We start from the raw sequence: 86158 nt of genomic DNA, 5'->3' as shown, positions 1-86158 counted from the left end.
CACCAGGTTCTGCCCGATATTGAGGGTGGCATGGACGCTGTCGCCGTCCCCATCGGTCTTGGTCGCCGTCAGCGTCACCAGGCTGTCCGAGGTCAGCGTCTTCGAATCATCGGGATTGGTCGCGTCGGGATGCACCACGGCGCGGATCTGGTCGAGGGTGACGTCGCCATTGGCGGCGACGCTGACCGTGAACACCAGCAGGTTGCTGGTGGCCGTGCGACCTTCGACCACGGTGCCGTTGAGCGACAGGTTGACTGCCTCACCGGTGGCCGTGTCGGTCAGCCCGGAGCCACCCGCGACCACGCCCAGGGCATAGGTCAGCGTGCCCGCACCGTCAGCGCCAAACGCCGACGTGAAGTTGGCGGCAAAGCTCTTGGTATCGTTGGTCGCCAGTACCGTTTCATCGACTGTCAGCGTCGGTTCGGTGCCAGTGGTGCTGATGCTCGGCCCATCATCTTCGAAGATCATCTTGGAGCCGATTTCGGCGGTTGAGGTGCTGGACTGCAGCACCTTGAAGCCGCCAATGTCGAAGTCAGCATGCGTCTTGTCGCCGTTCTTGTCGGTCAGCAACCCGGCGTTCTCGATCATCACGCGGTTGTGGTCGGTCGCCGTGCTGTAGGTGATCTGCGAGTCGGTCGGAACACCGGTGATCAGCACCGTGCCGTCGGCGTTGTAGGTGATGACGGCGCCGCTGACGGTGGCGCCCGCGAACGTCTTGACGGTGACACTGCCGTTGATGATCGCGACCTTTTCGGTGCTGTCGTTGGCGTAGCTGTTGACGAAGTTGACACCGCTCTGCGACCCGCTGACGTTGTCGGCGTTCTTGACGGCGGTGAGCAAGAGCTTCGCGGTGGTGCCGCCGGTCTCCTGCACGATCTTGAAGGTCGCGGAGCGGGCGCCGAAGTACTGGGTGAAGTCGATGTTCTGTTCGACACCCGCTTCGCCCGGGCTCAGGTTGGGGACTGTGAAGTCCGCCTTGGCACCGCTGACGAAGCTGAAGCGCAGCCCTTCCTGTTCGGTGATCGCCTGGTTGTTGGTGCCCAGGGTTGTGCTGCCGCCGCCCTGGCTGCTGTTAACCGTGTCGGCGCTGGTGATGGCAGCACTGCTTGCCGACTGATCCAGCGGATCCCTGCCGGTGACGACGATCGAGACGCCGGGAATCCGGCCGTTCGCATCGGCCGTCGCGCCCGYGGTYGTGAACATCAGGAACAACTGCTGGCCCGACGGCGCATTGGCCAGACTGAATTCCGCGTCCTGACCGGCTCCGATGAACACCTTRTTCAGCAGATTGACCGCATCGTCGGGGTTCGTCGCATCTGGATGCTTGAGCGGTTGGTACTCCACGGTCCAGATCTTGCCGCCCGAGAGTGGCGATCCGGTTTCTTCGATATAGGCCGCGAACACGATTGCGCCGCTTGCGCTCCCGGCTCGGCCCACCAGGATGTTGTCGTTGCTCGTATCGGTATAGAGAAGGATGCTGGTGCCATCGAGGGTGTCCAGTCCGCTGTCCACGCCATTGAGCAGTGCGCCAGTGCTGTCGACGAAGCTGACGTTGGTAATGGTTGCTCCGGGGTCAGCGCTGACGCTGAACGCATTGCTGCCGGTATTGCCCACGGCGCCGGTATAGCCACTCAAGGCCGCACCCATTGCGGTACCTGCACCCAGTGCGGTCAAACGGGTAGAGAAAGTCGAGGGCAGGGAGGCCAGCAAAATGTCATTGTCGTCAGCGTCTCCCGCGGGGCTTGGCGTGGCGGTGCTGTTTTGCAACCCGGCCGTTTCGTCCAGCGTAACGCTCGCGCCAGAGGTCACAACGCTGAGAGCGTTGACCACTGAGTCGAGGGTCGGAATGTATAGGGGGGTCGGATCGCCCGTTAGCGATGAATTTTGCTCGCCGGTAGCCATGACTTTCTCCAGAGCAATTGCGGTCATCGAGGCCTGACCGTTGACCTTTGGTCGCAACTATGGAGAAGCGCCGGGGATTGCGCATCGGCCGAAACTCCCATGCGGGATGGGAGTTTCAGACTACTTGGGAGGGGAAAGAGGAGGAGGGCGCGAAGGAGTAACGTCGTATATTACGTTTGTGAATGAGCACAAGACGGCGGCGGGGGCGACCTCATGAGCTGGTTCCTCCACGCCGAATCACGATGGGCTGCTCGATCAGCCGCAGTTCGAGCTCGCCCGAGGCCGGCACGAAGCGCGGGCCAGTGCTTTCAGGCGTTGCCCGCAACCTCCAGGTGCGCTGCACCTTCGCCAGTTTGGCGACTCCCGACGCCACGGACCAGCGCCGGCAGACCTTCTCCAGCTTGAGCGGGTAAATGGTGAGTTGGTCGCCGTTGAAGTGCATGCGCAGGAAGCATTTATGGTCGGCGATGCGTTGCGAGGAAAAAACCACTTCGCTATGTAGCCCCCATAAAGTGTTGGCCATGACCATCCAGGCACCGAATAGCAGGCCTCCCAAACTACCACCGAGCACCAGTGTCCCCACCAGGAACAACAAGACCTGGAGCAGGTTTTCTACCTCGAACTGCAAGTAGTGGATGTTGATACGGCCCATGAGCCACAGCAGCCCGATCGCCAGTCCCAGGTGAAGCAACCCGTGAACGGCCCCGACGCCATAGGCAAGCTTTCGGGTGCGCTTGACCCCGGCGGCTGAGAGCACTGCGCAGCCCAGCACAATGGTCACGGCGAGCATCACCGAAGAAGGACTGTGTGCCAGAACCAGGACCAGCTGTCGCCATACCTCGCGCAGGTTGGGAATAGATACTTCGAGGCCAGACAATACCTCGACCAGGCTGCGATTATCGCGCGCCGGGTGGGGCACCTTGCTGGCGCTTTCTACCATCCAGTCGAACAGCAAGTACAAGATCGCCAGCATGCCGCAGAACGAGAGGTTGTGGGTGGGTAGCCGCCATGCCCGGTTACGCAGCTGTTCGGAGGTCTTTTTGTCCGGGTAGGTTGCCGCCAGCTCGTAGTGCTGCGGCGTTCCGCCGACGGTGATTGGCTCGGGCGGATCTGGAAGTTGATGAGTGCCATGCAGGAAGGCGCCACCGCCTCCGCAGGTGATGCGTTGCGGTGCCTGGCTGCCGGCTTTTGGCTGGTAGCGCGCGTAGTGGTGCGAGTCTCCGGCCAGGACCACCGCCAAGTGGTCACCCAAGAGCTGCTCGATCTCGCGCAGACTGCTGAAGCGCAAGGTCTGGGTCTCGATCGAGGGCAGGGTCTTGCGCCCCACGCGTGCGAGTCGTTCGGCCTCATCCACCCAGCTCGGCTCGGGTGTACAGAGGATCACGCGGTCGCCTGGCTGCAGTTTGGCGCGCATCTCTTCGAAGTACTGCTTCTGCTGGCGGTCGATCATCGACTCCAATTGCAGGTCCAGGCCCCAGATCCACCAGCCATTGGGCAGCTGCAGCACGTAGTAACTGGTGTGTTGACGGGTTTCCCAGCCGCCGATGGGCTTCTGCTCGCAAAACAGTTGGGAGAACCCGCGCAGGCCGTCATACCAATCGTGGTTGCCGGGCGTCGCCACTATCCACGGTGCACCTGGCTGCGGCACGGGCTGGTCCTGCTCATTCGGGCGAACCTTGGGGACCGGCGCGGGAAAGGCAGCGCGGAAGGGATCAAGGAAACGGGTGCGATAGCCGGATTGGGCCGGTGTGGGGTAGACCTGATCGCCGCCGAGCAGCAGCACGTCGCCGCGCGGCAGCGTGAGCTCCGGCAACTTGACATCCTGGCTGACGCACAGCGCCATGGAATAGGTGGAGTCCCAGCCATCGCCGGTATCCGCCAGATAGTCGATCCACACATCACCGTCGGCAGCCACCTGAATGGGTGGGTTAGAGCCCCGGGGGTTGAGCATGGCCAACACATCGCGTGGGTCTGCGAAGGCACCCATGGTGGTGGCCGCGGCCGATTGCATGCCCGTGCGCATGAGCTGAAACGGGCCTAGCCAGTTGACCATCGACTCCTGGGTGTAAAGTTCGATGCGGCTATTGGTCGTGGAAGATTGGGTGGCGTGGGTCATGGCGAGGAGCGCAGAGTGCCCCTCTTCAAAGTGTCCCTCTCCAGGGCGGAACTCAATCGATTGCTCCTTCATCGCCTAGCCTCCATTGCTGTAAAGAGTCCGGGTACATCAGGTGGGGTTTGACTTCTTGTCGGTTGATTCAGAATAGGTCAGTTATGCGATAACCGCCGGTTCATGGCAAGACGATAAAAACGATGGACCCGCCAGTATGACGGGTCCGGAAGGGGGATCAGAGTGTCGGCAACTGCCCGATGCGACCCATCATCTCGGTCACGATCTGCAGGTCCAGCAGGAACTGGTCGACGGTCTTGAACTCGTTGTCGTTGTGGCCGGTGTACTTGAGCTCGGGCCTGGCCAAGCCGAACTGCACGCCGTTGGGCAGCTCATGGACCGAAGTGGCGCCGGCTGAGGTACCGAACTTGTGTTCCATGCCAAGGTTCTCGCTGGCCACCGCCAAGAGCGCCTTGACCCATTCACCTTCGGGGTTGCGGTACATCGGCTCGGCGATCTTGTAGTCGAAAGCCACTGCAATGTGAGTCTTCTTGCTCCAGGCACCCAGCTTTTCGGCGATTTCAGCCTTGAGCGCTTCCGGGGACTTGCCCTTCGGCACGCGCAGGTTGACCGCAAGCTTGAAGGCTTTTTCATCCATCCCGACATAGGTCAGGGAGGTGGTCAGCGGCCCCATGAAGGCATCGGAAAAACCGACCCCCAACTTGCCGCCCAGGTAGTCCAGTCCCCAGTTGTCGACGGCATAACGGGCGGCGTCGGTAATGTGGTTGTGCTTGAGCGCGACCTTGCCGTCGAGGCTGTTGATGAAGCCCAGCATCCGTGCCACCGGGTTGATGCCTGACTCGGGCTCGGAGGAGTGGGCGGAAACGCCGGTGACCGTGAGCTTGACGTCCTTGCCGACGACCTTGGCGGTCACCTCGAAGTTGCCGCCATTGCGCTTGGCATAATCGCTACCTGCCTTCTGCAGGCTGGCGGCCAGTTCGGCGGGCTTGTCAGTCACAAGGGTAGCGACCGACGTTGACGGAATCTGGTTGGTTGCCAGGCCGCCGGTCATTGAGGTGATTTCGGCGCCCTTGCCCTGAGCGCTCCGCAGGGCAAAGTTCGCCATGACGGTGCCGTAGCCTTTCTCGGCAATCACCACCGGGTAGCCGCCATCCAGCGCCAGGTTGTAGTTGGGTGTCGGGTTGTGTTCGAAGTAATAGGGGATGGCGTCGCCGGTGGTTTCCTCGGTGGTGTCTACCAGCAGCTTGAAATGGCGAGCCAGCGGCAGCTTCTCTTCCTTGATGATCTTCATGGCGTAGAGCGCGACCACGATGCCGTTTTTGTCATCCTCGGTGCCTCGGCCATACATACGGTCGCCGACCAGGGTGACCTTAAACGGGTCGAGGCGGGTGCCGTCTTTCAAGACCCAGTTCTCCGGCGTCACGGGCACCACATCGGCATGTGCGTGAATGCCCACGATTTCGTCGCCAGCCCCTTCGAGGGATATTTCATAGACTCGGTTGTCGATATTGCGAAAGTTCAGGTTGAAGGCCTGGGCCAGGCCCTTGAGCTTGTCGCCGATCTTGATGAATTCAGGGTTGTCGTGTTGGGCCACGCCGTCCACGCGGAAGGTCGGGATGGCCACCAGTTCGCGCAAGGTCTCGGTAGCAGCGTTGCCGTACTTCACCCGCGCATAGAGGCCAAGCAGGCGATGAATCTCGTTCTGCTGTTCAGCGGAAAGGGGCTTGTTGCCCTGGAAAGCACTGATTGCCGGGCCGAGGTTACCGGTTTTGGCAAGCTCGCTCTTGGCCAGGCGTTCCAGGAACTGCCTGAAATCCGTTACCGATGCATCGCTGAAGGTCTTGAGGATGGTCGCGCTCTGTTGCGGGGTAATGTTGGCGTGCGCTGAGGTGGTGAACGACGAAAGGCTGGCCAGCATCAGGGTTGTCGCGGCCAGTTGCTTAAGTGAAAAGTCCATTGCTGGGGGCATTCCTTTGCAGGTGGTTGGTAGGAAATATCTGATTGATTAGTCAGAAACTTTTCCAAACTAACACCAAGAGGGAGTAGTACGGGAGTACCTGAAGTGCGATCTGTCGCACAGAAATGCAAAAGCGACGCAGAAATGAAAAAGCCTACCAACGCAACTCGAAGGCATTTTGCGCGCCCGTCTGGAGGCTGCTGCCCAAGCGTTTGCACTCGCGAGAAAGGGTGTCTTGCAGCCATTGACGGTCATCCCCTTCGGCGTGACAGAGGCGAAAGCGCTGCAGGCGAGTGGGTATCAGCTCCAGCGTCTGCAGGTGCCCGTCCGGGGCCAGCGAGGCAAAGTACAAAAGCCCCAGGTCGCCGCGATAATCTGCGTGGCCCTCGATGCCTTCGTAATCGTTCAGCAGATCCCCGCAGCCATAGAGAATCAGGCGCTCGCGGTACACCTCGATGCCTTTGACGTGGTGCGAGGAATGGCCATGCACCACGTCAACTCCGGCCTCATCGATCAGGGCATGGGCGAACCGGACCTGCTCCTGCGGGATCTCGAACCCCCAGTTGCCACCCCAATGAATGGAGGCCAGCACCCGATCCCCCGGATTTTTGTACTTGAGAATCCGTTCGGCCACAGGGCGCAGGCTTTGCATCGACAGATCTTCCAGCCGCGCGACGCCCGCGCGGCTATCCGTGGCGGCCCACCGCGGTGGAATGCCGCTGTCGGGAGCGCCGAAGCCAAACACCAGCAAGCGCTGTCCGCCAGACAACGGCAGCACGGCGGGCGCTTCGGCAGATTGTCGGTTGAGCCCGGCGCCGGCACTGCACATGTCGTTGTTCGCCAGGGTGGCCAGCGTATCGGCCAGGCCAGGCACGCCCCAGTCCAACACATGGTTGTTGGCCAGCACGCAGCAATCGATGTCGGCGGCACTGATGGCCGGGAAGTTCTCCGGGCTCATGCGGTAATTGATGCCCTTTGGCTCCGGTCGTCCGCGGCGGGACACCGCTGTTTCCAGGTTGATGATGCGTACGTGTGGCTGGCGAAGTTCGAACTCATCCAGCGCAATGCCCCAGATATAGGTGAAATCGACCGGGCGGGGAATCGGGCCATTGTGTCGTTCTGCCAACCGGACGTAATCGCCGGCTTTCTTGACGTAGTCTTCGTAAAGCCGTGGATCGCCAGGATGCGGCAGCACTGCGTCGATGCCTCGGGCGGTCATGACATCGCCGGTGAGAAACAGCTTCAGCGTATCGGTAACGGCTGCCATGGCACCCTCCGGATATCCCGAATAGCCTGGATCAACAGTAAATCTCTGTTTTAAAACAAATTAGTTTGTTTTTGGGCTTCCCAGATGCAGCGAAAGTTGATAAATTTCCGCGCGTTCTTGCAGAGGCCCTTACGGGGCTTGCAGCGTAGGGACGCAGCAGCTCGATATTGCTCGCAAGCTGCACATTCAGAAAGAGAGTGCCAGGCACTCGTCGCAACAGCTACAGGGGCGTCGCCAAGCGGTAAGGCAGCAGGTTTTGATCCTGCCATGCGTTGGTTCGAATCCAGCCGCCCCTGCCATTTTCCTTACACTCATCCAGTCATGACTCAGTCGGCAGTATTGCGCGAGTCCAAGATGGTCGTGTTTACGAGAAACGCCAGTGCCGATCCGGCCTGGCGTTTTTTTGTGTCGGTTACATATCCCTCTTGGTGTAATGCTGTTCACTTAAGCAATTTCAGCCGCGACGCATTCCTTGTAGCAGCTGCCGAGCTCGCGAGGCTGCGTTCGGCTGCGAAGCAGTCGTAAACCCTGAATGCACGGTGCGCCTGAYGGACCGCAGTGCCTGATTTTACGACTGCTGCGCAGCCGAACGCAGCCTCGCGAGCTCGGCAGCTGCTACAGGACGAACGCAGGCTTCGGCAGCTGCTACAGATCGCATTACGGCTTAAGTGAACAGCGAGCGCGACGCCGTAGCGGCGCGCTCGCCCGTCACTCAGTGGGGCGCGCGAGGGATGGTCTTGAGCAGGTCTTCAGGGCTGATGTGCCCGACAACCGGCTGCACGCTGCCCGGTTGCGGCAGACCAAGGATGTGCCCCTTCATCTTGCCGATCACGTGCATCTCGCAAGGCTTGCAGTCGAACTTCAACGTCAATACCTCGTCACCGTGCACCAGCTGCATCGGCGCGACCTTGGTGCGCACGCCGGTGACGCCCTTGGCCTGCTTGGGGCAGAGGTTGAAGGAGAAACGCAGGCAGTGCTTGGTGATCATCACCGGCACCTCGCCGGTCTCCTCGTGAGCCTCATAGGCCGCGTCGATCAGCTTGACGCCGTGCCGGTGATAGAAGTCGCGGGCTTTCTGGTTGTAGACGTTGGCCAGGAACGACAGGTGGGACTCCGGGTACACCGGTGGCGGATTGGTCTCGGCCTTGCGACCACCCCGTGGGTGGGCTTCGATGCGGGCCGTGGTCAGCGCTTCGATGACTTCGCGGCGCAAAGCCTTGAGCTGCGAGTTCGGGATGAAATACGCCTGCGGTGCATCCAGCTTGATATCCGTGGCGTGGTATTGCGTGGTGCCCAACTGGCCGAGCAAGTCGTGCAGTTGCTCCAGGGCCTGTTCCGGCTTGTTGGCCAGGCCGAATGGACCGTCGAGGGCGACATTGGCGCTGACACCTTCCTCGCTGGTGGCGGTCAGTTCCAGGCGATCCTCACGCAGGCGAGCGACCCAGGCCAGACCCACCCGGCGCTCGGCGGAGGTCTTGAGCAGGGCTTGCTGCCAGTTGTGGTCGAGGTTGCGGCTCAGCGGGTGATTCGGCCGCAACTGGTGCAGCCCCTTTGGCATTTCGTTGGGCTCGACACGGTAGCGGTAGCGCTTTTCACCGTCTTCTTCGAACTCGCCCTTGGGCTCGGCGATGTTGGTACGCCAGCCCACCACCTCGCGCTTGACCAGCACATTGAGGCCGTCGCCGTTGGACAGCGGTTCGTGGGTGACCACCAGCAGGTCGCGCTTGCCGACTTTCTCCACCACGCCCACCGGCAGGCCGGTGAAGGTCGGCGAGTCGAAGGCGCCGATGTCGATCTTGCGCTCGCTGACGAAGTAGTCGGTGCTGCCACGATGGAAAGTCTTGTCCGGATCGGGCAGGAAGAAGTGCGCGGTGCGGCCGCTGGAAGCGCGAGCCAGGTCCGGACGGTCTTCGAGGACGTCGTCCAGGCGCTGGCGATAGTAGGCGGTGATGTTCTTCACATAGCCCATGTCCTTGTAGCGCCCCTCGATCTTGAACGAGCGTACACCGGCTTCCACCAGCGCGCGGATGTTGGCGCTCTGGTTGTTGTCCTTCATCGATAGCAGGTGTTTTTCGTAGGCGATCACACCGCCTTTTTCATCCTTGAGGGTGTAGGGCAGGCGGCAGGCCTGGGAGCAGTCGCCACGGTTGGCGCTACGGCCGGTCTGCGCATGGGAGATGTTGCACTGGCCGGAGAACGCCACGCACAGCGCGCCATGGATGAAAAACTCGATGGCCGCGTCGGTCTCGTCGGCAATCGCGCGGATCTCCTGGAGGTTCAGCTCGCGGGCCAGTACCAGTTGCGAGAAACCAGCCTGATCGAGGAACTTCGCCCGCGCCAGGGTGCGGATGTCGGTCTGGGTGCTGGCGTGCAGCTCGATCGGCGGAATGTCCAGCTCCATCACGCCCAGATCCTGGACGATCAGCGCATCGACGCCGGCGTCATACAACTGGTGGATCAGCTTGCGCGCCGGCTCCAGCTCATTGTCATGCAGGATTGTGTTGATGGTGGTGAACACCCGCGCGTGATAGCGACGGGCGAATTCCACCAATTGGGCGATATCGCTCACCTCGTTACAGGCGTTGTGGCGGGCGCCGAAGCTCGGGCCGCCGATGTACACCGCGTCGGCGCCATGCAGGATGGCCTCGCGGGCGATGGCCACGTCGCGGGCGGGGCTGAGCAATTCCAGGTGATGCTTGGGTAGGGACATGTTTTTTTAGTCTGGCTTGTCACGGTCAAGGTGCGCATTGTAGCGGCGAAACGCCTGACCGGCACCCATGTGCTGCCCGATGGCGTTTGTCCGCTGAGCAACACGAATAACCATCGGCTTCATCCCTTGGCCGAATCCGATGGCTGATGTAGTGAATCTGCCGCTGAGCAAGGATGGAAGGGGAAGGATCAAATTCAAAGACGCTGGATCAAGACCCGGCTATCGACCGCGCCGCCACACCTTGAGGTAGTCCACGCTGAAAGTGGAGGGCAGATCGGCGTCGTCGACAACGCCGAACCAATTCCACATGGCCTCGCTGTCAAAGTTGATTTGCATCGGGAAGAACCAGTGGGTGTTCTTGGCCTCTCGCACCAGGACGCCGTCTACGTACCAGCGCAAGGTGTCGGGTTGCCAGTCAAAACCGTAGACATGAAAGTCGCTGGCCAGGCGCCACGGGGCAATCCAGCTGCTGCCGTCGCTGAGGTGGGCGGTGCTCTGTGGCGTGGCCCAGACATGGGCGTTCATGTTGTATAGGCGGTCGAAGGCGGCGCCCTTGGTCTTGCCGCCGATCTCGAATATGTCGATCTCCGTGGCATTGTCGGCAAGCCCCGTCCACGCTAGCCAGAAGGCGCTGGAACCCGCCGATTCCATGGGTTTGGCGCGGGCTTCGTAGTAGCCGTAAAAACTGCGCTCGATCGTGCGGACCATCGCCGAGCTATAGCCTTGGTAACCCAGCCGAACGTACTTTTGCGGCACGTTTTCCTTGCGGAAAACGATGTTCAGATTGCCATCGCTCAGGTAGGCATTGTTCGGCGTGAACAGCGCCGGTTTACGCCCGAGCGATTCGGTGCCCGTGGCATTGTTGACGTGCCAGAGACTGGTGTTAAGGGTCGCACCGTTGAAGTCGTCGGAAAATTGGCTGTCCACCCTCCATTGGCCGACATTGGCCTGATCGGACAACGGCAGTTCGGCATTGATCCGCTGCGGTACAGCGTCCAGGGGGCCGATACGGGTCCAGGAATTGGCAGCCTTGGGGATAGCGAGGGACCACTTTTGCGCCAGATACTGAAACACGCGCTGCCGTTCCTCCAGAGAGGCCAGGTGACGGTCATACACCAACACTTCCGCGATGTCGCCACGCAAGTCTTCAGTGCTACCGACCACATTGCGCCCCACCGCAAACGGGCCTATAGGTACGTCGTTGAGTTCCAGAACAAACAGGGTTGGATCGTAGGCGGTGGGCTGTTGCACGCTGATCGCGAAATTCGGTGCCACGTTGTCGTTTTCAGCGATCCACGGGCGCGAGCTGAACAGCCGCTGCCAGGTCTCGCCGCCGCTTTGCCCGTTCACTCTGCGTGACACGATCAATAAGGTCATGGGGCCTTTTGCGGCACGAATTGTCTTGCCAAGGAACGCTGACGAGCCACTCAAACGCACCACCGAATGGCCATTCATGGCGTCCTCCACACGCAGCGGAAGTGCGGCGCCTGCGGCATCGTCTACGGTAACGTCATTGGATTTGCCGGACTTGTCGTGCCACCGCAGGAGGTGGTTCTGGGCATCGAAGGTCATTTTTGAAGCATCGGCAGCATCGAGCCACAGCACCAGGCCGTTGGCCAGCGGCGGGGGAGTGCCCCCCGACGCGTAGCACACAACCGATACCAGGGCTGCCAAAAAAATGGACCTGCTCATACCCATTGCTTTAACACAATCGATGCGGCCAATCCGGGTTGGGAGCGGTATCCGTGCGGATTACACATTTGCCATCGCCAAGTGTCGATGATCATCTGCATCAGGTCGCGCTGTGCGTACCAGCCCAGATCACGCCCTGCCTTGGTGGGGTCGGCCCAGCATTCGGCGATATCGCCGACACGGCGTGGCGCGAACCGGAACGGGATGGTAATACCGGTAATGTCCTCGAAGCTGCGGATGATTTGCAGCACGCTGTGGCCAATGCCTGTTCCCAGGTTCCAGACGTGGATACCGTTTCTGTTCTGCAACGCCCGCAACGCTTTGAGATGGCCTTCGGCAAGGTCGACCACATGGACGTAATCGCGCACGCACGTTCCGTCGACGGTGGGATAGTCGCTGCCGTATACGGTGAGTTCGGGCATTTGCCTCATCGCGACTCGTGTCAGGCAAGGCAGCAGATTGTTGGGCTTGCCATTGGGGTTTTCCCCGATCAGCCCGCTATCGTGAGCACCAATCGGGTTGAAGTAGCGCAGCACCGCAATGCTCCACTGCGGATCGGACAGGCACAAGTCGGTGAGCAACTCTTCGATCAGCAGCTTGGTGCGACCATAGGGATTGATCGGTTTGCCTGTGCCCAGATCTTCAATGAGCGGTATCTGTCGGGGAATGCCATACACGGTGGCCGATGAGCTGAACACCAGTTTGAAGACCTCGAATCGGGCCATCGCATGGCAAAGATTGAGCGTACCAATGACATTGTTGGCGTAATAGTCGAGCGGCTTTCGAATGCTTTCCTCCACGGATTTGAGACCGGCAAAGTGCACCACGGCATCGATGTCGTAGCGGCTGAAGATATCATCGAGCAGGTGGTTATCGCGGATATCACCTTCAATGAAGTCGACTCGCTTGCGAGTCAGATACTCCAGGCGCGCGAGCGATTCGCGGCAGCTGTTACACAAGTTATCGAGGACCAGCACCTGTTGACCGGCGTCAATCAGGGTCAGGGTGGTATGCGAGCCGATGTATCCGGCCCCGCCGGTAATCAACGTGGTTTTGTGCATGATGAGGCGTTCCTGTCACAAGGAAATTGCGCGAGTCAGGAGAATGTGGTCCGGGTAGGAGAAAGGTTGTCGGGTGCGTCCTCTCAGCGGGTGGTGAAAACCGATTTGAATTCTTGCAGCCAGCGCGGATGCATCACGCTGTACGCCACGGCATAGCTCAGCGCGCCAACCACGATGCTGCAGAACAGGTGCAGGTAGCCTTGAACACTCAATCGGGAAGAAATCATCAGGACGATCGCAGCCATGACCAACGAGGCAACCACGCTGCGATAGTTGGTTTCGAAAAACAGCCGCCAGTCATAGCCGATTGCGCGGTTCAATCCGCGGATTTGCAGTGGCGTGATGATCGCCATCCGGGCTAGCAGGGCGAGGGCGGCGGCCATGCCGCCATAAAGGCTGCCGAAGCTATAGACCAGCGTCAGTGCCAGTACGGAGGTTGCCACTTCGGCCTTGATGGTCAGGTGGCTGCAATTGACTGCGACCAGTGCGGTTGTGGCGTACATGGCGGTATTGCCGATGGCTGCCGTGCACGCAAGCACTTGCAGCAGGGGAATGGCCTCGGTCCATTTGGCGCCGAAGATCAACAGGATCAGGTCATGCGCCGTGAGTGCGATGCCGATGAACAGGGGCGTCAGCAGGAAGCCGCTGACGGCGGTCGAATCGCTGATGATCGCGCGCAACCGCGAGGGATCGGCGCTGCGCCGGGCAAACACCGGCAGCGCATAGCTGATCAGGCCGTGATAGATCGCCGTGCGCGGCAGATCGATGATGCGCATCGCCATGTTGAACATGCCCACCGCGTTGCTACCGGCCGTCATGCCCAGGATGACGGTGACCCCGCGCTGTAGCGTTTGCGAACTCAGCGCGTTGATGGCAACCGGTGCGCCGGCCTTCAACAGTTCGCGCAGGAGCGGGCCGTCAATGCAAAAGGCAATGCGGCGCGGGTCTGCACGCATCAATACGACAATGGACACGAACTCCATGATCAGTACCTGGGCAATGACCGCCCAGGCCCCCAACCCCCAAAGCGCGACAGCGATGCCACCCACGCCACCACATACTTTGCCCAGTAACGTGCGCGACGCCAACATCCTGAAGTCGCCGCTACGGCGCATTTGCGCCACATAGACCCGCGCCATCATGGTGAACAGGATTTTCACCGAGGCCACCGCCGTCATCCATCGCAGCACCGGGTCGGGTGTGTACAGCGTTACCGCGCCCGAGATGACGACGATGGACAGCAGGCTGACGAGTACCGACGCCCAGAAGGCTGTGGCGATGTGTTTGTCTTCCAGTCGTTCGAGTCGTACCAGCGGGTCTTCCAGAACCGAGGAATAAATCATCCCGATCAACTCGACGACGGCAATGATGACCGTGCCCACACCCAACTCTGTGGGCGACAGCAGCCTGGCATACGCGACAAAGGTAATCATCGACAGGAAAATCAGGCCGAACTTCTCGGTGAAAATCCAGATCAATTTAACCAGACGATGATTGGCCATGGCGGATRCCGGCTCAATGAGCRGTGGTGGACGCAGGTGCCTTGCGCAATGATTGGACGCATGCGTAGAGGAAGCGCAATGTCGGTTTGCCGTTCCTGAAGATCAGCGCTTGCCAGGAATACTCCAGCATTCGCCGGTACACACCGATCACTTGGGCATGCTCTCCTCTGCGGGAAAACAGTTCGAGAAAGTCGGAGAGGCTGCCCAGCGCGAAATCGATCCGTTGCTGCTTGCTGAGCTGCGGGCCAAAGTGGGCGAGGTACTCTTCGATGAACCTGATCTTGTGCGGGTAGTACCTTGTCGGTTGCGCGGTCATGTTGGCGCTGTTGACCATGCGCTGCAGCAGCACCTCTGGCACCGTATGGACCTCCCAGTGTTCGGCGATCCGGGTCCACATGAAGCGGTCTTCGGAGTAACGCAGGCTGGCATTGAAGCCGCCGAGTTGCATGATCACGTCGCGTTTGACCATCGCGGAGGACACGCCATTGAGGACGTTGGCGCGGATGAAATCGTCGAAATGCCTACCGTTTTTTTGCCGGTCTTCCAGTATTCGCCTGCCATCGCTGTAGTCGTTATGCACGTAGCAATCTATCAGCCCCACCGGCCGTCCCTGACGATCCAGTTCTTCAAACAGTGCCACTTGTTGCTCCAGCTTTCGCGGATACCATCTGTCATCGGCATCGAGAAACGCCACAAGAGTCTCTTCAGTGTGCTGCAGTCCGTGGTTGCGGGCGCTGGCCTGGCCTTCGTTGGCTTGATGCAACAGCGTCAGGCGAAACGGCGCCGCGAAGTCCCTGACCCGTTGGGGTCCATCATCGGTGGAACCATCGTCGATGACGATGACGTGATCGGGCAGTCGCGTTTGCCCGGCCACGGACGCCAGTGTTTGCTCAATGCTGTCGGCGCCGTTGTACATCGCGATTATGACGCACACGGTATTGGGTGAAGGGTGGGCTTGGTCTGGCATGGTTATTTCTCCTTTCGTTACGCCTTGGCTGAATCGCGCGGCAATGCCTCGCCGGACGGACGCTGACGCAGGGTTGCTGCTGACAACACGGGGTATTTCGCGTGGTGATGCCGAAAGGACAGGGCCAGGACGCAGAACACCAGAAACTCCGCCGAGCGGTAGTTGGGCACGACATACGCTACATAGTTGGTGAGCATGAATGATCCGACGATGACCATCGCGCTGACATGAAACCGTGCCGATTGGTCCGCCATCACGGCCCGATAGTGTTTTAGCAGTGCCTCGATCAGCATGAGGAGCAGCGCTATCAACTGAACGATACCGCCGTTCAGCAAGGTTTCGATGTAGCCGTTGTGGGCATTACCGATGTAACCCCAGCGGCTGATAAAGACCTCGGCGCTGGGGCTGGACCAGAAGGCGCCGAAGCCGTAACCCTTGAGGAATTCGGCGTCGATCAGCGGTGTGAGCAGGTCCCAGATCAACGTGCGGTCGGTGAGTGATGGATCGCGACCGGTCAGCTCCAGCAGCAGCGTGTAGTTGCCGTAGAGAAAGAAACAGATCAGCAAATAGACGATCGTCGTGCCGAGGAATGCGGGCCATGAACGGTTGATGTGCAAACGGATCAGCGTGAGGAAGTACCAGTAGCTCACGGTGCCGGCAACAATCAGTGCTGTGGCGGTGGCGGATTGGGCCAGTGCAATCGCGATCAGCGAGAACAACGAGCAGATGATGGCCCAGGGATTGCCCTGACGGATCATCGGCAGCAGTAGCAAAATGGCGATCGCGTTGATCCGGGCGCCGGCATTTTTATCCGGGAAAATCCCTTTGAATGCACCCTCGCGAACACCGCCGTTAATGAAGGCGACATCGGGCCTGACAAGCGCCAGTATCAAGCCGAACAACGCAGCGGCGCCGATGAGACAGCCGAGCATGAAGGCGATTTTCTCGAGGCTGTAGTTGTAGGCGATGAAACCCGCAAAGAAGACCACGCTGATCAGCGCCACAAAACGTTTGAAACTTAACATCGGGTCGTAGGACCAACTGATCGATACCGCCAGGCAGAGCATGAACACCAGCAGGAAGGCGTTGTTCCTGTAAAAGCTTTTGCTGAGGAAGACCTTGTTGCGGATGAAGAAGAACAGCGGTACCAGCAGGGTGATCAGACCGCAAATCTGATTGACCGCGTTGCCTTCGAGGTCTTTTTCGGCCAAGTCCAGATTTGACGTATCCGCCAGCCCGGAAAAAAATCCGATCACCTGGATGTAGAACAGCACACCGAACAGCGTGAAGGCGTTGCGCAGCGTGCTGTACCTGACTTCCAGTGTGTTCATCACGACTGGCTCCCGAGTAGCGCATCGAGATAAGTTTTCGCCGCGCAAGCGCTCACGAAACGGGCGGCGGCATCGATGCGGGCCTGGCGATTTACATCACGCGGCAACGTCAGCTGCATCGTGATGGCCTGCGCCAGCGCGTCAGGGGCGTCGACGGCCACCAGCGGAGCGATCGCGCCATTATCGAGAATCTCTTGCGGCCCATAGGGGCAGTGAGTCGATACCACCGGAGTGCCAGTGGCCATGGCCTCGACCAGTGCGTTGGGGCTGCCCTCGAAACGCGACGACAGTACAAAACAATCGGCCGCCGCCACTTCTGCCATCGGATCACTGGTATAGCCTGGTAAATCGAACCGGTCGGCCACGCCCACAGCAACCGCTTGTTCGAGCAATTGGGCCCTGAGCGCGCCTTCGCCGAAAATGATCAATCGGGCGCTGGGATCAGGCAGTCGGGCGAAGGCATCGATCAATACGTCAAAACCTTTTTGTCGCGCCAGGCGGCCCACGGCGACAATCACCGGGGTGGACTTTTCCTGCAGCCAGCGGTGGTTTGGACGCGCCGGTGCCTTGTCGCGAAAATCGTTGTCGAGCACCGGATTGTCGGCGATGGTGACATCCTGGGGGCGGGTTATGGTGGTGTCGATCAGATCCTGGGCGACGCCGCGCGAGACGCAGATCACCGGATTAGGGATCAGTCGATACAGCAATGGTGCCAGCAGATACGCTGTGCGCACCTTCAACGCAGGGTTGACATATTTGTCATGGGAAAACGCGTTGCGCTCGCTGACATGCAGGCGCGCCAGCGTACCTGACAGCGCGGCGGCAGCGATGGCCACGACGTTGACGTGGGTGAGGGCGGCCAGTAGCGCGTCGAAGCGATTGTGGCGAAGAAAACGTGCCAGCGCCGGCACGGCCCTGGAGCTGCGCACGCTGTGCAACTCGACCTGTTTTACCCGTGGGTCGAGGTGCGCCGAGTTCACGCCGGCGCCAGTGAGCATCAGTAAAGTCACGTCATTGCCAGCATCAGTCAGCGCTCCAGCGAGGCGTGCCATCATTTTTTCGGCACCGCCTCCGCCCAAGTCCTGCAGAATAATCAGCAATTTTTTCATTGATTCCATACCTGGTAATACGCCTGCGCGGCGTATTGACTGGTGTACTGGCGGACTGCATCAGCGGCCACTTGTGCGTTTGGCGCAGCCTGGTCTTGCGAGGCCAGGCTGCGCAGCATTCCTTCGGCCAGCGCCGGTACATCATTGACCTTGACCAGTTGGCCGAGTCGGCCGTTATCAAGCAGCTCCCTGGGCCCGGTCTCGCAGTCGCAGGCCAGCACGGGCGTACCCAGCGCCAGGGCCTCGATCAGGACGGTCGGCAAGCCTTCATGAAAGGAACTCAGGATCAGCAGTCGTGCATGCCTGATCAATGGGTAGGGATTGCTCAGGAAACCAGTGAAATGCACACGGTCCTCGATGCCCAGGTGGTTTGCCTGCAATGTCAGCGCGGCGAGTTGCGGACCATCGCCAATGATCACCAGATCCGGCAGCGCGGCGCTGCTCAAGGCCATGGCATAGGCATCGAGCAGCAAATGGAAGCCCTTCGGTTCCACCAGCCGGCCCACTGCCAACCAGAACTCGGTCGGCAACCCTCTGAGCAGGGGCGTCTGCGCGGCGCTGAGCAGTTGTTCGGTGACCACCGCATTGGGGCAATAACGGATACGCTGGCGACCCCAGGGCACCAGATCGGCGAGGGCCTGATGCAGGCCTTTGGATACCGCCACCACCTGATCGTTGCCGCAGAGGTACAACCCATAGAGCAGGCGCAGGGTAGTGAGGCCTATTCTCTGCTCGCCGCAATCCAGTGCCGCGTGACGGGCGTAGATGACCTTGCATGAGCGACCCAGGGTGGCAAACCAGGTGCAGAGGTTGGCCTGTTCCTTGGCGGCGATAAGGTGGGTCACACGCTCGCGGCGGATAAGGCGACGCAGCACTCCGATCGACTTGAGCAGACCGAAGAATCCATTGCCGCCACCATTGAAGGTGGCCGCTTCTTCGTCGTCCGCGGTATCGCCGTTCATGACGAAGTAACTGACCCGCTGGCCATCCTTGAGAAACTGCCGGGCCAGGCGCTGCTGGACACGCTCCAGGCCGCCATCGGGCTTGAAGTCCTTGAGGATGAACAGGATATGCATGGTTGGCGCTCAGGGATAAGTGATATGGATCGTCACTTGGCGCCGGACGATCATCGCCAGCAGATGAACAAAATTGGTCGGGTAATCGACCAGGTAGCGCTTGATGGTGTGGGGTTCGCGGTACATCCGATAGAACGCGCGCAGATGCAGACGGTTGATCAGCTCAGGGTAGTAATGGTGTGTGGCCGTCGCCTCTTGGCGTATGAAGCCGCCACAGGTGAATGCCACACCGTTGAAGCCGGCACGCAGGGCATCCTGTTCGAACTGCTCTTGAAGCCCGGCGCCCAGACCGACGATCAGGATGTTGGCTTCACTGCGGCAGATGTCCGCCTGAATGCACGCGGCCTGCGGTGCATCGAAATAGCCGTTGTGATGACCGGCGATAAGCAACGCCGGGTAGCGCCCCTTGATCTTGTTGATGAACAGGTCCAGTTCGGTTTGCCTGGCACCGACAAAATAGATTCGCTTGCCTTGTTTCTCGGCACAACTGAAGACAGCGTCGGCGATGGACGTGAAGTCGAAGCTGACCCGACCGATCGTCCGGCCGGTGATGCGCGACATGAAGGTAGACATCAACATTCCATCGCAAAAATAGGCGATGGACGTCGGACTCCGATCGAACAGACTGCCGATGGACGCAAAGTTAATGAAGGAAAATGCTTTGTTGGCGTCCAGCAGGTTCGGTGCGAAATGCCCGATCAGTTCCAGATCTATCATGGCTGACTCCTTAATAAATGTTCTTTGAGAACAACGTGAAAGGGGTCTTGACGAGAATCTTGATGTCCAGCCACAGCGACCATTGGTTGATGTAGTTGAGGTCCTGGGCGACGCGTTGCTGCATTTTTTCCAGCGTCTGGGTTTCACCGCGATGCCCGGTGATCTGGGCCAGCCCGGTGATGCCTGGCTTGAGGCGATGACGGGCCATGTAGGCGCGTACTTTGCCGGTGTAGTAAATATTGTGAGTGACCGCGTGCGGTCGCGGGCCGACAAGGGCCATTTCACCGAACAGCACGTTGAAGAGCTGCGGTAGCTCATCGATCGAACTACGGCGCAAAAAGCGCCCGAGCGGGGTGATGCGTTCATCTTCGCGAGAGGCTTGGCGCACTTCGCTGTCGTCATGCACATGCATCGAGCGGAACTTCCAGACCTTGATCACCTCGGCGTTACAGCCGTAACGATCTTGTTTGAACAACACCGGGCCGGGCGAAGAGAGCTTGACCGCTGCCGCCACGATCAGTAGCAAGGGGCTAAGCACAATAATGGCCACGGCGGCCAGGGTACGTTCGAACAGCTCTTTGCAGAGCAGGCTGCCGGGGTGCGAACTGATGAGGCTTTCATTGAGGTAGATGGCCGGCATTCGCTCTATTTCCGAGATCGATTGATTGAGCAGCACCATGCTGCCGAAATCAGGAATCCAGACCACGTCGACATTCATGTCCAGAAGGTCGATGTACAGGGCTTCAATGATGGCTGCCTGCGCCAACGGCAGGACGATGTAGACCCGGCGTACGTGCAGGTGGGTGATGATCTCGCGAATTTCGTCGATGCGGCCCAGCAGCGGCAAAATGCTCGGTGCCGGGCCGGTATGTTCGGCGGTCGCGATAAACCCCAGTACGGGTACGCGGTTCGGTCTGGACAGTTTCCTTGCAAGCCGGCATGCGGTCGGGCAAGTACCGATGATTACCGCGCGGCGTTCGTTACAGAGCTTGCGCGAGTGCAATCGAGCCAGGTAATGCAAGGGCAGGAAGCTTGCAGCCTGGATCAGGTAACCCAACACGGTCCAGACGATGATTACTTGACGCGAAAAAATCGCGCTGGTCTGGGTGACAAAGGCGATGCTGATCAGAACGGCCAGTAGAATCAGCCAGGCCGCCAGCAAACGACCGAGCCCCGACAACCACTCATGACGCTTGTGGTAAACCTGCATGACGCTGTAGATCGGAATCGAGCCGAGCACAGTGAGAACCATCAGGATGCGGTATTCACTGGTCAGGCTGCCGACCCTCCAATGCACCAGCAATATCAATAGCAGGTTGACCAGGCTGAGCGCACACACCCATTGGCCCCAGAAAGTCAGACCTCGCCGGTGCATCATTTGAGCGGTATATAGCGATGTCATCGGCTCAACCTCCAGGCATGGGTTGGACATCGGCGTCGAATTCTGCACGCCCTCGTTCCCGCACGCTGGTATCGATCGACTGGGATGAAGCAGTTTTTGGTGGTTGTTGGAAAGATGCTACTCAAGAGACAGGCGCAAGGGTTTACCGGGTCAGATAGTCGTAGTTCTGGAACGTATCGCTATGGCTGTAGCCCTGCTTGCGCGCCTTGCGCAGGTCAACCTGATTGAGCACTACACCGAACACCGGCGCGTGGCTCTGTTGCAGAATGGCGAGGCATTTCTGCACCTGGCTGACCGGTGTGCTTTCGGCTTTGATCACGTAGATCACCGCGTCCGAATGCTTGGCCAGCAATAGCGCGTCGCTGACCATTTGCGCAGGCGGGGAGTCGATGATGATGCGCTGGTAACGCGACTTCAGCGCTTCGAGCAGGGGCGCCAGGCACGGCGAACTAAGTAGATCAAGCGGCGGGGGCGCAAGCTTGCCGGCTGGCAACATGTCTAGATTGCCGACAGTCCGGATACAGTCTTCGAGTCGGGCGGTACCCGCCAGGACATTGGCCAGCCCCGGGCTGTCTGCCGGAAAATCGAAATTGAGCGAAAGGCTGGATCGGCGCATGTCGGCATCGATCAACAGGACCCGCTCCAGCAATGCAAGCGAGTAAGCCAGGTTGTTGGCAATGGTGCTTTTACCTTCATCGGCCATGGTCGAGGCAACGAGCACTACCTGCGACGGCTTTTCTCCACTGTGCAACATCAGCCAGGTGCGCAAGTTGCGAATGGTCTCGCAAAAACGCGGATGCTCGTTGTCGTCGAACAATCGCGCCAGTTGCCGGCGGCTTCTCTTCGTGACCAGCGGCACCACACTGAGCAGGGGGATATTAAGCATGCTTTCGACCGCTTCGTCGGTCTTGAAGGTTTTGTTCCGGGCTTCGGATATTAATGCCAGCGCCATGCCGATCAGCGCGGCCGCGATGGCGACAATCACCATGATCAGTGTTTTACGGGGTTTGCTCGGTTCCAAAGGCACAATCGCTGGGTCGACGATACGCGCTTTGGTGGAATCCATGTCTGAGGTGGCCGCAGTTTCCTTCAAGCGAGTGATGAAGGTCTCATACAACGCGCGACTGCTGTCGACTTCTCGCTGTAACTCACGCAGCTGGAACTCCTTGCGCGAGATATCCTGTATCTGCGTCTTGTTGCTGTTGAATGATTTATGCAGTGAGCTTTCACTGGCCTTGGCTAGCTGGTAATCCTGTTCGATGCTGGCAACCACCTGTCGAACCTGTACACGCAAACTGTCGGTGGCCGTACGCAACTCGGCGAGGGCGGCGATCAGGGTCGGATGTTTTGGACCGTAACGCCCGGACAATTCTTCGACCTTGGCTTGAGCCTTGGCCTGTTGTGCCTGGAATTTCTGCACCAAAGCGTTGCTCAAGACGGCGGGCACACTGGAGAGTCTGCTCAGATCGCCATTGCTCAGGGCCTGGACCTGACGGTACCGGCTCTCGGCTTCCGCCAGGTTACGGCGGGCATCGATCATGCGGTTGCCGGTCATTTCCAGTTCGTTGGCGCTGATGGTGGCAACACCGCCGACATCGACCAGGCCTTGTTCTTCCCGATAAGCCTGAAGCTTGTCTTCGGCAATGCGCAGGTTATTACGCAATTCGACCAGGCGTGAATTCATCCAACTGGCGTTGGTCTGCGAGGACTTCAGGCTATTGTCGAACTGGCTATCAATGAAGCCTTGGGCAATCGCATTGGCGGTTGCGGCCGCCAGGTCAGGGTCGGGCAGCAACACCTCTATGTTGAGCAGTTGGCTCTTGCCGACGAATTTGACGTCGGTGCGCTTCATGAGGTTCTGCGTGACCTCATTGAAAATGTCGGTTTCAGTGGGCGTTACCTGTTGGGGTATCAAAAAGTCCAGTGCCGGCCACCACTGGCCAAGATCAAGGTTTGCCAACCATTCGCGTGGCGTAAACCATGACTGCGGTTGCTGGCGGGGATCGGTCACCGGGTTAGTGGTGAGGTTGAGCTTTTTGACGGCGCGTTCGGCCAAGTCCCGCGATTGCAGAAGCGCCAATTGCGTCTGCAAGTAATCGACGGTACCGGAGCTTGAGTCCGTGACTTGCTGGAAGGTCAGCAGTGGTGGCGTTTTTTCTTTGATCAGCAGGGTGGCGCTGCCGATGTACTGCGCGGGAATGAATGACAGAATGGCCATCGCAAGCGCACAGGCAAGCAGCACCAACCAAGCGATTTTCCAATGAGCACGCCAGATCACCCTCCAGAATTTGAGCAGGTCAATGGTGTCCTTCTCCTCGCCATGCTGCTGGTGCTGAGGCAGATGCGCCTGGAGCGGACGTTCAACGTAGATGCTTGGGCTGTTATCCATGATTTAGAAAAAGCCTTGTGCAATGGAGATGGTGTCACCGGGAGCGATGGCGGTGCTGCGCGTGACCGTATCGGTCAATGGTGGTGAGCCATCGCCGCGCACGATGGTCACTCGCTTGATCGAGGCCCGTTCGGTCAGGCCACCGCCCAGTGCAATAGCTTTTTCCAGTGTCAGCCCGGGCTCGTATGGATAGCTGCCGGGCTTTTGTACTTCGCCATTGATGTAGAACGAGCGGTAGACGATCAGGTTGAGGCTGACCTTGGGGTCGACCAGGTAACCTTGCTTGAGCCCGTCGACGATGATCTTTTCCACCTGATTGGGGGTGAGCCCCTTGGCGGAGATCTCACCCAGGAACGGATAGGAAAATGTACCGGCGTCATTGAGGCGGATTTTGTCGAAGCTTAAATCCCGTTCTCCGAATACGGTGATGCGCAATACATCGCCGGCCGCCAGTTTGTACTGGGCGCCGGTGTCCGCTGCAAAAGTCACGGGCAACAGCCACGGCACGAACAACAAGGCAAGCATTCGCGAGTTCATGGGGGGAAACCTCTTAGAGACTTACGTTGAAGCTGAGCAGGAAGATGTTGCGTTCAAAACTATGGTTGTCGGCATCGGAATTGTCGTTGCGGTGGCGATAGCCCAATTCGATATCCAGCCAGCGGCGCATCTGGTATTCCACGGCGAAGTTGTAGTCGCGAAGGTTGTCGGTGCGGTTCTGCCCCTCGTACTCATAGCGGGCCAGCCCTGCTTCGGCCACCGTTGTGATCCGCTCGGTCCAGCCATGACGCCAGCCGAACAGCGCAGAGCTGGTCTTGACGGCGTCAGCACCGTCGTCGCCCTCGGCCAGCGCCTGGCGAGCAACGAACGAAAAGGTCGAGTAGGTTCGTGGCTTCCATCGCAGGTCCACCTGCCAGGTCGGGTTACTGAGGTCTTTGACACTGCTGTCATCAAAGTTCTTACGCTCATAACCAAGGCGTACTTTGCCGGTGGTGCGTGCGGTGAAGTCCCACTCGGCACCGGCCAGGACCGCATTGGATGTGCTGTTGAGACGGCTGTCGGAGAGCAGGTAGTCGAAGACGGTATGGTCGTACTCCAGCAAGCCGCGGGTATTACTGCCTATACGGTGGTACCAGGTGGTGGTCAGGCCGGTGGTATTGCGCTCTTTGTCTTTATTGATGCCGTCGGAGTTGTCGTAACGAAGTTGAGCGTAACTTGCGCCCAGATCGATCTGATTGGCAGCGCTCTTGGCGCCGTAGGTATAGAGACCATTGACGCGATTAGTGCGAATCTTGTCGAAGACTGACGTCCCCGATCCAGCTCCCGGAAGTTGTCATCGTAGCTCTCTGAAAATAACAACGTGGGTGTGAAGTCGAATCCGTAGATGTTAATGGCCTGGGGGTCGAGACTCCAGGCCGCTCCGGGATATAGAGAGATCACTATCAGTGCGAAGGGGCCATGGGTCTTAAGGGTCATATCATTGCTCCTTGGGGATGAATCCAATGACTATAGACCGGAAAAACAGGGCCGAATGTGCGCGATGTAATATCGGCTGATGTCAGTGATTTCTTCATGCGAATGGAGTCCGTAAGTGTGAGTAATCACGCGGCTGGAAACAATCCATGAAATAAAAAAAGGCATAAATTTTTGTTTGAATTTAAAGTTGGGTGAATGTGTTCAGGTTTTGTTATTGAAGTAAGTTGAATAGGGGATTATAGATGGAGGCGTGCTCGCTCAATATCAGTCAGTGGAATACGAACCGGCTGCTCTCTATTCAGAAAGTGAAGCAGGATCATAACTCGCTCGTCACCTAACATGGTCATGAAAATACCTTCGAGTGTCGACAGCGGTCCTCGGGTTATTTGCAGTTTTTCACCGGGCTTGAACGTGTGAGGTGCAAGAATTTCCGGTGGTTTATAACACCGCTCTTGCAAGTGTGTGATGACATCGTCAGGGACCATTGCCGGGCCGTGATTAAAATCGACGATTCGGCTGACGCCACGTGTAGAACGCAAAGGGGCCCACTTGTCGTCACGGCCTAGCTGAATGAAAAGGTACCCCGGGAAGAGCGGCTCAAGGGATTGATGGGGGCTACCATGTATCCTGCGTTGGCTAACGGTTTGCGGGCAAAATATGACATAGTTTTGCCGCAATAAATTGATTTTCGCCCGTTCGTCCTGACGTGGCTTGCACTGCAAAAGATACCAGTTAGAGGCTTGGGTAGTCGTCAGCATACTGGCAAGCTCCGTAACGTTGGTTTAAGCATGCCTGTTGCGTATCAGCGATGCCGTTATCCTTCCAGGGAACGCAATGAGGTTGTGGAAGTCGCGAAAGTGTTAAGCTTTTAAAACGGTGTATCAATGATGAAGCATGTAACGCCAGGGAAACGGTAAAGTGATTTCAAAGTGATTGCAAAGTGGAATGTGTAAACCTTAATTAACGCTGTGCATGATGTCGCCTTCAGGCACGAAATGAAGCCGATACTTTGCGATGGCCAAAGCTACCGCACGGTCCGAACCTTCGGCCCTTTAAAAATAAGTACTTTTGTTCGTAAGCCTTATTTGCAATGCAGTCAGCAATGGATATTCATCCACTAGATCGTCGCCTTTGTCAGGTGTCGACCCTGTTAGGTATTGATCACTCAAGGTGGCCTGTCAAATGTTACTAGTCAAAAATATAGCCTTCTGTCCAATAAGTTATTAAGGTTGTCCAACTAATTGTTTTAAAAATGTTTTATGGCAATTGGCATGATTCTGCGGCCCGACGGGTTCGCGGCCAACGTGATGACCTGCGCAAGGCGCCGGGTGGCGGACTCAATGTCTTCGGCACTGAAACCGCCCAAACCCAGAATCAATCCCGAACGGCCATTGCCACCGGCATACATCGGCGACACGGCACGTACCGATACCTGAGCTTCGGAAGCTTTGGCGGCGACCCACTGATCGTCGATACCTTCCGCCAGCCAAAGCACCAGATGCATGCCCTGATCGCTCGGTTCCAGCCATGCAAGTTCGCGAGGAATCAGCCTGGCAACCGCCTCGATGATTTGCCTGTGGATGTCTGCGTATACGCCGCGAATTCGCCGGATGTGCCGATCCAGATGTCCTTCTGCGATGAATGCTGCGAGTACGTGCTGATCGGCGTTGGCGGGATGCCGATCCATCAGGACCCGCGCACCGCAGAAGGCTTGCACCAGATAAGGCGGAACGATTGCGTAGCCGAGTCGTAACGAGGGGAACAGTATTTTGCTGAACGTCCCCAGGTAGATAACCCGGTCGGGGTCCAGCCCCTGCAAGGATGGAAAAGGGTGGCCGGCGTAACGCAGTTCACTGTCGTAATCGTCCTCGACGATCCAGGCATCGGACGCCCGGGCCCATGCCAGCAAGGCATCGCGCCTGGCCATGCTCATTGGCATGCCGAGTGGATATTGATGTGACGAGGTCACGAAGGCTGCTCGTGCCTGGGGGCATTGCGCTATGCCGTTTTCAACATTCAGCCCCTCGGCATCAACCGGGACGCGGATCATTTGATTTGTATGGCCTGCGCTTTCCAGAATTCCTGTGATACCCCGGTAGGCCGGATCCTCCACCCACGCAAAATCCCCCACATCGAGCAGCACCTGACAGGCGAGATACAGGCCCTGTTGCGTGCCGGATGTAATGATGACCTGGCTCGCTTCACAGCGCACAGAGCGTGACTTGCGCACGTAATCCGCTACCGCTTCCCGTAACTCAAGCGCACCTTGTGGATCGCCGTATCCCGAGGGCGCTCCAGCCCCTCGCGCCCTGATGCGATTGCCAAGGCGACGCCAGATATCGTCAGGCGCCGCTTTGCCAATCGGCACCGAGACCGAGAACGGAATCTGCGCAGCCGCTCTAAATTGCTGGGCCACCTGAGCGAACCGTTCGATTCGGGAAGAGGGCGTCCACGACCTGGCTTCGGTGGGCCGACCTTGCTCCTGCCGGGTGGTTGGCGACGCATCTGCCAAAGAGCGGGCCACCCGCGTACCTGCTCTGCCTTGGGATTCCAGGAAGCCCTCGGCGATCAACTGCTCAAAGGCCTCGATAACGGTGCCTCGGGCAATCGTCAGCGATTTGCCGAGAGTGCGCGTCGATGGCAGCAGCTCACCAGGCTTGAGGTCGCCCCTGCGGATCGCGGACCTAAGCGCTTGAGCAAGTTGTCGTCCCAATTGACCGGCGGTTCGATCCAGCGTGCCCAGCGATGGAATTTCAACAACGTTGGCTTTACGTGCCATCAATTCTGGCTCAGTGATTATGTTGGATATTGGCTCTATACCATGGGCCAGTTCATCCACACAATTCACACGAAGGCCACCTCACCACTGGCGCGCTGTCCCCACCCTTGAACGATTGAAGGAGTTGATATGTACGTACCTGCCCATTTTGATGAGCCTCGCGCCGAAGCCCTTCATGAACTGATCGTGCAGCACCCACTGGGCATTTTGTTTACCAACGGTGAAAGCGGACTGGATGCCAACCACATTCCTTTCGAGTTGAAGGCTGCGCAGGGGCAGTTCGGTGTTCTTCAGGCGCACGTCGCGCGCTCCAATCCGGTCTGGCAAGACGTTAAAAATGGCGACGAAGTCTTGGTGGTTTTTCGCGGCGCCGAGGCTTACATCTCGCCCACCTGGTATCCGAGCAAACACGAAACCCATAAGCAGGTTCCGACCTGGAACTACAAGGTGGTGCACGCCCATGGGAGGATCACCCTTCACGATGATGAGCGCTATGTCCGTGGGTTGGTGGCGCTCCTGACCCGAACCCACGAGTCGTCCCAGCCCGAGCCATGGAAAATGACGGACGCCCCGAAGGACTACATCGCCTCGATGCTCAAAGCGATCGTTGGGGTAGAGATCGAGATCACTCGCCTGGTCGGTAAATTCAAGCTGGGTCAGAACAAGGAAGCGAGAGACATCCGTGGTGCAGGTCAGGCACTCAAGGACAGCGGGAAAATCGTATTGGGAGAGGCAATGCTCGCGAGTGTCGATGCCGAATCCTGAGGCACCTCGTGCACCGGCTGGTCTGCGGCGCTCGCACTCATAGCGACGCCCTGACCACCAATGGACAATCAACCGGCTGGGCTCCCTCTACCTCAAGGGCTTCGATCAGGTGGCGGGCAGCCTGGCGACCGATCTCGTAGTACGGCAGTTGCACCGTGGTCAGCGGCGGGATGAACAGTTCGGCGATACCGATCATGTTGTCGTAGCCGAGCACGGCGACATCGCCGGGAATTTTCAGGCCTCGGCTCAACAACAGCTGATAGGCACAAAACGCAATCCGGTCGTTGCCACAGATCAGAATGTCGAATTGTGGGCGACCCTCAACAATGTGCCGGTCGAGGATGGCTGCGGTTTCACCGTAGGCGTCATGCTCGGAAAGGTCGTATTGCAGAAGCGCGTCAGGCGCCAGCCCGAATGCCTGACAGGCGCGCAACAGGCCTTCTTGTCGCAGCCCCCAGGCCAGGCTCTGTTTTGGCAGATTGATGCACAGCGGGCGCCGATAGCCTTGGCTCAACGCGTGATGCACGGCGCGATACTGCCCCGTTTCGTCGTCCGGTACGTAACTGACCAGGCGACTGTCATCGGCCAGGCAATTGGCGAGTGCCAGCGGTTTGCTCTTCAAGCGCTCGGGAATGCTGACGTGGCGAAAGCCCATGGCGCTGAAAATCAGCCCGTCGGGGCGGTGCGACAACATCAGGTCGATGTTCTGGTCAGTGGGCGGGTTGCTCAACAGGTTAAGGATGAAGACATTCCAGCCGGCCTGTTGCGCGGTCTGTTCGATGGACAGCAGCAGTTCCACCGCGAACGGTGTGGTCGCGGTATCCAGCGCGAACACGCCGATGGTGCGCGACTGGAGGTTGTCGCCGCGCATCTTGCGCGCCGACAGGCTCGGTACGAATTGCAGTTCATCAATGGCGCGACGCACCCGCTGAAGGGTTTCGGGGCTCAGTTTTTCCGGGTTGTTGAGCGCTCGAGAAACCGTCATCAAGGACACGCCGGCCAGCTGTGCAACGTCTTTCACTGAAGTCATGCGAGGCGAGCCCGGTCAGGTTGACGCAGAATCATGACACAGGGCCCGGGTTTCTCGCGACTCGAATGACAGCGCTCATACCCAACCTGAAGCGAGAGGCCACGCCTTGGGAATCGATGCACGCCCACCACTGCCGTGGTTAAACAACTTCACGCCCAGACTGTCGGGCCGCGGATAGAGGCGACTGCTGAGGCTGAAGCGGCCGTTTTCGTCGAACACCTCGATGGACGAGCGATCGAGAAACACGCGCAGTTCCAGTCGCTCTTGTGTCGGGTCTATCGGCACGCTGCGCTGGCCGCTGACTTGCGCACCCGAGCGGCTGCGGTCCAGCACCAGGCGCTGTAATGCCGCATCGTAATAGAGCAGGGTTTCTTCTAGGCCATCGTCGCTGCAGCGCAAGGCGATGCCCAGGTGGCCGTCGGTGCAGCCGCGCAAATCCAGATGCACATGGATTTCCAGCAGGTCGCCATTCACTTCCGGTACCCAGCAGGTTCCCGACTCATCCCGCCAAGGCGTACTCGGCAATGGCGCCTCGCGCAGCGCGGTGAGCTCCCGTGCCGGATACACGCAAAGGCGATCGTCATGCAGTTCAAGTTCGCGCGGCAAACCGAGCATGCCGCACCAGTGATGGGCCTGGCTCGGCATCGGGCTTTCCCACATGTCGAGCCACGCCCACACCAGGCGCCGACCATCGGCGGCCACCAGCGTTTGCGCGGCATAGAAATCGTGGCCGTTATCCAGCTCGATAAAAGGCCCGCCGGTGAAGTGCCATTGGCTGTCGAGTTGGCCCACTCGATAACCGGTCTGGTATTTGTTGAGCCGTTCGTAACCGTGGGGTTGCATGCCCTGAGGGGAGTACAGCAGCACGTCGCGCCCGTTCAGGCGAAACAGATCCGGGCACTCCCACATATAGCCATCGCCCTCGCTGCCGCTGGCTACATAATCGAGGAACTCCCAGGTGTGCAGATCGGTGGAACGATACAGCGGCAGCAGCGGTTGATCGCCCAGACGTGCGCCGGCAATCAGGTACCAATAGTCGTCCGCTTGCCAGACCTTGGGGTCACGAAAATGCATGATCGAGTCTTGCGGCGCGGTCTCGATGACAGCGCCATGCTTGACGAAGCGAATGCCGTCGACACTGGTGGCCAGGCACTGGACTTGACGGATCGAGCTTTCATCACCCACGTCTTTCAGCCAGGTGTGCCCGGTGTAGATCAGCGCCAGGGTGTCTCCACACACTACCGCGCTACCGGAAAAACAACCGTCGCGGTCGAAGTCATCGCCGGGCGCCAGGGCAATGGGCAGATGCTGCCAATGGACCAGGTCGGCGCTCTTGGCATGCCCCCAATACATCGGGCCCCACTTGGCGTCAAAGGGGTGGTGTTGATAGAAAACGTGATACTCGCCACGGAAGTACACCACCCCGTTAGGGTCGTTCATCCAGCCTGTCGGGGGGGCAATGTGATAACCGGGGCGGTAATCGTGGATGACCCGAGACAGGCCGTCACTCAGCGCCTGTTGCGCAAGGTCAAGGGAGTCAGGCATTGGATCGCTCATGGTATTCAAAGACAAAGTCATAGGGCGCCTGCTCGTGCCGGGCGCAGAGGGACGGTTTCAATGGCATGTGGGTGACGCTTCAAGGCTGTGCCGTCAGCGTCGAACAGGTGCAGGTTGTCGATGTCCAGCAGCAGCTCGACCCGGTCGCCCACCTGCCATCCGGCGTGGACCTCACAACGACTGATCAGTGGCTCGTCCTGACCTGTCTCGAGGTGCACATAAGTTTCACTGCCCAGGTATTCGACCGCGGTCACCACGATGCCGGCGGCTCCTTCCGCTGACTTGAGCGACACGTGTTCCGGGCGAATGCCCAGGCTCAGCAGCGTGCCCGCCGCCAGGTTCGAACTGTCGAAGGGCAGGGACGTCATCCCCAACACGGGGCTGTCGACCAGGCTGGTTTCGCCCGGCGCCTGCAAGCGCGCCGGCAGAAAGTTCATTCTGGGTGAACCGAGAAAGCCGGCGACAAAGCGACTGGCCGGGCGCTCATAGAGTTCGCGCGGTGAGCCGACCTGTTCGACGCGACCGCCATTGAGCACGACAATTTTGTCGGCCAGGGTCATCGCTTCAACCTGATCGTGGGTGACGTAGATCATGGTCGAGCCCAGCCGGGCATGCAGCCGGGCGATTTCGTTGCGCATCTGCACCCGCAAGGACGCATCCAGGTTGGAGAGCGGCTCATCGAACAACAGAATGTCCGGTTCCCGCGCCATGGCTCTGCCCATGGCGACACGCTGACGCTGCCCGCCAGACAATTCCTTTGGCTTGCGTTGCAGCAGCTTGTCCAATTGCAGGATTTGCGCGGTCTTCAGCACGCGCTCGCGCAGGCTGGTCTTTTCAGTCTTGGCCAGCTTCAAACCAAAACTGATGTTGTCGTAGACGCTCATGTGCGGGTACAGCGCATAAGACTGAAACACCATGCCGACGCCACGCTCGCGTGGCTCCAGGTCGTTGACCCGACGCCCGTCGATCAGCAGGTCGCCGGCGCAGATCGAATCCAGTCCGGCGATAAGGCGCAGCAGGGTCGACTTTCCGCAGCCCGAAGGGCCGACGAATACCACGAACTCACCCGCCGCGATCTCCAGGTTGACGTCGCGCAGAATCCGCGCACCGCCCAATTGTTTGTTCACGTTATCCAGTTTCAACTTGATCACGATGCTGTTCCTTGTAGTTGTCGGGCATCAACCCTTTAACGCGCCGGTAGTGAGGCCGGAAACGATTCGGCGCTGGAAGATCAGCACCAGAATCACCAGTGGGACGGTGACCAGCACCGATGCCGCCATCAACAACCCCCAAGGCAACTCATGGGGGCTGCCGCCAGAAATCAGGGCGATGGCCACTGGCACCGTGCGTTGGGTGTCGGTGAGGGTGAAGGTCAGGGCAAACAGGAACTCGTTCCACGCCGCGATGAAAGCCAGCAAGCCAGTGGTGACCAGTGCGGGCCAGAGCAACGGCAACAGCACCCGGGTCAGCGTGACCCAGGGCGAGGCGCCATCCATGATTGCCGCTTCTTCCAGCTCATGGGGCAGTTGACCCATGAACGTGGTCAGCACCCAGACGGTGAAGGGCAGGGTGAAAATCGTGTAGCTGAGAATCAACGCCCAGGACGTGTTGTACAGGCCCAAGGCACGGATCACCTCGAACAGCCCCGACAACACCGCGACCTGGGGAAACATCGACACCCCAAGGACCATCATCAACACCGTGCCACGCCCACGGAATTTCACCCGGCCCAAGGCATAAGCGGCGGTCAGGCTGAGGAACAGCGCCAGCGTCACTACGCTAAGCGCGACCACCAGTGAATTACCGATAGCCCGCAGGAATGAGGCTTGGTTAAGCACCGCCGCGTAATTGGAGAAGTCGGGTTTTTTGATCCAGTAGCTCACCTCGAACAAGGCGCTGGACGGCTTCAGCGACGTGACGATGGCGTAGTAGAAAGGGAACACCGCATACAGCAGCAACACCCCGATCAGGCACCAGAAACCGAAGCGCAACAGTGCTTTTTTCAGTAGGCGAGGGCTCATGACCGGACCTCCAGTTGACGGCGTCCGAGGTAGAGATAAAGCATGGCGATCACTGCAACCACCAGAAACAGCAGGGTCGAGGCGGCGCTGCCGTAACCGACGTCCTGGAACTCCACCAGGTGTTGGCGGGCGTAGACCGACATGCTCATGGTGCTCGATGAGTTCGAGGTCAGCACATAAATCACGTCGAACACCCGCAGGGAGTCGAGGATGCGGAAGATCGCCGCCACCAGCAATGCGGGCATCAGCAGTGGCAGCGTGACCCGCCAGAACACCTTCAGTGGATGAATGCCATCGACCCTGGCGGCTTCGTAGCAGTCACTCGGCAACATCTGCAAGGCGGCGAGCATCAGCAGGGTGACAAACGGCACGGTCTTCCAGACGTCGACGATAATCACCGCCCACATCGACAGATCGGCATCTGCGGTCCAGGCCAGAGGCGCGGTAATCAGGCCGAGGCTGAGCATCAGGTGATTGATGATGCCGAACTGGTCATTGAGCATCCATGACCAGATCTTCGCCGAGACAATGGTCGGAATCGCCCACGGAATCAGAATCAACGCTCGCACCAGGGAACGGCCGGCGAACTGGATGTTCAGCAGCAACGCCACCAGCAGCCCCAGCACGACTTCCAGCCCCACCGACACCACGGTGAAATGCAAGGTGTTGCGCACTGCATTCCACCATTGTGGATCGACCAGGATGCCCGACCAGCTGGAACCGTTGTGGAACAGATAATTGCTCAGGCCAACGAAGGTGCCGCCAGCGGTGTCCGCCAGGTTGGCGTCGGTCAGGCTGAACCAGAATGTCCGCAGCAACGGCCAGGCCGCCACCAGGGCCAGACACAGCAACATCGGCGTCAGAAACAGCCAGGCAGCGCGCACTCGGCGGCGCTGTACCGGCGTTTCCCTGGCGAGCAGGAGCTCGTCACAGGGAGCATGGGTAGTAGAGACAGACATGGTGATTTTCTTCCTTGTGGCTTACCAGTTCCGGTGTTTGATACGCGTGAGTTCGCCTTCCAGTTCGGTCAGCGCCTGATCGACCGGCAACTCGCCGGCCAGCACGCCATGCACTTGATCGAAGAACGCATTGGTGACCCGTGGATAACGAGCGGCGGTGATTGAAGCGGGGCGCATGACGCCATCGTTGAGAATGCTGTGCAGCTGACTGTAATAAGGCATGGCCGCGAGCAGCTCGGGATCCTGGTAGAGCGACTCGATCACCGGGTTATAGGCGCCAATCAACGCACGATGTTTTTGCTGTTGAGCGCTGGTCAGGTAGCTCACCAGTTCGGCGGCAAGCTTCGGGTTGGCGCTGTAACGCGATACCGCCAAACCCCACCCGCCGAGGGTGGAGGCATGGGTGCCGGTGCTGCCGCCGCGGGGCAGGGGAGCGACCCCGACCTTGTCTTTTACCGCACTGTCCTGGCTTTGCACCAGGGCCCAGACATAAGGCCAATTACGCATGAACAACGCATTGCCCGACTGGAATACGCCGCGTCCTTCTTCCTCGGTGTAATTGAGCACGCCACGCGGGGAGATGTCGCCTACCCAGCTTTTGGCCAGGGTCAACGCCGCTCTTGAGGCCTGGCTGTTGACCACGATGTCGCCTCGTGGATTGACCAGCCCTCCGTCCGGTTGGCTGCTGATCCATTCCAGCGCATTACACGTCAGGCCTTCGTAGGCACGCCCTTGAAAGATGTACCCCCAGGCGTTGGCGTTGCCGGCATTGCGCTCGGCCTGTTGTACATCCTTGGCGGTAGCGGTCATTTCCTCCCAAGTCTGGGGGACTTGCTTGTTGTATTTCTCGAGCAAGTCCTTGCGGTAATACAGCAGGCCCGAGTCGGTGAACCACGGCATCGTCACCAGCCGTCCGTTCACCGTGGCGTTGTCCACCTGTGCCTGGAAGTAGCCTTGGGTTGCATCGGCGGGCAGCACCTCGCGCAGATCCAGCAGATGTTTGGCCAGCATCCCCGGCCACACCATGTCGATCTGAATGATGTCGATGTCGCTGGACTGCGCACTGAGGATCTGTTGATAGAACGACAACCGCTCGGTTGCCGAGTTAGGCGTGGACACCACCTCGACGTGATTGCCGGTCTGTTGAGACCACGCCTCGACGGCCTCTTTGCACAGTTGTAATTCCGCGCCCACCGCACCGCAGGAAATCGTCAGATTGGCTGCGCTGGAGAGGGATGGAAGCCCGGCGCAAAGGGCAAGCAGTGCTGCTGGAAAGAGTGATTTGAGCTGTTTCATAAAGCCCTCTTTATTTTTGTTTTTAGAAAAGTTAACGTTAACATCGCCAAATGTAGCAGCGTATTTGCGATGAGGCATCCTTTTTTTCGTGGATTTTGACAATTAACAATTCACGAAAAAAAGGCCGGTCGCAGGACAAAAAATAAAAACAAAACAGGAAATCCCCCATGCAGAAAGCATCAAGCTGGCTACTCGCAGGCGTACTCGGCACCTCGGCGGCCACTGCTCAGGCCGCGACTCTGGAAGAACGCATGGCCGCGTTTGAAGCCCGCGCCAGCGCTGCGGAAAAACGTGCAGCCGCCGCCGAACAACAAACCCAGGCGCTCGCCAGGGAATTGCAGCAGCTCAAACAGTCCACTCCCGCCTTGCAGCCTGTTGCGTCCACTGCGACCGCCACTGCGGCGCCCACTTTGGATACGCGGTTGGCAAAACTCGAAGCCCGTCAGCAAAGCCTGGAGAAGGAGGGCAGTACCGGACACCTCACCGACGGGTTCAGCTTCAAGGGCTACGCCCGCTCGGGATTGCTGATCAACGATGGCCTGGGGGGCGGGCGGGGCGGTCCTTATACAACGCCTGCCGGTTCAGTCGGTGGTGCAGTTGGGCGACTGGGTAATGAAGACGATACTTACATGCGTATAGACCTGTCGAAAGAAGCCTATGCGCAGAACGGCACCCATTCCAAATTCACGGTTTCCATCGCCGATGGAGTGGAAAGCTCCAATGACTGGACGGCCGCCGAAAGTAACCTGAATGTGCGCCAGGTATTTACGGAACTCGATCATCTCGCCGCATTCAAGGGCAATTCGACGTTCGAGAACGCCACCCTGTGGGCAGGCAAGCGATTCGACAGGGACAACTTCGATATCCATTGGCTGGACTCGGACGTCGTCTTTCTGGCCGGCACCGGGGGTGGAATCTACGACGTGCAGATGAACAAGAACTGGCGCTCGAATTACTCGTTGATCGGGCGTAACTACGGGGATTTCAGTGAGGGCGGTGTCAATGCCGATGTGGAAAGCTACATCCTCACCTCCAACCAGTTCTTCGATAATGGTCAGTGGCAGTGGATGTTCAATGGCATTGGCTCAAAGAAAAACGACTTTAGCACTCGCACCAATGAAGCGGGCCTGAAGCCTGCGGACTCCGGCTTGCACAGCATGATCGCGAATCATCAGAAAAACTTTTTCGGCAGGGAAGGCTTCTTCAAGACGGCGCTGCTCTACGGGCAAGGGTTGGGGGCCGAGGTCAAGAACATTGGCTCGGACGGCGAACTGATCGACGACGCCCGTGCGCTGCGCCTTGCGCTGTACGGCGAGACACCGATTGCACCCCACTGGCGCATCGGTCCAAGTCTGCTGGCCGAACAAAGCAAGGATCGCTACGTCAAGGGTGACGACTACCGCTGGATGACCCTGAACATGCGGTTGGCCAATGAAATCAACAGCAATTTCGAGATGGCCTACGAAATGAGCTGGCAAACCATGAACCTCGACCCCAAGGGTTACCTGCAACGTAATGCGGTGGACGGCAACTTCTGGAAATTCACCATCGCCCCGACCTTCAAACCCGACGTTGGAGACCTGCTCACACGCCCCGAGTTGCGAGTGTTCGCCAGCTTCATGAACTGGTCTTCGGACCTGGACCGATACAGCTCCACAGACAACTTCGGCAAGACCGACTTCAACGCCGGCGGTGTGTGGCAGTACGGGATACAGATGGAAACCTGGTTTTAATAGCCGGGGCTTGCTCCCACATTTATTCGATGCCGTTCACCAATACTGTGATCGATGCAAGTCCATTGTGCTGTCCGGTGGCCAACGCTCATTGAGCGGGGCCGCCGGATGAACTCGTGGTCAGCCCCTGCCAGGCATGTCGATGCCATGTTGATGCACCCGTCGATACAGCGTTGCCCGGGAGATGCCCAAAGCCTTGGCCGCGGGGGTGGGTTTCCAGCGATGACGCACGAGGGCATCGATGAGTGCCTCGCGTTCAGGACTGGCGCAGCGTTCCATGGTGTCAGCTGAAGCCGGATCGTTGAGTCGACGGCCGGGCAGATGCTCAGGCAAGTCACTTAATAGAATCAAGTCGGTCTCGCACACCGCGCAGGCGTAACGCAATACGTGCCGCAGTTCGCGCACATTTCCCGGCCAGCGATAGCCGAGCAGGCATTCCAGTGCGGCGCTTCCCAGTTGCATCGCCATTGCGCAGGCCGATGATTCTTCTTCGAGTATCCGGTTGATCAATGCCAGTCGATCACTGCGTTCGCGCAACGGCGGCAATTGGAATCGCGCACCACTGAGGCGGAAGTACAGGTCCTCGCGAAACTCGCCGCTGGCCACCAGGGCTTCCAGATCGCGGTGGCTGGCGCAGACCACCTGAATGTCTATCGCCTTGCTTCTTGACGCTCCCAGGGGCGCCACTTCGCCCTCGGCTAAAACCCGCAGTAGGCGGGTTTGCAGGGTCAGGGGCATATCGCCGATTTCATCGAGAAACAGGGTACCGCCATCGGCCTGTTCCAGCAGGCCTTGCATGCCTTTATTCGAAGCCCCGGTGAAGGCGCCGGCTGCATAACCAAACAGCTCGCTTTCGATCAGGTTTTCGGGAATCGCTGCGCAGTTCACCGCAATAAAAGGTCGATCACGGCGCAGACTGGCCTGGTGCAGCTGGCGGGCGAAGACTTCCTTGCCGGAACCGGTTTCGCCGTGGATCAGCACCGGCAGATTACGGTCTTTGACCCGAACCGCAAGGCGCAAACTTTCTTCCAGTCGCGGGTCGAGTTCGGCGGGTGACAGTACCCGCCGAGCCGGGCTGCGTTTCAATTGCCGTGGCGCGCTGAGTCGCCCATGCAAGACATGGCGGCCACCCCGGCAGTGAAACAGGCAGAGCGATTCGTCTTTGGCGCGATGCAATAACTGCTGATCGAACACTTGGCCGATGTGGTCCGGCAGGTGACCAAAACTTTGCGACAGCCACTGCCGCGCCGCGGGGTTGAGTGCCTGCAGTTGGCCGTCGTCGTCCCAGGCGAGCAGGTAGTCGGGCTGGCTGTCGACGTAGCCCGGGCTGTTGTGGGCCCGCAGCACCCAGTAACCCTGGGCACTGTTCATGAAAAACGCCTGTTCTATTTCCCGTGCGCTCTGCACCACCATCTGCCGGATCAGATGCTGCGAACGACGGTCGTCCGGCGAACGCACCGCAGACACATCGAGCACCCCGAGCAGTTCCCCCCGAGGGTCAAAGACCGGAGCGGCGGAGCAGGTGAGTCCGATAAAAGCCGCGCGGAAGTGATCCCGCTTGTGCACCGTAACCGGTGTTCGTGCGGTCAGCACCGCAGCCACCCCGCAGGTGCCTTCCTCACCTTCTGACCAGCAGGTGCCCAGGTACAGGCCTGCTTTGCGGCAATCATTACGGATGGAGGTTTCCACGCGATAGTCGATGGTCTGGCCCTGGGCGTCGGTGAGCAACACGCAGTAGTCGGCATCGCGCACACGACCATGGAGTCGGGCGACTTCTTCGCTGGCGATGCGCAGGAACAGTTCGGAGCGTTCTCGACACTCTTGCAGCACGTTCTGGGACAGGATCCGCGGCCCTTGTARTGAGCCAGGGTCCAAGTGGTGTTGCTCCATGGAACGGCGCCAGGAATCCAGGATCAAGTCCGGCACGGGCAGTTGCGGCAGGTGCGCTGCGTTCTTCAAAACACGGCTGACGCAATCCACATGCGCCTTCGAGTGTGCGGAAAGCATTAGGGCCTCCGATTCGATCTTCTTTTAGTTGTGCGGGCTATTAAGCGCCGTTCACGGACGGTCGACAAGCATCGGTTCACCCCACTGCGAAGCTGAGACGCGACGTCTCAAGGTCTGGCCGCTAACCCGTGCAGGCTGACATGGGACGTCTCAATCGAGCGGGATCCCATCACTTGGAAATGTAGTCAAAACCGCTCTGGAACGGGCTTTTCGGCGATCTTTTGCGATTCTGGCACCGGCCTTGCTCTAACCCCGGCAACCAGCACGACTGGCAACCCGATAATAACAAGAGGTGCCCTATGTCCTCCTGCCGAGGCTTTTACTCTGCCGTACCCGTGGTGGCGACATGAGTCGCTTGCCCCTGACCGTCGGCATCATTGCCAATCCGGCGTCCGGCCGGGACGTAAGGCGCCTGACGGCGAATGCCGGGTTGTTTTCCAGCACCGACAAGGTCTCGGTGATCCAACGGCTGCTGGCGGCTTTTGGCGCCACCGGTGTCGAGCGCGTGCTGATGCCCACCGACATGACCGGCATCGCGGCGGCGGTGAAGAAGAACAGTCATGGCCGCCAGGCGCGTGGCAGCCACTGGCCAACTCTGGAGTTCCTGGAACTGACCTTGCGCCAGAGCGTGGCGGACACTCGCCAGGCCGCGCGCTGGATGGCTGAACGCGGCGTGTCGCTGATTGCCGTGCTCGGCGGTGACGGCACCCACAAAGCGGTGGCTGCCGAAGTCGGCGACATTCCATTGCTGACCCTGTCGACGGGGACCAACAATGCCTTCCCGGAACTGCGTGAAGCCACCAGCGCCGGGCTGGCCGGCGGGCTATTCGCCAGCGGCCGGATCCCACCCGAAATTGCCTTGCGTCGCAATAAACGCCTGCTGGTGCGGATTCCGCGCCGCGACCTGTGCGAAGTGGCGCTGGTGGACGTGGCGGTGTCCCCGCTGCCCTTCATCGGCGCCCGTGCAATCAGCCGTGGGATCGACCTGGCGGAGGTCTTTGTCACCTTCGCGGAACCTCAGTCCATTGGCATCTCGGCCCTCTGCGGCTTGTGGTTTCCGGTCTCGCGCCAAGCCCCCAACGGTGCCTGGATGCGCCTTGATCCGCAATCATCCGAAGCCTTGCTGGTGCCCCTGGCGCCCGGCCTGTTGCAAGGCTGCGGCGTGCTCGCGGCCGCCAGCCTTGAACCCGGTGTTGCCCATCGTCTGTGCCTGAGCAGCGGCACCCTGGCCCTGGATGGCGAACGGGAAATCGAATTCAACGCCGATGACTTGCCCACCGTGACCCTCGACTCCGGCGGCCCGTTGAGCATCGATGTCAATGCGGCGCTGGCCTATGCCGCGCAAGAGCGGCTGCTGGCCATCGGTCGTGAACACCCGCAACACCCTTTGAACCTTGCACTTTGAAACTTGAGCCTCAAGACACCCTGGAGAATAAAAATGTCGACACAGCTGACTGCTGATCAATTGCTGCATGCCTATCGGGTGATGCGCACCATCCGCGTCTTTGAAGAGCGCCTGCACGTGGAGTTCGCCACCGGCGAGATTCCCGGTTTCGTCCATCTTTATGCCGGTGAAGAGGCCTCGGCCGCCGGTGTCATGGCTCACCTGAGGGATGACGACTGCATCGCCTCCAACCACCGTGGCCACGGTCATTGCATCGCCAAGGGCGTTGATGTGCACGGGATGATGGCCGAAATCTACGGTAAGAAAACCGGAGTCTGTCAGGGCAAGGGCGGCTCCATGCACATCGCCGATTTCGAGAAAGGCATGCTCGGTGCCAATGGCATCGTCGGTGCCGGTGCACCGCTGGTGGTAGGGGCGGCCCTGGCCGCCAGGCTCAAGGGGACCGACGGCGTCGCCGTGGCGTTCTTCGGCGACGGCGGTTCCAACGAAGGGGCCGTGTTCGAAGCGATGAATATGGCCTCGGTGTGGAACCTGCCGTGCCTGTTCATTGCCGAGAACAACGGTTACGCCGAGGCCACGGCGTCCAACTGGTCGGTGGCCTGCGATCACATCGCCGACCGCGCAGCCGGTTTCGGCATGCCTGGGGTCACCGTCGACGGCTTCGACTTTTTCGCCGTTCACGAAGCCGCCGGTGCCGCGGTGGCGCGCGCCCGAGCCGGTGAAGGACCGTCGTTGATCGAGGTCAAGCTGACCCGCTACTACGGTCACTTTGAAGGCGACGCCCAGACCTATCGGGCACCGGACGAGATCAAGTATTTCCGCGAACACAACGACTGCTTGATGCAGTTTCGCGAGCGCACCACCCGGACCGGATTGATCGATGCCAGCCAGTTGGACCAGATCGATGGCGAAGTGGACCTGCTGATCGAAAATGCCGTGCGCAAGGCCAAGTCAGACCCCAAGCCGAGCGCCGCCGACCTGCTCACCGACGTCTACGTTTCCTATCCCTGAACGCCCCTATAACAAGAATCGAGACTTTTATCATGGCGAGAAAAATCAGTTATCAGCAGGCAATCAACGAAGCCCTGGCCCAGGAAATGCGTCGCGACCCCAGCGTGTTCATCATGGGGGAAGACGTCGCCGGCGGTGCCGGTGCTCCCGGTGAAAACGACGCCTGGGGCGGGGTATTGGGCGTGACCAAGGGCCTCTACCACCAATTTCCCGGCCGCGTGCTGGACACGCCGCTGTCGGAATTGGGTTATGTCGGTGCCGCGGTAGGCGCAGCGACCTGCGGCGTGCGCCCGGTGTGTGAGTTGATGTTCGTCGACTTCGCCGGTTGCTGCCTGGACCAGATCCTCAATCAGGCGGCCAAGTTTCGCTACATGTTCGGGGGCAAGGCTTCCACCCCGTTGGTGATTCGCACCATGGTCGGCGCGGGCCTGCGGGCCGCCGCCCAACACTCGCAAATGCTCACGTCGCTGTGGACCCACATCCCCGGCCTGAAAGTTGTCTGCCCGTCATCCCCTTATGACGCCAAGGGCCTGTTGATCCAGGCCATCCGCGACAACGATCCGGTCATCTTCTGCGAACACAAACTGCTCTACAGCATGCAGGGCGAGGTGCCGGAAGAGCTCTATACCATCCCGTTCGGCGAGGCCAACTTCCTGCGCGACGGCAAGGACGTGACCCTGGTTTCCTATGGGCGCACGGTCAATACGGCGATGGATGCAGCCCGCAGCCTGGCAGGGCGGGGGATTGACTGCGAGGTCATCGACCTGCGCACCACCAGCCCGCTGGACGAAGACAGCATTCTGGAAAGCGTGGAAAAGACCGGGCGCCTGGTGGTGATCGACGAAGCCAACCCGCGCTGTTCCATGGCCACCGACATCTCGGCCCTGGTGGCGCAAAAAGCGTTCGCCTCGCTCAAGGCGCCCATCGAGATGGTCACCGCGCCGCACACACCGGTGCCGTTCTCCGACTCTCTGGAAGACCTCTATATCCCCGACGCGGCGAAGATCGAAAACGCCGTGCTCAAGCTGATCGAGTGGAGCAAGCGTTCATGAGCCAGATCCATACCCTGACCATGCCCAAGTGGGGCTTGTCCATGACCGAAGGCCGGGTCGATGTCTGGCTCAAGGAGGAGGGCCAGGCGATCGCCAAGGGCGATGAAGTGCTCGACGTAGAAACCGACAAAATTTCCAGCAGTGTCGAAGCGCCGTTTTCCGGTGTGCTTCGCCGGCAGATCGCGCGCCAGGATGAAACCCTCGCGGTCGGTGCATTGCTCGGCATCGTGGTCGACGGCGAAGCCAGCGAGGCCGAGATCGATGCGGTGATCGAGCAGTTCCAGGCCGCGTTCGTGCCAGGTGACGGTGCCGAGGAAGACAGTGGGCCGAAGCCGCAGAAGGTCGAACTGGACGGGCGACTGATCCGTTACTTCGAGCGTGGCGAAGGCGGGGTGCCGTTGGTGCTGGTGCACGGGTTTGGCGGTGACCTGAATAACTGGATGTTCAATCATGAAGCGTTGGCCGCCGGGCGCCGGGTGATTGCTCTGGATCTGCCGGGCCATGGTGAGTCGACCAAGCAACTGGAACACGGAGATCTGGATGAGTTGAGCAGGGTGCTGCTGGCKCTGCTCGATCATCTTGATGTTCCCGTGGCGCATCTGGTGGGGCATTCCATGGGCGGGGCGGTGTCGCTGAACACGGCGCGCCTGGCTCCCCAGCGGGTGCGTTCCCTGAGCTTGATCGGCAGCGCCGGCTTGGGTGCGGAAATCAACGGCGATTACCTGCGAGGTTTTGTCGAGGCAGCCAGCCGCAATGCCCTCAAGCCACAATTGGCGCAACTGTTCTCCGACCCCGAACTGGTCAATCGGCAGATGCTCGAAGACATGCTCAAGTACAAGCGTCTGGAAGGGGTGGATGCGGCCCTGCGCCTGCTGGTTGCGGGGCTGTTCAAAGAAGGGCGGCAACAACTCGATCTGCGTGGCGTGGTGCAAGAAAACCGGCAACCGGTGTTGCTGATCTGGGGCAGTGACGACGCGATCATTCCTGCGACCCACAGCGCTGGCCTGGCTGCTCAGGTCGAAATCCTGCCGGGTCAGGCGCACATGGTGCAGATGGAAGCGGCCGAGCAGGTCAATCGGCTGATTCTGGACTTTGTCCAACAACACTGATGCCTCCCTTGGCGGCCGGCCATTTGCCGGGCGCCAAGGCCAACGATTTCAAGGAGATTCCAACATGAGCCTTCCAATTGATCCGACCCGCAGCATGCGTGCCGCTGTCTGGCACGGTCGTCACGATATCCGCGTCGAAGATGTGCCGTTGCCCGTCTCGCCACCGGCGGGCTGGGTGCAGATTCGCGTGCAATGGTGCGGTATTTGCGGCTCCGACTTGCATGAATACGTGGCCGGGCCAGTATTCATTCCGGTGGATGCGCCGCACCCGCTGACCGGCATCAAGGGGCAGTGCATTCTCGGTCRTGAGTTCTGTGGCGAGATCGTCGAAATCGGCGCCGGGGTCCAGGGGTTCAGTGTGGGCGAACCGGTGGCAGCCGATGCCTGTCAGCACTGTGGCACTTGTTATTACTGCACCCATGGGCTGTACAACATTTGCGAGAACCTGGCGTTCACCGGGCTGATGAACAATGGCGCGTTCGCCGAGTTGGTCAACGTGCCGGCCAACCTGCTTTACAAGTTGCCGGCCAACTTTCCCGCCGAAGCCGGGGCGTTGATCGAACCGCTGGCAGTGGGCATGCACGCGGTGAAAAAGGCCGGGAGTTTGCTGGGGAAAAATGTGGTGGTGGTTGGCGCGGGAACCATCGGCCTGTGCACCATCATGTGCGCCAAGRCGGCTGGCGCGGCCCAGGTCATTGCTCTGGAAATGTCGGGAGCGCGCAAGGCCAAGGCCCTGGAGGTGGGGGCGAGCCAGGTGCTGGACCCTAATGAGTGTGATGCGTTGGCTGAGGTGCGGCGGCTGACCGGCGGGCTGGGGGCGGATGTCAGTTTCGAATGCATCGGCAACAAACACACGGCCAAGCTCGCCATCGACCTCATCCGCAAGGCCGGCACGTGTGTATTGGTGGGCATCTTCGAGGAGCCCAGCGAGTTCAATTTCTTCGAGCTGGTCGCCACCGAAAAACAGGTGCTGGGTGCACTTGCCTATAACGGGGAGTTCGCAGATGTGATCGCCTTTATCGCCGACGGTCGGCTGGACATCACGCCGCTGATAACCGGGCGTATTCAGCTGGAACAGATCGTCGGGCAGGGCTTTGAGCAACTGGTTAACAACAAGGAGCACAACGTGAAAATCATCGTGTCACCCGCTCGAATCTGAGGCACCTGCAAGAGAGCGATTGATGATGGCCGGGCCTGAACATTCCTGCCTAATTCGGGCAGGAGATGTTCAGGCAACTTGTAGCCCACCTTTTCAGAGCTGCACCCGCCGCAGCCTGCCGCTCAACGGGACGACGGTGTTGTCTGGCATGGGCAGTGGCCGGCCGGTCAAACCCATGCCTTCGCTCACCAGTACCGCATCCTCCAGCAGACACAAGTTGGAAGGGGTATCCAGGTCGCGGGCGAGCACGGCGACCTGGGCGGTTTGCAGATTGCAGCTCAGCAGTCGCCCGGTAAAACGGGTAAAGCCGCCGTGCAGCGGTTCGCCGTTCCAGTCGGGTGGCAAGGGTTGCTGCAGGCGGTCGCAGAGCTCCAGCACCAACACGTTGCCCTTCGGACACAGCGCCAGTCCGGTGGGCAGTTGCAGGCCACGAATCAGGAGCTCGACTTGCCCACTGTCAGGCCAGACCCGAATCACCTGGCCGGCCTGATCGGCAAAGTCGATGCCCTTGCGCGTCGGGTCGCCCTGCAACTCTCCGGAAAATAGACTGATCAGCACTGCGTCGGTCACCGGTTCGTAAACCAGGGTCACCGGGACGGCTTCCTGGCCCTGCTCCAGTTCGGGCAACTGGACCAGCACGCGTTCGTCCTGTCCGCTGGTGAATTCCACCAACTGATTGGTATCGGGCTTGACCGCCAGCCAACTGCGGCGGGTCGGGTGGTAACACAGTGCATTCAGATTGCCACGGCTGTGAAACACCGGTTCGGGCGGTGTGAATTGCAGGTCCAGCAGTTTGGAACCCTCGACGTAATCGGTCTGGCTGACCAGACAGCGCCCGTCACCGCAGGCGATGTCCGACAGCCCCATGATTTCATCGCGCAGCATGCGGGCCTGCATGTTCATGGCGCGAAAACCTTGCGCCAGTATCTCGCCGGGCAGATAGGCGCCGGGCTTGTGCGGATCCGGTCGCAGTCGACTGATACGACCGCTGAAGGGCTGCTCCGGCAGGCCCGAGCCGGCTTCGGTCAACAGCAGGCTGCCATCGGCCTGCACGCAAATGCCCCGAGGGTTCAGCAGGCCTTCGGCGATGATGGTGCTCGGGCACAGGGTTTCGCTGGGCCGCGCCGGGATATTAATGGGAATGGGCATAGGGCTCTCTCCATGAATAACGGATGGATGCGGTTACTGCGGCGGTTGCCACGGTTCACCGGTGAGATAAGCCCGGAGCAGCGCCCGCTGGCAGGGCGACATCGAGCGCACCACGGGCATGAACAGCGTGGTGCCTTTGTACGCATCCGAAGTTCGGGCGAGGATGGGGTTCTTGGCGCCCATGACCGCGTCGGGCTGATTGAGCGGGATGTAGCGCGACATGGCGGGGAAGGCCAGGTAGTGAAAGCGCAGGACGTTCGGGTACATCAGCTCCCAGGTGATGTGGGTGCCCGCGGGGATGTCGAAGTCGGTCTGTGCGTATTTGCGAAAGCTGGTGAAGTAGCCACTGCTTGGAAGGCCATTGGCTGTGTAGGTCAAGGCGACAAAACCCGCCTGGGCGGCAGAACCCGCTTTGACGGTGACCGGGAAACTGATCGCGAGCTGGCCAGGGTTAACGGTCAGCGATGCAGGAAAATCGAGGAAATCCCAGTATTGCGGTTCATCGTACACAGCAGGAGCAGCAGCCTGCAGGTCGATTTCGGTGGCTTTGGGGACCGGACCGCCCAAGTACCTGACCTGCAAGGTGATTGACAGGCCATTGGGGTAGTCCTCCAGGTAGACGTTGCGCTGATCGGCATACACCCGATAGGTCGATTCGGTGGCTTGCAACGTGGTACCGGCGACCTTGCCGGGCGCGTTGATCGCCAGGGCGGCGGTCTGCACTGCCTGTAGCTGGTTGGCGGTCAGGGGCAGGTCGACGATGCCGCCATACACGTAGTAGTCGAATAGAAAGCGGTTGGTCGGGTCCAGGGTGGCCAGTTCAGTGGTGCCTGCGGTGATGGTGACGGGGCCGTAGTTCGCGTTCGGTCCGATAGGGCTGGTGATATCGTCCCTGACGGCCCTGAAGGTTTGCTTCGGAATGACGTTCACCATGTCGATGCTCAGGTAACCGTTGCCGCCCAGGTCGGCATAGCCGGCATTCCCCGTACTCTGGTTGACCAGTTGCCGGCCCGGCTGGCAGTTCAGCGGCTCGTCGGCGAAGGCCGGGGCCAGCGTACCGATGACCCTGCCGATGCTCGGGTTGGGGGTGTATCGGCCGGCGGCATAATCGGCGTCCAGTTGTTCCGTGGTCATCGTGGGGCACATTTCGAACATGACGAAACGCAGGACAATGCCGGTCGCACCCGGTGCCTGGATGATCGAGCGCAGGCCACTGCTGTTCTGGTTCCAGCTGACGATGCTGCTCAAAGGGAAGGTCAGTTGAAACGTACCGCTGGCGTGGAAAGATCCCGGCGCATCCATTTTCGCGGGCAACAGCACACGTCCCGCCACGTCGAAACTGCTGCACACGGTATTACTGCGAATCAGCAACTGGATGTCGCTGTTACCACCAATCTGCAGGCCGCCGACGAATATCTGGGTGGTCGTTGAGGAGGTGGGGTCCAGGTCCACCATCATCGGGCCGGAGACGGGGCCTTGTCCGGTCACCGGATCCACCGAGCCGAGCAGATAAACCGGCTGGCCCACCATGTCGCCGGTGGTGCTGATGCTGCCCGGATTGCCCTGGGAACTGATCAAGGCGTTCTGCATGTCGACGACATGCTGCCCATAGTGATTCCAGCCGCCAGCGGTGTAGTAGTCGCCGTCGGGCGCGTTGATCATGTTGTTCAGCTGATCGTCGGTGTAAGACTGCGCAGTCGGTGCCAGGGTCGAGGTGGTCAGGTCGAAGAGCGGCCATTCATCATTGCCGTCGTAAGGGATGGTGGGGGAGTTGTTCGGCAGGCTGACGTCCGTGCGGATGCCGCCCCAGAAATTCAGGCGTGGTCCATTGAGAATGCTCATGATCTATTCCTCGTCCTTGGTGGTTTTGCCGACAGGCGCGTTGGCGAATTTGAACATGTAGGAGAAATCGGCCTTGTAGGGGCTCTTGACCGGTGTCGCCATGGAGTGGCAATTCATGCAGCTGCTGTTGGGCTGGATGTAGCTCTCCATGGTCACGTTGGCCGAGAGCGACGGGGTCGGCTGGCCCAGTGGATTGCTGGGGTTGTCCGGCATCAACGGACGCTGGGTGGTGATGAGCTGGTAGTACTTCAACACGCTTTTTTGCACGTCCGGGTTGGTGCGGTAATTGGTGTTTACCCCGTTGGTGATCTCGGCAATCGGGGTGACCCGGTTCAGCGGGTTCGGGGTCTGGAACGTGGTGCCGGGTTTGGGCACGCAGACCAGTTGTCCGCCCTGAGTCTGCCAGTCGCAGGGTGACTGGTTGAGGCTGACGAGGGGCGCGGTGGGGTTGAAGTAGGAGTAGGTTGTGCCGGGTGTCGGCTGATCGACCCACTCACCGTGTACCAGTTCCTTGGGCGGAACGTTGTCGATCTGTTCGAAGGTCGACCAGATCCACTGTGGATAGCCATTGACCTTGGTGATGATGTGCAGGCCCACCAGGCCCAGGTAGGCCTCGGTGACACCGCTGCGCTGGCCCTGGTCGTTGAACGTGGCTACGCGCGCCAGCATGGTCAGGTAGTGGCTGGCATTGTCGTTGGGGGTGAGGATGCGCCAGCTCGACTTGACCTCGATGACCCCGTTGGGAAAGTTAATGTTGTTGGCTTTGGAAACGACATCGGCGTTATAGAAGCTGTTGTTGACGATGTAGTCGTAGGACGTCTCGTTGGCCGAAATGTCGTAGTAGGTCGGGTTGCCGGCCTGGTCGATCAGCCAGCCGCCGACAGCCTGATCCACGGCATTCACCTGGGTGCTGTTCTTCAGCGCGGCGATGTTGATGATGCCCAGGCTTTTGGCGGTCTGCGGGGTGTTCCACGGGCCAGGATCTGCCCCCTTCGGCAGGAAGATTTCCTCCACGGTCTTGTAGGTTTGCCAAACGGTGTAGCCGGGGTCCCCAGGCTGTTTGGCGCAGTCGGGATCACCGCGCTGCCCGTCCTGTGCGGGCCAGTTCAAGGCGATGAACATTTGCCAGCTGTATTGATCGAACTGGTCCTGACTGGCATTGGCGGCCGGCGCGGTGCTGGGGGGTTGGCAACTCAGGTTACTGGCCTGCGTCGACGGCATGGCCTGTTCTCGGGCCAGGGCCTGCTCCAGGATCAAGGCCGGCAGACTGGCCAGGCCCACTAACATCACGCAGAAACGGAATGTGGTTTTCATGGCGATCCTTCGTCGTTATTCAGGGTTTGCGTTGCATGAGCTTGTTCCACTGCGCCTTTTGGCCGTTGCTCTGTGACGCCGGTGGCTCGAACAATTGGCAGGGCGRTGGATTCGCCGGGCACATGGCAGCCACTTGCGCCCAGGTCTGGGCCGGGTCCGGTTTGGCGATGCGGAAGTTGGTGTAGTTCTGGCTGACGATGGGGGCATTGGCGACGCTGGCATCACCGGAGAAATAGAACGACTGCGGATGCCGGTAGGGCGGTTGTCCCGTGACGTTCTTGTAGAAGGCGTAGCCGAACAGGATCGGGCCTTGTGGCGAGTCGACATCCAGGGCATAGGCTTGCACGCTGCCATTGAGGTTCTGGCTGCGCGCGGCACTGTAGGGCAGGTGCTTGATGAAATCCTGCCGTGGTGGGTGGTTCATCGGCGAGAACATGCAGCAGGCCGGCATGTCCTTGGGACGGTCCTGGGGATAGGTCAGGAAGTAGGCCTTGTTGCCCAGCGACACGAAGGAGCAGGTGTAGTTGTTGTTCTTGATCGGGAAGATCGGCAGGCAGTATTTCTCGTAGTGTTCCATCATCGCGCCGAAGCCGTCGCCATCCGGCGGGATGTAGGCGGTGTCGTAGTAACTGGTGCCGCGAGAGACGGTGTAGTCCGCCGGGGTCAGGGTGGTGGGTGGATTGCTGTAGGGCGGCGGGTTTTTCTCGTAGTTGTGCATCACCCGGTACATGGTCCAGTCGCTGATCCAGTAGGCCGGGAAAAACGGATCGGAAGGCTCGCCCACGGAACGCTTGGCGATGCAGTTGCCGTTCTTTTCGTTACACCCCAGGTTGTTGTGCACCCCCATGCTGAAGTAGATGGCCTCGCTGTCCTGGGCGAAAACAGGCGGGCTGAGCAGCAGGATCAGCAGCAACAACCGGTCCAAGATGATTTTCATGGGACACCTCCTGTGAAGTGCCGGGTGGCGGACTCGCCACCCGGTAATCCGGCGTGAAACGTCAAAGGTCGTTGTAGTCGCTCATGGAGAGTTTCCTGGGTGGGAAGTTGAGTTTCACCAGGCGTTTGGCCCACAGCTGCAGCACGGCGCGGCGGCTTTGCGACAGGTCTCGGGTGATCGGCATGGCCAGGGTGCTTTCGTCCTGGTTGTCCTTGTTGATCAATATGAGTAACTGGTCGACGGCGCCCTCCACCCGCGTGCGTGAATCAAGGGGCATGTACTTGTTCATGATGGGGTAGAGGTAATAGAACGACTGCAGCACCTTTGGAAAGATGAACGTGTTCCATATTTCTTCCGGAGCTTGCGTGGAGGTGCACATGCCGTTCCAGGTGTCGATGAAGTCCTGTTGCAACTTCATGTCCAGCGGCAGGACCCGCAGCGGGGCAAGGAAGTCGACGTAGGCCTCGGAGAGCGGGAAGCTGAAGGGGATGGTCGGATCCTTATCGCCTTCCTTCACGAAGAAGCGCAGGGTGGGGAAGCCTGGCGCGACTGCCTTGCAGCCTATCTGAGCGATACCTTGGGCGTTGGTGGTGATGACGGCATAGGTGTAATTGACGGAGTTGCCCTTCTCGTCGTTCAGCGTACCGGTGCGACCGATGGGCTTGTCCAAGGTCAGGCAGGGGCGCAGGTTCACCGCGACCGGTTTACCGGAAACAGTGAGGAACTCTTGATAACCGACTGGGGTTCCAGAAGGTTCAGGCACGTCCTGCAGGTCCGTCAGTCGGCGGCCGCTGCCAGTGCTGCGGTAGAGGCCGACCGAGGGTGCGTCGGTGAACTGCGGCAGACCGGCCGTGTTCTTGCTGCGGTCCGCCGGGTTGTCGTAGAACAGCGTGAAGTCGGCGGCGTTGCTGAATGCCAGGTAGTAGTCGCTGCTGGTCACCATGTAGGGGTTGTTGTACTCGGCCACCCACAGTGTCGTGTTGGCGGCCGGCTGGCCATTGTTCTGCACCATGATGGTCAGCTTCTTGTAGTCGCCGACGTCGATGAAGCTGCCGCTTTCGATCACCTCGGCGGTCCATGTCTGCTGGGTGGCGGCGACGGTCTGGGGAGCGCTGTACAGGCCCAACCGACGTAGAATCAGGGGACCGGATTCCAATACACCCTTGGTATAGTCATCGAGGGGAACATCGAGGATACCCGAGCGCTGGTTGAAGGCCGACTGCCGATAGTCCGCGAAGTTCAAGATGACCGCCGGCTTGAATGTTCCATCCTTCTCGGCACCCAAATGGTAGGTACCGGCATTGAATTTTTCCGGGACGGGGATATCAGCCGTGGCATCCACGGGATAGCTCGGAAAGGTATTGCCCAGGTCAAGTGACAGGGTGTAGTCGTTGATCTGTGCCGAAATCACCCCCAACTTGACTTGTTGTGTCTCCTGGGAATACAGCTGGCTCATCGACACCGCCTTATTGGCCACCAGTCGCCTTCCGGCGGGCGCGGTGGGGTATTCACCGGCGAACCACAGCCCCAGGACCGCCGAGGTGCGGCTGTAGGCAGGATTGAAGAAAATCTCGTTGACGTTGTCCAAGCCCTTTCTGTAGAGGTCACGCACTTTCGCCATGACGTTCGGGTTGTTGGAACGGGTGTCGAGGCGCTGTGGGTAATCGTTGAATATCCCGTTCTTGTCATAGCAGGTCAGGTAGACGCAAAAGCGGAACATCAGGCCCTGTGCCCCTTGCTGCTCCATCTGCTGCTTCAGGTTGGCCAGCAGGGACGAGTTGCCGAGCGCCCATTCCAGATTCTCCTTGGGGAAGCAGGTCTGCCAGGTGGTGCTGACGTTCACCAGGCCACCCAGGGCTCCCCAACTGAAGTTCAGGAAACGGTCCATCATCCGGTACTTGCGGTTGAGGGTCAGGCCGCAGTTCGCGTCCCCTAACACCAGTTTGTCGAAGTACAGCGCCGTGAAGGTGTTCTGCCATGGGCTGATATCCACGAAGCGCGCCGCGGTCGGGGTATTGCTGCCCAGGGGGCTGCCGAGCAAGTGGTATTGCGCGCCGATCAGTGCATCCTTATCGATGTAGCTATTGGGCTGCACTTCGCCGCCGATAACGGTCGACTTGGTTTTCCCGTAGTTCACCAGGCCGCAACCGTTGTCGCCAAACAGATCCCATTCGGCGGGCATGTACGGGTCATGCTTCGGATTGATATTGTTTGGCACCTGCTGTACATAGGTCGGCATGCCAGCCATGTACTGCGTCGAGATGGCCCATGGCATCAGGGTGTCGGGAGCATTGTTCCGGTCGATGCCGAAGTGCGTCATGAACGACCAGTTGATGTCCGTGTTCACCGCGTCATACAGCGGGAACATGTCGTTGTTGTTGGCTGTTGGCGGGTTCCAGAACATCTGGCCGTTGAGGTAGATGCGGGGAAAATTCAATACGCTCATGTCGTGCTCTCCTTAGCGTTTCCACTGGGCGCGTTTCAGCGACCAGACAAAATCCAGTTTTTTGTAGCCGTTGAAGTCTTTGTCCGGCAGCGGTGTAGTGGGGTAGGTGAGACCGCCCTGGGTCGGGATGGCGAAATTGAAGTAACCGTCGGTCTTCGAGTAGGCGGCGGTGCCGTGGCAGGCCAGGCAGGATGAGGTGTCCTGGAACGCCGATTCCAGCTGCGAGTTCGCCAGCACCTGGGTCTTGGGTTGATATTCCACGCCGATCAACTCGTATTTCGACAGCGTCGGGTTGTTGGCCTGGAACTGCGTATTGACCGGTATGGCATCCGATGTCGGTCCGGTGCTGTTTGTCATCGGCCGGGGCGGGTGGCCCTTGGTCACGGTGTACTTTCTGTTGTTGACGTTCTCGAAGGTGGTCCAGACCCAGCTGGAGTCCAGTTTGTTGACCACATGCAAGCCACTCAACGCCGCATAGCCGACCCTGTAGTCGGTGCCCTGCTGGTAATAGGCCTGGGCGGTGTAGTAGCCGTCGTTCTCCAGCTTCTTCTTGTAGTCCATGTCCGCGCCGATCCACAGCCAGGCGGCTTTCAATTCCCAGGCCGTGGCGGGAAAGTTCAGGTTGCTCGTCAGGGCCTCCTGGCCATCTACGTTGTAGACATTGTTCTTGACGATGTAGTTATAAGTGTCCTGAGACATCAGCAGTTGAAAGCGCACGACTTGGCCTCGCTGTGCCTCAGGCACGACGGTACCGCCCATTTCCAGGCTCATCCCGTCGACCTGCTGCGTGGCATTGAGGTTGTGCAGCAGACGGTTCGCGTCCAGCCCCAGGGCCTTGGCTTGCTTGAGCACCTCGTCCGGCGGCTTCATGCGGCTGTCATACGAGCCAGGGTTGACGCCATTGGCCAGGTAGACCTGGTCGGAAGGCTTGAACGACTCCCACACGCGGTTGTAACCCTGGGCGTCGGGCTGGTTCAGGCAGACGAACCAGTTCCAGGCCATGGTCTCGGGGTGCTTGTTGAACGCCGTACGGGTCTGGTCGGCACTGATTCCAAATTGCAGGAAGTTGCTGCAGTTGAAGTTGTTGGTGTCCTGTGCCTGAGCCAAACCGGCCAAGGCACTCAGAACTGTTATAGAAATGGCTCGCCGCATGGAAGCTCCTTGGCATTGGCCGGGTCGGTGTGTGAATGCCCCAGGAAGTGTTCCAGGAGCAGTTGCTTCACTGCCGTGGCCGCAAGGCGCTGGGGCAACGGCAGATCGCAATTGGTGATGAGCAGCGGGCCGGTGTTCTCGCTGTCGGGCAGGCGACCATGGCTGCCACGGACCAGGCGGGTGTCCAGCGGAATCAGGTCCATGTAGTAGCGAAAGCCGAGCTTTTTCTGCAGCAGGCGGCGCGCCACTTTCAATTTGGGGAAGCGAATGGCCGGGTCGATGAACAGTTCCAGCGGGTCGTAGCCGGGCTTGCGATGGATGTCCACGGTGCGGGCAAAGTCGGGTGCCTTGCGATCGTCGAGCCAGTAGTAGTAATCGAACCAGTAACCCGGCGCGGCCACGGTCACCAGCTCGCCGCTGCGCGGATGATCCAGTTGCCAGGCCCGTTGTTCGGCTTTATCCAGCACCTGCTCGATGCCGGGCTGGCGCTGCAGCAGCGCTTTGATGCGAGGAATGTCTTGCGCCTGTTTCACGTAGATGTGCGCGATCTGATGATCGGCCACGGCAAAGGCCGCGCTGGCGCCGGGGTCGAGCAACTCCCAGGTCAGCGACTGGCGCACCTGCAACAAGCCTTCCGAGCGCAACAGCCGGTTAATCGATACGGATTGCTGTACCGCTTCGATCCCATATTCGGACAACAGCATCACCGCCGCACCTTGCTCCTGGGCAAAGGCCAGCAGGCGACCCACTTCACTGTCGATGGCCCGCACCTCGTCGGCAATCGACGGATGATCAGGGCCCAGTCGCTGCAGGCAATAGTCGAGATGCGGCAGGTAGACCAACTGCAGGTCCGGTCGATCGAGCTGGAATTCGGCGATGGCGCAGTCGACGATCCAGCGGCTCGATGCGATGCCGGCCGCCGGACCCCAGAAACCCGGAAACGGAAATTCACCGATCTGCTGCTCAATACGCTCATGCAACGAGGCCGGTGACGAATACAGGCCGAACATCTTGCGGCCATCGGCCGGGTAGTGCGGGCGTGGGGTGATGGCTGCATCCACGTCCGCATACATGTTGTACCACCAGAACAACTGGCTGCAGCGGAACCCGGGGAGCTCACGCTTGAGCGCCTGCCAGACCTTTTCTCCCTGGATCAGTGCGTTGGGTTGCAGCCAGAATCGCACTTCGGCCTGGTCGCGAAAATACCAGCCATTGCCGACGATGCCGTGTTCCGACGGCGACAGGCCGGTGAGAATCGACGCCTGCACCGTCGATGTGACGGCCGGAAACACTGGTTGCAGGCTGGCCATTTTTGCGGTTTTCAGCAGGGCATTGATGTGCGGCGTTGCCGGCCCCAGCAGCGCGGGGGTCAGCCCGACCACGTTGATCAGCAGCAGCGGTTGACGCGGGTGATCAGAGGGCATCGGCGTACGCCTCCCGCACTTGGGGTTGTAGCAATTGACGCTGGCGCAGTTGTTCTTCGACCCAGTGCAGTTCTGCGGCGATTCCCTGCAGTTGGGCGTGCTCGGTGTTGGGCCGCAGTTGCGCGGGCAGGACGCCCCAGCTGTAGGTTTCCACTTCCAGCACGGGACGAAAATCCCCATGGTCTGCGAGAAAGTCGAAAGTCTGCGACAGCGCGATCTGGCTGCCGCTGAGCTCAGGCAGCAGCAAGTGTTCGCTGAACAGCGGGATGTGGAAATGAATCCGCAGTTCGGGGTACTGCCCCAGGTTATTGGCGCAATCGTCGAGGGCGGCGGGCAGGTCGGCCCAGCCCGATAACCGCGCCTGCGCATCTCGGGCTTTGACTTGATGCAGGTAGGTGGTTTCGGCGAAGTCGCTCAAGGTCTTGAGCACGTGTTCGCGCCGGTTGTGGTCTTCAGCGGGCAGGTGACAAATCAGCGCGTTCGACAGCTGGATCTTGCCGACAGGCACTCGGGCCTGGCGCAGCTTTTCCAGCGACTGATAGCAGTGTTCGAAAACCACGGCCTGGTGGCAGACATCAAAACACAGCGCCAGATAGTCATGGTGCGGATCGCTGGCTTGGTAGCGGTGGAAGAAGGCGATGGCCTGGTCGGTGTTTTCCAGCACACAGTCCGGCTCCATCTCCAGGCAGAACACGATCTTCTTGCCCGTCTCCCGATGCAGCCTGGCCAGTGAAGCCGTGAGTTGGCGCAGCAGGTGTTCGGCACGCTGCTGTCGCCGCGGGTTCCAGTCGGCGGCATAGCCCAGTGGTACGGTGGAAATCACGCCTTGGGGGCAATCCGACGGCAGGGCGTGCGCCAGGATTCGGGCCAGATTCAGGCTGTACGCCAGCCGTTTCGGATCAGTCCAGTTGGGCAAATAGACGTCGGCTTTCACCGCGCCTTGATGAAATTGGCCATAGGGAAAGCCGTTAAGTGAAGTCAGCCGCAGCCCGCTGCGTTGCAGCAGGCTGAGGAAGTCCGCGCGAGCTGACGCCTGCTGTAGTTCGGCTGCGGCGAGGGCGCTGATCCACAGCCCACTGTCTTGCTCGTTCAGGCCGCGCAGGGTGCGCACACCCCGGAAATGCCATTCGATGGATGACCGTAGTCCCGCCAGGTCACGGGTCGGGTGCACATTGCTGCAATAACCGACCTGCGCGGCAGCCCAACCCGTGCCGGCACTCATTTGATCACCGGTTCCTGGCCACGCAGGGCAGAGTTCTCCTGCCACTGCCGACGCTGGTCGATGGGCAGCGGGGTGCTGACCAGGGACTTGTCCAGTTGGCCGCTTTGGGCAAAAAAGTCCACGGGGTTGTGGAACAGCACCTGTTCGACCTGGCTTTCGCTGAAGCCGGCAGCCAGCATCGCTTCACCCGTTTTCGGCACCTTGAGCGGGTCGCTGATGCCCCAGTCGGCGGCGCTGTTGACCACCATTTTCTCGGTGCCGTACTGCTGCAACAGGGCGACCATGCGCTGTTCCGACATCTTGGTGTTGGGGTAGATCGAATGGCCGCGCCAGCAGTCGCTGTCCAGCACCAGCGGCAGGGTCAGTTCGTTGAGGTGGTCGATGATCACCAGGTGCTCGGCAATCCCGACTTCGCGAATCACCGCCAGGGTGCGTTTGGTGCCACCGATCTTGTCGCGGTGCGGGGTGTGCACCAGCACCGGCAAATTGAATTGTCTGGCCAGCTCCAGCTGAGCGGCGAGGAAGCGATCTTCCTCCGGGGTGATGTCGTCGTAGCCGATTTCGCCGACCGCCACGACGCCGTCTTTCACCAGGTAGCGCGGCAGAATCTCCAGCACTTCATTGGCCACCGACAGGTCATTGGCCTCCTTGGGGTTGAGGCCGATGGTGCAGAAATGATGAATGCCGAACATGCTGGCGCGAAAGCGCTCCCAGCCCAACAGGGTGTCGAAATAGTCGATGAAACTGCCGACGCTGGTCCTGGCCTGACCCTGCCAGAAGGCCGGTTCGATCACCCCGGTGATGCCGGCGGCGGCCATGTTCTGGTAGTCATCGGTGGTGCGGCTGACCATATGAATATGCGGGTCGAAGTACTTGAGCATGGTAAATCCTCGTCAAGGAAAAGGAGTCGTTGAGTGTCAGTTCTGTGAGGTGCCGGCCAAGTACTCATGCCACTCAGGCGGCAAGCGTTGCTGCTGACTCAGGCCGGCCAGGCGCTGGTGTTGCGCCGGGCTGAGCAGGTCGAAGGCAATCACTCGGGGCAGCCCGGCGGACACCGTTCGTTCGGCGGCGAGCTGTTCGTCCAGCAGGTCGAGGGCCAGCTGGTTGAGGGTGACGCTGTGTCGTTGGGTCAGGCCGATCAGGCGTCGTATATCGAGCCCCATGCCCAGCGCCTTCAGCACCAATTGATGGAAGGCCCGTTCGCTGTAATGGCGCGATGGGTAGAGGGTGTCGAGCGCGAGGGCGGCGAACACCTGGCTGTTACTGGTACGCCCGGCCTGCAGCGCCAGCTCCACACAGAGCCCACGGCTGTCGAGCCAGTCGAGGGCCTTCAGGGTGGCGATTTTTTCTTGATCGTCGCCCCACAGAAACAGTTGGCGCAGCAAGGGCAGTTGCCCGGCGAGGGGCTGTTGCTCCAGGACCTGAGCCAGCAACAATGCCCGCGCCAGTTGGACACTGCTCCAGTCGGGACTGTGGGGCAGTGGTTGTTCCTTGAAGTTGCGCTTGGACTGGCTGCTCAACAGCGCCGCGGTATTGGCGTCCGGGCGTTGGGCAAGCCGCTCCTGTGCCTGGCGCCACCACTGCAGCTCGGCGTCATCGAGCTGTTGGGTAAGGGCCCGGTGTTGTTCGGCGAGGCAGTCGTGGCGTATTTCGAGAGCCGCCGATGGCGATGCAGTGACGTCCATGTTCATGTCGGTTTGATCCAGCGCTGGAAGTGTGGAAGCAGGAAAAACACCAGAACGCATAACAGGCTGCCCAGCGGCTGGTTGGCCACAGCCAGCACCAGGGCATCAAACAGTGGCAGAGCCGCCAGGCCAGCGCCGATAAAGGCACGGACTTGCCGTTGCTGCGGGTTGGCCAAGTGGTGCCAGTAATGCCAGCCCAGCCAGCCAAGCCAGAGCAGTAGCACCGGCCAGAACCAGACGTTGTCGGAATAGATCGCCAGCGCCAGCGGGCTCAACATCAGCAGTAGCGGCAGGCGGCTGAGCAACTGGTTGTTGTGTTCCTGACGAGCCAGGTAGGTCAGGCCGCTGATGTAGACGCCAAGCAACATGGCGCACAGCCAGATCGGCTCCGGCGGCACCGCCAGGCTGGCCGCCGCCGTCAGGTAGAGGGCCGAGCGGCAGGCGCCCATCAGCCAGACGCTGTGGGCGTATTTCTTGTGCAGCACGTTGTAGCCGAGGATGCAGCCCACCAGCAGGGTGGCGCTACCCAGCAACCAGTGCGGTTGATCGATCAACCGGCTCAGGCCCAATACCGAGGCCGCAGCCAGTATCAGCAACAGCGCAGTAGCCAGCCCCACTTGCTGGCGGCTGACCAGACCCAACGTGATAGGGCGGGGATTGTGGTGCTGTTGGTCCCAGTCGGCGTCCAGCAGGTCGTTCAATAACATGCCGGCCAGATACAGCAACGACAGCGCGGCCAACAGCAGGATCCACACCAGCGACGACGGCGGCGCCAGGGCACCAGCGCTGCTGGCGAGCAGGGCGGCGGCCAAGGTGTTGGTCCACACGGTGGGCAGGTTGGATACCCGGCCGAGGGTCATCCAGGTTTTCAGGTTCAGTGGTGTCTGGCTCATTGCGCGCAGCCCTCGCTGAGGGTGAGCGCCGGATCGATGCGGGTCGACAGCCGTTGCAGCGCCTGTTCCATCCGCGCGGCATCGATCTCGTGCAGGTCCACCGACTCGCCGATCCGGCTGAGCATGGGGATGGAGAGTTGCCCGCCCAGGTGCTGGCGGAATTCCTCCAGACCGAGCAGAACCAGCGAGCGTCCCTGTGCATCTTTCAAGGTCAGTTCCGGCGGGCTCAGGCTGAAGCCGAGCTTGAGCAACAGGTTCAGCAGCCGTTCGGTGTCGGCATCGCTCAACAACCCCAGGGCATTGGCATAGAGCCCATCCAGGGCCATGCCCACCGCCACGGCTTCACCATGGCGCAGTCGGTGCCGGCTGAGGTTTTCCAGTTTGTGCGCGGCCCAATGCCCGTAATCCAGTGGCCGTCCGTTACCGCGCTCGAAGGGGTCGCCGGCACCGGTGATGTGTGCCAGGTGCAGTTCGGCGCAGCGGCGAATGGCATAGCGGCTGGCCGAGTGATCGAAGTGGGCGAGGGCGTCGGCCTGTTGTTCCATCCATTGGAAGAAGGCCTGGTCTTTGATCAGCGCCACTTTTACCGCCTCGGCCAGCCCGGCGATCTGGTCGCGGCGGGTCAGGCTGGTCAGCAGCTGGAAGTCGTTGATTACCGCAGTGGCGGGGTAGAAGGCGCCCAGCAGGTTCTTCTGGCCGAAGGCATTGATGCCGTTTTTCACCCCGATGCCGGCGTCGTTCTGCGCCAGCACGGTGCTCGGGATGCGGATCAGGCGAATGCCACGGTGGAAGGTGGCGCAGGCGTAGCCCACCGCATCCAGCACCGCACCGCCGCCCAGGGCCAGCACATAGCAATGCCGGTCCAGCCCATGCTGCAGCATATCGGTGTAAAGCTGCTGCAACACCTGTGAGTCCTTGCTCAGTTCGCCGGCCGGCACCGCAATCGGCGCGGCCTGCAAATGCAGGTCCGCCGCATGGGCGGCAAAGTAGGCGTCGATCTGTTCCAGCAGGTGCGGGGCGCTTTGCAGCAGTTGTTCATCGGCGAACACCAGCACCGTCGCCGGGCCCCGGTGCTGTGGGGTGAGTCGTGCGGTGAGCTGGTGATGCAGACACGGATTGGACGGCTCGAACAGGTGATCGGTGAACACCACCGGGTAGTCGTAACGGACCTCGAAACGCCCGTGCAGGGATTGCTCGGCGTTTTGCTTGCGCAAGGTTTTGAACAGGCTGTACCCGGCGATAAACAGCCCGGGCAACACCATGCTGGCGAGCAGGGTCACCAGCAGCGCGTTCTGCTCGACGAGGTAGATGCCGATGGCGCTGTAGGCCAGTGCCAGACCGGCATTGGCCAGGGTGGTCACTAACACGAACGCGGGCAGCGGATAACGTTGCATCCCGGCGGCCACCACCGAGGTTTCGGCCAATACCGGCACGCCGCGCAGGCAGATCAACGACAGCGTGCCCAGCTTGTATGCCAGTTGCCCCGGCTGGCGCTGATGCAGGCCCAGGCGGCCGGACAGCAGCCGAAAATAGCCCGCCCCCAGCGCATACCCCAGCCCGGCCCCCAGGCACAGCCCCACGAAAATCACCAGGTAGCCGCCAACAGCGCCGAGCATGGCCACGGCCAGCAGCGCGACCATGCTCGAAGGCACCGGCAGCACCACGTCCAGCGCGAGCAGGGCGATCAGCAGCAGGGCCAGGTTGAGTTTTTGGGTGGGAGTGGAAGGCTGGTACAAGTTGAGATGGGTCAGGAAGTCCTGGATCTGTTGTTCGAACAACAGAAAGCTGGCGATCACCAAGCCTGAGAAGCAAAGCAATGAAATCCAGAAATGACCGGCAGGCCCCCGTTGCGAGAACGCACGATACCCATGGCTGCGCTTCATCAAGCATCCCTCTTTATTTTTATGACTGATTCCGTGTCAGTAATTAAAAGCAGCGTCTGGTTGGTTTTAGATCAATAGATTCTCTCGCCTGAGGGGCTGGTTTATGTACGGTTTGGTTACGCCTGTAGAGATAGTTCTGAACTTAGACGGTCGTGGTGTTTTTGCAAGGCGGCCTGATGGCAATCTGACTTTTTTCACCTGCGTGAACGCGACCCGTAGCAGCTGCCGAGCCTGCGAGGCTGCGTTCGGCGGCGCAGCCGTCGTGAATCCGGCTGACGYGGTYKGCCTGAYGCACCGCGAGTTCTGGTTTTACGACKGCTGCGCMGCCGAACGCAGCCTCGCGAGCTCGACAGCTGCTACAAAAAAGCGCGTCGCGGCTATCGATGCATCTGAGCCGATGTTAAAAAATGTTATTTTAAAAAAATACTTCACATAATCTGTTCATTGGTGGATTATCTGCTCAACCCGTGTCAAGCAGCTCGTAGCTGCCATTGTGTTGGGCGATCCGCTGGCCATGCCGCCGGTGCCCATCTCTACATCGCGGCCCGCCGCCTGCGCTTTGTCGGCGTGGAACAGGCCGTTGCTTCCCTCAGGAGTACCCCATGAATAACAAGAATGTCGGTGTTGTCGGTCTGGGCGCGATGGGGTTGGGCATTGCCCGCTCACTGTTGCGCAGTGGTTTCAATGTGCATGCCTGTGATGTGCGTGCGCAGGTGACTGAACAGTTTGCCGGGGAGGGCGGCGTGGCGTGCTCTTCGCCCGCGCAGATGGCCGCGGCGTGCGACGTGATCATTACCGTGGTGGTGAACGCCGAGCAGACCGAAACCGTATTGTTTGGCGAGGGTGGCGCCGTCGCTGCGTTGCGCCCGGGCAGCCTGGTGATCGGTTGTGCCACCGTGGCCCCGACCTACGCTGTCGACCTGGGCCAGCGCCTGACCGCCCAGGGCTTGCTGTATCTGGATGCCCCGATCTCCGGTGGCGCAGCCAAGGCGGCTGCCGGTGAAATGACCATGATGACGTCCGGCCCGGCCGACGCTTACGCCAAGGCCGAAGCCGTCCTGGCAGGCATGGCCGGCAAGGTTTATCGCCTGGGCGACAGCCATGGCCTGGGTTCGAAGGTCAAGATCATCAACCAGTTGCTCGGTCGGCCACCGCCCACCAGATGTTCATGCAGGCTTCCAGTGCCGGCTTCGGGCGTGAGGACGACTCGGCAGTAATCAAGATTTTCCCCGGCATCGAGTTGCCGACTGCCAAGACCGAGCCGGTTTGAGGAACACCCAATGAACACTACCCCTGCACGCCCATTGCTGGGCTGCATCGCCGACGATTTCACCGGTGCCACGGACCTGGCCAACATGCTGGTGCGCGGCGGTATGCGCACCGTGCAAAGCATTGGCATTCCGAGCAGCGAAGTGGCGGCCGGGCTCGATGCCGATGCGATCGTCATCGCCCTCAAGTCACGCACCATTCCAGTCGCCGAAGCGGTCGAGCAATCCCTTGCCGCGCTGGCCTGGTTGCGTGAGCAAGGCTGCGAGCAGATTTTCTTCAAGTACTGCTCGACGTTCGATTCCACCGCGGCCGGCAATATCGGCCAGGTCAGTGAAGCACTGCTGGCGGCGCTGGGCAGCGACTTCACCCTGGCGTGCCCGGCGTTCCCGGAGAATGGCCGGACGATCTTTCGCGGTCACTTGTTCGTCCAGGATCAACTGCTCAGCGAGTCGGGCATGCAGCATCACCCGCTGACGCCGATGACCGATGCCAACCTGGTGCGGGTGCTGCAGTCGCAGACCCGTCTGAACGTCGGCCTGTTGCGCTACGACACCATTGCCCAAGGCGCCGAAAAGGTACGCGGGCGCATCGCCGAACTGCGGGCTCAAGGTATCGGTATGGCGATTGCCGATGCCTTGTCGGACCAGGATCTGTACACCCTCGGCACCGCCTGCGCCGACTTGCCGTTGTTGACTGGCGGCTCGGGGCTGGCCCTGGGCTTGCCGGAAAACTTCCGTCGCGCCGGTAAATTGCGCGACCTCGATGCCTCGAAACTCCCGGCGGTGGCCGGTGGTGAAGTGGTGTTGGCCGGTAGCGCTTCGATCGCCACCAATGGCCAAGTCGCAGCCTGGCTCGAAGCCGGTCGACCCGCGTTGCGGATTGATCCGTTGGCCCTGGCGGCTGGCGAACCCGTGGTGGCCCAGGCTCTGGCCTTCGCCAAGAACAATGAACAAACCGTATTGATCTACGCCACCAGCGCACCGGACGAGGTCAAGGCCGTGCAGCAGCAGCTCGGCGTCGAACAGGCCGGCAGTCTGGTGGAAAACGCCTTTGGCGAAATTGCCCAAGGCTTGCGTCAGAGCGGCGTGCGGCGCTTCGTGATCGCCGGCGGTGAAACTTCGGGCGCGGTGGTTCAGGCGCTGGGCGTACAACTGCTGCAAATTGGCGCGCAGATTGATCCGGGTGTGCCGGCAACCGTCAGCAGCACCGATGAGCCTCTGGCCCTGGCGCTCAAATCAGGCAACTTCGGTGGTCGGGATTTCTTCAGCAAAGCGCTGAAGCAACTGGCCCAGACCGGAGGTGCGCAATGAGTAATGAAAACGCCCTGCGCGAAGAAATCTGCGACGTTGGCCGCAGCCTGTATGAGCGCGGTTACACCGTCGGCAGCGCCGGCAATATCAGCGCACGGCTGGACGATGGCTGGCTGATCACGCCGACCGATGTCTGCCTCGGCCGCCTCGATCCGGCGACCATCGCCAAGGTCAATCTGGCTGGCGAATGGGTGTCTGGCGACAAGCCGTCGAAGACATTGGCGTTGCATCGCCAGGTCTACGACCGCAACCCGAGTGTCGGTGGTGTGGTGCATACCCATTCCACTCATCTGGTGGCGTTGACGTTGGCAGGTGTCTGGCAGCCGAACGACATCCTGCCGCCATTGACGCCCTATCAGGTGATGAAAGTCGGGCATATCCCGTTGATCAGCTACCAGCGTCCCGGCTCGCCAAAGGTGGCCGAACAGGTCGCACAACTGGCCAACAGTGTTCGCGGCGTGATGCTCGAACGGCTGGGGCCGGTGGTCTGGGAGAGTTCGGTGTCCAGAGCCAGCTACGCCCTGGAGGAGCTCGAAGAAACCGCGCGGTTGTGGCTGATGAGCAATCCCAAGCCCGAACCACTCGATCAGGCAGCACTGGACGAGCTGCGAGCGGCTTTCGGTGTGCACTGGTAGGGCGCTGAAGTTTTTTAACACGATAGACCGATAAAGCAGGCCTTGTTCGGGAGACGCGCAGCGACTCCCACGACCCCGGCTTGCCTGAAAAATACAATAACAAGAGGACATCCAGGCATGACTCACCTTCACTGCGGCATTTTCAGACCCGGTTGCAGCACCCTTGTGTTCGCCCGGCGCGGAGGGCTTGTGAAATGAGCCCGTTAATCCTGATGGTTACCGCGGGGCTAGGGATCGCTCTGTTGTTGTTTTTGGTGCTCAAGTACAAGTTCCAGCCGTTCGTGGCGTTGATGCTGGTGAGCATTCTGGTGGCGCTGGTGGCCGGGGTAAAACCGGCCGACCTGGTCGCCACCATCGAAGGCGGCATGGGCAAGACGTTGGGCCATATCGCGATCATCATTGCCCTGGGCGCGATGATCGGGCGGATCATCGAACTCTCCGGCGGCGCCGAGGCGCTGGCCAAGACGCTGATCAGCCGTTTCGGCAATCGACGCACGCCGCTGGCGCTGACGATTGCCGGGTTCATGGTCGGGGTGCCGGTGTTCTTCGAGGTCGGTGTGATCATCCTGATGCCGCTGGCCTATGGCGTTGCCCGCAGTGCACGCAAGCCACTGTTGGTGTTTGCGTTGCCGATGTGTGCTGCGTTGCTGACCGTACACGCCTTCCTGCCGCCACACCCCGGCGCGGTGGCCGCTGCCAGTCAGTTGGGTGCCGACCTCGGTCGCGTGCTGATGTTCGGTCTGCCGATCACCGCGTTCCTCTGCTATGTCGGTTACCGCGTGGCCGGGCGCATGACCCGTCGGGTGTACCCGATGACCGACGATATCCGCGCCGAAGTCTATGGCCCGCATGTCACCAACGAAGACCTGGTCGCCTGGGCCAATGGCAACGGCAAGAGCGCTGAACGAGCTGCCGTGGCCGCGTCGCACATGGGCCTGGAAGAGTCCACCAGCGCGATCGTTTCCAAGTTGCCGCCAGCACCCGCGCCGGGTTTTGGCATGATCGTCAGCCTGATCGCGCTACCGATCATTCTGATTCTGCTGGGAACACTGTCCAACTCGTTGCTGCCTGCCGACTCGGTCCTGCGCGGCATCATGACCGTGCTCGGTGCGCCATTGGTGGCGCTGCTGATCGACACCTTGCTGTGTGCCTGGTTGTTGGGGTCGCGTCGGGGCTGGAGTCGTACCCAGGTGTCTGACGTGATCGGTTCGGCCTTGCCAGGTGTGGCCATGGTGATTCTGATTGCCGGTGCCGGCGGTGTGTTCGGCAAGGTGCTGGTGGATACCGGCATCGGCGCGGTGGTCTCCGATTTGTTGCGCACCACCGGTCTGCCGGTGCTCGCGCTGGGCTTTCTGCTGACCATGCTGTTGCGTGCGGTCCAGGGCTCGACCACGGTGGCGCTGGTGACCACCGCCGGCATCATCAGCCCGCTGATCGCGACCCTCAACCTCACCGCGAATCACATGGCGCTGCTGTGCCTGGCCATGGGCGGTGGCGGGTTGGCCATGTCCCATATCAACGACGCCGGTTACTGGATCTTCACCAAGCTGTCCGGGTTGAACGTGGCCGACGGCCTGCGTACCTGGACCGTGCTGACCACCTTGCTCGGCACGCTGGGTTTCGGTATTACCTTGCTGATCTGGCCGTTTGTCTAACCTTCTGTCCAAGGAGCTACCATGCCTCGTTTTGCTGCCAACCTCAGCATGCTCTACCCTGAACATGAGTTTCTGGATCGTTTCGCCGCCGCGGCCGCCGATGGTTTTGAAGCGGTGGAATACCTGTTCCCCTACGACTACAGCGCCCAGGAACTCAAACAGCGCTTGAGCGATAACGGCCTGGTGCAGGCGCTGTTCAACGCACCGCCCGGCGATTGGGCGGCAGGCGAGCGGGGCACGGTATCGTTGCCGGGCCGGGAGAGTGAATTTCGCAGCGGTTTCGATCGCGCACTGGAATACGCCGCCGTCCTGGGCAACTCACGCATCCATGTGATGGCCGGGCTGCTGCCGTCGGAAAACGATCGACCACGGCATCACGGCGCGTACCTGGAGAACCTGGCCTACGCCACCGCGCAGGCCGCCAAGGTCGGTGTCACCGTGCTGCTGGAACCGATCAACACGCGCGACATGCCGGGCTTTTTCCTCAACCGCCAAGATCAGGCCCAGGCCATCTGCAAGGAAGTGGGCGCCAGTAACCTGAAGGTTCAGTTCGATTGCTACCACTGCCAGATCGTCGAAGGTGACCTGGCCACTAAACTGCGTCGGGATTTCGCCGGCATCGGTCATATCCAGATCGCCGGCGTACCGGATCGACATGAGCCGGACCTGGGCGAAGTCAACTATCCCTATCTGTTCGAGTTGATCGACCAGTTGGGTTATGACGGCTGGGTAGGGTGCGAATACCGGCCCCGTGGCAACACGTCGGCCGGCTTGCAGTGGCTGCGGGACTGGAAGGCGCGCTAACGCCTTACAGGTTGTTATCGGAAGGCAACAGCAGTTCGACACCCTGCTTGCGGATGCTATCGGCCGCGGCAGGGGTCAGTGCGTCGTCGCTGAGGATGATGTCGAACTGCTCGAGCCCGGCGATCCGGTACATGCTGAACGTGCCGTACTTCGAACTGCTGGCCACCAGCACCACWTGCGAGGCCGATTGCATCGCGACTTGCTTRACCTCCACCTTCAGCGCCGACGGCGTGGTGAGGCCGCGACGCAAATCCCAGGAGCTGGTGGAAATGAAAGCGATATCGGTGACGATCTGACGCAAGGTGGCCACCGCCAGACCGCCCACGCACGATTGATTCGAATGATCCAGTTGCCCGCCGGTGTGAATCACCGTGACATGGGGCGCATCGATCAGCGCCTGGACAATCCCGAAGTCGTTGGTCACCACGGTCATTCCCGACAGCGCCTTGATGTACGGGACGATTTCCAGTGTGCTGGTCCCCGCATCCAGATAAACCGTCATATCGGCATGCAGTAGCCGCGCGGCCAGCTTGGCCATCGCCTGCTTCTGCGGCAACTCGACCACCGCCTTGAACTGATGACTGGGCTCGCTGTGGAGCTGGCTGGCAATTCGCACGCCGCCAGTGACCGAGTAAGCACGGCCTTCCTGTTCAAGCAGCGCGATATCGCGGCGGATGGTCATGTGCGAGCAGTCGAACATTTCCATCAACTGATGAACGCTCAGCACCTGATGCTTGCGCAATTGGCGCAGCATCAATTCACGGCGCTGTTCAGGAATCATCGGTGCGCCGCTTTCGGCGGCGATGTCCYTTTGACTAGGCATTCTGGCTCCAGAGTGAAGAAATCCGCCGACAAGGAAAGCGGTGCAAACATAGTAGCGAATCTACGGTAAAGGAACGAGCTGTTGCGGATCTCTGTTCTGGTGACGGCAGCCTCAATCCAGATCCCGGCGGATAGCGTCCAGGCGTTCGTCGAGCAATGGGGTGAGGAGGGCATAGCACTGCGCCGGGGTGATGGACACGGTGGTTGTCCCGATCAGGCAGCGTTGCAGTTGTTCGAGCGCAGTGTGCAGCGAATGGGGAGCGTGCTTGAGCAAGCGTTCGTGCAGGTACTGCAATTGAATCAGCATTTCCAATGGGCAACTTCGATGGGCGGCGGCGCGTACCGACAGCCCGCGCAGTCGTCCCAGCTCTTCAAGTTCCCAGCAGCGCGCGGCGATGCTCGGGCGCGCCAGGCTGAGCGCACAGCGTTGCAGTTCGAGGTGCTGGATGGCGCCGAGCAGGTCCTGCAGCAATCGGCAATGGCCATCGAAATCCGCCGGGTCGCGACGTAACGCGCCCCAGGCCTGGCACTGTGCGGAATACGGCCACTCCCTCCAGCGTTGGTCGAGCGCGTGCCCCAATGCCTGGCAACGTTGTTGCGCCTCGCGGGTGACTTGTCCGCCGAGACCGCGATGTTGCTGTAATCCTTGCAGCAGGTCGAGACCCAGCAACAGCGCCAGCCTTAGTCCGGTGTCACCCTGTGGCAGACGGACTTGGCGGGACGGCCCATCGTCGAATGCTGTGGCGAGTGCTGGATTCATGGGCGGCTTCCGACGGTGAGCTGGTTGAGATAACGGGTCAGGTCGTGCAGCGCATTGGTTTGCGTGCTCTGTTCCTGCACCGCGCCATTGACCTGTTGCAACTGTTCGCTGAGGGCATGATTGGCTAGCTGATGCTCGCTGAGCGCCTGTTGCATGGCACCGAGGTGTTGCAGATTGCTCTGGCTATGTTGCGCCAGGTCGTCGAGGTTGGCGGCGAGCTGCTCGCTCTGTTCACTCCCGGCGGCCAGCAGATCGCGGTGTTCCTTGACCTCGCCATCCACCTGGCGCACAGCCATGGCGATCGCCGTCGCGGCGCTGGTGATTTCGTGGGTCGCCCGGTCGGTGGCCTGGGCCAGGCTGCGGACCTCATCGGCGACCACGGCAAAACCGCGCCCGTGCTCGCCGGCGCGGGCTGCCTCGATGGAGGCATTGAGCGCCAGCAACTGGGTCTGTTTGGCCAATGCCTGAATGCTGTTGACCGTGCTTTCCACGGCGGTCGTGCGCTGCAGCAACGCTTCCACGGCGTGTGCGGTATTGCCCAGGCGTTGTTGAATGGCGCGCATGCTGTCACCCACTGAGCGCGCTTCCAGGCAACCGGTTTCGCTCTGGGTGTGAGCGTTGGCGAAGGCTGCCAGCGCGCCCTTGGCCAAGGCATCGATGCTGTGCAGGGTCTGATCGATCTGTTCGCTGGCGGCGGCGATCATCGCGATGCGTTGGCTCTGTTCCTCTCCCTGGTCGCGGGCTTGCTGAGCCATCTGCTCCAGGGCACGGCTGGCGAACTGCACTTCGCTGCGCAAGCGTTCGTTGTTGCGCAGTTGCAGGCTGGCGGCCACCAGCAGCGTCGCGGGGTCGGCATCCTGGGAGCTGCGCAGCAGTTGTGCCAGTTCCGTGTCCCAGAATGTCTGCAGTTGGCGTTGATGACGCTCGCGAAGCTGCCAGGCGCATCCCAGGTACAGCACGCCAGGTATCAGGGCCAATGCGCTTGCGGGCTGTTCGGCCAGTGCGAGACCACAGGCGCCGAGGGCTAATCCGAGCGGTAGCCAGAAGCCGATCCTGCTGCGTTCGAGCAGGGCTCTGCCAGGTTCGAACAAGGCTTTGGCGAATGATGTGCCGGCCGGGTGCGATGTGCCGCCATCGCTGCGCAGATGAACGATGGCGTGACCCGGTGGGTGCATTCCTTGAGCGGACATGAGGATTTCCTTCTGATGCCGGGATGAAAGCAAAAACGGCGCACGCTCTCCTGCCGCAATGGGCAGGGGAGCGGACGCCGTTGTCCGAGATGTTTGCCAAACCATCGGTGTTGATGGCTCAAGCTTGAACAGAGCCCAAGCAAGTTGTTTGCCAGCCTTTGTGCTCGACAACAGATCAGCCTGTCACCCCGCGGTGGAAGGAGAATTGCACCTGATGGCTACAGGGTTGCGAAGGGCAATCAGATACACCACGGCAGCCGGACTCACGACTGCTTCGCAGCCGAACGCAGCCTCGCAAGCTCGACAGCTGCTACAGCGAGCGCAGGCTCGACAGCTGCTACGGATCGCATTGCGGCTTACACAACGCGAGAAAATCCGGCATCGTTAGTTCATGAATTTCTGAACTAACTATTTGCTGCAGCCTATTCAATCGCTTGTCGCCCTAGCCTTAGGATTCGTCACACGGGATCGCAGCCATCAGAGCCGCGGCCCGCAGCAACTTCTTTCGACTGCCCAGTAACGCCAGCCCAATAGCGGGTGGCCTGACGCAGCCGAGAGGAATGCATGAAGCTAGAAATTTTCCGCACGTTATGGGGCTATACCGCCAGCAAGGCGCAGGCCCTGGATGAACTGCTCACCGCCGGCTTCGATGGCCTCGAAGCGCGCCTGCCACTGCAGGCCGATGAGCGTGGCGAGTTCGGCGCTTTCCTGCGCAGTAATCAAGTTCCCTACATCTGCACACTGTTCAGTGCCTACGATGTATTGCCCGACCAGAACGCCACGCCCACCCAACACTTGGCCGACATTGATCGCAAACTGGGCTGGGCCTCGGAGCTGACCCCACGTTTCGTCAATCTGCTGGCAGGCAACGACCGCTGGCCRCAGGCATTGCAGGTCGAATTCTTCGGCCAGGCCATGGAACTGGCCGCCAGGCATGGCGTGTTCTGCAGTTTCGAGACCCATCGCGCCCGTTCCCTTTACAGCCCTTGGGTGACCCTGGAGCTGATCCGCCAACTGCCGGGCCTGCGTTTCACCAGTGACGTCAGCCACTGGGTGGTGTGCTGTGAGCGACTGTTGGACGATCCGGCCGACGATCTTTCGGCTTTCGTCGAACGCGTGCATCACATCCAGGCTCGGGTCGGCTACGACCAAGGCCCGCAAGTCCCCCATCCCGCCGCACCGGAATATGCCCGTGAACTGGCGTTCCATCAGCGCCACTGGGAGGCCGTCTGGACCTCTCAGCGCGAACGTGGCTACCCGGTCAGCACCTTGACCCCGGAGTTCGGTGCCGACGGTTATCTGCACCACTTGCCCTTCACCAACATGCCGGTGGCCGACCTCTGGACCTTGAACCAGTGGATGGCCCGGACCGAGCGCGAACACTTCGACCGTTTCACCCGTGAAGGAGCCCGCCATGCGTAGCACCTCGCCAACCCAGGCCAACTTCAACAGCATTCCGGTGGTGAACATCGCCGGACTCTTCAGCATCGAACTGGAGCACCGCCTGGCCGTGGCCGAGCAACTGGGCCGCGCCGCCAGCGATGTGGGCTTTCTGTACATCACCGGGCACGGCATCGATCCGGCGCTGATCGAGGGCCTGCGCCAGGCGGCCAGGGATTATTTTGCGCAACCGCTGGACGCCAAGATGCGCCACTACATCGGCGCCTCGGAAAGCCACAAGGGCTTCGTGCCCGAAGGCGAGGAGGTGTATTCCAAGGGCAAGCCGGATCACAAAGAAGCGTTCGATATCGGCTTCGAAGTGCCAGCGGATGACCCGCTGTTCCTCAACCGTACACCGCTGCTGGGGCCGAACCACTGGCCTGAGGTGCCGGGTTTCCAGAGCGCGGTACAGAACTACTATCAGGCGGTGTTCGCGCTAGGCCGCCGGCTGTTCGATGGCTTCGCCTTGGCCCTGGGGCTGGAGGAGGGGTACTTCGACGCGCTGGTGACTCGCCCGCCCTCCAAATTGCGGCTGATCCATTACCCCTTCGACGCCGATGTCGTCGACGCTCCGGGCATCGGCGCGCATACCGACTACGAGTGCTTCACCATCCTGCACGCCGATCAACCGGGGCTGGAGGTGCTCAATGATCAGGGGCAGTGGATTGATGCGCCGCCACTACCCGACGCGTTCGTGGTGAACATCGGCGACATGCTGGAAGTCATGACCGCGGGTGCCTTTGTGGCCACTGCCCACCGGGTGCGCAAGGTCGCGCAGGAGCGCTACAGCTTCCCGCTGTTCTACGCCTGCGACTATCACACGCTGATCAAGCCGCTGCCGGCATTCGCCAGGGATGACCGGGAGTACGAGGCGCTGGCGATTGGCGAACACATGTGGAGCCAGGCCTTACAGACCTACCAGTACCTGCGCAAACGCGTGGAGAACGGCGAGCTTGAGTTGCCGTCCCGGGCCCGAAAGCCATCGAGTTTCGGCCATCTGAAGAACACCACCTCTCATTCCTAAAAAAACAACCCACGGAGCTTCCCACCATGAAAATCCATTGCGCCTCGACCCGACTGAGCCTGCTCGCCGCCAGCCTGTTCTGCGCCAGCACCGCCTTCGCCAGCACCGCGACCCCCGGTGTGTTGAAAGTCGGTATGGAAATCACTTACCCGCCGTTCGAGTCCTACGACGCTGACAAGAATGTGGTCGGCTCTGATCCTGAGTTGGCCCACTCCCTGGCCAAGGCGATGAGCGTCAAGGCCAACTTCGTCGACACCAAGTTCCCAAATCTGATCAACGGCCTCAACGCCGGGCATTACGACGCGATCATTTCCGGCATGTACATCACCCCCGAGCGCCAGCTCCAGGCCCGCACTATCGCCTACGCCAATACCGGCGCGGCGATCATGGTGCCCAAGGGCAGTGAGTTGAGCCCGCAGGTTCCCGAGGACTTGTGCGGCCTGAAGATCGGCCTGGAGCAGGGCACCACCTGGGTCGCCAAGTTCAACCAGTTGTCCAGCGACTACTGCGTTCCGAACAACAAAGGCGCGATCACCGTCAACGAATACCCCTCGGCTCCCGAAGTGACGCAGGCGCTGCTGTCGAAGAACATCCAGGCCCAGGTGGAAATCGCCGGTGCCGCGCACATGATTGCCCAGCGCACCAACGGGCGGGTCGTGGTCAGCTCGCAGAAACTGGTTTACCCGCAGACCTTGGGCATCTACGTGAAAAAAGACGCCGAGGCAACCTATCAGGCGCTGGTCAAGGCCCTGGCTGACAGCAAAGCCAACGGCGAGTACGCCGCCATTCTCAAAAAGTACGACCTGGAACCGGTCTCCGAGTAATGGCTGAAGCCGCGCCCTCGGTCGAGGGCGCGGCGAGCACGAGGTGTCTATGCAATTCGACTGGTCTTACTTTATTTCGCTGTTCTCCAAGACTGACTTCTGGGCGGCGAGCCTGACCGTCATCGAACTGAGCGCCCTGGCCTGGTTCCTGGGGATGTTGCTGGGCTTCGTCCTGGCGTCAGCCAAGCTGTCCGGCTCGCCCTGGCTGCGCTTGCCGGCGTCACTCTACATCTGGTTCTTTCGCAGCATTCCGCTGCTGGTGCTGGTGGTCTTCATCTACAACCTGCCGCAGTTGCTGCCCGGTGCCGGGCCGGTGCTGTCGGTACCGTTCTATTCCGGCCTGTTGGCGCTGGTGGTCACTGAGGCCGCCTACATGGCCGAAATTCATCGTGGCGGACTGATCTCGGTCGCCAAGGGCCAGAAGGAAGCCGGCCGCGCCCTGGGTATCGGCCTGCTCGGCCTGCAACGGCTGATTGTGATTCCCCAGGCATTTCGTATCTCACTGCCGACCTTGATCAACGAATACATCACGGTGGTCAAACTGACGTCGTTGATCTCGGTGATTTCATTGACCGAACTGTTGACCGTCGGCCAGCGCCTGTATGCGCAGAACTTCCTGGTGATGGAAACCCTGGCGGCGGTGGGTGTGTACTACGTGCTGATCGTTACGCTGTTCGGCTTTGCCCTGCAGCGTCTGGAACGCTACCTGGACCTCAACCTGCGGACACCGCAAACCCTCGACAGCGCCTCGACACAAGCGCTGCGTGACAGTCTGGCGCCTGTTCTATCGAGCAAGCTCAAGCCGCCATCCAAAGGCGCCGCCCCGGCCCTGCAACTGCAGGGCGTGCACAAACGCTACGGCGATCATCATGTGCTCAAGGGCATCGACCTGAAGGTACAAAGTGGCCAGGTGATTTCGATCATCGGCCCGTCCGGCTCCGGCAAGACTTCGCTGATTCGTACGGTCAATGGCCTGGAGCGCATCGATCAGGGCGAAATCCTGTTGTTCGGCGAGGGCTTCATCAATGCCTGGGACAAACCGGATAGCCGTCGGATTCGTCAGGGCGTACGGCGCATCGGCATGGTGTTCCAGAGCTTCAACCTGTTCCCGCACCGCACACTGCTGGACAACATCAGCCTCGCTCCCCGTTATCACGGTGTCGGTCGTGTGTTGAGCGAGCAACGCGCCTGCCAGTTACTCGACAAGGTCGGCCTGTTGGCACACGTCCACAAATATCCGCATCAACTGTCCGGCGGCCAGCAACAACGCGTGGCGATTGCCCGGGCCATGGCCATGGACCCGGATATCCTGCTGTTCGACGAACCGACCTCGGCGCTGGATCCGGAGCTGGTCGGCGAAGTACTCGCGGTCATCAGCCACCTGGCCCGCGAAGGCATGACCCTGCTGATTGTCACCCACGAGATGGATTTTGCCCTGTCGATTTCCGACCGGGTGATCTTCATGGAAAACGGCCACATTCAGCTGGATGCCTCGCCACAGGCGATCCGCGAGCAGCCCGAGGCTCATAGAGTGCGGCGGTTCATGGGATTGCAGGTGCCAGAGGAGGAGGGATGCCTGCCTTGAATGGGTTTAGCCGTGTGCCCTCAGAATTCCTATGGCGACAAATAGCGCTTTTGTATGCGCGCCAGGGTGCCGTCATCGCGAAGCGTTTCAACCGCCGCACGCAAGTCTTGCACCAGTTGGGCGGAGCACTGCTTCGAGCAAGCCAGGTAGAGGTCCACACTGCTCATGACGGGGCTCATGTGCAGTGTATGTTCAGACACTTTCGGCCAGATGTATCGACTCTCCGGGACACCGTTGAACCAGGCATCGATGCGACCTTTCAAGAGCATCTGCGCGGGGTTGTCGCCAATGGTCAGGGGGTGGATCTGCTCGTCGCTGAAGCCTTGTTCACGGAGGATTTCCTCCTGCGCACTGCCCAGGCCGACGCCGATCCCCCGGTAGGTTTGTTTCGCTTGCTCGAAGCTGCTCACCGGCCGGTCAAGGCTGAAAAAAGCACGCTCCATGGGCATGATCGGCGCGATCCAGGTGAAGCGATCTTCACGTTCCTGCGTGCGTGACAAAGGGGCGATCAGGATGTCCTGAGTCTCGCTGACATGTTTCTGCGATCTGGCCCAGGGAAGCACATGGACATGCGCGACATATCCGGCGTTGGCAATGGCGGTCATCACGGCCTCGCCGACCATGCCGTGGCCTTTGGAGCCATCGACGAACGTCAGGGGTGGAGCGTCCGGGATATACAGTTCGAGCGGCAAGGGCGCGCCACTCGCGTGACAGGCAATCAGCAGCGAGATCGACAGGCACAACCTGCAAAGCGTCTTTGTACGGGCAGTTGAGATCCGTGAACTCCCGCTCATGGTTGATCATTCAGGCATTGAAAGTAGGGGGGAGCCACAATTCACCGGTGGTATTGATCACAGGGATGATGAGTCTGTTTTTGTATTGGATTCGGCATCGACGCCGTATTTTACGCAGACTTTGTGGCGGGACACATCTACCTCCCAAGTGAATGTGTTTTGCGGGGCCAGTACCTGTTGTGCACCCGCATCACAATGGGCGAGCAGCAGGTGGCGTCAGGATCGGGCCTGGGTATCGCGGAACAGCTTGGGCGACATGCCGAACGCCGATTTGAACTGTCTGCTGAAATGAGCACTGCTGCCATAGCCCCAGGCAAAGGCGATGTCGGTGAGTGAGCGATGGGCATGTTCCCGGCTGCGCAGATCTTCGGCGCAGCGCGACAGGCGCCGTTGCCAGATGTATTCGCTGATGCTGCAGCCGAGCTCCTCCTGAAAGGCGCGGTGCAAACTGCGCACCGAGCATTGCTCGACGCTGGCGATGCGCTCGATGGTCAGGTCGCGGTCGGCCAGGTGGCGCTCGATATACGCCTTGAGGCGGTTTTGCTTGAAGAAGCGGAAATCGTGTTCGAGTTGTTTTTCTTCCTGTTTGTTCTTCAGGGCGTTATCCAGAAGCCCCACGATGCTGTTGCCGATCAGTTCGGCCGAATGATTGTTGAGCAGTGGGTACTGGCTGTACGCATCACTGATCAGATGCATCAACATGCGGCCCAATCCATTGCGCCCGTTCAGGTGAACATCGCCCGCTTGCGGTGGCTGTCGGGCCGGCCCCTTGAAGAGCAGGATAAAATGTTCGCAACCTTGAGTGCTGGTGACGCTGAAGGGCTGGCCGCTGTCGACCAACAGCATCTCGTCAGGCGCTAATGCGCTGCAGTGCCGACCTTGTTCGAAATGACTGACGCCGGCGATCTGCAGAATCAGCATGCGCGGCGTATCGGGTGAGTCGACCGCTTTGCTCAGATGGCGTGAGTAGCGATGGGCACTGGCGGTCATGCGGCAGAAGCCGAGCTGACCCAGATCGCCATATTCCAGCCGACCTTGAAAGTTGCTGTTATGCAACGGGTCGATGAACGTCGATTCCAGACGCTTGATGTAGTCCGGCGTGCGACCCAAGTGATCGCTCATGAACTCTTTCCACTTCATCAGCCGGTCGGAGCGAACAACCTGATCGGTGGACACACAGGCTAAATGACTCATTTTTTCGCCTCTTTTCTTATTGTTTTTGTTGATTGGGCAAATGGGTCAACACTTGCCCAATTTTAGTCCGGTCAGTATCGATCAAGAATCAGAAAGGGTAGTGGTGGCTCCCCGGTTGCCAGGTGACCCAATGGGCGCGGGTGAATTCATCCAGGGCGTAGTGACCATTGAAACGCCCGAGGCCGGAGTTCTTTTCGCCGCCGAAGGGCGCATTGGGCTGGTCGTCGACGGTGATGTCGTTGATATGGGTCATCCCGGCCACGATGCCACGGGCAAAGTTCAAGCCTCGGGCCATGTCCCGGGTGAATACCGCGCTGGACAGGCCATATTCGCTGGCGTTGGCCAACTCCAACGCATGCGCTTCGTTTTCTGCGATCAGCAGCGGCAGCAACGGCCCGAAGGTTTCATCACGTGCCAGTTCCTGATCGATCCCGACTTCACCGAAGACATGCGCAGGCAACACCAACCCGGACGCTGGGCCGCCACACAACCGCTTGAGGCCCGCATTCTCGGCGGCATCGATTTTACGCAACAGGCCATCGAGCTGGTTCTGATTGACCACCGGCCCGATCACGGTGTCTGCGTGGGCCGGGTCGCCGGTCTTGAGCTTGCGCACTCGCTCCACCACCAGCGCGGTGAAGTCCGCATACAGCGAGCGGTCGACGATCACCCGGTTGACGCTCATGCAGATCTGGCCCTGATGCAGGAAACGCCCGACCACTGCTGCGTGCGCAGCTATATCAATATCCGCATCATCCAGGACCACCAGTGGAGCATTGCCGCCCAACTCCAGCGCAACGCGCTTGATGTGTTTGCCGCCAGTCGCAATCCGGCCGACATTGCGACCGACATCGGTTGAGCCGGTGAAGGAAATCAGGCTTGGCACCGGGTGTTCGACGAAGGCATCGCCGATCTCCGAACCTGCACCGACCACGACATTGAGCGAACCCTCCGGGAAGCCTGCGTCTTCGAACAAATGAGCAATCAGCAGGCCGCCTGTTACTGCCGTGTCGCTGGCGGGTTTAAGCACCACTGTGTTGCCAAGCGCGAGTGCCGGGACCACCGAACGCATGCTCAGGTACAACGGAAAATTCCATGGGCTGATCACCCCGACAACACCCAGCGGTTCACGGAAGACAAAGCTCTGTTCACCGGGCTTGTAGCTCGTCAGGATCCGTCCTTCAACCTGCATCGGCAACGTTGCGCACTCACGCACCAGGTTCAGGGTGAACTGCCATTCCATGCTCGCCTTGATGCGCGTGCTGCCGGACTCACGTATCAGCCAGTCGATGATTTCATCGCGGCGGTTCAGGATGACGTGAGCGAGTTTCTCCAGTTGCGCGCTGCGCTGTGTCGGATGCAGCTGTGCCCACGCTGTTTGCGCACGATATGCAGCCTGATAGGCATCGTCGAGATCGGCAATCGAGGCCAGTGGCATTTCCAGCAGTTGCTCGCCATTGAAGGGGTTACGGTCATCCAGGCGCCGCGAGGAACGACCTGTACGCCAGGTGCCATTGATGTATTGGTCGCCGTTGATGGCGTAGAGGGGCAAATGTTGAGTCGTCATAGTCTTACCTTTGGAGGCAGGTGGCCGCGTCGATTAAGGACATGGATGATGCAAAACCTTGTCTGAAGAATGTGCTCAGCTTCTGATCCAGGCGCGCCCCCAGGAATTGAGTGTGTACTCCTCCTGCGGCCAGACACCGGGTTGGCGGGCGGCATCGGTCATTTCGAGTTCGGCGGAAAACTCCAGGCGGTTGCGATCGGCATCGACGACCATAAAGAACAGATTGTTGCCCGGCCCATGCCGGCCGGGGCCGAAGAAAATGGTGATGCGTTCCTTGGCGAAGCGATCACCCCAGTCGCGGATATCATTCCATTCATTGGTTTCGTAGCAGTGGTGATCCCATTCGTTTTTCGAACCGCGGAAAAATGCCAGCGAATGATGTTCATCGTCCGAGCGCAGGAAGCACACCATGAGCTGGCCGGTCTGCTCGTCGACGACATTGTCCGATACCGTAAACCCGACCTTATTGACGTAGAAATCGATCATGGCTTCCAGTTCAGTGGTCTGGAATACCACGTGCTGCAAGCGGCCCGGCATGCCTTGACGGTCGACACCGGGATCAATGCGGGACACGCCAAATATCGTTTGTCGGCCTTGAGGGTCACGAAGCACAAAGGCATCCGGTTCGAGCAACGGCGAGTCGATGTCTTCGACAGCACAGCCGTTCTCGTTCAGGCGGGCGCGCAGTTCTCCCAGCCGAGCCTGATCGCCCAGGTCATAGGCCGCCGCAAGCAGGCCGCTGTGATCGGCGGGCGACACGAGCATGGCGCGTTGCGGGCCACTGAGTATCCAGCTGCCATCGGGCTGTGCCAGGCCTTCCATGTCCAGCATGCGCCGGTAGAAATCGATTTGTCGTTGCGGCTCTTTGCTCGCCAGATGCAGGTAGCACAGGCGTGCAGGGGTGCAGGTCTGTAGGGTTTGCATAAACACCTCCGTGGCTTTAAGAATTCAGGGAAAGACTGGCGCGATGCTTGATTCGGCTTTTTGGTTTCGCGCCTGTGCGATGCCGAACAGCAACTGCAAAGATTCGGCAGCCTTTGTTTCGCCGGCCTTATCGAAAATGGCGGCGATATAGCGATCCGGGCGCAGCAGCAAGAACGTGTTTGAATCGCCCAGTATTTCTTTGAGCAAACCCTGGCGGTCATGAAGCACCGTGCAGCCAGGCATCGAAGGCATGTTTTTGACAGGCTCGGGAAGGATCAGAATGCGCTTGGCTTCGAGGTGGAACCACAAGCCATGCTGGAGTTCGTCGATGCGTTGGCGGCTGTGGTCGCCGTACTGAATCAAGGCGAAGCCGGCACCGATCGAGTCATCGAGCAGAATTTCCTGGCCTTGAGCATCGGTGAGCATCGGTTGAGGGAACATGTGTCCGCAGGACAGTTTCCCGGCTTTACCTTCGGTCAGTACCAGCCCTTTGGTGAATCGGGGTTTAGGCTTGAAGCGCATTTGCAGGAAATAGTCCCGCAACGGCGGCAGCAGGCCGATCAAAGCAAATGCACCGCTGATCAAATGAGCGCGCAAGACAGTTGCCGGCGCCATGACCACGCCGAGGTTCAAGGCCAGTCTGATCAATGCCCAGGCGTGATCGCGACGCTCGCTTTCGTAAGACAGTAGAGCCGTTTCAGCCATTTTGCCCTTCAGCACGCCGATCAGTTTCCAGGCCAGGTTATGGGCATCGCGAACACCGCTGTTCATGCCCTGTCCGGCATAGGGAGGGGTCAGATGCGCGGCATCGCCGGCGAGAAACACGCGGTTCACTTGCCACCGTTCGGCAACCCGGGCGTGGAAGGTATAAACGGTCTTGCGCACGATGGACGCCGGGGTGTTGCCCTTGAAGGGATAAAGTAACGCTTGCAGGCGAGCATCGCCGAGTACCTGCTCATCGGTTTCGTCCGGCTTGAGCAGAAACTCGAAGCGGCGTGTGCGGTGGGGGCCGGGTACTTCAACGACGGGACGGCGTGCATCGCAGTACACACGTGTTTGCCAGAACGGATCGTCATCCTGATCAGTGTCGACCACCAGCCAGCGCGAGGAGAAGCTCGAGCCAACCATCTCGATTCCGAGTTGCTTGCGCACCGGGCTACGACCACCGTCGCAGGCGACCAGATAGGCCGCATGGACTTCGACAGTTTCGCCGTCTGCGTCACGGATCAGTGCGCGCACGCCATGCTTATCCTGACTGAATTCCAGCAGCTCATGGCTGAACCGTGCCTTCAGGTTGGCAAAGCGCTCGAGGCCCATTTTCAGGGTGTGTTCAAACAGTGGCTGGCGAAATGCATTGCGCTTGGGGAACCCATACAACTTGCCGGTGGGCTCGACTTTGCCGAAGCAGCGGCCACCGGGCCGAGTGAAGTAGTGCACGCCATAGCCCGGCACTACATCTCGCAACACGGCTTCATCCAGTCCGACGGCCTGCATGGTGCGCAAGGATTCGTCATCGATCGAAACGGCCCGCGGCTCGGTCACGGTGTCCGGCTTGCGATCAATGATCAAGGTGTCCACATCGGCTTGGCCAAGCAAGTTGGCCAGGGTCAGCCCGGTGGGCCCGGCGCCGATGATCAAGACGTGTGTACTGATTTTTTTGAGGGGTGTCATTGTTGTTGTTCCCTTCCGGATGGCTCAGTCCAATGGCTTGGGGCGGTTGGCGAGTGCAGCCATGAGTTGCGACAGGTTGTGCGCCAGGGCGAGGACCTGCTGTCCTTGCTGTTCTTCCTGAGTGCTGTCACGTTCCTGAATCGGGCGCACGCAGCTGATGCTGCCGACGACTTTGCCATCGCCATCGAAGATCGGAGCGGCGAGGCCATAGACGCCAGCGTCGACTTCGCCGGCGCTGGCCACATAGCCCTGATGACGAAGACGCTGCAGCGAGCGGCGGAACTGTTCCCAGGTCTGACCAAGGTTGCTGGCGCGCACCTCATCGGGGTTTTCCAGGAAGAGTTGGCTGTGTTGACGCGAGGTCATGTTGGCGAGGATGGCCTTGGAGGTCGCCCCCAGGAACAACGGCCTCGGTGAGCCGCGTGAGTAGCTGACCTCGCTGAACAAATCGCCGTATTGATGAATGCAGACCACCTGGTCCTTGAACAGGCGGCAGATCAGCCAGATCTGCTGCTCGCTCCAGCGTGGGAGGCTTGGCTCCAATGATTGTGCGGCGCGCACCAAAGGGTCGCTCAGTCGCAACTGACGGTCCCAGGTAATGATTCTCGCGCCCAGGGCGTAACGTCCGGCCCCGACCTGAAACAACAAGTTGGCCTCGGCCAGTTCGCGCACATAGCGGTAGATGGTTGAACGGGTAAACCCCAATGCACCGCCCATGTCATCGACAGCCCAGATCGGACTCTCTTCGGTAAACAGATCGAGTACCCGCAGCATGCGCTCCAGGCTRGAACCTTTACTGTCGATATCCTGCGCCGGCAATTGTTCTGATTCGCGTAGTGTGGCCATGGCTTACTGCTCGTCGACGATGCTGTTGCGCAGGATGCCGATTCGCGAAATTTCGATCTCGACTTCATCGCCCGGTTTCATCCATACCGGCGGTTCACGGAACGCGCCGACGCCGCCGGTGGTGCCGCTGACAATCACATCGCCGGGGGCCAGTTCGGTGAAGGTGGAGCAATATTCGATCAGCGCGCGGACATCGAAAATCATGTCGCTGGTGCTGGTGTGCTGCATGACTTCGCCATTGAGGCGGGTAGTCAGTTCCAGGTCCTGCGGATCGCCGATCTCGTCGCGGGTGACCAGCCAAGGTCCAAAGCCGCCGGTGTTCGGGAAGTTCTTGCCCGGCACGAATTGAATGGTGTGTTTCTGCCAGTCGCGGACACTGCCGTCGTTGTAGCAGGCGTAACCGGCGACATAGTCCAGCGCGTCGGCTTGCTTGACGTGACGCGCCGGTTTGCCGATCACCACCGCCAGCTCGCCTTCAAAATCAAGCTTGTGCGAGGCCTTCGGGCGAACGATGGGTTGCAGGTGGGCAGTCTGGCTGTCAGCGAAACGAGTGAAAATCATCGGGTAGGTCGGCATCTCACGACCGGTTTCACGTACGTGTGTGGCGTAGTTGATGCCAATGCACAGCACTTTGCCCGGGTTCGGGATGACGGGTAGAAAAGTTACTTCAGCCAATGGGATACGAGGCTGGCTCGCGAGGACCTCGTGGCTCAGTTCGGCCAGGCGATTGTTGGCGATAGCCTGCTTGAGATCGGTGCCGAAGGTTTGCTTGACCGACTCCAGATCGATGACATGCTCGCCATCGACGACGCCGTAGGTGCTACGGCCTTGAACAATAAAGCTCGCGAGTTTCATTGAGTGCTCCTTGATAGAGGATCAGCGCATGCGCAGGGAGCAAAGAAGCTCGGCACTGCTCATGCAGCTATGGCGGCAGGTAAGCCGCGGCGGTTGAGGTTCAATCTAGTTGTGGAGATTAATCCTGTAAAGCAGGATTTATTAAAAATCCCAAAATGCAGGAATTATGCTTTTTTATGTATTTTTGGCAGCATTTTGCCGACCCTCCGGAACAGGCAATACGAGACAGTGAAGTGTTTGGAAGGTCAGGGCAGGGGCCGTATCCCGGCCTGGTGAATCACAGGCTTCCTGTCATTTCAGTGGGCCGCCCATGGTTTCATTGTTTGCTCGGCACCCAGCAACCATGCAGCGACATGCGCATCCGGAACGGCACTTTGATTCGTGCAATGGGGCCATTCTCCATGTCACGAGAATCCAGAACTACAAGCTCGCTGCGACCGTCCGCGATGTGATTGAGAACGGAAACGACGTAGCCATCCGCCTCCTGCGCATCAGGGGAGCGCGGAATGAAAATGGGCTCCTGGAAGCATCCGCTGTCACCGGGAAACCAGGTATCGGTGGTGCCTGTTTTCAGGTTCACATGGGCCAGCAGATTGAAGAATTGAAACGGAATCGGCCCATTCGCCGGGTTGTACGGGCGCTCAGGATCGAACGCGAGCACAAAGCCGTGCTCATATTTCCGACCGATGTAGCGGTCATCGCACCTTGGGAATTCGCAGGGGTAATCCGTCAATGGCTGCGGTTGAATGTCCTCCTGCGTGCTGGTCAGGTCGAAGGTCCAGCGCATCAGGCTGGCCGCCAGTGTTTCGGGTGGCGGGACATGACCGTCGGCCTGGGGAAAGAAGTAAAAGATATTCCCGCCGGTGACCGGCATGTCTACGTAAACCTTGTCGCCCTCATCGAACGCGTTGAGCGTATGGCCCTGGAAACCGTCCTTGGGGCCCTTGAACCATCGAACGTCCTCCGCGCGCCCATTGCGTGGTACGACGGCGAAGAGCTGAGGCAGATCGGGTTGCCATTGGAAATGCTGGCCACCTTTCTTCATACGCTCGAGGTCGGTCGTCAACGGAATCAGCGGGAACACCACGTAGTGTTCAGTCACCGCGAAATCATGAACCATGGCCGCGTACGGCGCCTGGAACCAGATTTGGTGCAACARCTTTCCGTCGGGCGACAGTTCGAAATAGGCCAGGTCAGGTGTGCCGTCACCTTTGGCTTCGTAGCTGAAGGCCAAGAGGTTTCCTGTTACCGGGTCGAGCTTGGGGTGGGCGGTGAACGTCGCTGATTCGATCTGCCCGTCAAAATGCCACTCGCCGAGGGTTTCCAGTGTTTCAAGATCCATTGCCCAGGGCATGGCATCTTCTTTGAGTGCAAGCAGCACACCGTTATGAGCGACAACGCTGGTATTGGCGGTGGTGTTGTTCTTCGCCGCCAGTGGATCATTGGTGTAGACGTTGCGATAGATTCCATTGAGCGAGCGACCTTCGCGGCGCTGAGCCATCAACCGGTCGGTTATTACGTAGCGACGTCGCATCGACACCTTGCCATCGGCAAAGTAGAACGCGCTGACCATTCCGTCGCCATTGAAGAAAATATCCGAGCCCAGCATCGGCGGGTATTGCGGGTCTGGCGCAACCTGATAAAAAGCGCCACGGATCGAAGCGGGAAGGGTGCCTTCAATCTCCAGGTCGAACACCTCGGCTTCTATCCGACTGGGTGCATAGAGCGCGCCGGAAAATTCAGGGGTTTGGGGAAACGGGGTGGTCATCGGCATAACCTCTGAAGATGGGTATCGATTGTTCATTGACGGGGTTCCTGTTTGATATCAGGTCAGGTCGACTGAGGCGACAGTGCTGTTGCGCAAGGCTTCGCGTCACGACGAAAACGTGCAACGAGCAGACACGAGATAAGCAGGGCTGTCAGGTAGGCCGAGGCCGCCAGCCATCCGACGGCGCGGAACTGTCCTTCGCCTACCACGAGTGCCGCGCCAAACGGGCCGAGCCCCTGACCAACGAAAATCGCGGCGTTACCCAGCCCGGCCAGTCGGCCGGAAGGGTCCAGCTCGGCCGCCATAGACAGTAAGTAAGGCAGACTGAAAAACCATACTGCATGGATCAGGCAGGCAGTGACTGCAAACGCGACAGGGGTATTGCCATAGACCATGACCAGAGTCGCAATCAGCGCCGTGCCGAAGCTCAGTAGTTGCGGAAACAGCAACCCAAGGCGTCTGCCGATAAGTCCGGCCAGTGCCGCTCCAAGGGCACCGGCAAGGATGCTGCCCCCCAGTATTGCACCGATCTGTTGCGGTTCCAGGCCAATGCTTTTACCGATGCGCTCTTGGTAAACCCACAGTGCGGAATGGCCAAAAAACAGCAGCGTAAAAAGCATCAGCAGTAAGATCGATGTGAGCCCGAAAGGCGGGATCGAGCCGCTCGCTGCCCGATGTGCCTCGGGGTAGCTCCTCGGCACTCTCCAGCTACCAACCATCGCCAGGGCACTGGCGATGGCCAAGAGATAAAACGCCCCGGCCACGCCGAATGATTTCAGAATCACCGGCATGGAACTCACGAGCAGCATCCCCCAGAGCAGGTTGCCGATGTTTATCACCGCGAACGTCGAATCCTTGGATGTGCGCAGGGCTGCGGTGGCGTAGACAACGGCCATGACCGCGCCACCGCTTGCGCCGCATATCATTCGGCAGATCAGTAGCAACCCCTGGTTATGCAGTTGAGCACTGGCCAGATTGCCAAGTACCAGCATCAGCAAGGCAATCAGGGCAAAGCGACGCCGGTCGACGCTGGCCATCAACATGGCGCAAACGCCGCAGGCGACGGYCATCGCAATCAGTTCTGCCGCAAAAATGGCGCCGATGGCATTCAGCGGCAAACCGAGTTGGTCGATAAAGGCTCCGCCCAGAATAGGCTGGATTTGCAACGTCCCTAAGGAAATGACCATCATCAGGCAGATAGCGGCCAATGATTTTTTACTGTCAATGGAGTCGAGCGCGTTCATGAAACATCACCTCGGGTAAAAGGGCCCGCTCATGCACGAGTGGGCGCACATCGGTCAGAATGTGTGGGCGTATCGGATCTGGACGGCGTAATCCGTTTGCGCGCGGTTCTCGACACCGGTCTCTTTATAGGTGTTCAACCAGAAGCCCTGGCCATCGCTGATTTTCCAGAACAGGCCCGGGCCAATGCCCAACACCTTTTCCCGAGAGTTGCTCAGCCGACCTCCGTTAACCTCGTCATCTGATATTTGCCTGAAGTAGTACCCGTTGATCCCGACGGATACGTTGGGGACCACTTCATACGAGGCCGTGAAGTTGGCCCACGCCGATTGTCCTGCCCGGGTGTCGCGCACAGGCTGGCCCTCGAAAAGTTGCGTCGAACTGCTCGCCGGATCGTTGTTCTTGAAGTTGTACAGGTAGTGCAGCCTCCAGCTCACTTCCCAACGAGGCGCCGGCATCCAGGTTGCGGCCCAGTAGGGGTTCAGAGAGAAGTAGTTGGAGCCTGGATTCAGGTCTTTATGTTTATCGTATTTGCCGGTTGGAAGGATGGTGTCGAAAGCCAGACGCTGCACAAACACGGGCCTGCCGTGGGTGTCGACGATCGGGTCGAACTGGATCTGCGGCCCTACCGTGACATCACCAAGCCCTGTGCCGTTATCCTGGAGCTTGGCACCGTTGTCGCCAAAGTCACCGTCCAGGGAGATGATGGGCACCAATAAGCTCCAGCCCAGGTGTGCACCACCGCCGATGGTGTCGGGTGAGTAATAGCTCAGTTGGTTGATCAGCGAGATGACGTTGATCTTCGGATTGTCGAAGGCGCCATTATCCTTGCCTGCATTGTCCCTGATGCTGCGTGCGGTGCTGAATTTCAGATAGGTCAGGTGGGACAGACCGGGCGGCCCCGCGAAACCGTCGTAGAAACTGGTGCCGCCCAGATTGATACCGCTGGGTTCACTCACCGACGGTGGTGGAGGGCCCTCTGCTGCGGGTACGGCAAGCGATGCGAAGCTGAGTGCCAGGCATACTGGCAGGGATTTTTTCAGGCTCATCGAAGTGGCTCTATTCTTGGAATTGTGAGCCGGGGTAGCTCCCCTGGCACTTCGACTTTAATTCCCGGACGTTCGTGATGCTTGAGCACAGCGGCCAGAGTTGACTGAGAGCGCCATGATGCAAGGGGGGCAGCGCGAAACCTGTGGGGGGCGGGCTTGTCCCACATTCTGCACATCGTGTCAGTGCGCCAACGAAGTGGAATGCTTGCGGACTCACCGGTTCAAAAAGTCTGCCCCATGGAGAACTGGAACACTTGCGTATCAGCGTTCTCAGGCTTTTTGACCGGGAAGGCCAGGTTGAAACTCAACGGTCCCATCGGGCTGTACCACGTGACGCCGACTCCCACGGAACTGGCCAGTTGACCGAGGTCGACACCGTCGCAACCCTGGGTGGTGCTCAGGTAGCACTTGTTGGAG

67 protein-coding genes, 1 tRNA gene and 1 pseudogene are annotated in these 86158 nt (G+C 60.0%); 17 read left to right on the top strand and 52 right to left on the bottom strand.

Annotated features, from left to right (window positions below; translation table 11 throughout):
• From AC1DIS_RS24120 to AC1DIS_RS24105, 4 genes are all read right to left on the bottom strand, one after another.
• Positions 1 to 1902, bottom strand: a 1902-nt coding sequence (locus tag AC1DIS_RS24120) for a DUF5801 repeats-in-toxin domain-containing protein (protein ID WP_477781123.1), incomplete at its 3' end; no start/stop codon positions are given.
• A gap of 211 nt (positions 1903 to 2113) precedes the next feature.
• Complete coding sequence (locus AC1DIS_RS24115) at positions 2114 to 4090, bottom strand: preprotein translocase subunit YajC (RefSeq protein ID WP_477743224.1); 1977 nt, start codon at positions 4088 to 4090, stop codon at positions 2114 to 2116.
• A 157-nt stretch (positions 4091 to 4247) separates the two neighbouring features.
• Positions 4248 to 5987, bottom strand: a complete 1740-nt coding sequence (locus AC1DIS_RS24110) for a dipeptidase (protein WP_138867396.1) — start codon at positions 5985 to 5987, stop codon at positions 4248 to 4250.
• Positions 5988 to 6141: 154 nt separating this feature from the next.
• The gene (locus AC1DIS_RS24105; protein ID WP_477743223.1) at positions 6142 to 7254 is read right to left on the bottom strand and encodes a CapA family protein; all 1113 of its coding nucleotides are present in this window, start codon (positions 7252 to 7254) and stop codon (positions 6142 to 6144) included.
• Positions 7255 to 7478: 224 nt separating this feature from the next.
• On the opposite strand from AC1DIS_RS24105, the gene AC1DIS_RS24100 reads away from it, so the two are divergent.
• Positions 7479 to 7553 (top strand) — tRNA-Gln (locus AC1DIS_RS24100).
• A 413-nt stretch (positions 7554 to 7966) separates the two neighbouring features.
• Here the strand turns inward: AC1DIS_RS24100 and AC1DIS_RS24095 are convergent.
• The 15 genes from AC1DIS_RS24095 to pdxR all read right to left on the bottom strand — a co-directional run bounded on the left by AC1DIS_RS24095 (position 7967) and on the right by pdxR (position 27462).
• On the bottom strand, positions 7967 to 9964 hold the full coding sequence (locus AC1DIS_RS24095) for a peptidase U32 family protein (protein ID WP_086945655.1): 1998 nt from the start codon (positions 9962 to 9964) through the stop codon (positions 7967 to 7969).
• A gap of 219 nt (positions 9965 to 10183) precedes the next feature.
• A complete protein-coding gene (locus tag AC1DIS_RS24090) occupies positions 10184 to 11656 on the bottom strand; it encodes a family 16 glycosylhydrolase (protein ID WP_477743222.1) in 1473 nt (490 codons plus the stop codon).
• Positions 11653 to 12717 (bottom strand): UDP-glucose 4-epimerase GalE, encoded by a 1065-nt coding sequence (gene galE, locus AC1DIS_RS24085; protein ID WP_096480326.1) that lies wholly within the window; start codon positions 12715 to 12717, stop codon positions 11653 to 11655. The genes AC1DIS_RS24090 and galE overlap by 4 nt, the downstream gene beginning before the upstream one ends.
• An 83-nt stretch (positions 12718 to 12800) precedes the next feature.
• The gene (locus AC1DIS_RS24080; protein ID WP_477743221.1) at positions 12801 to 14219 is read right to left on the bottom strand and encodes an oligosaccharide flippase family protein; all 1419 of its coding nucleotides are present in this window, start codon (positions 14217 to 14219) and stop codon (positions 12801 to 12803) included.
• 13 nt (positions 14220 to 14232) lie between these two features.
• Entirely contained in the window at positions 14233 to 15186 is a 954-nt protein-coding gene (locus AC1DIS_RS24075) for a glycosyltransferase family 2 protein (protein ID WP_111453156.1), read from the bottom strand.
• 17 nt (positions 15187 to 15203) lie between these two features.
• Complete coding sequence (locus AC1DIS_RS24070) at positions 15204 to 16517, bottom strand: O-antigen ligase family protein (protein ID WP_477743220.1); 1314 nt, start codon at positions 16515 to 16517, stop codon at positions 15204 to 15206.
• Positions 16517 to 17626, bottom strand: a complete 1110-nt coding sequence (locus tag AC1DIS_RS24065) for a glycosyltransferase (protein WP_477743219.1) — start codon at positions 17624 to 17626, stop codon at positions 16517 to 16519. Before AC1DIS_RS24065 ends, AC1DIS_RS24070 begins: the two co-directional genes overlap by 1 nt.
• The gene (locus tag AC1DIS_RS24060) at positions 17623 to 18702 is read right to left on the bottom strand and encodes a glycosyltransferase (RefSeq protein ID WP_111453159.1); all 1080 of its coding nucleotides are present in this window, start codon (positions 18700 to 18702) and stop codon (positions 17623 to 17625) included. The genes AC1DIS_RS24065 and AC1DIS_RS24060 overlap by 4 nt, the downstream gene beginning before the upstream one ends.
• A 9-nt stretch (positions 18703 to 18711) precedes the next feature.
• A complete protein-coding gene (locus tag AC1DIS_RS24055) occupies positions 18712 to 19419 on the bottom strand; it encodes a WecB/TagA/CpsF family glycosyltransferase (protein ID WP_018928897.1) in 708 nt (235 codons plus the stop codon).
• 10 nt (positions 19420 to 19429) lie between these two features.
• Complete coding sequence (locus tag AC1DIS_RS24050; protein WP_477743218.1) at positions 19430 to 20821, bottom strand: undecaprenyl-phosphate glucose phosphotransferase; 1392 nt, start codon at positions 20819 to 20821, stop codon at positions 19430 to 19432.
• A 142-nt stretch (positions 20822 to 20963) separates the two neighbouring features.
• The gene (locus tag AC1DIS_RS24045; RefSeq protein WP_477743217.1) at positions 20964 to 23210 is read right to left on the bottom strand and encodes a GumC family protein; all 2247 of its coding nucleotides are present in this window, start codon (positions 23208 to 23210) and stop codon (positions 20964 to 20966) included.
• A 3-nt stretch (positions 23211 to 23213) separates the two neighbouring features.
• The gene (locus tag AC1DIS_RS24040) at positions 23214 to 23747 is read right to left on the bottom strand and encodes a polysaccharide biosynthesis/export family protein (protein WP_026286626.1); all 534 of its coding nucleotides are present in this window, start codon (positions 23745 to 23747) and stop codon (positions 23214 to 23216) included.
• A gap of 13 nt (positions 23748 to 23760) precedes the next feature.
• Positions 23761 to 24432, bottom strand: coding sequence for an outer membrane beta-barrel protein (locus AC1DIS_RS24035; protein ID WP_477781122.1), 672 nt, complete (start codon positions 24430 to 24432; stop codon positions 23761 to 23763).
• Between the two features lie 487 nt (positions 24433 to 24919).
• Positions 24920 to 25441 carry a transcription/translation regulatory transformer protein RfaH gene (rfaH, locus tag AC1DIS_RS24030; RefSeq protein WP_111453162.1) on the bottom strand — a complete coding sequence of 174 codons (522 nt, stop codon included), beginning with the start codon at positions 25439 to 25441 and terminating at the stop codon, positions 24920 to 24922.
• Positions 25442 to 25929: 488 nt separating this feature from the next.
• Positions 25930 to 27462 carry a MocR-like pyridoxine biosynthesis transcription factor PdxR gene (pdxR, locus tag AC1DIS_RS24025; protein ID WP_230139041.1) on the bottom strand — a complete coding sequence of 511 codons (1533 nt, stop codon included), beginning with the start codon at positions 27460 to 27462 and terminating at the stop codon, positions 25930 to 25932.
• A gap of 129 nt (positions 27463 to 27591) precedes the next feature.
• On the opposite strand from pdxR, the gene AC1DIS_RS24020 reads away from it, so the two are divergent.
• Positions 27592 to 28227 (top strand): FMN-binding negative transcriptional regulator, encoded by a 636-nt coding sequence (locus AC1DIS_RS24020; protein ID WP_230139042.1) that lies wholly within the window; start codon positions 27592 to 27594, stop codon positions 28225 to 28227.
• A gap of 37 nt (positions 28228 to 28264) precedes the next feature.
• Here AC1DIS_RS24020 and AC1DIS_RS24015 read toward each other — a convergent pair whose 3' ends face one another.
• The 6 genes from AC1DIS_RS24015 to AC1DIS_RS23990 form a co-directional block, all read right to left on the bottom strand.
• Entirely contained in the window at positions 28265 to 29257 is a 993-nt protein-coding gene (locus AC1DIS_RS24015) for a LacI family DNA-binding transcriptional regulator (RefSeq protein WP_477743216.1), read from the bottom strand.
• Positions 29258 to 29332: 75 nt separating this feature from the next.
• Positions 29333 to 30835 (bottom strand): glycoside hydrolase family 32 protein, encoded by a 1503-nt coding sequence (locus tag AC1DIS_RS24010; RefSeq protein ID WP_230139043.1) that lies wholly within the window; start codon positions 30833 to 30835, stop codon positions 29333 to 29335.
• Entirely contained in the window at positions 30832 to 31965 is a 1134-nt protein-coding gene (locus AC1DIS_RS24005) for an ABC transporter ATP-binding protein (RefSeq protein ID WP_230139044.1), read from the bottom strand. The genes AC1DIS_RS24010 and AC1DIS_RS24005 overlap by 4 nt, the downstream gene beginning before the upstream one ends.
• Before the next feature lie 27 nt (positions 31966 to 31992).
• The gene (locus AC1DIS_RS24000) at positions 31993 to 32835 is read right to left on the bottom strand and encodes a carbohydrate ABC transporter permease (RefSeq protein WP_018928908.1); all 843 of its coding nucleotides are present in this window, start codon (positions 32833 to 32835) and stop codon (positions 31993 to 31995) included.
• Complete coding sequence (locus AC1DIS_RS23995; protein WP_111453167.1) at positions 32832 to 33794, bottom strand: carbohydrate ABC transporter permease; 963 nt, start codon at positions 33792 to 33794, stop codon at positions 32832 to 32834. Before AC1DIS_RS23995 ends, AC1DIS_RS24000 begins: the two co-directional genes overlap by 4 nt.
• A gap of 21 nt (positions 33795 to 33815) precedes the next feature.
• Positions 33816 to 35090 carry an ABC transporter substrate-binding protein gene (locus tag AC1DIS_RS23990; RefSeq protein ID WP_018928910.1) on the bottom strand — a complete coding sequence of 425 codons (1275 nt, stop codon included), beginning with the start codon at positions 35088 to 35090 and terminating at the stop codon, positions 33816 to 33818.
• A gap of 167 nt (positions 35091 to 35257) precedes the next feature.
• Here AC1DIS_RS23990 and AC1DIS_RS23985 point away from each other — a divergent pair, with 167 nt between their 5' ends.
• Positions 35258 to 36823, top strand: a complete 1566-nt coding sequence (locus tag AC1DIS_RS23985; RefSeq protein WP_028940758.1) for a carbohydrate porin — start codon at positions 35258 to 35260, stop codon at positions 36821 to 36823.
• A 120-nt stretch (positions 36824 to 36943) separates the two neighbouring features.
• Here AC1DIS_RS23985 and AC1DIS_RS23980 read toward each other — a convergent pair whose 3' ends face one another.
• The gene (locus tag AC1DIS_RS23980; RefSeq protein ID WP_477743215.1) at positions 36944 to 38830 is read right to left on the bottom strand and encodes a sigma-54-dependent Fis family transcriptional regulator; all 1887 of its coding nucleotides are present in this window, start codon (positions 38828 to 38830) and stop codon (positions 36944 to 36946) included.
• 346 nt (positions 38831 to 39176) lie between these two features.
• On the opposite strand from AC1DIS_RS23980, the gene AC1DIS_RS23975 reads away from it, so the two are divergent.
• The 5 genes from AC1DIS_RS23975 (at position 39177) to AC1DIS_RS23955 (ending at position 44566) form a co-directional block, all read left to right on the top strand.
• Entirely contained in the window at positions 39177 to 40235 is a 1059-nt protein-coding gene (locus AC1DIS_RS23975; protein ID WP_477743214.1) for an ATP-NAD kinase family protein, read from the top strand.
• A 33-nt stretch (positions 40236 to 40268) separates the two neighbouring features.
• On the top strand, positions 40269 to 41246 hold the full coding sequence (locus AC1DIS_RS23970) for a thiamine pyrophosphate-dependent dehydrogenase E1 component subunit alpha (protein WP_477743213.1): 978 nt from the start codon (positions 40269 to 40271) through the stop codon (positions 41244 to 41246).
• Between the two features lie 32 nt (positions 41247 to 41278).
• Positions 41279 to 42298 (top strand): alpha-ketoacid dehydrogenase subunit beta, encoded by a 1020-nt coding sequence (locus tag AC1DIS_RS23965; RefSeq protein ID WP_018928915.1) that lies wholly within the window; start codon positions 41279 to 41281, stop codon positions 42296 to 42298.
• Positions 42295 to 43407: an acetoin dehydrogenase dihydrolipoyllysine-residue acetyltransferase subunit gene (locus tag AC1DIS_RS23960; RefSeq protein ID WP_477743212.1), complete on the top strand. Its 1113-nt coding sequence runs from the start codon at positions 42295 to 42297 to the stop codon at positions 43405 to 43407. The genes AC1DIS_RS23965 and AC1DIS_RS23960 overlap by 4 nt, the downstream gene beginning before the upstream one ends.
• Before the next feature lie 94 nt (positions 43408 to 43501).
• Positions 43502 to 44566 carry a 2,3-butanediol dehydrogenase gene (locus AC1DIS_RS23955; protein WP_477781121.1) on the top strand — a complete coding sequence of 355 codons (1065 nt, stop codon included), beginning with the start codon at positions 43502 to 43504 and terminating at the stop codon, positions 44564 to 44566.
• A gap of 93 nt (positions 44567 to 44659) precedes the next feature.
• On the opposite strand, the gene AC1DIS_RS23950 is transcribed toward AC1DIS_RS23955, so the two are convergent.
• The 12 genes from AC1DIS_RS23950 to AC1DIS_RS23895 all read right to left on the bottom strand — a co-directional run bounded on the left by AC1DIS_RS23950 (position 44660) and on the right by AC1DIS_RS23895 (position 60513).
• Positions 44660 to 45715 (bottom strand): hypothetical protein, encoded by a 1056-nt coding sequence (locus AC1DIS_RS23950; protein ID WP_477743211.1) that lies wholly within the window; start codon positions 45713 to 45715, stop codon positions 44660 to 44662.
• A gap of 33 nt (positions 45716 to 45748) precedes the next feature.
• Complete coding sequence (locus AC1DIS_RS23945) at positions 45749 to 47557, bottom strand: hypothetical protein (protein ID WP_477743210.1); 1809 nt, start codon at positions 47555 to 47557, stop codon at positions 45749 to 45751.
• A 3-nt stretch (positions 47558 to 47560) separates the two neighbouring features.
• Positions 47561 to 48871, bottom strand: coding sequence for a hypothetical protein (locus AC1DIS_RS23940; RefSeq protein WP_477743209.1), 1311 nt, complete (start codon positions 48869 to 48871; stop codon positions 47561 to 47563).
• 19 nt (positions 48872 to 48890) lie between these two features.
• Positions 48891 to 49808: a hypothetical protein gene (locus AC1DIS_RS23935; protein WP_477781120.1), complete on the bottom strand. Its 918-nt coding sequence runs from the start codon at positions 49806 to 49808 to the stop codon at positions 48891 to 48893.
• A gap of 61 nt (positions 49809 to 49869) precedes the next feature.
• The gene (locus AC1DIS_RS23930) at positions 49870 to 52254 is read right to left on the bottom strand and encodes a hypothetical protein (protein WP_111453175.1); all 2385 of its coding nucleotides are present in this window, start codon (positions 52252 to 52254) and stop codon (positions 49870 to 49872) included.
• 12 nt (positions 52255 to 52266) lie between these two features.
• Positions 52267 to 53406 carry a hypothetical protein gene (locus AC1DIS_RS23925; RefSeq protein WP_019578685.1) on the bottom strand — a complete coding sequence of 380 codons (1140 nt, stop codon included), beginning with the start codon at positions 53404 to 53406 and terminating at the stop codon, positions 52267 to 52269.
• Positions 53385 to 54830, bottom strand: a complete 1446-nt coding sequence (locus AC1DIS_RS23920) for an alkaline phosphatase family protein (RefSeq protein WP_477743208.1) — start codon at positions 54828 to 54830, stop codon at positions 53385 to 53387. Before AC1DIS_RS23920 ends, AC1DIS_RS23925 begins: the two co-directional genes overlap by 22 nt.
• Positions 54820 to 56052 (bottom strand): metabolite traffic protein EboE, encoded by a 1233-nt coding sequence (gene eboE / locus AC1DIS_RS23915; protein WP_349745810.1) that lies wholly within the window; start codon positions 56050 to 56052, stop codon positions 54820 to 54822. Before eboE ends, AC1DIS_RS23920 begins: the two co-directional genes overlap by 11 nt.
• Positions 56049 to 56933, bottom strand: a complete 885-nt coding sequence (locus AC1DIS_RS23910) for a TatD family hydrolase (RefSeq protein WP_138867418.1) — start codon at positions 56931 to 56933, stop codon at positions 56049 to 56051. The genes eboE and AC1DIS_RS23910 overlap by 4 nt, the downstream gene beginning before the upstream one ends.
• A 36-nt stretch (positions 56934 to 56969) precedes the next feature.
• Positions 56970 to 57743 carry an EboA domain-containing protein gene (locus AC1DIS_RS23905; RefSeq protein WP_477743207.1) on the bottom strand — a complete coding sequence of 258 codons (774 nt, stop codon included), beginning with the start codon at positions 57741 to 57743 and terminating at the stop codon, positions 56970 to 56972.
• Complete coding sequence (locus AC1DIS_RS23900) at positions 57740 to 58630, bottom strand: UbiA family prenyltransferase (RefSeq protein ID WP_064617529.1); 891 nt, start codon at positions 58628 to 58630, stop codon at positions 57740 to 57742. Before AC1DIS_RS23900 ends, AC1DIS_RS23905 begins: the two co-directional genes overlap by 4 nt.
• Positions 58627 to 60513 carry a 3-dehydroquinate synthase gene (locus tag AC1DIS_RS23895; RefSeq protein ID WP_477743206.1) on the bottom strand — a complete coding sequence of 629 codons (1887 nt, stop codon included), beginning with the start codon at positions 60511 to 60513 and terminating at the stop codon, positions 58627 to 58629. Before AC1DIS_RS23895 ends, AC1DIS_RS23900 begins: the two co-directional genes overlap by 4 nt.
• A gap of 602 nt (positions 60514 to 61115) precedes the next feature.
• Between AC1DIS_RS23895 and AC1DIS_RS23890 the strand changes: the two are divergent.
• The 5 genes and pseudogenes from AC1DIS_RS23890 to otnI all read left to right on the top strand — a co-directional run bounded on the left by AC1DIS_RS23890 (position 61116) and on the right by otnI (position 66186).
• Positions 61116 to 61783 (top strand): annotated as a pseudogene (locus tag AC1DIS_RS23890) (NAD(P)-dependent oxidoreductase).
• Positions 61784 to 61793: 10 nt separating this feature from the next.
• Complete coding sequence (gene otnK, locus AC1DIS_RS23885) at positions 61794 to 63092, top strand: 3-oxo-tetronate kinase (protein ID WP_018928933.1); 1299 nt, start codon at positions 61794 to 61796, stop codon at positions 63090 to 63092.
• A complete protein-coding gene (gene otnC / locus AC1DIS_RS23880) occupies positions 63089 to 63727 on the top strand; it encodes a 3-oxo-tetronate 4-phosphate decarboxylase (protein WP_007941469.1) in 639 nt (212 codons plus the stop codon). Before otnK ends, otnC begins: the two co-directional genes overlap by 4 nt.
• Positions 63728 to 63921: 194 nt before the next feature.
• Positions 63922 to 65382 (top strand): GntP family transporter, encoded by a 1461-nt coding sequence (locus AC1DIS_RS23875; protein WP_018928934.1) that lies wholly within the window; start codon positions 63922 to 63924, stop codon positions 65380 to 65382.
• 21 nt (positions 65383 to 65403) lie between these two features.
• The gene (gene otnI / locus AC1DIS_RS23870; RefSeq protein WP_064617537.1) at positions 65404 to 66186 is read left to right on the top strand and encodes a 2-oxo-tetronate isomerase; all 783 of its coding nucleotides are present in this window, start codon (positions 65404 to 65406) and stop codon (positions 66184 to 66186) included.
• A gap of 4 nt (positions 66187 to 66190) precedes the next feature.
• Here otnI and AC1DIS_RS23865 read toward each other — a convergent pair whose 3' ends face one another.
• From AC1DIS_RS23865 to AC1DIS_RS23855, 3 genes are all read right to left on the bottom strand, one after another.
• Positions 66191 to 67009, bottom strand: coding sequence for a DeoR/GlpR family DNA-binding transcription regulator (locus AC1DIS_RS23865; protein WP_477781119.1), 819 nt, complete (start codon positions 67007 to 67009; stop codon positions 66191 to 66193).
• 111 nt (positions 67010 to 67120) lie between these two features.
• Positions 67121 to 67678 (bottom strand): hypothetical protein, encoded by a 558-nt coding sequence (locus AC1DIS_RS23860; protein WP_064621261.1) that lies wholly within the window; start codon positions 67676 to 67678, stop codon positions 67121 to 67123.
• An 86-nt stretch (positions 67679 to 67764) separates the two neighbouring features.
• Positions 67765 to 68331, bottom strand: coding sequence for a methyl-accepting chemotaxis protein (locus AC1DIS_RS23855; RefSeq protein ID WP_414868094.1), 567 nt, complete (start codon positions 68329 to 68331; stop codon positions 67765 to 67767).
• 1191 nt (positions 68332 to 69522) lie between these two features.
• Between AC1DIS_RS23855 and AC1DIS_RS23850 the strand changes: the two genes are divergently transcribed.
• From AC1DIS_RS23850 to AC1DIS_RS23835, 4 genes are read left to right on the top strand one after another with little or no spacing between them, the layout of a single operon-like run.
• Positions 69523 to 70380 (top strand): sugar phosphate isomerase/epimerase family protein, encoded by an 858-nt coding sequence (locus AC1DIS_RS23850; RefSeq protein WP_477743204.1) that lies wholly within the window; start codon positions 69523 to 69525, stop codon positions 70378 to 70380.
• The gene (locus tag AC1DIS_RS23845) at positions 70373 to 71422 is read left to right on the top strand and encodes an isopenicillin N synthase family dioxygenase (RefSeq protein ID WP_138867423.1); all 1050 of its coding nucleotides are present in this window, start codon (positions 70373 to 70375) and stop codon (positions 71420 to 71422) included. Before AC1DIS_RS23850 ends, AC1DIS_RS23845 begins: the two co-directional genes overlap by 8 nt.
• 26 nt (positions 71423 to 71448) lie before the next feature.
• On the top strand, positions 71449 to 72246 hold the full coding sequence (locus tag AC1DIS_RS23840) for a transporter substrate-binding domain-containing protein (protein ID WP_064617543.1): 798 nt from the start codon (positions 71449 to 71451) through the stop codon (positions 72244 to 72246).
• A gap of 49 nt (positions 72247 to 72295) precedes the next feature.
• Positions 72296 to 73831, top strand: a complete 1536-nt coding sequence (locus AC1DIS_RS23835; protein ID WP_138867424.1) for an amino acid ABC transporter permease/ATP-binding protein — start codon at positions 72296 to 72298, stop codon at positions 73829 to 73831.
• A 29-nt stretch (positions 73832 to 73860) separates the two neighbouring features.
• On the opposite strand, the gene AC1DIS_RS23830 is transcribed toward AC1DIS_RS23835, so the two are convergent.
• The 11 genes from AC1DIS_RS23830 to AC1DIS_RS23780 form a co-directional block, all read right to left on the bottom strand.
• Complete coding sequence (locus AC1DIS_RS23830) at positions 73861 to 74625, bottom strand: substrate-binding periplasmic protein (protein ID WP_064617548.1); 765 nt, start codon at positions 74623 to 74625, stop codon at positions 73861 to 73863.
• A gap of 216 nt (positions 74626 to 74841) precedes the next feature.
• Positions 74842 to 75819 carry a helix-turn-helix domain-containing protein gene (locus AC1DIS_RS23825; RefSeq protein WP_138867425.1) on the bottom strand — a complete coding sequence of 326 codons (978 nt, stop codon included), beginning with the start codon at positions 75817 to 75819 and terminating at the stop codon, positions 74842 to 74844.
• A gap of 88 nt (positions 75820 to 75907) precedes the next feature.
• Positions 75908 to 77386, bottom strand: a complete 1479-nt coding sequence (locus tag AC1DIS_RS23820) for an aldehyde dehydrogenase family protein (RefSeq protein ID WP_477743202.1) — start codon at positions 77384 to 77386, stop codon at positions 75908 to 75910.
• Between the two features lie 75 nt (positions 77387 to 77461).
• Positions 77462 to 78310 carry a VOC family protein gene (locus tag AC1DIS_RS23815; protein ID WP_305409094.1) on the bottom strand — a complete coding sequence of 283 codons (849 nt, stop codon included), beginning with the start codon at positions 78308 to 78310 and terminating at the stop codon, positions 77462 to 77464.
• A 24-nt stretch (positions 78311 to 78334) separates the two neighbouring features.
• A complete protein-coding gene (locus AC1DIS_RS23810; RefSeq protein WP_477743201.1) occupies positions 78335 to 79981 on the bottom strand; it encodes a bifunctional 3-(3-hydroxy-phenyl)propionate/3-hydroxycinnamic acid hydroxylase in 1647 nt (548 codons plus the stop codon).
• A gap of 24 nt (positions 79982 to 80005) precedes the next feature.
• Complete coding sequence (locus tag AC1DIS_RS23805; RefSeq protein WP_477743200.1) at positions 80006 to 80827, bottom strand: IclR family transcriptional regulator; 822 nt, start codon at positions 80825 to 80827, stop codon at positions 80006 to 80008.
• Positions 80828 to 80830: 3 nt separating this feature from the next.
• Positions 80831 to 81682 (bottom strand): fumarylacetoacetate hydrolase family protein, encoded by an 852-nt coding sequence (locus AC1DIS_RS23800; protein WP_028940727.1) that lies wholly within the window; start codon positions 81680 to 81682, stop codon positions 80831 to 80833.
• Between the two features lie 316 nt (positions 81683 to 81998).
• Entirely contained in the window at positions 81999 to 83450 is a 1452-nt protein-coding gene (locus AC1DIS_RS23795; RefSeq protein ID WP_477743235.1) for a carotenoid oxygenase family protein, read from the bottom strand.
• A gap of 62 nt (positions 83451 to 83512) precedes the next feature.
• Positions 83513 to 84694 (bottom strand): MFS transporter, encoded by a 1182-nt coding sequence (locus AC1DIS_RS23790; RefSeq protein ID WP_477781118.1) that lies wholly within the window; start codon positions 84692 to 84694, stop codon positions 83513 to 83515.
• A 54-nt stretch (positions 84695 to 84748) separates the two neighbouring features.
• Positions 84749 to 85741: a SphA family protein gene (locus AC1DIS_RS23785; RefSeq protein WP_477743198.1), complete on the bottom strand. Its 993-nt coding sequence runs from the start codon at positions 85739 to 85741 to the stop codon at positions 84749 to 84751.
• A 221-nt stretch (positions 85742 to 85962) separates the two neighbouring features.
• Positions 85963 to 86158: BamA/TamA family outer membrane protein (locus AC1DIS_RS23780; protein ID WP_477781117.1), on the bottom strand; the 196-nt coding region annotated here is incomplete at its 5' end.

It is taken from the genome of Pseudomonas sp. 05N433, from assembly GCF_056396925.1.
Note: the sequence above shows the minus strand (reverse complement) of the source record. Positions and strands in the feature narration are given on the sequence as shown.

Coding starts and splice junctions, on each gene's coding strand:
- AC1DIS_RS24115 (WP_477743224.1), bottom strand. CDS start 4,090: ATGAAGGAGCAATCGATTGAGTTCCGCCCTGGAGAGGGACACTTTGAA.
- AC1DIS_RS24110 (WP_138867396.1), bottom strand. CDS start 5,987: ATGGACTTTTCACTTAAGCAACTGGCCGCGACAACCCTGATGCTGGCC.
- AC1DIS_RS24105 (WP_477743223.1), bottom strand. CDS start 7,254: ATGGCAGCCGTTACCGATACGCTGAAGCTGTTTCTCACCGGCGATGTC.
- AC1DIS_RS24095 (WP_086945655.1), bottom strand. CDS start 9,964: ATGTCCCTACCCAAGCATCACCTGGAATTGCTCAGCCCCGCCCGCGAC.
- AC1DIS_RS24090 (WP_477743222.1), bottom strand. CDS start 11,656: ATGAGCAGGTCCATTTTTTTGGCAGCCCTGGTATCGGTTGTGTGCTAC.
- galE (WP_096480326.1), bottom strand. CDS start 12,717: ATGCACAAAACCACGTTGATTACCGGCGGGGCCGGATACATCGGCTCG.
- AC1DIS_RS24080 (WP_477743221.1), bottom strand. CDS start 14,219: ATGGCCAATCATCGTCTGGTTAAATTGATCTGGATTTTCACCGAGAAG.
- AC1DIS_RS24070 (WP_477743220.1), bottom strand. CDS start 16,517: ATGAACACACTGGAAGTCAGGTACAGCACGCTGCGCAACGCCTTCACG.
- AC1DIS_RS24065 (WP_477743219.1), bottom strand. CDS start 17,626: ATGAAAAAATTGCTGATTATTCTGCAGGACTTGGGCGGAGGCGGTGCC.
- AC1DIS_RS24060 (WP_111453159.1), bottom strand. CDS start 18,702: ATGCATATCCTGTTCATCCTCAAGGACTTCAAGCCCGATGGCGGCCTG.
- AC1DIS_RS24055 (WP_018928897.1), bottom strand. CDS start 19,419: ATGATAGATCTGGAACTGATCGGGCATTTCGCACCGAACCTGCTGGAC.
- AC1DIS_RS24050 (WP_477743218.1), bottom strand. CDS start 20,821: ATGACATCGCTATATACCGCTCAAATGATGCACCGGCGAGGTCTGACT.
- AC1DIS_RS24045 (WP_477743217.1), bottom strand. CDS start 23,210: ATGGATAACAGCCCAAGCATCTACGTTGAACGTCCGCTCCAGGCGCAT.
- AC1DIS_RS24040 (WP_026286626.1), bottom strand. CDS start 23,747: ATGAACTCGCGAATGCTTGCCTTGTTGTTCGTGCCGTGGCTGTTGCCC.
- rfaH (WP_111453162.1), bottom strand. CDS start 25,441: ATGCTGACGACTACCCAAGCCTCTAACTGGTATCTTTTGCAGTGCAAG.
- pdxR (WP_230139041.1), bottom strand. CDS start 27,462: ATGGCACGTAAAGCCAACGTTGTTGAAATTCCATCGCTGGGCACGCTG.
- AC1DIS_RS24020 (WP_230139042.1), top strand. CDS start 27,592: ATGTACGTACCTGCCCATTTTGATGAGCCTCGCGCCGAAGCCCTTCAT.
- AC1DIS_RS24015 (WP_477743216.1), bottom strand. CDS start 29,257: ATGACTTCAGTGAAAGACGTTGCACAGCTGGCCGGCGTGTCCTTGATG.
- AC1DIS_RS24010 (WP_230139043.1), bottom strand. CDS start 30,835: ATGACTTTGTCTTTGAATACCATGAGCGATCCAATGCCTGACTCCCTT.
- AC1DIS_RS24000 (WP_018928908.1), bottom strand. CDS start 32,835: ATGAGCCCTCGCCTACTGAAAAAAGCACTGTTGCGCTTCGGTTTCTGG.
- AC1DIS_RS23995 (WP_111453167.1), bottom strand. CDS start 33,794: ATGTCTGTCTCTACTACCCATGCTCCCTGTGACGAGCTCCTGCTCGCC.
- AC1DIS_RS23990 (WP_018928910.1), bottom strand. CDS start 35,090: ATGAAACAGCTCAAATCACTCTTTCCAGCAGCACTGCTTGCCCTTTGC.
- AC1DIS_RS23985 (WP_028940758.1), top strand. CDS start 35,258: ATGCAGAAAGCATCAAGCTGGCTACTCGCAGGCGTACTCGGCACCTCG.
- AC1DIS_RS23975 (WP_477743214.1), top strand. CDS start 39,177: ATGAGTCGCTTGCCCCTGACCGTCGGCATCATTGCCAATCCGGCGTCC.
- AC1DIS_RS23970 (WP_477743213.1), top strand. CDS start 40,269: ATGTCGACACAGCTGACTGCTGATCAATTGCTGCATGCCTATCGGGTG.
- AC1DIS_RS23965 (WP_018928915.1), top strand. CDS start 41,279: ATGGCGAGAAAAATCAGTTATCAGCAGGCAATCAACGAAGCCCTGGCC.
- AC1DIS_RS23950 (WP_477743211.1), bottom strand. CDS start 45,715: ATGCCCATTCCCATTAATATCCCGGCGCGGCCCAGCGAAACCCTGTGC.
- AC1DIS_RS23945 (WP_477743210.1), bottom strand. CDS start 47,557: ATGAGCATTCTCAATGGACCACGCCTGAATTTCTGGGGCGGCATCCGC.
- AC1DIS_RS23940 (WP_477743209.1), bottom strand. CDS start 48,871: ATGAAAACCACATTCCGTTTCTGCGTGATGTTAGTGGGCCTGGCCAGT.
- AC1DIS_RS23930 (WP_111453175.1), bottom strand. CDS start 52,254: ATGAGCGTATTGAATTTTCCCCGCATCTACCTCAACGGCCAGATGTTC.
- AC1DIS_RS23925 (WP_019578685.1), bottom strand. CDS start 53,406: ATGCGGCGAGCCATTTCTATAACAGTTCTGAGTGCCTTGGCCGGTTTG.
- AC1DIS_RS23920 (WP_477743208.1), bottom strand. CDS start 54,830: ATGCCCTCTGATCACCCGCGTCAACCGCTGCTGCTGATCAACGTGGTC.
- eboE (WP_349745810.1), bottom strand. CDS start 56,052: ATGAGTGCCGGCACGGGTTGGGCTGCCGCGCAGGTCGGTTATTGCAGC.
- AC1DIS_RS23910 (WP_138867418.1), bottom strand. CDS start 56,933: ATGCTCAAGTACTTCGACCCGCATATTCATATGGTCAGCCGCACCACC.
- AC1DIS_RS23905 (WP_477743207.1), bottom strand. CDS start 57,743: ATGAACATGGACGTCACTGCATCGCCATCGGCGGCTCTCGAAATACGC.
- AC1DIS_RS23900 (WP_064617529.1), bottom strand. CDS start 58,630: ATGAGCCAGACACCACTGAACCTGAAAACCTGGATGACCCTCGGCCGG.
- AC1DIS_RS23895 (WP_477743206.1), bottom strand. CDS start 60,513: ATGAAGCGCAGCCATGGGTATCGTGCGTTCTCGCAACGGGGGCCTGCC.
- otnK (WP_018928933.1), top strand. CDS start 61,794: ATGAACACTACCCCTGCACGCCCATTGCTGGGCTGCATCGCCGACGAT.
- otnC (WP_007941469.1), top strand. CDS start 63,089: ATGAGTAATGAAAACGCCCTGCGCGAAGAAATCTGCGACGTTGGCCGC.
- AC1DIS_RS23875 (WP_018928934.1), top strand. CDS start 63,922: ATGAGCCCGTTAATCCTGATGGTTACCGCGGGGCTAGGGATCGCTCTG.
- otnI (WP_064617537.1), top strand. CDS start 65,404: ATGCCTCGTTTTGCTGCCAACCTCAGCATGCTCTACCCTGAACATGAG.
- AC1DIS_RS23855 (WP_414868094.1), bottom strand. CDS start 68,331: ATGCGCGCCATTCAACAACGCCTGGGCAATACCGCACACGCCGTGGAA.
- AC1DIS_RS23845 (WP_138867423.1), top strand. CDS start 70,373: ATGCGTAGCACCTCGCCAACCCAGGCCAACTTCAACAGCATTCCGGTG.
- AC1DIS_RS23840 (WP_064617543.1), top strand. CDS start 71,449: ATGAAAATCCATTGCGCCTCGACCCGACTGAGCCTGCTCGCCGCCAGC.
- AC1DIS_RS23835 (WP_138867424.1), top strand. CDS start 72,296: ATGCAATTCGACTGGTCTTACTTTATTTCGCTGTTCTCCAAGACTGAC.
- AC1DIS_RS23830 (WP_064617548.1), bottom strand. CDS start 74,625: ATGAGCGGGAGTTCACGGATCTCAACTGCCCGTACAAAGACGCTTTGC.
- AC1DIS_RS23825 (WP_138867425.1), bottom strand. CDS start 75,819: ATGAGTCATTTAGCCTGTGTGTCCACCGATCAGGTTGTTCGCTCCGAC.
- AC1DIS_RS23820 (WP_477743202.1), bottom strand. CDS start 77,386: ATGACGACTCAACATTTGCCCCTCTACGCCATCAACGGCGACCAATAC.
- AC1DIS_RS23815 (WP_305409094.1), bottom strand. CDS start 78,310: ATGCAAACCCTACAGACCTGCACCCCTGCACGCCTGTGCTACCTGCAT.
- AC1DIS_RS23810 (WP_477743201.1), bottom strand. CDS start 79,981: ATGACACCCCTCAAAAAAATCAGTACACACGTCTTGATCATCGGCGCC.
- AC1DIS_RS23800 (WP_028940727.1), bottom strand. CDS start 81,682: ATGAAACTCGCGAGCTTTATTGTTCAAGGCCGTAGCACCTACGGCGTC.
- AC1DIS_RS23785 (WP_477743198.1), bottom strand. CDS start 85,741: ATGAGCCTGAAAAAATCCCTGCCAGTATGCCTGGCACTCAGCTTCGCA.